The 115,343-nt window shown below is 66.9% G+C and carries 101 protein-coding genes and 2 tRNA genes (1 of these 103 running past the window's edge); 34 read left to right on the top strand and 69 right to left on the bottom strand.

The genetic code is table 11. The annotated features are described in order from the left end of the window. Nucleotides 1-21 precede the first annotated feature (21 nt). Entirely contained in the window at nt 22-1,152 is a 1,131-nt protein-coding gene (locus WFH00_RS05835) for an extracellular solute-binding protein (protein WP_336659757.1), read from the bottom strand. A gap of 241 nt (nt 1,153-1,393) precedes the next feature. On the opposite strand from WFH00_RS05835, the gene WFH00_RS05840 reads away from it, so the two are divergent. From WFH00_RS05840 to WFH00_RS05855, 4 genes are all read left to right on the top strand, one after another. Beyond that, entirely contained in the window at nt 1,394-2,623 is a 1,230-nt protein-coding gene (locus tag WFH00_RS05840; protein ID WP_336659758.1) for a flavin monoamine oxidase family protein, read from the top strand. A gap of 16 nt (nt 2,624-2,639) precedes the next feature. Then, the gene (locus WFH00_RS05845; RefSeq protein WP_336659759.1) at nt 2,640-4,091 is read left to right on the top strand and encodes a PucR family transcriptional regulator; all 1,452 of its coding nucleotides are present in this window, start codon (nt 2,640-2,642) and stop codon (nt 4,089-4,091) included. 324 nt (nt 4,092-4,415) lie between these two features. Continuing rightward, a complete protein-coding gene (locus WFH00_RS05850) occupies nt 4,416-6,209 on the top strand; it encodes a phospho-sugar mutase (protein WP_336660218.1) in 1,794 nt (597 codons plus the stop codon). Continuing rightward, nucleotides 6,206-7,111, top strand: a complete 906-nt coding sequence (locus WFH00_RS05855; RefSeq protein WP_336659760.1) for an ADP-dependent NAD(P)H-hydrate dehydratase — start codon at nt 6,206-6,208, stop codon at nt 7,109-7,111. The genes WFH00_RS05850 and WFH00_RS05855 overlap by 4 nt, the downstream gene beginning before the upstream one ends. 120 nt (nt 7,112-7,231) lie before the next feature. Here the strand turns inward: WFH00_RS05855 and WFH00_RS05860 are convergent, their stop codons facing one another. Genes WFH00_RS05860 through sdhC form a run of 5 tightly spaced genes read right to left on the bottom strand, consistent with a single transcriptional unit; the run spans nt 7,232 to nt 11,754 of the window. Beyond that, a complete protein-coding gene (locus tag WFH00_RS05860) occupies nt 7,232-8,191 on the bottom strand; it encodes a YihY/virulence factor BrkB family protein (protein ID WP_336659761.1) in 960 nt (319 codons plus the stop codon). A gap of 37 nt (nt 8,192-8,228) precedes the next feature. Further along, the gene (locus WFH00_RS05865; RefSeq protein ID WP_336659762.1) at nt 8,229-8,996 is read right to left on the bottom strand and encodes a succinate dehydrogenase iron-sulfur subunit; all 768 of its coding nucleotides are present in this window, start codon (nt 8,994-8,996) and stop codon (nt 8,229-8,231) included. A gap of 3 nt (nt 8,997-8,999) precedes the next feature. Next, the gene (sdhA, locus tag WFH00_RS05870; RefSeq protein ID WP_336659764.1) at nt 9,000-10,832 is read right to left on the bottom strand and encodes a succinate dehydrogenase flavoprotein subunit; all 1,833 of its coding nucleotides are present in this window, start codon (nt 10,830-10,832) and stop codon (nt 9,000-9,002) included. A gap of 45 nt (nt 10,833-10,877) precedes the next feature. After that, nucleotides 10,878-11,321, bottom strand: a complete 444-nt coding sequence (locus tag WFH00_RS05875) for a succinate dehydrogenase hydrophobic membrane anchor subunit (RefSeq protein WP_336659765.1) — start codon at nt 11,319-11,321, stop codon at nt 10,878-10,880. Nucleotides 11,322-11,337: 16 nt separating this feature from the next. Continuing rightward, nucleotides 11,338-11,754 carry a succinate dehydrogenase, cytochrome b556 subunit gene (gene sdhC, locus WFH00_RS05880; RefSeq protein WP_336659766.1) on the bottom strand — a complete coding sequence of 139 codons (417 nt, stop codon included), beginning with the start codon at nt 11,752-11,754 and terminating at the stop codon, nt 11,338-11,340. 254 nt (nt 11,755-12,008) lie between these two features. Here sdhC and WFH00_RS05885 point away from each other — a divergent pair, with 254 nt between their 5' ends. Continuing rightward, nucleotides 12,009-13,142, top strand: a complete 1,134-nt coding sequence (locus tag WFH00_RS05885; protein ID WP_336659768.1) for a mannose-1-phosphate guanylyltransferase — start codon at nt 12,009-12,011, stop codon at nt 13,140-13,142. Nucleotides 13,143-13,274: 132 nt separating this feature from the next. Here WFH00_RS05885 and WFH00_RS05890 read toward each other — a convergent pair whose 3' ends face one another. Together WFH00_RS05890 and WFH00_RS05895 are read right to left on the bottom strand one after the other, a co-directional pair. After that, nucleotides 13,275-14,015, bottom strand: coding sequence for a hypothetical protein (locus WFH00_RS05890; protein WP_336659769.1), 741 nt, complete (start codon nt 14,013-14,015; stop codon nt 13,275-13,277). 27 nt (nt 14,016-14,042) lie between these two features. Further along, the gene (locus tag WFH00_RS05895) at nt 14,043-14,849 is read right to left on the bottom strand and encodes a FadR/GntR family transcriptional regulator (RefSeq protein ID WP_336659770.1); all 807 of its coding nucleotides are present in this window, start codon (nt 14,847-14,849) and stop codon (nt 14,043-14,045) included. Nucleotides 14,850-15,020: 171 nt separating this feature from the next. On the opposite strand from WFH00_RS05895, the gene WFH00_RS05900 reads away from it, so the two are divergent. The 4 genes from WFH00_RS05900 to WFH00_RS05915 all read left to right on the top strand — a co-directional run bounded on the left by WFH00_RS05900 (nt 15,021) and on the right by WFH00_RS05915 (nt 19,176). Beyond that, nucleotides 15,021-16,139 (top strand): ABC transporter ATP-binding protein, encoded by a 1,119-nt coding sequence (locus WFH00_RS05900; RefSeq protein ID WP_336659772.1) that lies wholly within the window; start codon nt 15,021-15,023, stop codon nt 16,137-16,139. Nucleotides 16,140-16,193: 54 nt separating this feature from the next. Next, a complete protein-coding gene (locus WFH00_RS05905) occupies nt 16,194-17,381 on the top strand; it encodes an extracellular solute-binding protein (protein ID WP_336659773.1) in 1,188 nt (395 codons plus the stop codon). 86 nt (nt 17,382-17,467) lie between these two features. After that, nucleotides 17,468-18,352, top strand: coding sequence for an ABC transporter permease (locus WFH00_RS05910; RefSeq protein WP_336659774.1), 885 nt, complete (start codon nt 17,468-17,470; stop codon nt 18,350-18,352). A gap of 14 nt (nt 18,353-18,366) precedes the next feature. Beyond that, nucleotides 18,367-19,176, top strand: a complete 810-nt coding sequence (locus WFH00_RS05915; protein ID WP_336659776.1) for an ABC transporter permease — start codon at nt 18,367-18,369, stop codon at nt 19,174-19,176. A gap of 40 nt (nt 19,177-19,216) precedes the next feature. Here the strand turns inward: WFH00_RS05915 and resB are convergent, their stop codons facing one another. Genes resB through WFH00_RS05935 form a run of 4 tightly spaced genes read right to left on the bottom strand, consistent with a single transcriptional unit; the run spans nt 19,217 to nt 22,974 of the window. After that, entirely contained in the window at nt 19,217-20,878 is a 1,662-nt protein-coding gene (gene resB / locus WFH00_RS05920; RefSeq protein WP_336659778.1) for a cytochrome c biogenesis protein ResB, read from the bottom strand. Beyond that, nucleotides 20,862-21,605 (bottom strand): cytochrome c biogenesis CcdA family protein, encoded by a 744-nt coding sequence (locus WFH00_RS05925; protein ID WP_336659779.1) that lies wholly within the window; start codon nt 21,603-21,605, stop codon nt 20,862-20,864. The genes resB and WFH00_RS05925 overlap by 17 nt, the downstream gene beginning before the upstream one ends. Nucleotides 21,606-21,610: 5 nt before the next feature. Continuing rightward, the gene (locus tag WFH00_RS05930; RefSeq protein ID WP_336659780.1) at nt 21,611-22,333 is read right to left on the bottom strand and encodes a TlpA family protein disulfide reductase; all 723 of its coding nucleotides are present in this window, start codon (nt 22,331-22,333) and stop codon (nt 21,611-21,613) included. Continuing rightward, nucleotides 22,330-22,974 (bottom strand): histidine phosphatase family protein, encoded by a 645-nt coding sequence (locus WFH00_RS05935; RefSeq protein WP_336659782.1) that lies wholly within the window; start codon nt 22,972-22,974, stop codon nt 22,330-22,332. Before WFH00_RS05935 ends, WFH00_RS05930 begins: the two co-directional genes overlap by 4 nt. 209 nt (nt 22,975-23,183) lie before the next feature. Between WFH00_RS05935 and aspS the strand changes: the two genes are divergently transcribed. Continuing rightward, nucleotides 23,184-24,527: an aspartate--tRNA(Asn) ligase gene (gene aspS / locus WFH00_RS05940; RefSeq protein WP_336659783.1), complete on the top strand. Its 1,344-nt coding sequence runs from the start codon at nt 23,184-23,186 to the stop codon at nt 24,525-24,527. A gap of 66 nt (nt 24,528-24,593) precedes the next feature. Here the strand turns inward: aspS and WFH00_RS05945 are convergent, their stop codons facing one another. The 8 genes from WFH00_RS05945 to WFH00_RS05980 form a co-directional block, all read right to left on the bottom strand. Further along, nucleotides 24,594-27,338: a DUF7927 domain-containing protein gene (locus tag WFH00_RS05945; RefSeq protein WP_336659784.1), complete on the bottom strand. Its 2,745-nt coding sequence runs from the start codon at nt 27,336-27,338 to the stop codon at nt 24,594-24,596. 1,055 nt (nt 27,339-28,393) lie between these two features. Next, nucleotides 28,394-28,699 (bottom strand): helix-turn-helix domain-containing protein, encoded by a 306-nt coding sequence (locus tag WFH00_RS05950; RefSeq protein WP_336660219.1) that lies wholly within the window; start codon nt 28,697-28,699, stop codon nt 28,394-28,396. A 5-nt stretch (nt 28,700-28,704) separates the two neighbouring features. Beyond that, the gene (locus tag WFH00_RS05955) at nt 28,705-29,055 is read right to left on the bottom strand and encodes a type II toxin-antitoxin system RelE/ParE family toxin (protein WP_336659786.1); all 351 of its coding nucleotides are present in this window, start codon (nt 29,053-29,055) and stop codon (nt 28,705-28,707) included. Between the two features lie 629 nt (nt 29,056-29,684). Then, nucleotides 29,685-32,993: a DUF7927 domain-containing protein gene (locus WFH00_RS05960; RefSeq protein WP_336659787.1), complete on the bottom strand. Its 3,309-nt coding sequence runs from the start codon at nt 32,991-32,993 to the stop codon at nt 29,685-29,687. Between the two features lie 302 nt (nt 32,994-33,295). Further along, nucleotides 33,296-34,243, bottom strand: a complete 948-nt coding sequence (locus WFH00_RS05965) for an NADP-dependent oxidoreductase (protein ID WP_336659788.1) — start codon at nt 34,241-34,243, stop codon at nt 33,296-33,298. Nucleotides 34,244-34,439: 196 nt separating this feature from the next. Beyond that, nucleotides 34,440-38,570, bottom strand: a complete 4,131-nt coding sequence (locus WFH00_RS05970; RefSeq protein ID WP_336660220.1) for a DUF5979 domain-containing protein — start codon at nt 38,568-38,570, stop codon at nt 34,440-34,442. A gap of 425 nt (nt 38,571-38,995) precedes the next feature. Beyond that, entirely contained in the window at nt 38,996-39,763 is a 768-nt protein-coding gene (locus WFH00_RS05975; protein WP_336659789.1) for a class I SAM-dependent methyltransferase, read from the bottom strand. Continuing rightward, on the bottom strand, nt 39,756-40,721 hold the full coding sequence (locus WFH00_RS05980) for an NAD(P)/FAD-dependent oxidoreductase (RefSeq protein WP_336659791.1): 966 nt from the start codon (nt 40,719-40,721) through the stop codon (nt 39,756-39,758). Before WFH00_RS05980 ends, WFH00_RS05975 begins: the two co-directional genes overlap by 8 nt. A gap of 67 nt (nt 40,722-40,788) precedes the next feature. Between WFH00_RS05980 and WFH00_RS05985 the strand changes: the two genes are divergently transcribed. Next, nucleotides 40,789-41,346 carry a helix-turn-helix domain-containing protein gene (locus WFH00_RS05985; RefSeq protein WP_336659792.1) on the top strand — a complete coding sequence of 186 codons (558 nt, stop codon included), beginning with the start codon at nt 40,789-40,791 and terminating at the stop codon, nt 41,344-41,346. A 70-nt stretch (nt 41,347-41,416) separates the two neighbouring features. Here the strand turns inward: WFH00_RS05985 and WFH00_RS05990 are convergent, their stop codons facing one another. Next, the gene (locus tag WFH00_RS05990) at nt 41,417-41,941 is read right to left on the bottom strand and encodes a VOC family protein (protein WP_336659793.1); all 525 of its coding nucleotides are present in this window, start codon (nt 41,939-41,941) and stop codon (nt 41,417-41,419) included. A 79-nt stretch (nt 41,942-42,020) separates the two neighbouring features. On the opposite strand from WFH00_RS05990, the gene WFH00_RS05995 reads away from it, so the two are divergent. Further along, a complete protein-coding gene (locus tag WFH00_RS05995; RefSeq protein ID WP_336659794.1) occupies nt 42,021-42,815 on the top strand; it encodes an AraC family transcriptional regulator in 795 nt (264 codons plus the stop codon). A gap of 71 nt (nt 42,816-42,886) precedes the next feature. Here WFH00_RS05995 and WFH00_RS06000 read toward each other — a convergent pair whose 3' ends face one another. From WFH00_RS06000 to WFH00_RS06025, 6 genes are all read right to left on the bottom strand, one after another. Then, nucleotides 42,887-44,422 (bottom strand): SulP family inorganic anion transporter, encoded by a 1,536-nt coding sequence (locus tag WFH00_RS06000; RefSeq protein ID WP_336659795.1) that lies wholly within the window; start codon nt 44,420-44,422, stop codon nt 42,887-42,889. A 323-nt stretch (nt 44,423-44,745) separates the two neighbouring features. Further along, the gene (locus WFH00_RS06005; protein WP_336659796.1) at nt 44,746-46,107 is read right to left on the bottom strand and encodes an alkylhydroperoxidase domain protein; all 1,362 of its coding nucleotides are present in this window, start codon (nt 46,105-46,107) and stop codon (nt 44,746-44,748) included. An 18-nt stretch (nt 46,108-46,125) separates the two neighbouring features. Beyond that, complete coding sequence (locus WFH00_RS06010; RefSeq protein ID WP_336659797.1) at nt 46,126-47,859, bottom strand: ABC transporter ATP-binding protein; 1,734 nt, start codon at nt 47,857-47,859, stop codon at nt 46,126-46,128. After that, nucleotides 47,856-48,764 (bottom strand): ABC transporter permease, encoded by a 909-nt coding sequence (locus WFH00_RS06015; protein ID WP_336659798.1) that lies wholly within the window; start codon nt 48,762-48,764, stop codon nt 47,856-47,858. The genes WFH00_RS06010 and WFH00_RS06015 overlap by 4 nt, the downstream gene beginning before the upstream one ends. Next, a complete protein-coding gene (locus tag WFH00_RS06020; protein WP_336659799.1) occupies nt 48,761-49,723 on the bottom strand; it encodes an ABC transporter permease in 963 nt (320 codons plus the stop codon). Before WFH00_RS06020 ends, WFH00_RS06015 begins: the two co-directional genes overlap by 4 nt. Further along, a complete protein-coding gene (locus tag WFH00_RS06025) occupies nt 49,720-51,363 on the bottom strand; it encodes a TIGR04028 family ABC transporter substrate-binding protein (protein WP_336659800.1) in 1,644 nt (547 codons plus the stop codon). Before WFH00_RS06025 ends, WFH00_RS06020 begins: the two co-directional genes overlap by 4 nt. Nucleotides 51,364-51,557: 194 nt before the next feature. Here WFH00_RS06025 and WFH00_RS06030 point away from each other — a divergent pair, with 194 nt between their 5' ends. Continuing rightward, complete coding sequence (locus tag WFH00_RS06030; protein ID WP_336659801.1) at nt 51,558-53,681, top strand: FAD/NAD(P)-binding protein; 2,124 nt, start codon at nt 51,558-51,560, stop codon at nt 53,679-53,681. Continuing rightward, entirely contained in the window at nt 53,674-54,369 is a 696-nt protein-coding gene (locus WFH00_RS06035) for an SDR family oxidoreductase (RefSeq protein WP_336659802.1), read from the top strand. The genes WFH00_RS06030 and WFH00_RS06035 overlap by 8 nt, the downstream gene beginning before the upstream one ends. 55 nt (nt 54,370-54,424) lie before the next feature. Here the strand turns inward: WFH00_RS06035 and WFH00_RS06040 are convergent, their stop codons facing one another. The 4 genes from WFH00_RS06040 to WFH00_RS06055 all read right to left on the bottom strand — a co-directional run bounded on the left by WFH00_RS06040 (nt 54,425) and on the right by WFH00_RS06055 (nt 55,868). Next, on the bottom strand, nt 54,425-54,727 hold the full coding sequence (locus tag WFH00_RS06040; RefSeq protein WP_336659803.1) for a Dabb family protein: 303 nt from the start codon (nt 54,725-54,727) through the stop codon (nt 54,425-54,427). Between the two features lie 51 nt (nt 54,728-54,778). Beyond that, on the bottom strand, nt 54,779-55,063 hold the full coding sequence (locus WFH00_RS06045) for a glutaredoxin family protein (protein WP_336660221.1): 285 nt from the start codon (nt 55,061-55,063) through the stop codon (nt 54,779-54,781). 140 nt (nt 55,064-55,203) lie between these two features. Beyond that, a complete protein-coding gene (locus WFH00_RS06050) occupies nt 55,204-55,302 on the bottom strand; it encodes a 30S ribosomal protein bS22 (protein ID WP_005504750.1) in 99 nt (32 codons plus the stop codon). Between the two features lie 101 nt (nt 55,303-55,403). Beyond that, entirely contained in the window at nt 55,404-55,868 is a 465-nt protein-coding gene (locus WFH00_RS06055; protein WP_336659804.1) for an ArsR/SmtB family transcription factor, read from the bottom strand. Between the two features lie 203 nt (nt 55,869-56,071). On the opposite strand from WFH00_RS06055, the gene WFH00_RS06060 reads away from it, so the two are divergent. Together WFH00_RS06060 and WFH00_RS06065 are read left to right on the top strand one after the other, a co-directional pair. Next, nucleotides 56,072-57,445 (top strand): TrkH family potassium uptake protein, encoded by a 1,374-nt coding sequence (locus WFH00_RS06060; protein WP_336660222.1) that lies wholly within the window; start codon nt 56,072-56,074, stop codon nt 57,443-57,445. Then, entirely contained in the window at nt 57,438-58,103 is a 666-nt protein-coding gene (locus tag WFH00_RS06065) for a potassium channel family protein (RefSeq protein WP_336659805.1), read from the top strand. Before WFH00_RS06060 ends, WFH00_RS06065 begins: the two co-directional genes overlap by 8 nt. Before the next feature lie 116 nt (nt 58,104-58,219). On the opposite strand, the gene proC is transcribed toward WFH00_RS06065, so the two are convergent. Continuing rightward, on the bottom strand, nt 58,220-59,032 hold the full coding sequence (gene proC / locus WFH00_RS06070) for a pyrroline-5-carboxylate reductase (protein WP_336660223.1): 813 nt from the start codon (nt 59,030-59,032) through the stop codon (nt 58,220-58,222). Between the two features lie 226 nt (nt 59,033-59,258). On the opposite strand from proC, the gene WFH00_RS06075 reads away from it, so the two are divergent. Then, nucleotides 59,259-60,221, top strand: a complete 963-nt coding sequence (locus WFH00_RS06075) for a cation diffusion facilitator family transporter (protein ID WP_336659806.1) — start codon at nt 59,259-59,261, stop codon at nt 60,219-60,221. A gap of 20 nt (nt 60,222-60,241) precedes the next feature. Beyond that, nucleotides 60,242-61,324 carry an ABC transporter ATP-binding protein gene (locus WFH00_RS06080; RefSeq protein ID WP_336659807.1) on the top strand — a complete coding sequence of 361 codons (1,083 nt, stop codon included), beginning with the start codon at nt 60,242-60,244 and terminating at the stop codon, nt 61,322-61,324. A gap of 60 nt (nt 61,325-61,384) precedes the next feature. On the opposite strand, the gene WFH00_RS06085 is transcribed toward WFH00_RS06080, so the two are convergent. Beyond that, nucleotides 61,385-61,849 (bottom strand): nucleoside deaminase, encoded by a 465-nt coding sequence (locus WFH00_RS06085; protein ID WP_442918812.1) that lies wholly within the window; start codon nt 61,847-61,849, stop codon nt 61,385-61,387. A gap of 26 nt (nt 61,850-61,875) precedes the next feature. Here WFH00_RS06085 and upp point away from each other — a divergent pair, with 26 nt between their 5' ends. The 3 genes from upp (at nt 61,876) to WFH00_RS06100 (ending at nt 64,563) form a co-directional block, all read left to right on the top strand. Beyond that, the gene (gene upp, locus WFH00_RS06090) at nt 61,876-62,514 is read left to right on the top strand and encodes a uracil phosphoribosyltransferase (protein WP_336659808.1); all 639 of its coding nucleotides are present in this window, start codon (nt 61,876-61,878) and stop codon (nt 62,512-62,514) included. A gap of 491 nt (nt 62,515-63,005) precedes the next feature. Next, nucleotides 63,006-63,701, top strand: a complete 696-nt coding sequence (locus tag WFH00_RS06095; RefSeq protein ID WP_336659809.1) for a winged helix-turn-helix domain-containing protein — start codon at nt 63,006-63,008, stop codon at nt 63,699-63,701. A gap of 157 nt (nt 63,702-63,858) precedes the next feature. Beyond that, the gene (locus WFH00_RS06100) at nt 63,859-64,563 is read left to right on the top strand and encodes a DUF4870 domain-containing protein (protein WP_336659810.1); all 705 of its coding nucleotides are present in this window, start codon (nt 63,859-63,861) and stop codon (nt 64,561-64,563) included. 204 nt (nt 64,564-64,767) lie between these two features. On the opposite strand, the gene WFH00_RS06105 is transcribed toward WFH00_RS06100, so the two are convergent. After that, nucleotides 64,768-65,130, bottom strand: a complete 363-nt coding sequence (locus WFH00_RS06105) for a TIGR02611 family protein (RefSeq protein ID WP_336659812.1) — start codon at nt 65,128-65,130, stop codon at nt 64,768-64,770. Nucleotides 65,131-65,199: 69 nt separating this feature from the next. Between WFH00_RS06105 and WFH00_RS06110 the strand changes: the two genes are divergently transcribed. Next, nucleotides 65,200-66,435, top strand: coding sequence for an aminotransferase class I/II-fold pyridoxal phosphate-dependent enzyme (locus WFH00_RS06110; RefSeq protein ID WP_336659813.1), 1,236 nt, complete (start codon nt 65,200-65,202; stop codon nt 66,433-66,435). A 35-nt stretch (nt 66,436-66,470) separates the two neighbouring features. Here WFH00_RS06110 and WFH00_RS06115 read toward each other — a convergent pair. Next, a tRNA-Ser gene (locus WFH00_RS06115) sits at nt 66,471-66,558 on the bottom strand. A gap of 322 nt (nt 66,559-66,880) precedes the next feature. On the opposite strand from WFH00_RS06115, the gene WFH00_RS06120 reads away from it, so the two are divergent. After that, nucleotides 66,881-67,474: a CHAP domain-containing protein gene (locus tag WFH00_RS06120; RefSeq protein ID WP_336659814.1), complete on the top strand. Its 594-nt coding sequence runs from the start codon at nt 66,881-66,883 to the stop codon at nt 67,472-67,474. Between the two features lie 97 nt (nt 67,475-67,571). Here the strand turns inward: WFH00_RS06120 and WFH00_RS06125 are convergent, their stop codons facing one another. The 3 genes from WFH00_RS06125 to WFH00_RS06135 all read right to left on the bottom strand — a co-directional run bounded on the left by WFH00_RS06125 (nt 67,572) and on the right by WFH00_RS06135 (nt 71,458). Next, nucleotides 67,572-68,813, bottom strand: a complete 1,242-nt coding sequence (locus tag WFH00_RS06125) for a glycosyltransferase (protein ID WP_336659815.1) — start codon at nt 68,811-68,813, stop codon at nt 67,572-67,574. Nucleotides 68,814-68,815: 2 nt separating this feature from the next. Then, on the bottom strand, nt 68,816-70,000 hold the full coding sequence (locus WFH00_RS06130) for a glycosyltransferase (RefSeq protein WP_336659816.1): 1,185 nt from the start codon (nt 69,998-70,000) through the stop codon (nt 68,816-68,818). A 114-nt stretch (nt 70,001-70,114) separates the two neighbouring features. Beyond that, on the bottom strand, nt 70,115-71,458 hold the full coding sequence (locus tag WFH00_RS06135) for an MFS transporter (protein WP_336659817.1): 1,344 nt from the start codon (nt 71,456-71,458) through the stop codon (nt 70,115-70,117). 143 nt (nt 71,459-71,601) lie between these two features. Between WFH00_RS06135 and WFH00_RS06140 the strand changes: the two genes are divergently transcribed. Then, on the top strand, nt 71,602-71,916 hold the full coding sequence (locus WFH00_RS06140) for a helix-turn-helix domain-containing protein (protein ID WP_336659818.1): 315 nt from the start codon (nt 71,602-71,604) through the stop codon (nt 71,914-71,916). A gap of 23 nt (nt 71,917-71,939) precedes the next feature. Here WFH00_RS06140 and WFH00_RS06145 read toward each other — a convergent pair whose 3' ends face one another. From WFH00_RS06145 to dnaK, 5 genes are all read right to left on the bottom strand, one after another. Then, nucleotides 71,940-73,151, bottom strand: coding sequence for a class I SAM-dependent methyltransferase (locus tag WFH00_RS06145; RefSeq protein WP_336659819.1), 1,212 nt, complete (start codon nt 73,149-73,151; stop codon nt 71,940-71,942). Beyond that, nucleotides 73,139-73,561: a heat shock protein transcriptional repressor HspR gene (locus tag WFH00_RS06150; RefSeq protein WP_336659820.1), complete on the bottom strand. Its 423-nt coding sequence runs from the start codon at nt 73,559-73,561 to the stop codon at nt 73,139-73,141. The genes WFH00_RS06145 and WFH00_RS06150 overlap by 13 nt, the downstream gene beginning before the upstream one ends. 95 nt (nt 73,562-73,656) lie before the next feature. Beyond that, the gene (locus tag WFH00_RS06155; protein WP_336659821.1) at nt 73,657-74,607 is read right to left on the bottom strand and encodes a DnaJ C-terminal domain-containing protein; all 951 of its coding nucleotides are present in this window, start codon (nt 74,605-74,607) and stop codon (nt 73,657-73,659) included. Continuing rightward, nucleotides 74,600-75,238: a nucleotide exchange factor GrpE gene (locus tag WFH00_RS06160; RefSeq protein ID WP_336659822.1), complete on the bottom strand. Its 639-nt coding sequence runs from the start codon at nt 75,236-75,238 to the stop codon at nt 74,600-74,602. Before WFH00_RS06160 ends, WFH00_RS06155 begins: the two co-directional genes overlap by 8 nt. 2 nt (nt 75,239-75,240) lie before the next feature. Continuing rightward, on the bottom strand, nt 75,241-77,091 hold the full coding sequence (gene dnaK / locus WFH00_RS06165; protein ID WP_336659823.1) for a molecular chaperone DnaK: 1,851 nt from the start codon (nt 77,089-77,091) through the stop codon (nt 75,241-75,243). Between the two features lie 253 nt (nt 77,092-77,344). Between dnaK and WFH00_RS06170 the strand changes: the two genes are divergently transcribed. From WFH00_RS06170 to WFH00_RS06190, 5 genes are all read left to right on the top strand, one after another. Further along, a complete protein-coding gene (locus tag WFH00_RS06170) occupies nt 77,345-78,706 on the top strand; it encodes an MFS transporter (RefSeq protein WP_336659824.1) in 1,362 nt (453 codons plus the stop codon). 89 nt (nt 78,707-78,795) lie between these two features. After that, on the top strand, nt 78,796-80,076 hold the full coding sequence (locus tag WFH00_RS06175; RefSeq protein ID WP_336659825.1) for an ATP-dependent DNA helicase: 1,281 nt from the start codon (nt 78,796-78,798) through the stop codon (nt 80,074-80,076). Between the two features lie 291 nt (nt 80,077-80,367). Beyond that, the gene (locus WFH00_RS06180) at nt 80,368-81,591 is read left to right on the top strand and encodes a serine hydrolase domain-containing protein (RefSeq protein ID WP_336659826.1); all 1,224 of its coding nucleotides are present in this window, start codon (nt 80,368-80,370) and stop codon (nt 81,589-81,591) included. Nucleotides 81,592-81,648: 57 nt separating this feature from the next. Continuing rightward, a tRNA-Gly gene (locus WFH00_RS06185) sits at nt 81,649-81,719 on the top strand. 313 nt (nt 81,720-82,032) lie between these two features. Beyond that, nucleotides 82,033-82,233 (top strand): hypothetical protein, encoded by a 201-nt coding sequence (locus WFH00_RS06190; protein WP_336659827.1) that lies wholly within the window; start codon nt 82,033-82,035, stop codon nt 82,231-82,233. Nucleotides 82,234-82,372: 139 nt separating this feature from the next. Here WFH00_RS06190 and WFH00_RS06195 read toward each other — a convergent pair whose 3' ends face one another. The 13 genes from WFH00_RS06195 to WFH00_RS06255 all read right to left on the bottom strand — a co-directional run bounded on the left by WFH00_RS06195 (nt 82,373) and on the right by WFH00_RS06255 (nt 96,589). Beyond that, nucleotides 82,373-82,924, bottom strand: a complete 552-nt coding sequence (locus WFH00_RS06195; RefSeq protein ID WP_336659828.1) for a methylated-DNA--[protein]-cysteine S-methyltransferase — start codon at nt 82,922-82,924, stop codon at nt 82,373-82,375. A 167-nt stretch (nt 82,925-83,091) separates the two neighbouring features. Further along, on the bottom strand, nt 83,092-83,820 hold the full coding sequence (locus WFH00_RS06200; RefSeq protein WP_336659830.1) for an ABC transporter ATP-binding protein: 729 nt from the start codon (nt 83,818-83,820) through the stop codon (nt 83,092-83,094). Beyond that, nucleotides 83,817-85,673: a branched-chain amino acid ABC transporter ATP-binding protein/permease gene (locus tag WFH00_RS06205; RefSeq protein ID WP_336659831.1), complete on the bottom strand. Its 1,857-nt coding sequence runs from the start codon at nt 85,671-85,673 to the stop codon at nt 83,817-83,819. The genes WFH00_RS06200 and WFH00_RS06205 overlap by 4 nt, the downstream gene beginning before the upstream one ends. Further along, nucleotides 85,660-86,517 carry a branched-chain amino acid ABC transporter permease gene (locus WFH00_RS06210; protein ID WP_336659833.1) on the bottom strand — a complete coding sequence of 286 codons (858 nt, stop codon included), beginning with the start codon at nt 86,515-86,517 and terminating at the stop codon, nt 85,660-85,662. Before WFH00_RS06210 ends, WFH00_RS06205 begins: the two co-directional genes overlap by 14 nt. 43 nt (nt 86,518-86,560) lie before the next feature. Next, nucleotides 86,561-87,754: an ABC transporter substrate-binding protein gene (locus WFH00_RS06215; RefSeq protein WP_336659835.1), complete on the bottom strand. Its 1,194-nt coding sequence runs from the start codon at nt 87,752-87,754 to the stop codon at nt 86,561-86,563. A 166-nt stretch (nt 87,755-87,920) separates the two neighbouring features. Next, the gene (mftF, locus tag WFH00_RS06220) at nt 87,921-89,465 is read right to left on the bottom strand and encodes a mycofactocin biosynthesis glycosyltransferase MftF (protein ID WP_336659836.1); all 1,545 of its coding nucleotides are present in this window, start codon (nt 89,463-89,465) and stop codon (nt 87,921-87,923) included. An 81-nt stretch (nt 89,466-89,546) separates the two neighbouring features. Then, on the bottom strand, nt 89,547-90,827 hold the full coding sequence (mftD, locus tag WFH00_RS06225; RefSeq protein ID WP_336659837.1) for a pre-mycofactocin synthase MftD: 1,281 nt from the start codon (nt 90,825-90,827) through the stop codon (nt 89,547-89,549). 77 nt (nt 90,828-90,904) lie between these two features. Then, complete coding sequence (locus WFH00_RS06230) at nt 90,905-91,723, bottom strand: mycofactocin-coupled SDR family oxidoreductase (protein ID WP_336659838.1); 819 nt, start codon at nt 91,721-91,723, stop codon at nt 90,905-90,907. A gap of 99 nt (nt 91,724-91,822) precedes the next feature. Next, complete coding sequence (locus WFH00_RS06235) at nt 91,823-92,692, bottom strand: vWA domain-containing protein (protein WP_336659839.1); 870 nt, start codon at nt 92,690-92,692, stop codon at nt 91,823-91,825. Between the two features lie 123 nt (nt 92,693-92,815). Continuing rightward, a complete protein-coding gene (locus WFH00_RS06240; RefSeq protein WP_336659840.1) occupies nt 92,816-93,778 on the bottom strand; it encodes an AAA family ATPase in 963 nt (320 codons plus the stop codon). Next, entirely contained in the window at nt 93,775-94,617 is an 843-nt protein-coding gene (locus WFH00_RS06245) for a mycofactocin-coupled SDR family oxidoreductase (protein ID WP_336659841.1), read from the bottom strand. Before WFH00_RS06245 ends, WFH00_RS06240 begins: the two co-directional genes overlap by 4 nt. 150 nt (nt 94,618-94,767) lie before the next feature. Then, on the bottom strand, nt 94,768-95,583 hold the full coding sequence (locus WFH00_RS06250; RefSeq protein WP_336659842.1) for a mycofactocin-coupled SDR family oxidoreductase: 816 nt from the start codon (nt 95,581-95,583) through the stop codon (nt 94,768-94,770). Between the two features lie 148 nt (nt 95,584-95,731). After that, on the bottom strand, nt 95,732-96,589 hold the full coding sequence (locus tag WFH00_RS06255; protein WP_336659843.1) for a mycofactocin-coupled SDR family oxidoreductase: 858 nt from the start codon (nt 96,587-96,589) through the stop codon (nt 95,732-95,734). Nucleotides 96,590-96,810: 221 nt separating this feature from the next. On the opposite strand from WFH00_RS06255, the gene mftR reads away from it, so the two are divergent. Then, entirely contained in the window at nt 96,811-97,437 is a 627-nt protein-coding gene (mftR, locus tag WFH00_RS06260) for a mycofactocin system transcriptional regulator (protein ID WP_336659844.1), read from the top strand. Beyond that, nucleotides 97,434-98,984 (top strand): GMC family oxidoreductase N-terminal domain-containing protein, encoded by a 1,551-nt coding sequence (locus WFH00_RS06265; RefSeq protein WP_336659845.1) that lies wholly within the window; start codon nt 97,434-97,436, stop codon nt 98,982-98,984. The genes mftR and WFH00_RS06265 overlap by 4 nt, the downstream gene beginning before the upstream one ends. Nucleotides 98,985-98,996: 12 nt before the next feature. Here the strand turns inward: WFH00_RS06265 and WFH00_RS06270 are convergent, their stop codons facing one another. From WFH00_RS06270 to WFH00_RS06280, 3 genes are all read right to left on the bottom strand, one after another. After that, complete coding sequence (locus WFH00_RS06270) at nt 98,997-100,064, bottom strand: cytochrome b/b6 domain-containing protein (protein WP_336659846.1); 1,068 nt, start codon at nt 100,062-100,064, stop codon at nt 98,997-98,999. Between the two features lie 245 nt (nt 100,065-100,309). Continuing rightward, nucleotides 100,310-101,278, bottom strand: a complete 969-nt coding sequence (locus WFH00_RS06275; protein WP_336659847.1) for an electron transfer flavoprotein subunit alpha/FixB family protein — start codon at nt 101,276-101,278, stop codon at nt 100,310-100,312. Nucleotide 101,279: 1 nt separating this feature from the next. Then, nucleotides 101,280-102,053, bottom strand: coding sequence for an electron transfer flavoprotein subunit beta/FixA family protein (locus WFH00_RS06280; protein WP_336659848.1), 774 nt, complete (start codon nt 102,051-102,053; stop codon nt 101,280-101,282). 135 nt (nt 102,054-102,188) lie between these two features. On the opposite strand from WFH00_RS06280, the gene WFH00_RS06285 reads away from it, so the two are divergent. The 3 genes from WFH00_RS06285 to WFH00_RS06295 are packed head-to-tail and all read left to right on the top strand — an operon-like array spanning nt 102,189 to nt 105,018. Beyond that, a complete protein-coding gene (locus tag WFH00_RS06285) occupies nt 102,189-102,917 on the top strand; it encodes a GntR family transcriptional regulator (RefSeq protein WP_336659849.1) in 729 nt (242 codons plus the stop codon). Beyond that, complete coding sequence (locus WFH00_RS06290) at nt 102,901-104,292, top strand: dihydroorotase (protein WP_336659850.1); 1,392 nt, start codon at nt 102,901-102,903, stop codon at nt 104,290-104,292. The genes WFH00_RS06285 and WFH00_RS06290 overlap by 17 nt, the downstream gene beginning before the upstream one ends. 39 nt (nt 104,293-104,331) lie before the next feature. Continuing rightward, nucleotides 104,332-105,018, top strand: a complete 687-nt coding sequence (locus WFH00_RS06295; RefSeq protein WP_336659851.1) for an isochorismatase family protein — start codon at nt 104,332-104,334, stop codon at nt 105,016-105,018. A 197-nt stretch (nt 105,019-105,215) separates the two neighbouring features. On the opposite strand, the gene prpB is transcribed toward WFH00_RS06295, so the two are convergent. The 10 genes from prpB to WFH00_RS06345 form a co-directional block, all read right to left on the bottom strand. Further along, complete coding sequence (gene prpB, locus WFH00_RS06300; protein WP_336659852.1) at nt 105,216-106,115, bottom strand: methylisocitrate lyase; 900 nt, start codon at nt 106,113-106,115, stop codon at nt 105,216-105,218. Between the two features lie 124 nt (nt 106,116-106,239). Next, on the bottom strand, nt 106,240-106,923 hold the full coding sequence (locus WFH00_RS06305; protein ID WP_336659854.1) for a GntR family transcriptional regulator: 684 nt from the start codon (nt 106,921-106,923) through the stop codon (nt 106,240-106,242). 140 nt (nt 106,924-107,063) lie between these two features. Continuing rightward, entirely contained in the window at nt 107,064-107,453 is a 390-nt protein-coding gene (locus WFH00_RS06310; RefSeq protein WP_336659855.1) for a RidA family protein, read from the bottom strand. Then, nucleotides 107,450-108,820: an MmgE/PrpD family protein gene (locus WFH00_RS06315; RefSeq protein ID WP_336659856.1), complete on the bottom strand. Its 1,371-nt coding sequence runs from the start codon at nt 108,818-108,820 to the stop codon at nt 107,450-107,452. The genes WFH00_RS06310 and WFH00_RS06315 overlap by 4 nt, the downstream gene beginning before the upstream one ends. 14 nt (nt 108,821-108,834) lie before the next feature. Then, entirely contained in the window at nt 108,835-110,202 is a 1,368-nt protein-coding gene (locus tag WFH00_RS06320) for an MmgE/PrpD family protein (protein WP_336659857.1), read from the bottom strand. Then, nucleotides 110,202-111,581, bottom strand: a complete 1,380-nt coding sequence (locus WFH00_RS06325) for an FAD-dependent oxidoreductase (protein WP_336659858.1) — start codon at nt 111,579-111,581, stop codon at nt 110,202-110,204. Before WFH00_RS06325 ends, WFH00_RS06320 begins: the two co-directional genes overlap by 1 nt. Before the next feature lie 60 nt (nt 111,582-111,641). After that, nucleotides 111,642-112,400: an SDR family NAD(P)-dependent oxidoreductase gene (locus WFH00_RS06330; protein WP_336659859.1), complete on the bottom strand. Its 759-nt coding sequence runs from the start codon at nt 112,398-112,400 to the stop codon at nt 111,642-111,644. Nucleotides 112,401-112,449: 49 nt separating this feature from the next. Further along, nucleotides 112,450-113,184: an SDR family NAD(P)-dependent oxidoreductase gene (locus tag WFH00_RS06335; protein WP_336659860.1), complete on the bottom strand. Its 735-nt coding sequence runs from the start codon at nt 113,182-113,184 to the stop codon at nt 112,450-112,452. A gap of 76 nt (nt 113,185-113,260) precedes the next feature. Continuing rightward, nucleotides 113,261-114,328, bottom strand: coding sequence for an alkene reductase (locus WFH00_RS06340; protein ID WP_336659861.1), 1,068 nt, complete (start codon nt 114,326-114,328; stop codon nt 113,261-113,263). 151 nt (nt 114,329-114,479) lie between these two features. Beyond that, nucleotides 114,480-115,343, bottom strand: partial view of an aldehyde dehydrogenase family protein gene (locus WFH00_RS06345; protein WP_336659863.1) — the 3' portion only. 621 nt of this gene lie beyond the right edge of the window; only the last 864 of its 1,485 coding nucleotides appear in the window; the start codon falls outside the window, past its right edge — the gene reads right to left on this strand; the stop codon is at nt 114,480-114,482.

Below are 115,343 nucleotides of genomic sequence, written 5' to 3' on the forward strand. Positions count from 1 at the left end.
GAGACATTTCAGTCATGCGGATCAGCTACCCGTCGCCCAACCGGCCCACGCCGACGCGAGCGCGTCGTAGTTCTCAACCCAAAAATCAACATTCGGCTTGATTCCGCTGTCCATGTGATCGGTCACCATCCAGTCCGAAAGCGTCTCGTCGAGCTCCGGCTTCGCGTCGACATTGACCCCACCGTAGGAGGTGAGCTCGCTCATCTTCGCCTGCTGTTCGGCTCCCAGCGAGTAGTTCACCATCGCGAGGGCGGCCTGCTTGTCCTTCACGCCCTTCGGGATGCCGTTCGAGTCGACCATCAGCATCCACTCGTCCCACATGGGGGCGACCGGTGCACCGGCGTCTGCGGCGCCGTATCCGCGACCCGACCAGACGAGGCCCATCACGGCCTCGCCGGCCTCGAGCTGCTGCTGCGCCTGAGCGCCCGTCGTCCAGCCGATCACGTCGTCGCCGAGGTCGCGGTACATGTCGAACGCGCCCTCGATGTCGTCGACCGAGATGTCGTTGACGTCCTTGCCCTGCGCGGTCAGCGCGAACTCGACGGTCTGCGGATCGACGTAGGTGGACTGGCTCACGGTGCGCTTGCCCGGGAACTTCTCGGTATCGAAGAAATCGGCCGCGCTCGTCGGCGGGTTATCGCCGAACGCCTCGGTGTTGTACGCGACGACCAGGCCGTACACGATCTGCGGCACCATGCAATCATCCGTGATCGTGCCCTCGGGAATCTTCGAGATGTCGACCTGGTCGTAGTCGTACTTCTCATAGAGCGTGCCGCAGCCGCGTGCCGTGTCGAACTGGGTCGCGTTGACCACGTCCCAGGTCACGTTGCCGGCGTCGACCATGGCCTTGAGCTTCCCGGAGTCGAACGCATCTTGATTGACGGTCGCGCCCGAAGCTTCGGCGAACGGATCCCACATCGCCTCGGTCTGACCGTCCTGGAAAATTCCGCCGGATCCGGCGAACGTCAGGGTCACTCCGTCGAATGCGCCCTCGGGCACCTCGCCCGCGACCGGCGTACCGAGATCGCGTTCCGGAGCAGCCTCCTCGCTGCCGCCGCCTCCGCTGCAGCCGACCAGCGCGAGTGCGAGTGCAGCGCCACCGGCGACGACGGCAATGCCGCGCCGTGCGGCAACCTTCTTCGATTTCAACATGCTTCATGCCTCACTTCGTTGTGTTCGGACGCACTGAAGGTACCAGCCGCCGCCCCCGCTGATGCCCGCGCTGTTACGCCTTCGTTACCGCGCCGGCCGCATTTCATAACTTCGTATGTGCTCGCCTCGCCGAGGTGTACGAAGATAAGTTTTCATCTGTACAGTGACTGCGCAGATCGAGCTCGACCGTGCGAATACGTACGATAGGAGCGGCATCGCAGGAGTTCGAAGGGGAACACGCATGGATATTGTCGTCATTGGAGCGGGACTGTCAGGCTTGACGGCGGCTTGGGAGCTCACGAAGGCGGGGCACCGCTGCACGGTGCTCGAGGCGCGCGACCGAGTAGGCGGTCGCACCTGGTCGCACCGGCTCGACAATGGCGAAGTCACCGAACGCGGTGGCGAGTACGTCTTTCCCACGGAGTTCGCGATCCGCAAGCTGTCGGCCGAGGTCGGCGTGCCGATCATGTCGCACGGGGTGCGCTACGGTCGACGCACGGTCAATGGACGCGTGATCTCCTTCGACGAGCTCGGTGCGACCTCGCGGCTCGTGAGCGAAACCCTCGCGCGCATGATCGCGGATGGAGAGACGTCGGTGTCTCTCGAGCGCGCGTTCGCTGAGGCTCTGGGTTCCGACTACCGACTCGATCCGGTGTACCGTCGCACGACCACTTCGACGGCGGCGGATCCCGCGCTCGTGAGCGCGGAGGCGGTACTCCTGCATGAATCCTCGACGGTCGGAGGGTATATCGAAGACGGTGGACGCTTCGTGGGCGGCAATCAGTCCCTGTCGATCGAGCTCGCGCGTCGGCTCGGCGACGCGGTGCGATTGGAACACCCCATCACCGGCGTCGATCAGTCGGATTCCGGGGTGCAGGTCGCTCTCGCCGACGGGTCGCGCCTCGACGCCGACGCGGCCGTCGTGTCGGTGCCGCTGCCGGTGCTGCGCAGCCTCGAACTCGGTTTCGCGCTGCCCGAGGCGCAGCAGCGAGCGCTCGATCACCGCTTCATGGGTGTCGCGGCGAAGCTCGGTGTGCCGCTCAAGCGCGTCGACGACGACATCGCGCTGCAGAATCCGGATCACACCTGGTGGTCGTGGCGATCCATGTCGATCGATGGGGAGCACCGCATCAACGCGCTCTCCTCCTTCGCGGGTGGCCCGTTCGCGCTCGAAGCGCTCGGCGTGGAGCAGGGCTCCGAGGGATGGACGCGCGCCCTGCAGCGGATGCGCCCGGAGCTCGAACTCGACGGGGATCCGCTGCTGACGACCTGGGCCGATGACCCGTGGACGCAGGGCTCCTACACCGCTCCCAACCTCGAGTGGAGCGTCGACGACGCGCTCGCCTTCGAGACGCCGGCTGGCCGCGTGGCGGTCGCCGGTGAGCACACGGGCCTCGCCCAGTCGCTCTCGGGCGCCGTCGCGTCCGGGTACCGTGCGGCCGACGCTCTGCTTCGCGGTCCCTTAGCGTGATCGCGCGCCGATTCGGATGACGTTCACCGTTCGCTCGCTGCTCGACGTGCCGGAGCTGCAGTTGACCTCGCTGACTCCCGGGGTCGGCGAGCAGCGTCCCGTGACGTGGGCGCACGCGTATGAACAGCCGGATCCTTGGCGCTGGGTGGGGGCGGGCTGCCTCGTCATGACGACGGGCATCCCGCTTCCGAGCACCACTGACGAGCAGTGCGCGTATCTCCGCGGCATGTTCGAGGCCGGCATCGCGGGTCTCGTGCTCGACACGCTTCGATCGCCGGTCTCGCTGACGGAGCCCACGCTCGCCTACATCGCGCAGCTCGGCTTTCCTGCCCTGACGAGCGGCCCCGAGGTGCCGTTCATCGCGATCGCGAAGGCGGTGGCGGAAGCGCTGGATCTACAGACGACGGAGGAGCTCTACCGGGCTTTCGGTGCGCACGATATCGAGGGGCCCATTGAGGACTTGCTCGCGGAGCTCGGGCGAATCCTGGGCGGATCGCTGACTCTGCAGCCCGTGACCGGGGCGGCCACTCCGAGTGTCATCGCGCACCCTGAGCCGGGCACGTACGCGCTCCCGCTCGTCGCGCCGGGCGGGTCCGAGCTGCGCTTCGACACCGGGGGCACCGTGGATTCCGCCCAGCTGCACCACGTCGCGAGCATCGTCGGAAACGCGATTTCGATCGGCGTCGCGGCAAAACGCAACGAGCGCATGCACGGATCGCTGCTCCTCGCGGACCTCTGCAACGCTTCGCTCCCGACCGCCCCGTCGGAGCATCTCGTCGATGCGTACGGTGTCGAGGCGCCGTATCTCCTCGCCGTGTGGCAGGTCGAGGATCCGCGCGCCGGGTATGAGGACGCTCACCAAGCCCTGGCAACCGCGGGAGTCCCGGGACTCGCGACGATCAAGGATCACCAGCTGGTCATCCTCGCTGGAGCCGAGTCAGGCATCCTGCCGGTGTTCGAAACCCTGGCGAGCGCGGACGCCCCGATCGGTGTGAGCGAGCGCTTCGATGAGCTCGAGGCGCTGGCGACGGCGCTGCGACAGGCGCGGAGCGCCGCGATCCGCCCCCACCAAACCGGCCATGTGCTGCGGTTCGAAGAGCACACCACGGCGTCACTCTTCCTGCCGAACGACACGGAGCAGCTCCGCAGTATGTGGCGGCAGGTGCTCGGCCCCCTGCGAACGTACGACGAGCAGCGCGGCACTGCGCTCATGCACACGCTGCGGGTCTTCCTGGAGGAGAATCGCGGGTGGGTGCGGGCCGCCGAGCGCCTCTTCGTGCATCGGCAGACCCTCGTCGCGCGCATATCGCGTATCGAGAAGATCATCGACCGCGACCTGTCGTCGATCGAGGACACCTCAGAGTCATGGCTCGCAGTGCAGGCCGCCATCGCGAGCGGCGATCTCGAGTCGAGCGGGCGACCGCCGGGCGGCGGTGCGGGTGGCGAGCCAGGCGCTCCCGCGCCGTGAGGTTCTTGAGAACGTAGCGCTTTAGCGCTTTAGCGCTCTAGCGCTCGCAGGTGCAGCGTTCGTTCCGCGGCACCCCGGCGAGCGCCTGCTCAACGTGCTCTCCGCAGCCCGTCCAGGTGACCTTATTGCATCGGGTACAGCGGATGGGTGAGCACATCAAGGAATCCTCTCGTCGAGAGCCCTGCGCAGGGCATCGGGTCCATCTTCGCACGCGTGGGGAAGTGGTAGCTTGAAGTTCGGTATGGACCGGGGAAGGGAGGCGGCCGCATGACCGCAGCGGACGCAGGATCGCGCGCGCAGGAAGCACCGCGCGCTCAGAGCGATATGCCCTCCGAACGCGAGATCTTGATTGCCGAAGCCGAGATCTGGGCCGCGCAGGATATCGACTCGTCGACGCGCGCCGAGGCCCGGTCACTGGTCGAGCGCACGCGCCGTGGCGACGCCGAGGCGGAGCGCGAGCTCGCTGAGGCGTTCGGCGGTCGGCTCTCCTTCGGAACCGCGGGCTTGCGGGGTCGGCTGGGCGCGGGGCCAGGCCGCATGAATCGCGTCGTCGTCTCCCAGACGAGCGCCGGTTTCGCGGCGTACCTGCTCGAGGTCGAGCAACGTCGAGGCTCTGGTGATGCGCCCTCCGTCGTGATCGGCTATGACGGGCGGGTCGGCTCTGCGATTTTCGCCCGTGACGCCGCCGAGGTTTTCGCAGGGGCCGGTGTCAACGCCTATCTGCTCCCGGAAGCGGGCCCCACCCCGCTCACGGCGTTCGCGGTGCGCCACCTCGACGTCTCAGCAGGCGTGATGATCACCGCGAGCCATAATCCCCCTCGCGATAACGGCTACAAGGTGTATCTCGGCGGCGACGACGCCGGCTCGCAGATCGTGCCGCCGGTGGACGCGGAGATCGCGGCCCACATCGATCGCGCAGCGCAGCGCCCGGTCTCCGAGCTCGTGCGCTCGCACGGATACACGACGCTCGGCCGCGGTGTCGCGGATGCCTACGTCGCGGAGACCTCGGCAGCCGTGCTCGCCGGTCTCCCCCAGCGTGAAGACGCACCCGGTGTTGCGGTCGGCTCGGATGTCGAGCCGAAAGTCGTGTACACGGCGATGCATGGTGTGGGGGCGGCCCTGGCTCAGCGGGTGTTCGCCGCGACCGGCCTTCCCCGCGTCGTACCCGTGATCGAGCAAATCCATCCGGACGGCGCGTTCCCGACGGTGGACTTCCCGAACCCGGAGGAGCCCGGTGCACTGGATCTCGCGTATCGCACCGCTCGGACGGCTCGCGCAGACCTCATCGTCGCTCACGACCCCGATGCCGATCGCCTCGCTATCGCCGCGCTTCACAGCAGTGAAGCCCAGGGGTACCGACGGCTTACCGGGAACGAGCTCGGGTTGCTGCTCGGCTGGCGCGCGGCGGAGCGTGCGGTTGCTCGGGCGGCCGAGCGCGGCATCCCGGTGGCCGGCACGCTCGCCTGCACCATCGTGTCCTCGCCGGCGCTCCGCGCGGTCGCGGCGGCGTACGGGATCGACTACGCCGAAACGCTCTCCGGTTTCAAGTGGGTCTCACGCGTTCCTCGCCTGATCTTCGGGTTCGAGGAGGCGCTTGGCTACCTCACGCACCCCGCGATCGTCCGCGATAAGGACGGCATCTCCGCGAGTGCGGACGCGATCGCCATGTTCCGCGAGCTCGCTGCGACAGGTCGCACGGTCTGGGACCGTCTCGATGAGGCGAGCGAGCGTTTCGGCCACTTCGCGAGCGGGCAGGTCACGGTCCGCCTCCCCTCGATGGCCGACGCGAGCGCTCTGATCCGCCGTATCCGGCAAGACCCGCCTCGCGCGTTCGGCGAGACCTCCGTGCGCGGGTCGCGCGATCTCCTGAACCGGGGCGAGGCCGAAGTGCCCGCAGACGTGCTGCGGTTCGACCTCGCCGACGGCTCTCGCGTCATGATCCGCCCGAGCGGCACCGAACCGAAACTCAAGATCTACCTCGACACGTTCAGCGACGAGGGATCCGCGCAGCAACGTCGCGGTGCCGCCGAGCGCTCCCTGGAGGAACTCGAGCGCGCCGTGCGTCACCTCCTCGACGAGGTGCAGCGCGATAGCGGTGCGTCGCGCGAGGGCGCATGATCGCCGAGTGGAGCGCGGCCGACGCCGCTGCGCAGCTACGCATTCCTGTTGAGACTGACGACAAGTATCAGCGCGGCGTGCTCGGCGTGCGAACGGGAGCGGCGCAGTTTCCCGGCGCTGCGGTGCTCGGGGTCTCGGCAGCCTGGCGCACCGGGGTCGGAATGGTGCGATACGTGCCGCCCGTCGACGAGGGACCTGCTCCCTACGGCCTGCCGTCGCCCGCGGTCGCGGTACTCGCGGCTCGCCCCGAGACGGTCATCGGCCCGCCGCCGGGGCGACCGTGCGACGCGTGGCTGATCGGATCGGGAACCGACCCCGCGCTCCGCTCGCCGGCCGAAACTCACGAACTGCGTACGCTCCTGGCGGGCAGCGCACCTGTGGTGGTCGATGCCGGCGCACTCGATCTGGTGCACGAGGAGCGGGGCGATGACGCCCCGCTGATCCTCACCCCGCACGGAGGCGAGTTCGAGCGACTGTGGCAGGCGAGCGAGCTTGGTGCGCTCCCCGACGGCTGGGACCCCCGGACGCCCGATAGCGAACTTCGCGCGTCGCTCGCCGGGAGGCTTGCCGATGCGCTCGGAGCGACCGTTCTGCTCAAGGGTTCGGTCACGGTCGTTGCGAGCCCCGGCGGCTTCCGGCGGCGGATCGGGCCCGCAACGCCCTGGCTCGCGAGCGCCGGCACCGGCGACGTGCTTGCCGGGATACTCGGAGCCCTGGTCGCGTCGCGGGCGGAGGAGGTCGGGCAGGATCCGGAACTTCTCGCGCAGCTCGGAGCGACGGCCGCGCTGCTCCACGACAGTGCCGCTCGCATCGCCTCCGAAGGAACGCGCCCGATCACCGCACTCGATGTTGCGGAATCGACGCCGGCCGCGTTCGCCGCGCTTACAGCCGCGGTCGTTTAGTTCCTCCCTTGCCCCGCGCGGTGCTGAGCCGAAGCCCCTCATCAGCGTCTTCAGGCTCAACAGTACGGATTCTCGACCCTCGGCTCTGATGGAGGCGGATCCGCTGCTGAAGGCGATGCGCTAGAGGTCGAGGAGGCCGCCCGCGGAGCGGCCGAGGTTCTCGTCGAGGCCCGTCGCGATCCACGACGACGTGAGCAGCAGCGCGCGGCAGATGAGGTTGAACCACAGCAACAGGCCGACGAACACCGTGAATGTCGTGAGCAGCGGATTGTTCGTGCCGCCCACGACGAGCAACCCTGCGAGCGCCTTGAGCCCCAGCAGCGCAAGTGCGCCCAGCGCGCACCCCGTGATGAGATGCCACCGCGGCACCAGGATCTCGGCCAAGAAGCGGTGCATCGCCGCGATCAGCAGAAAGTCGAACACGAAGACGGCCGCGTATCGCGCGACCGCCCCCAGCGTGCCGAGGAGCCAATAGTTGTCGGCGACGCCGAGCCAGGCGAACACGTGATCGGCGGCATTGGAGCTCAGCACGGTAAGCGCGGCCGACACCAGCAACGCGATCAGGAACAGGATCGCGAGCACGAGATCGCGGAGCTTCAGGAGCACGGGATTCCGGTAGCGGCGTACCTCCAGTCCGAAGATGAGGCGGATCGACCGCCGTGTGCCTGAGAACCACGCGATGGAGATCCACAACAGCACCGCGCCCGCGATCGCGCTCGACCAGTCGATGGAGGCGGCCATCAGTTCGCCCACGCTCACCGCGCCTCCCCCGCCAACGAGGCCCGGAATGAAAAGGTTGATCTGGGAGATCACTGTCTCGAGCAGCTCGGGCCGGTTACGCAGGACGATGCCGAACAGCCCGAACCCGAGCCAGAGCGCGGCAAAGACTGCGAAGAGCGCCTGGTAGCTCATGCCGCCCGCGAGCACGGGCCCTCCGACGTCGGTGAAGTGCAAATACGCGCGTACGGGGTGCAGGCGGTGCACCCAGCTCACCTGGTGCCTGCCGCGCACAATGGCGCGAGAAACGCGAGACGCCCCGCGTCCCTCCGCTGCAGCGGAGGAATCGCGGGGCGCTGTCATGCTCGCAACTGTACCCGTCGCCGGGACAGGATGGCCGTTACGCGGTCTTGCCGGTGCGGATCGCTGCCTTCACCTCGGCAATGGCCTTCGTCACCTGAATGCCGCGGGGGCACGCGTCGGTGCAGTTGAAGGTGGTGCGGCAACGCCACACGCCCTCGGTGTCGTTCAGGATGTCGAGGCGCACCTGCGCGTTCTCGTCGCGCGAGTCGAAGATGAAGCGGTGCGCGTTGACGATCGCGGCGGGGCCGAAGTACTGCCCGTCCGTCCAGAACACCGGGCAGCTCGTGGTGCATGCGGCGCACAGGATGCACTTGGTGGTGTCGTCGAAACGCTCGCGATCCTCGATCGACTGGATGCGCTCCTTGCCGCCCTCGGGCGCGGTGCCCGAGACGAGGAACGGCTGGACTTCGCGGTATGCGGCGAAGAACGGCTCCATATCGACGATGAGGTCCTTCTCGAGCGGCAGACCCTTGATCGCCTCGACGTAGATCGGCTTCGAGATATCGAGGTCCTTGATCAGCGTTTTGCAGGCGAGTCGGTTGCGGCCGTTGATCCGCATCGCGTCCGAACCGCAGATGCCGTGCGCGCAGGAGCGACGGAACGCGAGCGAGCCGTCCTGATCCCACTTGATGCGGTGCAGGGCGTCGAGGATACGGTCGGTCGGGTACATCTCGACATCGAAGTCCTCCCAGTACGCCTCGCGCCCCGACTCGGGGTTGTAGCGGCGAACCAGCAGGGTGACCGTGAACGGCTTCGGCGCCTCGGGAGCGTCGGAGGCGGGAGCTTCAGCGGTTGCAGTGCTCATGACCTAGTACTTCCTCTCCAGCGGCGGGTACCTCAACTCGCCCTGATCATTCTTCGTAACCACGACGGGCTTCCAATCCAGGCGGATGTGGTCCTCCGGGTCCGCGGAGTGCGGGTCTCCCGAGAGGTAGGCCATCGTGTGCTGCATGTAATTCTCGTCGTCGCGCTTCGGGTAGTCGTCGCGCATGTGGCCGCCGCGGCTCTCCTTGCGGTTACGCGCCGTGTACGCGAGCACCTCTGCGAGGTCGAGCAGGAAGCCGAGCTCGATCGCCTCGAGCAGATCCGTGTTGTACCGCTTGCCACGATCCTGCACGCCAACGTTCATGTAGCGCAGTCGGAGGTTGTGGATCACGCCGAGCACCTCGGTCAGCGACTCCTCGGTGCGGAACACCTGGGCGCCGCGGTCCATGGCCTCCTGCAGCTCGCGGCGCAGATCAGCGACGCGCTCCGTGCCGGTGCCAGCGCGGAAACGCTCGACCATCTCGCGAACCATCTTCGCGGGGTCCTCCGGAAGCGGAACGAACTCGGCGCGGTTGGCGTAGTCAGCCGCGTTGTTGCCCGAGCGCTTGCCGAAGACGTTGATGTCGAGCAGCGAGTTGGTGCCGAGGCGGTTGGAGCCATGCACCGACACGCAGGCGCACTCGCCAGCGGCGTAGAGGCCGGGCACCACGGTCGTGTTGTCCGAGAGCACCTCTGCGTCGTTGTTCGTGGGGATGCCGCCCATCGCGTAGTGCGCGGTCGGGAAGACCGGCACCGGCTCGGTCACTGGGTCGACGCCGAGGTAGGTACGAGCGAACTCCGTGATGTCGGGGAGCTTCGTCTCGAGCACCTCCGCACCGAGGTGCGTGCAGTCGAGATAGACGTAGTCCTTGTGGGGGCCGGCGCCACGACCGTCGAGCACCTCCTGCACCATCGATCGCGCGACGATGTCGCGGGGCGCGAGGTCCTTGATCGTCGGGGCGTAGCGCTCCATGAAGCGCTCGCCCGAGGCGTTTCGCAGGATCGCGCCCTCGCCTCGAGCACCCTCGGTGAGGAGGATGCCGAGACCCGCCAGACCCGTCGGATGGAACTGGTAGAACTCCATGTCCTCGAGCGGGAGGCCCTGGCGCCAGACGATGCCAACGCCGTCACCGGTCAGCGTGTGAGCGTTCGAGGTGGTCTTGAAGATCTTGCCGAAGCCACCGGTCGCGAACACGATCGACTTGGCCTGGAAGACGTGCAGGTCGCCCGTCGAGAGCTCGTAGGCCACGACGCCCGAGGGCTTGCGCACCCCGTCGACCTCGGTCATCACGAGGTCGAGCACGTAGTACTCGTTGAAGAAGTTGACGCCGAGCTTGACGCAGTTCTGGAACAGCGTCTGCAGGATCATGTGCCCCGTACGGTCCGCGGCGTAGCACGCACGGCGGACCGCGGCCTTGCCGTGATCACGGGTGTGCCCGCCGAAGCGGCGCTGGTCGATCTTGCCCTCGGGCGTGCGGTTGAACGGCAGACCCATGTTCTCGAGATCGATGACCGCGTCGATCGCTTCCTTCGCGAGGATCTCAGCGGCGTCCTGGTCGACCAGGTAGTCGCCGCCCTTGACCGTGTCGAAGGTGTGCCACTCCCAGTTGTCCTCCTCCACGTTGGCGAGCGCTGCGGCCATGCCGCCCTGCGCCGCGCCGGTGTGGGAACGCGTGGGGTACAGCTTCGTGATGACCGCGGTCTTCGCCTTCGGGCCTGCCTCGATCGCTGCGCGCATTCCCGCGCCGCCCGCGCCGACGATCACCACGTCGAACTGGTGGTAGGTGACGCCGTCCTTGACAGTAACTTCCTCGCCCTGATGGGTGTTGGTGCTCACGTGAGTCCTATTCTTCGAGTCGAAATCCAGTGCTTCGCGCGGGCCTTACGGCGCCGGGCAGAACGATGCCACGAGCGACGGATCGGCTCCGGCGGGGCACGGATCGAGCGTGTAGATCACGATGGTTCCGAGCAGGATGAGGAGGGCCGTCGAGAGGAAGAGCGCGAACTTGAAGCCCTTCGCGAGGCCGCGGCGCGTGACGTAGTCGTTCACGATCGTGCGCATGCCATTCGCGCCGTGAATGAGCGCGAGCCACAGGAGCAGCGTGTCCCAGACCTTCCAGAACGGCTGCGAGAGCTTGCCACCGACGAAGCCGAAGTCGATCGCGTGAACGCCGTCACCGATCATGAGGTTCGAGAACAGGTGTCCGAAGACGAGTACGAGCAGGAGCACGCCGGAGACGCGCATGTACACCCAGCCCCACTTTTCCCAGTTCGTGGTCTTTCGTGCCGCCGCCTGCGAACGGGGGGCATCAACAGTCATAGCCATGGCTTCCTCCTCGCCCTCAGTGCCCGAATACATTCATGAGATGGCGGGGCAGGAAGCCGGCCATCGTAACCACCCACAGGGCGATAACGACCCAGAACATGGTGCGCTGGTACTTCGCACCCTTGCGCCAGTAGTCGACGAGGATGATGCGGATGCCGTTGAAGGCGTGGAAGACGATCGCTGCGACGAGCACGGCCTCGCCGAGACCCATCACCGGAGTCTTGTACGTGCTCATCACGGCGTTGTACGCCTCAGGGCTGACCCGCACCAGTGCGGTGTCGAGCACGTGAACGAGCAGGAAGAAGAAGATCGAGACACCCGTGATCCGGTGCAACACCCAGGACCACATTCCCTCGTTCCCGCGGTACAGGGTTCCGCCGGGGCGGACCTTCTTCCTCGCCACGGGTGCGGCTTCTGCCGTTTGGGCTGTCACGAGCTTCCTCCTTCGTCCGGCATCGCCGAGAGGCAACCCGGCGGCTGACATCGCCATCTCGCCATGCGCGGGTCGCCCCGACGCGGGGCATGGCTGAGAATCCACTGCGCCCACCATTATGGCACCATTCCGCGGCGCCCCTGACACGCCGGGCGCTTGCACCGACGGGCTTGCGAAGCGCGCCGAGAAGTGGCAGCGTTACACCCCCAGCGCAAGCAGCACGCATGTCGAAGCGGCGCAGTAGGCTGACGGATATGAGCAACAACGAGTCGCCCATCCCCGCGATCGAGCGACTGACCTGCCTGATTCCTGCGGGTGGCATGGGCACCCGGCTGTGGCCGCTCTCACGGGCGAACGCTCCGAAGTTCCTCCTCGATCTCACCGGCTCGGGCAACTCGCTGCTCCGCACGACTTGGGATCGCCTGGCTCCGCTGACTCCCGCGGAGCGCATCATGGTCGTCACCGGCAACTCGCACCGCCGCTCGGTCGCCGAGCAGCTCCCGGAATTGCTGCCAGACAACCTGATCACGGAGAGCGAGCCCAAAGATTCGTCGGCTGCGATCGGCCTCGCCGCCGCGATCCTCGAGCTGCGAGACCCCGACGCGATCCTCGGCTCGTTCGCCGCAGACCACGTGATCCGCGGCGACGTGCTCTTCCAGCGCGCGGTGACCACGGCGGTGCAGGCGGCGGATCGCGGCTACATTGCCACCATCGGCATCCATCCGTCTCACCCGGCGACCGGCTTCGGGTACATCGCGGGCGGTGAAGCGCGCCGCGACATCGCACCCTATGACGTGTACGACGTTACCGAGTTCGTCGAGAAGCCCGACGCGGCGCAGGCGGAAGCGTATCTCGAGGATGGCCGATATCTGTGGAACGCAGGCATGTTCATCGCTCGCGCCACGGTGCTCCTCGATCAGATGGCGCTGCAGCAGCCCTCGCTCGTCTCCGCGCTCCGAGAGATCGCTGCCGCTTGGTCGACGGAGCGCGGCGCCGAGGTGCGCGAGCGGCTGTGGCCGACGCTGCCGAAGATCGCGATCGACTACACCGTCGCGGAGCCTGCGGCGGCGGCCGGCAAGATGGTCTGCGTCGCGGCGCACTTCGAGTGGGACGATGTCGGAGACTTCGCCTCGGTCGCGAACCTGCTGACCCGTGGGGGGCGCGGCGGCGACCTCGCGGTGCTCGGTGACGGGGCTCAGGTGCTCTCGGACGCCTCGAGCGGCATCGTCGTCTCGGAGAGCGACCGGCTCGTCGCGCTCGTCGGCGTTGAGGACGTCGTGGTCGTCGACACAGCCGACGTGCTCCTCGTCACGTCGAAGAGTCGCGCGCAAGACGTGAAAAACCTCGTCAACCGCATGAAGGTGAACGGCGGCGGCCACCTGCTCTAGCGGTGCGCTCCTCGCGGCACGGGCGGCTCAGTTGTGCTCGACCTGTCAGACAGTGGATCGCCCGTGAAACGGGTCAGAACGCGGCGTTTCGACCCGCGCGACGGGCGATCCACTGCTTGATGGGCGGTGCCCCTACTCCGCGATCACGAGCGAGAACGGGTACTTGCGGGAAGACACGATCCGTCGCCCCTCAGTAAGGTCAGCCGCGCTCGATCCGAAAGGGAGACCACGATAGCGATCACCTGTCTCGAAGTCGGGCTCGTTGGAGAGCACTACTCGGCCACTCGCGTTCACGAGGGTCGTGCTTGCGAAGGTCGCGAGCATCGGGTGGAGCGCATCCTCGAGTGACGACACCAGCACGTCCGCGCACGCGACTCCCCAAAATTCGCCGGCTACGGACACGGGAATCGCGGAGGTCAGGGTGACCTCGTTGGAGCAGAGGTAATCGACGAACGGCCCAGCGACATGGCGCTGACCGGTGGCCTCAGGTACGCGGTACCACTCCAGGCGCACCAGATCGATCGCCGCCTGACCGGGCCCGAAGGTCGAAGACGCGAGGAGCCCGCGCTGCTGGCCCTGCCACCAGGCCAGCGGGTTCCCCTCCGTCACGAGGTGCCCGCTCGCGCAGAAGCCCGCGCCGTAAATGGGCCGATCGGAGGTGTCGAGCACCTCGTTTGCGCCGGCCTCGAGCAGCGCCGCGAGCTGGCCTCCCGTAAGTCGCCCCTCGCTCTGACGCTGCTGCAGCGTGGCCACGAGGCCCGGCAGCCACCGCTCCAGCGGCGCAAAGACACCGTCGAAGAAGTCATCCACGTAGCGCAACGCCGACTGCTGCGGCGCTTCGGTCGTATCAGGCAACGCGTTCAAGGGTCTCACTTCCTCTCCTTCGAGGCCGTCAGAGGATCACCCCTCCCGACGACGCGCCTCCAGTGTGCCACGAAGTCCGCCGTCACGCGGCGCAGCGAGGAGTTCGGCACGGAACTCGACGAGCCAGCGGACCGAGGCGCGCACGGTCTCCCGTACGGCGGATCGCGCGGCGTCCTCGTCGCCGGCACGGGTCGCGCGGATCTGCGTTACCAATGCCTCGTGCGTCTGCATGCGGGCGTCGCGGTCAATGTCTTGCAACGCGAGCAGCGGCGTGAACTCCGTCTGCACGCGCACGTGCTCGTTCGTCAGGCGCACTGATTGGCTGAGGGCCGCAAGCTCGAGTTGCACCTCGGTGACGCGCCGGCGCCACACAACTCGATCCAGGTCGCGCGATCGCTCGAGCACGAGCGCGACGATGTCGAGCTCCTCGGGCGTTGCCCTCTGACACGCGTACTCGGCGCACGCCGCCGCGATGGCTTCGTAAAGCACCCCGAGATCCGCGAGCGCCACACGCGGCATGACCATCAGCGCCTGCGCGTTGACCTCCTCGACCGCGCCGTGGCTGGGGCGAACGAAGCTGCCGCCGTTACGCCCTCGCCGCGTTTCGATAAGCCCGCGATGGCGGAGCGCGCCGAGCGCCTCGCGCACCGTGACAACGGCGACGCCGAGGAGTGCGGAGAGCTCGTTCTCGCTCGGGAGGCGCTCCCCCTCTGAAAACGCTCCGACGGAGATCGCTTGGACGATCCGCGCCTCTACAAGCTCAATGCGCCCTTCTTCGCCGATCGGGGCGAGCGCTGCCGTGCGAAGCCGACTCGGCGGGGAAGCGGGAACCGGCTGGACCATCGCGCTCTCCTCCACTGTTCGCCGACCCAACGAGTCTGCCACGCCATCGCTGTGGACCCGCTTCAGACTGTAACCAAACCGTAACTCGAGCAAGACCCGACACACCAAAACCTCTAAAACCATATATTATGGTTTTGCCATTGGTTCGACAACGAAGTTGAGGAGCACCGCATGACCCGCGAACCCTCGGGCCCCACCACGCCATCCCCCGCGTCCGACGGCATCGCCGTCTCCATCCGGGGTGTTGAGAAGCGTTTCGGCGACCTCGTGGCGGTGAAGGATCTCGACATCGACATCCGCGCCGGCGAGTTCTTCTCGATGCTCGGCCCCTCGGGGTCCGGCAAGACCACCGTGCTCCGAATGATCGCCGGCTTCGAGGAGCCGACCGCCGGAAGCATCGCCCTGCACGGGGAGGACGTCACCAGGTCAGCCCCGTTCGACCGCCAGGTCAACACCGTTTTCCAGGACTACGCGCTCTTTCCGCACCTCACCATCGCCGAGAACGTCGCGTACGGGCTCAAGGTCCGCGGCGTTGGCAAGGCGGAGCGCTCACGGCTCGTCAAGGAGTCGCTCGAACAGGTGCAACTCGCGCACGTCGCCGACCGCTCCCCCGCGCAACTCTCGGGCGGGCAGCGACAGCGCATCGCGCTGGCGCGCGCCCTGATCCTGCGCCCTCAGGTGCTCCTCCTCGACGAGCCGCTCGGAGCGCTCGATAAGCAGCTCCGTGAGCAGATGCAGTTCGAGCTCAAGCAGATCCAGCGCGAAGTCGGCATCACGTTCGTCTTCGTGACGCATGATCAGGAAGAAGCTCTGACGCTCTCGGACCGGGTCGCGGTCTTCAACAACGGCAAGATCGAACAGGTCGGCAGCCCGCGCGAGGTGTACGAGTTTCCCCAGACCGAGTTCGTCGCCCGCTTTCTCGGGATCACGAATCTCCTCCGCGACGAGCATGCCCAGCGCATCCTCGGAGAGGCGGCACCGCACAGCGTTCGTCCGGAACGGGTGCGGCTCGCGGATCCCACTGCGCCGCTCGAGACCGGCGGCATCTCACTGCCCGGCCGTGTACTCGAGACCGTCTATGCCGGAGCGCACACGCGGTACCTCGTCGAGACGGAGGGCGGTGCGCGCTTCATCTCGGAGCAGCAGAACACCCACACACCTCGCACGAGCTCCAGCATTTCGCGCGGCGACGCCGTGAGTGTGCGCTTCGACCGAGACCACGCCGTGGTCGTGCCGAATGCACTTGAGGCGACCGGCGCGCCCGCTGGCTCGACAGCTTCGTCCAGCTGACACGGTCGCAAGACTTCACGTTCCACCCAACACCCCGTTCACGAAGGAGTAACGATGAATAAGAAATTGCTTGCCCCCGCAGCGCTCATCGCCGCGGTCGGCCTGGCCCTGTCGGGCTGCGCCAGCAGTGGCGGCGACTCGGGAGGCGGCGGCGAGGCCGGCGGCCTCCAGATCGATGTGCCCGACGTTCCCATGATGGACGACCTCGGAGAAACCGAAGATTCGGTCAACATCCTCGCGTGGTCCGGCTTCGTCGAGCCGGAGTGGTCAGACGCGTTCACCGAGGAAACCGGCTGCAAGGTGAACCGCAAGGTCTTCGCAACGAGCGACGAAGCCGTTCAGCTCATGCGCACCGGTGAGTACGACCTGGTCTCCGCCTCTGGTGATGCCAGCCTGCGACTCATCGTCGACGGCAACGTCCAGCCGCTCAACACTGAGCTGATCCCGAACTTCGGCGACGACATCGTCGAGGGCATGAAGGGCCAGCTGTACGACACTCTCAATGGCAATGTCTACGGTATCCCGATCGGCCGCGGCGCGAACATTCTCGAGTACAACTCCGAGGTCGTTACGCAGGAGCCGACGAGCTGGGATGTCGTCTGGGAAGAGGACAGCCCCTACGCGGGCAAGATCGCCGCCTACGACAGCCCGATCTACATCGCGGACGCAGCGATCTACCTCATGGCGACGCAGCCCGACCTCGGTATCGAGAACCCCTACGCACTCGACGAGGAGCAGCTCGCAGCTGCGGTCGACCTGCTCAAGAAGCAGAACGGGATGGTGTCGGAGTACTGGTCGCCCGCGACCAACGTCACCTCGTTCACGGGCGGCAACTCGGTGGTCGGCACCTCGTGGGAGGTGCTGCGCAAGGCGACGCAGGACGAGAAGTTCAAGAGCGTGCTCCCCGAGGAGGGCTCGACCGGTTGGTCCGACGCCTGGATGCTCGCCGCTGACGCGGAGCACCCGAACTGTGCCTACGCGTGGATGGACTACACCAGTGCCCCCGAGGTGAACGGTCAGATCGCAATGAACTTCGGCATGGCGCCCGCCAACGCCGCGTTCTGCGAAACGAGCGACGAGGCCAAGGAACACTGCGACTACTACAACGCCACCGACGAGGAGTACTTCAAGAAGGTGTGGTTCTGGACCACACCGATCGACCAGTGCCTCGACGGCCGCGATGACGTGCAGTGCACGAACTACCAGGACTGGACGAGCGCCTGGGCAACCGTCAAGGGCTAATCCCTTGATGCAGGCCGGGTGATCGGACGCCACGTCCGGTCACCCGGCACCCCCGATTCCCACCACACCTGTCAGCGAGGACTCCCGTGTCGCACCAGCCCGTTCTCGAGCGCCGCACCAAGCCCGTATCCACGGCGCTCTACCGCCACCCGCGCGGCCGGCTCGCCGCGCTCCTCTCCCTCCCGATGACCTGGCTCATCGGCGTCTACATCCTCTCGCTCGCGCTGCTGCTGCTCACCGCGTTCTGGACCACCGATCCGTTCACTTCACGGGTCAAGCCCGGGTTCACGCTCAGTAACTTCGAGCAATTGGTCACCGTCCCGGCGTACCTGTCAACTGCCCTGCGCACCGTCGGGATCGCACTCAGCGTCACGGTGATCTGCGCCATCTTCGCGGTGCCGCTCGGTGTCTTCATGGCGAAGATCGCCGGGCCGAAACTGCGCGCCGTGCTCGCGGTGCTCGTTACCCTCCCGCTGTGGGCCGGCTACCTCGTGAAGATTATCGCGATGCGTCTCGTCTGGACCGACGAAGGCTTCTTCAACTGGGCGCTCTCTCCGTTCGGGATCAGCGGGCCCGGTTTCGGTTTCCTCACGGTCGTGTTGACCCTGGTGTACCTCTGGTTCCCCTACATGGCGATTCCGGTATATGCCGCGGTCTCGCAGATCCCCACGAACCTGTTCGATGCGTCGTCGGATCTCGGTGCGAGCGGCGCTCGCACGATCCGCACCGTCGTCGCGCCCCTGTTGCTCCCCTCACTCGTCGCGGGATCGATCTTCACGTTCTCCCTCAGCCTCGGCGACTACATCGCCGCGATGTACGTCGGCGGATCCACGCAGATGATCGGCAGCATCATTGCGCAGAACATCAACCTGAACCCGCCGCTCGCGGCCGCCTTCTCCTTCGTGCCGATCGTGCTCGTCATCATCTACCTCGCGCTCGTTCGTCGCACCGGCGCGATCAACAACCTTTAACCGGAGAACCAGTCATGCTTCGACTCAACCGCACGACGCGGGTCTTCCTCGCCGCGATCACCGTCTTCGTCCTCGGGTTCATGTACATCCCGCTGTTCGTGATCGTCATGAACTCGTTCAACTCGGGGCGAGTGTCGGGGTGGCCGATCCCGGGCTTCTCACTCGAGTGGTGGGGCAAGGCCCTCACGAACCCCGCCGTGCACGCGGCCGTGCTGAACTCGGTCATCGTCGCGGGCGTTGCGACGGCGATCGCGCTGCTGCTCGGCACCCTCGCCGCGTTCGCACTGCAGCGCTTCCGGTTCTTTGGGCAGAACACGGTCAACCTGCTCATCGTGCTTCCGATCACGCTGCCCGGTATCGTCACCGGTGTCGCGCTCTCGAACACGTACTTCCAGGTGTTGAAGCCGATGGGCATCAACGTCGGCTACTGGGGCATGATCATTGCTCACGCCACGTTCTGCGTGGTGATGGTGTTCAACAACGTGATCGCCCGCCTGCGCCGGATGCACCCGAATCTTGAGGAGGCGTCGATGGATTTGGGCGCGGGAATCGGCCAGACCTTCCGTCTCGTGACCTTCCCGCAGTTCCGCAGCGCCTTCATCGCGGGCGGCCTGCTCGCGTTCGCGCTCTCCTTCGACGAGATCGTCGTGACGATCTTCACTGCGCCGCCGGGCGTCGAGACGCTGCCGCTGTGGATCATGAACCAGATGGCGCGCCCGAACGAGGTGAACCAGGTCAACGTTGTGGCGACGGTGATGATTCTGCTCTCGCTCATCCCGGTGTACTTCTCGCAGAAGGCGGCCGCGGCGAGCGACGTGAAGTAGCCCGGGGGCGGCGGATCGCTCGGAGCCGCCCCACCGCGCGTTACAGGCGGTCGCGGTGCGCGTCCCGGAGTTCCTCCACCGCGCGCTCGAGCGCCGGGTCATCGCCGCGAGCGAGCGCCGCGTACTGCAGCACCACGCCATCCTCGGTCGGCACTGCCTTCACCCACATGCGGCGGCGCGGCACGAAGAGCGACCAGATCAAACCGCCGAGCGCGAGCAGCGCGAAGATGAGCACGAACGTCTGCGCGGGGTTTCGCATCACGTCGAACGAGGCATAGCGCGGAATGTCGTCGAGCGTGATCGTGCCCATGCCGTTCGGCAGGTCGGCGGTCTCGCCCGGGGTCAGTTCGATCGACTCCTTATCGATGGCGCGGCCCGTGAGCTGTTCCATGTTCGTCGTGTCGAGCGAGTAGACCGACGTCGGCACCCCGTTGTCGATGCCGAGGTCGCCGCGGAACACGTCGAGCGTCAACACCGGGTTCTCGAGATCGGGGTAGTTCGAGGTGTAGGCGCCGGTGTCGAGATCCGCCTTCGTCGGGTAGAAGAAGCCGCGCAGGCCGACCTGCACGTCCTTGCCGTCTTCCGTCAAACCGTACGGCACCTTCACGACGCCGAGCGAGAGCATCGTCATGTTGTTCTGTGGGATGAACGGCATCGCCTCGCTGTAGACGACAGTGCCCTCGGCGTTCCGCACGGTGATACGCGGGGCGTACCCGTTCGCGACGAGGTAGATCGGCGAACCGTGCACGCGGAGCGGGTGATTCACCCGGATCGATTGCTCGCTCGTCGTGCCGTCGGGGTCGATCAGCTCGAGGTTCGCGAGGTAGCTGCGCACCTGCCCGATGGCGTTGGTGTTGCCGTCGTCGGGGGTGACGTAGTCCACGTCGAGCGAGTCGAGCTTGAGCCCGAACGGGTCCAGGCTCGAGGAGTCGAAGCCCTGACCCGTGTTCACCGTGTCGTAGTCGATGAGCTGGTTCACCATCGTCTCGCCCTCGACGAGCACCTTCTGCCCGTTGAAGGTGAAGACGCCGCCGATGCCGACGCTGATCAGCACTCCGAGCAGCGAGACGTGGAAGAGCAGGTTGCCCGTCTCACGCAGGTAGCCGCGCTCGGCGGAAACCGAGACGCTCTCAACGCCGCGGCGCGAAGAACGCTGAATCTCAGTGCGGTACCGCGAGCGCTTCAGCAGGCGGGCAGCCTCTTCGACGGCGCGCTCGGCGAACGCCAGGCGATCCGCATCGCTCGCATCGGGGTTCGAGACCCGCACCTCCGAGAACCCGGCCATGCGCTGCAGGCGTGCCGGGGTGCGCGGAGGCTTGCCGCGCCAGGCCCGCCAGTGGTGCACGATGCGTGGCAGCACGCAGCCGATCAGCGAGATGAAGAGGAGCAGATAGATCGCGGAGAACCAAACCGACCCGTAAACGTCGAACGCCTGGATGGGGAAGGCGTCGAGGATCGGGAAGAGCTTCGGGTGATCCGCCTCGTACTGCACGACGCCGTTCGGGTCGGCGCTGCGCTGCGGCAGGAGTGAGCCCGGAATCGCGGCGACCGCGAGCATGAGCAGCAGCACGAGTGCCACGCGCATGCTCGTGAGCTGGCGCCAGAACCAGCGCAGCCAACCCCGGAAGCCGAGCTCGGGCGCTTCGATCGGCGCGGCCCCGCCTGCGCCGGATCCGTCGTCGTAATCAGAGGGGCGTGACATAGCCGCCAATCACCGCCTGCAGTGCGTACATCATTTTGCTCCAGAGACCGGTCACCATGAGGAGACCGATGAGGATCAGCAGCGCGCCGCCGATCAGGTTCACGGCACGAATATGCCGTTTGAAGAATGTCATCGTCTGCGTGAGCCAGCCGAAGCCGAACGCGGCCAGCACGAAGGGGAGGCCGAGGCCGACGCAGTACGCGATCGCGAGCGCGACGGATCGGGAGACCGATCCCTGCTGGAGGCTCAGGCCCATGATCACCGTGAGGGTCGGACCCATGCAGGGGGTCCAGCCGACCGCGAAGACCGCGCCGAGCAGCGGGGCGCCCACGAGCCCGAGCTTCGGCTTCACCCTCATCTTCATCGTGGTCTGCGCGCGAGTGAACAGCCCGATGAACACGAGACCCATCACGATGATGAGGGCTCCCATGATCCGCGTGATCAGGCCCTCCCACTGCGCGAGGAAGATGCCCACAGTGCCCGCCGCCGCGAGAAAGGCGACGAAGACCACGGTGAAGCCGAGCACGAAGAGCACTGAGCCGAGCAGCACGCGGGCGCGACCGGTCTTCTCGCCCGGGGCGGCGCCTGCTGTCGAGCCCACGTACGCGAGGTAGCCCGGCACGAGCGGCAGCACGCACGGAGAGAGGAAGGAGATCAGGCCCGCAGCGAGCGCCACGAACGACGCGATGAGCAGTTGCCCATCGGCGACGACCCCCTGAAGATCCACCGCTACTACTCGGCCGCGCCGTCGGTGGATGCGTCGGCCGCGCCGTCGTCAGTCTCTCCCTCGGCCGAAGCGCCCTTCGCGCCGTCGGCCGAAGCGCCGTCCACGCTCTCACCCGCGCCGCCGCCCGTCTCAGCGAGGGTCTCGTCGATCAGCGTGCGGAGCTGGGATTCGCTCGCGAGCTGCCCGAGAACGCGATGCGCGACGCGGCCCTCGCGATCCAGCACGAGGGTCGTCGGAACCGCGTTCAACGGCACCTGGCCCGCGAATGCGCGTTGCACGGAGCGGCCGCCGGCGTTATCCAGGATCGACGGGTACTCGACCCCGAACTCCTCGGAGAACTGGCGCGCCTGAGCGACCTGATCCCGCGTGTTCACGCCGACGAACTGCACGCCCTGGTCAGCAAACTCTTCGTACGCCGAGACCAGGTCGGGCGCCTCGGCGCGGCAGGGCGCGCAGCCCGCGTACCAGAAGTTCACTACGGTGACGTCGCCCGCGGTGTCGACGGACCCGAAGGTGCCGCCGTCTTCCGCCTTCCCCGAGAACTCCACGGGGTCGGTGCGATCGGCGACCGGGATGCTGAGCGTCGAACCGTCGCCCTCGATATAGCCCTTGCTGCTGCCCTCGCGATACTGCGAGGCGAGGTCGCTCCCCTCGGTGCTGCAACCCGCGAGGCCGAGCACGGCAGCGAGCATCACGGCGACCGTTGTCGCTCCGCGTCGCCGGATCATACGGCGCCCACGTCCACGGCATCGTCGAGCAGGCCCGCGGCGGGCGTGCGGTAATCGACCTCGAACCAGCGCTCGCCGCGCTTCTCGAACGTGGTGATGCTCGAGAGATCGCACCGACGAGACGACGGGTTGTGGAACAGCGGCTTGCCCGCCACGTCGAGATGCGCCATCCAGATCGGCGACTGGTGCGACACCATCACGATGTCGCCGTCGATGGTCGAATCCCACGCCTCGTCCATGGCCTCGCGCACGCGGTCGGCGACCTGGCGGTAGGGCTCGCCCCAGCTCGGCCGGAACGGATTCCAGAAGCGATGCCAGTAGCGCGGCTGCTTGAACGCCGCGTCGGGGCCCGAGTTCACGAGGCCTTCGAACGCGTTGGTGGGCTCGATGATGCGATCCTCTGTGAGAATTTCGAGGCTCAGCGCACTCGCGATCGGCCGTGCGGACTGCTGCGCACGCTCGAGCGGGGAAGCGAACAGCTTCGTGACGGTGCGGTCGCTGCCGGCCAGTTCGAGGGCCGCAGCCTCCGCCATGCGGTGGCCGCGCTCGGAGAGGCGGAAGCCGGGGATGCGCCCGTACAGCACACGGTCGGGGTTGTGGACCTCGCCGTGGCGCACCAAATGCAGCAGTTTGTCGCTCACGGCACCATTCTACGATCGGGCAGTCTGGGAGTTGCTGCGTGCGGGTGCTCACCACGCCCCTGCGATCGGGGCAACTTTCGGTGGGTGTCGGGCGCGAGTCGCTCGCAACACGCGCCGCAAGTTACCCCGATCGCAGGGGGCGGCGGCGGATCGGCGCAGCCCGTGCCCGCAGCAAGGGATGCGCCCGGCGACGCCGATAGACTGTGCGGGTGACTGAGCGTGTATTGATCAAGGACCTGGCCGCCCGCGAAGACGGCACCGTACGCGTTTCCGGATGGGTCGAGAAGGTTCGCGACCAACGGTACGTGCAGTTCGTGGTGCTGCGTGACGAGTCGGGTGCGGTGCAGCTCGTGAACGGCGGCGTGCTGCGCGAGGCGGATCCGGAGAACCCGCGATCCGACATCCTCGTGCCGCGCACCACGACCATTTCCGAGCTCACGCAGGGCACCTTTGTGACCGTGGTCGGCGAGCTGCAGCACAACGAGCGCGTCAAGCTCGGCGGTGTTGAGATTCAGATCGAGGAGATCGAGGTCGTCGCGGCTTCGCTCCCCGACAACCCGGTCGCTGGCGACTCGGGCATCGACGTGCGTCTCGATTGGCGCTTCCTCGACCTGCGCCGCCCCGAGCAGAACCTCGTGTTCCGCGTGCAGACTGCGTTCCTGCACGCGCTGCGCCAGGTGTGGGTGGATCGCGGCTTCATCGAGATTCAGACCCCGAAGCTCATGGCGAGCGCCTCCGAGTCACGTGCCGAGCTCTTCGAGGTCGAGTACTTCGAGGGCAAGGCGTTCCTCGCGCAGAGCCCCCAGTTCTTCAAGCAGATGGCTCAGGCGGCCGGCTTCGGCGGCATCTTCGAGGTCGGGCCCGCGTTCCGCGCCGACCCCTCGTTCACGTCGCGCCACGCCACCGAGTTCACGTCGATCGACTCCGAGCTGAGCTGGATCGACTCGCACGAGGACGTCATGGAGCTGCACGAGGAGCTCATGGTTGCCGGCCTCACCGCGGTGAAGGAGAAGCACGGCGAGGAGATCCAGAACCTCTTCGGCATCGAGGTTGAGGTGCCGTCGCGCCCGTTCCCCCGCATTCCGCTCGCGGAGGCGAAGGAGATCGTCAAGGCCGAGGGCTACGAGGTGCCGCGCGCTGACGCCGACATGGACCCCGAGGGCGAGCGTCGCATCGCGGCCCACGTCAAGAAGAAGTACGGGCACGACTTCGTGTTCCTCACCGAGTACGACGCCTCGATCCGCCCGTTCTATCACATGCGTGACGCCGAGAACCCGCAGCTCACGAAGAGCTACGACCTCATCTACCGCGGCACCGAGATCTCGACGGGCGCGCAGCGCGAGCACCGCATCGACGTGCTCGAGGCGCAGGCTGTGGAGAAGGGTATGGACCCGGCAGAGCTCGGCTTCTACCTCGACTTCTTCCGCTACGGCGTGCCGCCGCACGGCGGATTCGGCATGGGCCTGAACCGCGTGCTGATGCTCCTGCTGCAGCAGCAGTCGATCCGCGAGGTCACCTACCTCTTCCGCGGGCCGAACCGCCTGCTGCCGTAATCGGCTTTCGCGGTCGCTCGGTCAACGAGCGGGCGGATCACGGGGGCACCGTTGCTTGTTCGCGGGTTACCGCTCGGCGGGTGAGGCGGCGGCTCGACGGGTGAGGCGTCGGGCGACCGCCAGGAGCAGTAGCGCAAGCGATCCGCCAAGTACGAGCGCCCGCGTGAGGCCCATCGCGCCGGTGAAGGGAAGCGCGAGGGTGATCGTCGGATGCTGCAGCGGGTGGTTCACGCAGAACACTCCGGGCTCCCCGCAGACCGGCTTGATATCCGAAGACTTCACCAGCACGTTGACGAGTTCGAAGTCGCCCTTCTTCTCCGACTCGGCCTTGACCGTGGCGGTGTACGTGACCGTGACGGTGCCCCGAGCGGGGATCTCGCCGACGATCATCAAGCGTCCTCTCGCGGCGTCTCCCTCGCGCGTGACCTCCAGGCCCTCGCCGGCGATCGTTACGTCTTCGTCGATGGTCGCGTCGTCCAGCACTCCATCGAGCAGGTCGAACGTATCTACCGGGGCGGGAGCGGAGCCGGTGTTGCGGAACGTCAACGTGTAGGTCACCTCCTGCCCCGGACTCACCGTTTCACCTCCGGCCGGATCGGCGACCTTTTCGACTTCCAGCCCCGCGATAGGCGAGCACGTCGAGGTGATCGTGTCTACGCACTCGTCGGCGGACGGAGGCTGTAGCGAGCATGCCTCTGACTCGTCGTCGCACTCTGCGGTTGGAACCAGGTAGTTGGCGAGGATGTCGTCGCCTCGCGCACCGCTATCGTTCACCTTCACCGAGTACGTCACGGCGTAGGCTTCCCCGGGAGGCACCGTGCCGGTGACCTGCAACCGGCCTCCATCGAGCGCGGCCTGCAGATCTGAATGGCTCGTCGTGGGCGAAAGGGACACCACGGCATCATCGAGAACGTGGGCCAGAACATCCGTGTAGTCGACCTCTGCGGCAGCCTGCCCACCGTTGTCGAACGTCAGCGTGTAGTTGACCACCGAACCCGCGACCAGCGGATCGTCGTCAGAAGACGAGGTTTTCGAGACGCTGAGCAGCGATCCCGGAAGCATCACCTCGGCGCAGTTCTCGCCGTCCAGCGCCAAGGCTTCCGGCACGCACGCGGCGTTGATGAGCTGCTGATCGCCGGCGCCACTGTAGTTCAGCGTGTAGGTGATCGTCGCCGTGTCTCCGGCCGCGAGTTCCCCGGACCAGCTGAGCTCGGAACCATCGATCGACGCTTCGCCCGTGGAGGCCTCTGGTTGCCCGACGACTTCCGCGTCATCAAGCACACGGCTGAGGTCGTCGCTCATCGTGGCGGGGCGTTCGTCGGTGAAGTCGCCGGGCCCCTGGTTGGTCACCGTCACCGTGAATGCAACCTCTTCGCCGACCTTCGGGAGGGTCGAGCGCGAAGCCGTCTTTGCGATCGTGAGTTCAGGCATCTCGAATGCATGGCAGGCGACCTGCGGATTGCCCTCGCATTCGCCCTCAGGAGCTGGCGGCGGCGACGTCGGGGGCGTCCCCGGAGGTGCCACGAAAGCGACGTTCTCCACCTTCTGGTCGCCTCCCTTCTTCAAGGTCACCTGATAGGTGATGACTACCTTCTCGCCGGACTTGAGCGGACCGCTCCAAGATAGTGAGTCGCCGATCCGCTCTGGCGGCGAGACAGCCTCACCATCGACTGTGGCCGTGAGCGAAGCCTCGTCAAGATCGGCGTCGTCGAGCACCCCTGAGAGGTCATCGAACACGATGGCGGGGCGTGCTGCGGTGAACGAGCCGTCACCCGTGTTCGTCGCCTCCACGGTGTAGGTCACGGTATCTCCAGCGCGAGCACCGTCGTTCGCGTCCGAATCCTTCGCGACCTCGAGCTCGGGAACTGAGTGGAACCGGACCTGTGCCTCGTCGGGCTCGTCGAGACCCACCACTCCGGTGATGTTGTCCGGGCCGTTGGTGAACTCAATGGGTGAGGTCTCGCCTTTCAGGGGGTGCTCGGACGTCACATCGACTTCGATCGTGCAAGAGGCCTCGCCTGCTGCGAGTTTGCCATGGGTCACGCTGATCACGTCGCCAGCCGCCGAAATGTTTGCATCCTCGCATGTTCCCCCAACGTTCGCAGGCGTGGCGATCTTCAGCCCGTCGGGGAGGGTGTCGGTGAAGGCCCAGCCGTTCTTTTCTGCGAGATCCGAGCGATTTGTCACGGTGAATGTTAATCGTGAAATTCCACCCGCGTCGACATCCGTCGGCGAGAAGCTCTTGTCCAGCTGCGGTGTGACGTCGCTCACGCGGATGTTGTCGAACGCACCGTCGTTGCCTGTCGTGAGGCCTTGTTCGTTTCGGATTACGATATCGAAGGCGTCACCGTAGATCAGGCGGCTACCGTCCGCGAAAAAAGAGCCGTACCTGACTTCATTGCTATTTCCCGATGTCAGCTTGACCGTCTGGTGACGAGGATCAGTGCATGGGTTAATCGCTGCACTGGACATCGGGGTCTCATTCCCCTGTGCGTCGCGAATATAGAACCTCAGCAGTGGATCGCTCGCCTGCGGCAGGTCGCACGCCGTAGCAGCGGCATCGACCGAAAACGTGATGAAGCGGTTCTGCGTGTCGGTGAACCTCAGCCCCTCGGTTTGGAACATGATGAGGTTGGGCCCGGCTGGGGCGGGTGATTGTGCGGTCGTGTTCGTGGAGACCGCGCGGTTCGTCTGGGGGTTCTGCGGCGTATTCAGGTACCCGAGCGCCCGGGCTTTGTTCTGAACCGCATCCCATTCAGCCGGATTCTTCTGGCAGTATCCCGAGGCTGGCATCGGGATCGCGGCACTCATGATGAACCCGTTACAGGCTCCCTGTGTGAGCCAGTACGTGTCCGCAGAGTAGGTGACCCCAGGAGAGCTACTGGGGAAATTCTCTAACTCGGTGAGCCCCGAGCCGCCCTCGAAGTCCTCGGTGAACAACAGCGAAGGCTCGGAGAGCTGGCCTGGATTACCTGGCGCTCCGAGGGCTGCGAAGTTCCGGTGCAACAGATTGGATCCCAGTTCAGCAGAAGCACTCTCAGAGGTCGGGTCAGCTCCCTCGTCCGAGCCGATGGCATCGGAATCTTGCATCGCAAACGCTCCGCGGGGAGTTGCGGCAGCATCTGGGACCGTCCCGTTCGCGAGCGTCAAAACGCTACTCAGTGCAATAGCAGCCAATGCCCCCGCGGCAAGGCGACGGCTTCTCGGTTTCGTTCGGTGAGGCACTGTCATGTCTCCCCCCTCACTACCGATCCGCCGCGTGCTGGCCCTGAACACGGGCTTTGAGCTCCTTACAGGCTCAGGCACGGTGGATGGGATACAGCATTCCGATGAACCTCTTGCGTACCGCAGCTCTGGAAATGCAGCATGCTCACGAACGACTCGCGGATCGCGCTTCCGTCGTTTCAGCGTGGCAATATGCGTACGAGTTCTCCCGAACCCCGGGCGATTGAGCAGTCCCGATACTCGTCGACCCCACTGACGGTGTCGCAATGAGCGCTTAACTCTTTCTTTTTGCGCGGCCTGATCGCTGGCACGCTTAAATCCGGGATGGCGCGAAGGAGGAACTTGTCGAAGTGCTGAACGGCGAAGGCTGCATAATCATGCTCCGGGTGTACAACAGGGGCACTGCGGAAATGGTCCTCATCGTACTTGTCGACCTCGAGCTCGACAACGACACATTCTTTGCTCGATCACTTTCGTTCGGAATTGTCCGAGCAACACTGTCTTCCCGAGCCCACCGGAGTCCAGTGACAATAAGCGCGCCGGTCACGGCCGCGGTTTAACGACAACAACTGACCGATCCGGGTTGAGGCGTGGGGCGGATCACGGTGCCCCAGCCCGGGGACTGTTCAGAGGTTCAGCTATCAGGCGACCTGCACGCGCTGATCACCCACAACGTACTCGATTGCGAGGCTGCCGCCCACCGCTTCGAGGTAGTGCCGAATCGTGCTGATCTTGGCGCTGTCAATATCTCCGTGCTCGATCTTGGAAACCTGACGCTGACCGACACCGATGCGGTCCGCAAGTTGCGCCTGCGTCATACCAGTTTGTTCGCGCAGCTCACGCAACCGGTAGGCGCGGATCTCTGAGAGCATCCGGTCCTTGTGTCCGTCTACGCGCTCACGGTCGACAGGATGATCCACGAGAAACTCATTCAGTGACCTTGCCATTTGACTCACGTTCCTTTCAAACGTTGAATGTGTTCGTCAAAGATGTCGTCAGCCAGCGGGATGTTCTTCCTGTACCACCCTCGCCAGTCGCCAGACTTATCGCCCGCTACAAGGAGAATCGCTGCGCGCTCGGGGTCGAAAGCGAATAACACCCGCAGCTCCGACCGACCACTCGACCCTGGGCGCAGTTCCTTCATATTGCGATGCCGCGAGGCAACTACAGTATCGACGATCGGCCGCCCGAGATCGGGTCCTCGTTCCTCCAGGAGCTCGATCGCAGCTACAACTTGCTCTCGTGACCGTTGATCTAACGCAGCAAGCCACTCTGCGATCAGCTCGATATCAACGACCCACATGCATAGATTGGAGACCATGCATGGTCTAGGTGTGAGTGGAGTCGAACTAGCCGAGTTGAATGGGGGCTGGCGGCACCGGCGGTAGCACCAGGCGTGGCGCCGGGGGTGGGAGCGAGGCGCGAGAGCTCAAGAATCGCGTCAATTACGGCGTTGGCTTCGCCAAAAAAGCACTTTTGGCAATAAGGGTGGGTGAGGGCGAGTAAGTGAGAGGTGCGGAGGGCGGATCGGCGCGAGAGTAGTGCCCCGGGGCTCTCCTAGCGTGGCGCTAGCGTGTCGAGAGCCCCAGGGCACCGTATTCCGGGAACGAGGCCTTCGCTCCCCCTGCACCGCAGTGCCTCCGTATCCAACGGAACACTGCCGTGCCACCACCACCAAGCACTCGCCGCACGCCCTAGAAACACACAGCTCATACCGTGGGTGATGCCCCGGGTATCTCCTAGCGTGTCGAGAACCCCGAGGAAGTCTTCTATTTCACTGATAAAGCGGGCGGATCACGCCGCACGTGATCTCGGAGGCGGCCTGCCGATGTGGCGTGGCTGGAAGGTCCGCCACTTTACCGACGATGGCCGAGGAATGGGCAGGCGCTGGGTGACCGTGGCGCTCGGCACCACGGCCACCCAATCCGCGGGTTAGCTGGCGCGTCTCGTGAAGCGGCGGGCTACGACGAGCAGCACCACCACACCCGCACCACCCAGCACGAGAAGCCGCATCAGACCTTCCGTGCCCGTGAACGGGAGCGTCGGACTGAAGGTGGGATGCGGGAGCGGGTTCCACACGCAGAACACACCCTCCTCTCCACACACCGGTTCGATATCCGGGGACGCGAGGAGCACGTTCTCAAGCTCGTAATCACCCTTCTTCTCGTTCTCCGCCTTCACCGTCGCCGTGTAGGTGACGGTCGCGGTCTTCCCCGCGGGAACCGTGCCCGTGATGACAAGATTCTCGCCCGTCACGCTAGCCTCACGGGTCACCGTGATCGTGCCGTCCTTCACGACGAAATCGTCATTCACGATCGCATCATCGAGCACCCCGTCGAGAACGTCGATCGTGTCGACTGTCGCGAGTGCCTTGCCCGGGTTGTAGAAGCTCAGCGTGTACGTCACTTGCTCGCCCGGCTCCACCGCCTCACCCGACGCCGGGTCAACGGTCTTCGCCATCGCAAGACCCGCACGCGTCAGGTTCGCCTCCGCACACCGCTTCGCGTCCTTGGCGATCACAATATTTTCAGCGAGACAGGCGGTGTTGTTCAGCTCGTAATCGTTCACGGTGCCCTTCACGACCTTCGCTTGATAACTCAGGGTGCGGGTCTCGCCGACGGCGAGTGTGCCGTGCCAGTACAGCTTCCCGCCGTCCTCGTAGAACGTGTTCTCCGGGACGGTACCCGCAGTGTCGGTCCACACGAGCTGCGCGTCATCGGCGACCTTCGCGAGATCATCGACCATGACCGGGTTCACGCCGTTCGTACCGCCGAAGTTGAAGCCGTTCAGCACACCCGGACCATGGTTCGTGACCTTCACCTTGTAGGTGGCGACATCGTTCAGACCGTACAGCTCGGTCTTGTCGGCGGACTTCTCGATCGACAACACCGGAACAAGATCGGTGGTCCAGGAGCACTTCGACCACCCGGACGACGAACCCACCATCAGGAGGGGCTTGCCGTCGTCGTCGGCGCACCCGAATTTCGGGTCGCCGGGATCGTAGTTCGCGGCCTCCGCATAGTTCAGGAGCGTCGCATCCCCGGTCTTTGTCGTATTCACCGTCACGGAGTACGTCACCGTCGCAGTGTCCCCAGGCCCGAACGAGGCGCCCTTGTCGAGAAGCACCTGCACGTACCCCGTTGCCGGGTCATACGAACCCTTCACATCGGGATTCTTGGACGTCACGGCAAGATCATTGTTGAACGTTGCGTCATCGAGCACACCGTTCGTCTGATCCCGGGCAAGCAAACCGATACCGGCGACCGTGTCCTCGTCGAAGTAGCCGAGGCCGTCGTTACGGACGTTCACGGTGTACGTAACCTTCCCGGTGACCTGATCGTAGGAGGATTGCTTCTGGACCTGAATATCCGGTGGAAGCGTCAAGGGCTTCACCTTCGTCGAAACTCTCAATGCCTCGTAGCCCCAGTTATCAATAAGTTGCTGATCACCCCAAGTTTCCTGCGAGCCGCGCCCCGCAGGTGCCTCAAACCAGCCATGTACGCCATCCGCAATTGCGCTGTCCACGCCTTCCCTTCCGTCAAGCTTCGGTGGAGGGATTGCATACGAGGACACTGGCGTTACGTCCAGATCATTCCAGTAAATTGTCGAACCCGGATCATCGCCATTCAACCGAGTAATTGTCACTCCACCAAGAAGTTCCACGTCCCAGAAAGTGAAATGCACTTCAGCGAGATGATCAAAATAGAGCCGGGCTGAAACATCAGTATCGTGGCGGATTGCTCTTCCTTCGTTGTCAAGACCATCAAACGCATACTCGACTGACGCACTTCCGAAGCTGGCGTTGAATGAAATACTTCGGTCCGTCGTGCCGTCATACGATCCGTCTCCGTCAGCGTCGACCTGCAGCACATAAGACCCAGTGAATGCCTCCGGAAGTTGCCAAGACAACGACCCGCGAAACGGTATTCCTGGCCCGCCCGAGCTTTGCCAACTGACGGGGAGAGCTTCCAACGTTGCGGCTTGAATAACAGGCGGCGAAAGTGGCACTCTCCTTCCATTAAGCGTCGCTGTATTTGGAAGATCGCTCGCCGGTTTCTCAAAGAACTGATAGAAGGTTGTGCCACATATTTCTTGTTCTGCTTTAGTGGGCCTCAAACTCTTATAAGCGGAGACGCAGCGGTCGGGGACGTTGGGATCGCCGGGGCCACTACTCGAAGTCTTAACGAGGGAACTCATCCCCATGTATTTGTACGTTGAAATCTCGTAGAGGTGTCCCGAGTAAAGGAGCGACCAGAACGTGAAGTCCCTTCGATCGGTGAAGGATTGCAATATATAGGACCCCAGAGTGAAGACGCGCCCGCGCACGCGGTTGTCGAAAAGTCGCGAAACATCGGAGTACGAAAGGGTACCGATCCCCACGGGAAACGATCCGGGGATAACGAATACGTTCGCGGTGTACCAATTCTCTCCGGCGTTATACGCAGGATTGGCCTCGTTGCCCACAGGACTCGCACGAAAATCGAAACGGACAATGCCGTCACTTTGGCCTGGCGCAAACTTCGGCTCGACTACGACCGTCTGTACACCCGAGCGCGGATTCTTCACCACGAAAGCGCCGGCCGTGGTCATCTGGTACATTTCCTTTTCGCCAGACGGATGAAAGACGTCCCAATAGAAGGTTACGCCTTCATTCACCTTCAGGTTAAGAAGCACCGATTCGCCTTGGTGAACATAGGCGTTCTGAGAGTTCTGAGAGATCATCTGAGCGGATTGCAAAGACGCGTGCGGGAAGCTCGGCTCAACAACGGTTGCCATTGCGCCTTCGAGCGGCTGCACTACTGTCGGTGCATCAGCGGCAAGCGCTTCAAAGAGTGGTCCGCGATTCAGCAGTGGACTCGGTTGCTTCTTCGACACCCCCTCCTTCGGCTTCGTTGCCGGATCTTCAGAGGTGTCGTCGTCGGTTTTCGCAGGAGAGTTGGAAGAGTCGTCCGCGAGGTCCGTTACTTCGTCAGGGACAGCGTTTAACGCCCCCCCCCCCCCGGAAATGGGGTTGGCAGCGTCGGGCGCATTGGCAGTATCTTCCACTGACTCATCCGCCACGCTCTTCGAGGAATCGTCGGTCTGCAGCTCGACGGAGGTACCCGTCGCCGGATCCTCCGCCGTCGCAGAGGCAACAGAACTCATCGACAGCGATGCCGGGACCGCCAGCGCCGCAGCCAGCATCACCACCACCGGCACACTCAGTACACGCTTCGACCAGACACGATTGGTCAACGCCATGACTCACCCCTTGAAGACTCAAACCTCGGGTGCTGCCCCTCAAGGCGGCACTCTTCCGATATATAGAGTCAGGTCAGCCGCAGGTCACGCAGTAGACGCCGGCACCTCTGCAGCATGGCGATGGTGAGATTTCAGTGCTGAGTGACGGAGACTTGAGCAGTTCGCCTCCGCGAATTGCGATGGCCTCTCTGGCATGCGCCACTGATGCAAGTTCGCGGACTCCAGCTGCTCGCAACCATCCTGCTGATCAAGGCGGTACGTCGTCGCGCGACCACGTGCTCAGCACGAGACCGCGACCAGCATCACACCGTCAACACCAGCTTGCCCGTGGTGCGGCCGGTCTCCCCCGCGCGGTGCGCATCGGCAGCATCGCGGAGCGGGAAGGTGCGATCGATGTGCGCCCGCAGCTCGCCGCGGCGCACCAGGTCGGCGATCAGTTCCATCTCATGCTCTGAAGAATCCACGAGCATTCGGACCGCGCGAACGCCGAGGCGCGCGGCGCCCTCCATGAACGCGTCATCGCCAGTAGGGAGCGTCGAGACGACGACGCCGCCCTCGCGCACCACGCGCAGGGAACGCAGCGAGGTCTCGCCGCCGATAGTGTCGAGCACGACATCGACATCTGAAACGAGGTCGTCGAACTCCTGGGTGCGGTAGTCGATGCACTCGTCCACGCCGATACTGCGGAGAAAGTCGTGCTTCTCGGCGCTCGCGGTGCCGATCACCTCGGCGCCGGCCGCCTTCGCGATCTGCACCGCCACGTGGCCGACACCACCGGCCGCCGCGTGCACGAGCACCCGCTGGCCGGCCTCGATACGCGCGTAGCGGTGCAGCGCGTGCCACGCGGTGAGCGAGACCAGCGGGAGCGCCCCGGCCTGCACGTGGTCGATCTCGGTCGGCTTCCGCACGAGCACGCGCGCCGGGAGCGCGACGTACTCCGCGTGGGTGCCGTGCCCCCATGGGTACGACGCCATGCCGAAGACCTCGTCGCCCACCTCGAAGCGAGCAACGCCCACCCCGAGAGCGACAACCTCGCCCGAGACATCCCAGCCGAGGACGAAGGGCGGATCCGCCAAGAACCCGCCGGTGCGCCGGTGCTTCCAATCAGTGGGATTCACTCCGGCCGCGCGCACGCGCACGAGTACTTCATTGGCGCGCGGCTCGGGAACCGGCCGGCTTACCGGGGTGAGCACGTCCGCCTCGCCGAGCTCTGACTGCTGGATCACGATCATCGAGTCTGGAACTGTCATGCGGCCAGCCTCTCAGAGGGTCGCAATCGGCGGCAATCACCTGGCGCGCAGCGGAAAAATGCTTTACGGCCTGATCGCCGGCTCCTCCGCAGGAGCCACACATAACTCGATCAGGGCGGCGCAGTGTCGTGAGATCTGCGATTCACGAGCGGGACGAGACGGACAACATTTCGCCCCATCCCGCTCATGCCCGCAGCTATGCGCGTCGCGTCTGACGGGTCAGCAGGAGAACCCCTCCGCCGAGTAGGAGGAGCACAGCCACGGCCGCGCCCGCTGACCAGAGGTGTCCGCCCGTGATCGCGAGAGCCGGTACCTTATCGAACCGGTTCTGCAGATCAATCTCGGCCGACGCATCCGGCTCCCCCGTGACCGTAACGATCACCTCGTTGCCCTCACCGTTCACGGCGACTGCGTCATCGTCGCTCAACCAGCTGGCGCCCTTCCAGGTGATGCTGCTCGGCAGTTCGGCCGAACCCTCCGACAGCGTCACCTCCGTGCCCAGCGGCAGATCGGAAAGCACGGCCGGCGTGCCCGCGGTGACGTCGAACGTGACGTTGTGCTGTTCACCGAGCAGATCAGTCCACGTTGCTGTGACGGGGAACTCCGTGCCATCGGGCACTTCCGATGCACCGTCGCCGGAGAGGGACTTCGTGACCGTCAGGGAGCCAAGCGATGCGATCGCCCGGTTCGTCACAGTCACGGCAGTGTCCTCTGCCGCGCCGATCGTGATCGTCGCCGTGTCATCCTGGTTCGAAACGATGCCTTCCGCCTCCCATTCCGGGGAAGCCCAGGTGAACGCTGCGCTGTCGTCAGGCTCGGCTTCGGAGAGCGACACCTGGGTACCGTGGGGCAGCTCGCGCCCGAGGGGGATCGCCGACCCATCCGTCGGAACGGTGAGCGTCACCGAAGTCGGTTCGGCATCCTCGATCCACGTCGCAGTGACCTCGACCGAGTCCGGCACATCCGCGTTCTTAAGGGAGACTCCCGCAACCTCCTTGGAAAGGGAGAACGTTCCCGCCGCCCAAGTCGCCTCGTTCGTGACCGTCACGAGCGTCGCAGCGCCCTGCTGATCGGATACGACGATCTCGGCGCTTCGATCGCCTTCGTCGGTGACGTCGTCACCGCTGATGAAGACGGACCCCCAGACCACGGTGTCGATCTTGGGACTCTCGCCTTCGGTGATCGTCACCACGGTGCCGGCCGGCAGGTCTTCACCCAACGACGTCGGCGACTCGGCATTGATCGTGAGATTTCGCGACTGGTCGACGCCTTCAGCATCGACCCAAGTAGCGGTCACAGGGAACTCAGTGCTCGGAGCGACCTCGCCGGCTGCCTCACCGGCGATGCCCTTGATCAGACTCAGCCCAGCCACTGACGTCGTCGCCTGGTTCTCAAGATTCACCGTGATGTCAGCTCCTCGGGTCACGGTGACCACGGCCGAATGACCATCGATCGCGACACCCGTGCCCGACCACGTCGGATCAGCCCACGCGATGCTCGAGCGGTCAATGAGCGGAGTTTCCGTGAGTGTGACCTCAGTACCAATGAGGAGGTCCTCGTCGAACGGCACTGGTGTACCGTCGGTCGGCAACGTCAGAGTTTTCGCACCGGGCGTTCCTTCTTCGTTCCAGGTAGCAGTCACCGTGACCTCATCCGGAACCGCAGCGTTGTCGGCCTGATCGCCCGTGACTCGCTTCACGAGCGAGAACGTGCCGAGCGTACGCTCGACGGTGTTCGTCACTGTCACCGCTGCCGGGACGGTGGCGTTCTCCGCACTGACGGTCACGCTCTCCGGGCTGAAGACCGGGTCGCCCCAGGTGAACTGATCGTCATCTGCCGGCTTCGCCTCGGTGAACGTGACGACGGCACCGATCGGAAGATCCTCGAGCGCTGCGGGCTCGTCGGCGGTCAGCGTCAGTTCGCGGTCGGCCTGCGACGGGAAGCCGTTGCCGAGTGCACTCGTGTCGACGTGTGCCGTGATCGCGTACGTGAGATCCTCGTCAACCCGCTCCGCAGCGCCGCCCTCGACCCTCTTGACGATGCTCAGCGAACCGAGTTGCGCGGTGTTCGTGAGGCTGACTCCGATGTTGCTGCCGGGCTCGAGTGCCGCGATCGCGGTCGCGCCATCCTCGCTCACGGTGAGGCCGGCGCCCGGCGCGAACGCGGGAGTACCGAAGACGACCCCGGGAATGTTGGGGAAAGTGGGCTCGGAAAGTTCCGCCGTCCAGCCGGTGCCTCGTGAGTTCGGCCCGCTCACGGGATCGCCGTTCAGCGGAATCTGCAGATCGTACTCGACCTGTGTCGCACCGCTCGGGTCGATCTCCTTGACATGCACGGTGAACGAAGCGTCCTCAGGTACGAACTGAGCGCCCGTGGTGTCGGCGAGGAGCTTATCGATCGCGATCGAGCCGCGCGGCACGCCCGATCCCGAGCCGCTGCCGCGGTTGTTCTGGGTCACCGTCCGGTCGTACGTCTTGCCGTTGACGACGGCGGTGTTGCCGTATTCGGTTCCCGGCGCATCCATCCCGCCGCTTGTGGTGCAGGTGGTGTACGAGATGACGTACTGGTACTCCGTGCTGAATGCAGTCGCAGTCGATCCGTCAGGTTGCGGCAACTCCGGCCGCGGAATCGTGAACGTCAGTTCAGCAGCGTTCTGCTCCGCGGTCACGGAGTCCGTGAGGTCAACGGTCGACAGACCGCCACCGCTGATCTGATCTCGCGCCTCGACCTTCAGCGCAAGCCGTGAAGCGAGGCCGCCAGATGGGTCACCAGCCGCGCAGACCTGGTGCGCGCCGGAAAGCGTGTCGGTGACGCTGAGGTCACCCACGACGTCCTGGAGACGCTCGCCCGGCACCACGATGCTCCAGTTCATGGTCGTTTGCGGCAGGTACTGGACTCCGTCGATCGTCACGGCTTTGCTGTTGATGCTGCCGTTCTTTTGATCCGTGCGGCCGGGCACCTCTGCTTCCGTGCCCGCTACGACCCCGTCGACATTGGCCTGATTGCTGTACGCAGTACCGCCCTCGGGCAGATCGGTTTCTGTGACACAAGTGGTGTACGTGATGACGTATCGGTAATCCGACGGCCGGAACTCGAACGACGAATCGTTGATCGCGAAATCGATGTCGAAGGCCTGCGCTGACTGAGCGTTCACCGTCTGCGTCAGGAGCCCCGTCGTGTCGCGCTGCAACTGATCGCTGGGACCGTATCGCTCGGTGACCCTCAGGTTGCTGATCGTATCGGTGCACAACTCGTGCCCCGCTCCGAGAGTTTCGGAAAAGTTGAAGCCGTCTTTGCCGACCAGCTGATCACCCGGCACCGTGACGGTCCACGCGATCTTGCCATTGCGATCGGCGCCGCCGAGCACGGTGCCGGTCTTCGTGAGGTCTTCGTGCCACGGATTCGGGTGCACGCCGATGATGCCAGACGACTCGCCCCAGACATCGATGGATGCCTCGTTCGTGTACTCGGTCTCCTCGGGATCGATCTGCCCGTCGGGAGTGCAGGTGTCGTAGGTGATTCTGTAGGTGACATTCGCATCGAAGCCGTTGGGTTCCGGCGCGTCGAGACCGATAGTGAAGTGCTGGGCGTCTGCGCCCGGGGTGATCTCCGCGATGCCGGAAACGTCTGCAACACTGTCACCGCGAACGGTGACGACCTTGAGGTTCGCGGGTTCGCACAGCACATGAGTCGCACTGAGCGCGTCAGCGACGTTGATCGCGTCCTCGCCCTGCATGCGTGAGCCGGGGAGGTCGATCGTCCAGGTCATCGACCAGTTGTTGTCATTCATCTCACCCGACTTGCTCCAGTCGTCGGAGAGCACGATGCCATCATCGATGCCGCCCTCTCCGGGGAGCGCTACGGGAACAAACTGACCGTTGAGATTGAAGTTGAGCTCGTTCGCCGTCGTCGCCTCGGCCGCTTCGATGTCGAACGAGAACTCGCCGTTGACGAGCTCGGGGTTGGCCTCGACCTCCGCGGTGAGCGTGCAGACCACTTCTCCGGCCGCCGCTGTCGCGAGACACGTGGCCCACGTCGCGCTCGAACCATCCTGTCGAGGCCCTGTCAGAGGGAACGGAACGTCGGACGGGATCCTCAGCTCCCTCGGCACCCCGATCGTGAAGGAGTCGCCCTCGTGCGGATCAGCGGACGTCGCATTCCAAGTCGCCGAGACAGACACCGTATCGCCCACTACGAGCTGACCGTCAGGGCCCGTCCCGCCGCCGATTGTGACGCCATCGAGAATGATTCGCTCATTCTGGGCGGCCATCGCAGCCGGGGCGACCGAGGTCAGCCCGAGCACCACCATCAGCACCGCTGCAATCATGGCGAGCACACGTCGCACGCCATTTGCAGACGACCTCAGGTGCGCGCCCCACGCTGAACTTCTTCGAGAACGCATACGGTCCCCGCCTTTCTCACTCACGAGCTGGCGCGAACCGCATTCCAGCTAGCCCTACGCCGAACAACGAACCGAGAGACGCATGGCTCAAAACCGTTCGTAGCCTGGGCAGGAATGTCGCATTTGCCTGCAGGAACGCACGAAGAGCACCCAATGTGCCGATCTCCACCACTCAGATCCTGTCATCAAACACTCAGGTTTTACAACATGGGCACTGAAACTTGTCCACAAAATACTGAGATTGAGGGGGCGGCTACTTAGCCCGCGATGGTGGAGGAGGATTGGTGCTGGCGGGCTGGTGGGCGATGGGCTGGCGGTGGGCTCGTCGGAGCTGGCGGACTGGCGGGTTCCTAGCGACGGCGCACGATCACGAGCGAGTCGAGCAGTGTGGACGCAGTGCCGTCGGGAGCTGTGGTCGCGCGCTCACGGGTCTCGCAGGCCTCGATCTCCCAGGCGCGCGCGTCGAGTTCGAGAGCGGCGAGGTCCTCCTCCGGCACCGGGAAGTCTCCGCCGTGACCCTTCGCCCAGGCCGGCGGCTCGGCGTGGGCGACCACCACGAGCCGTCCGCCCGCAGCCACGCGCGCTGCGGCTGCGCGAAGGATCCGCTCGCGAGGAAGCGCGACCGGGGACTGCAGAAAGCTCGCCGTGACGAGGTCGAATCCGTGCTCTGAGCTGTCGATGCGCGCGGGATCCTCGATCCAGTGCGCGAGGTCGGCCGCGATGAAGCGGGCGGAGGTCGCTCCGCGCTCGCGGGCCGCCGCGGTAGCGCGGACGGTTGCGGTCGCCGAGATGTCGATGCCGGTCGCCTGCCAGCCGCGCTCGGCGAGCCAGATCACGTCGCCGCCCTCGCCGCAGCCGAGATCGAGGGAGCGGCCGGGCGACCACTGCGAAGCGACATCCGCCAAGGTCGCGTTGACCCTGCCCGACCACACGCGATCCTGCCCGCCGTATCGCTTTTCCCAGAACTTCGCGGGATCGGCCGAGGCGTCGGGCTGTGAGGCGTTGTTGTGAGGGCCGTGCTCGTGAGAGTGGTGGGAGTGGGGCTCGGTGTTGGGTGAGTGTTCGCAGCTGTGCTGATGTGCGTTGCTGTGCTGATGCGCGCTGCTGTGCTCAGGCAAGGTCTTCCTCCACCAGCGCGAAGTTGGCCATCGCTCCCGCCATCACGCCCGCGCCCATGGCAACCGGCACCGTTGCGCCCGGGTTCACGACGTTGCCGGCGGCCCAGATGCGTGGGTGGCTCGTACGGCCGCTCGGGTCGACCGCGAGGAAGCTGCCCACGGGGCTCTCCGCACGGTCGAGGTCGAGGCCCGCGAGGAAATTGTCACGCGGCACGAGCTCTCCGGCGGTGAAGATCGCATCGATCGGGTGATCCGCCACCGCTGTGCGGACCGCGTCAATTTCGGAACCCTCGCCCACGATCTCGGTGACCGGCTCGTCGACGATCTTCACGCCGCGCGCTCGGAGGGCTCGCTCGGTTTCGGGGTCGAGGGCGCCGGAACCCGCGAGGGGGTCGCCGTCGAGGCCCGCGGTGAAGACGGTCAGATCGGAGGTCCACTGCGTGAGGAGCTTCGCCTGGTGGGCGCCCAGCGGGGACGTCGTGAGCACGCCGATGCGCTGGCCGCGGACCTCCCAGCCGTGGCAGTAGGGGCAGTGGAGCACCGTCGTTCCCCAGCGCTCGGCGAGGCCGGGGATGGGCGGCAGTGCGTCGGTGACGCCGGTCGCAACGATGAGGGTGCGGGCGGTGAGAGATTCGTCGGTGTCGAGTTCGACGGTGAGGGTGTTGTTCGCGCTGCCGTCGGTGCCGGCGCCGGTCTCGGTGTCGCGCACGCCGCGTACCTCCGCCTCGCGGAACTCGACGCCGTAAGCCGCTGCCTCCGCCCGGCCCCGCTCGAGCAGCACGTGCGGCGGGGTGCCGTCGAGCGCGAGCACATTGTGCATGTGGCCGGCGAAGCGGTTGCGCGGGCTGCCCCCGTCGATCACGAGCGTGCGCCGGAGCGAGCGCCCGAGTGTCTGGGCGGCGTTGAGTCCAGCCGCGCCGCCGCCGATGATGATGGCGTCCCAATGCTGATTGTTCATGTGGACCAGCATGCGGGCGGCGTGCAATACTTGCAAGCGAGTTTGCGATATTGGCAAGGAGGGCGCGATGGATGAGTTACAGCAGCTTGGCCCGCGACTGCGGAATGCTCGTCGAGAGCGGGGCTGGACGCTCGATGAACTCGCGGGGCGGGCCGGGCTCTCAGTGAGCACACTCTCGCGACTCGAATCGGGGAAGCGGCAGGCGAGCCTCGAGTTGCTTCTTCCACTGACGAGGCAGCTCGGGATCCGCATCGACGACCTCCTCGAGCCCCGGGACCGAGACCCGCGGGTGCGACGCAGCGTCATGCGCCGTGAGGGAATGGTTGTCGCGCCGCTGACCCGGGAGGAATCCGAGGTGCGGGCGTTCAAGATCACCTACGAGCCGCGGGCTGAGCAGTGCACCCCGCGGACGCACGAGGGGCACGAGTGGGTCTACGTGCTGTCGGGGCGGCTGCGGCTGCAGCTCGACGACCAGGAGCTCGTGCTCGAGCGGGGCGAGGCGGCAGAGTTCGACACTTCGACTCCGCACGCGATGCAGGCGGAGGGTGAGCGGCCGGCCGAGGTGATCAGCATCTTCAATACCGTCGGCGAGCGCCTCCACCTGCACAGCCACGGGGACGAGTGAGGGGGTCGGCGCTCGGGCGATCCGCCGCCATAACCACAACTACTGACCGGCCCAGGGGTTCTGCGAGGCGTTATTGCTCGAACGATTTCGCCCACTCGCGCACGCGGGCGGCGCTCTCCTCTTCAGACAGATCCTCGACCCGGGTCATCACCGACCAGCGCACGCCGAACGGATCGCGGATGCTCGAGAAGCGATCGCCGGAGACGAAGTCCGTTGCGGGCTCGCGAACCGTAGCGCCAGCCGCGACCGCGCGCTCGACCGTCGCGTCGACGTCGGGCACGTAGAGGCCCATCGAGTAGCAGTCGTCCTCACCGTTGGGCGCGGGCACGAGACGGGAGGCCTCCGTCGGCTCACCCACTTGGAGGTGACCCGATCCGAAATCGAGCTCAGCGTGCACCACGAGCCCGCCTATCTCTGTGACGTCGACGATGCGCGCGCCGAAGACATCGCGGTAGAAGTCGATGGCACCGGCTGCGTTCCGGATCGCGAGGAACGGGGTGAGGCTGGTCGAGCCGTGCGGGCGGCCGTCGGTAGTGTGCTCCCCGTTCGCCGCGCGAGAGGAGCCCTGGGCGTGAGATTCAGAATTGGTGTGCATGGGCCCAGCGTAAGATTGCGCGCACGGCGGGCGCTTGCAGATTCGCGCCAACTGCTCGCCGATGGGGTGGAGAGAACAGATGCTTGAGGATCAGCGAGGCGTGCTGTACCCCTCGCGCTTGCCCCGCTTCGATCGCGTGCCGCCCAAGCCCCGCGTCGCACACGCGGTGCGATGGTTCTGGATCCCCGAGTGGAACCTCCCCACAGGTGTCGAATCACGCCAGGAGGTGCTGCCGTTCCCCGCCTGCAACCTGGTGATCGACGCCGACGGCATCGAGCTCGTGGGGCCGCAGACCCGGCGATCCGAGCGCGTGCTCACCGGCAGCGGCTGGGCGGTTGGCGCGCTCCTCCTGCCGGCGGCGACCCTCGCGCTCGCCGAGAAGCCTTCGCTGCTTCGCGACGCTACGCACCCGGTCGCCGACCCCGCCCTGCACGCCGAGGTGGTGGCGGCGATGGCGGATCCCGCGCGGCCCGCCGACGAGCGGCGAGCCGACGCGGTCGCACGTTTCGCAGACTGGGTGACGACTCGAGTGCCGCCGACCCAGCTCGGGGATGAGGCGGAGCTCGCCAACCGGCTCGGCGTGCTCCTCGATGACCCGGAGATCACTCGTGTCGATCAGCTCCCCGAGCGACTCCACGCTTCCGTCCGCACGTTGCAGCGGACCGCCGATCGTGCGTTCGGGTTGTCGCTGAGCGGAATGATCCGCCGCCGTCGCCTCCAGGAGGCCGCCGCGCGTCTGCGGGAGCAGCCGGAGGTGAGCATCGCCCAGCTTGCCTCGGAGCTCGGATACTCGGATCACGCGCACTTCTCGACCGACTTCAAGGCCGTGCTCGGAGTTACGCCCAGCGACTACCGCCTGCATGCTTCGCGGTAGCGCGGCCCTTCGGAAGCAGGGCAGCGCGGGCGGGGGCGGGGACGGCAGGGGCGCGGGCGGGCGGGGGCGGGTCAGGCGCCGCCGAGGCGGCCCGTCAGGCGGCCGTGGAATTTGGTGCTGTGTTCGTCGAGGCCCTCGATCGACACCGTCGCGCCGTGCTTCGCATAGTGGGTCTCGATAGCGTCGAGCGCCGCAACCGTCGAAGCGTCCCAGATCTGTGCCTGGCTGAGGTCGATGACCACGTGCGAGGGATCCTCGGCGTACGAGAAGTGCTCGACGAGGTCGTTGCTGCTCGCGAAGAAGAGCGGCCCGCGCACCCGGTAGCGCACCATCGACTCAGCGCCCGGCGCAGCGGCTGACTCGGCGCCCGGTGCAGCACCCGGCTCGTCGCTCTCGGTCTCGACACGCGTCACCGAGATCACGTGCGCGATGCGCCGCGCGAACAGCACCATCGCGAGCAGCACCCCGGCGAGCACGCCATAGGCGAGGTTGCTCGTCGCCACCACGACCGCGATCGTCACCACCATCACGAGAGTCTCGGGGAACGGCATCCGCAACAGCGTGCGGGGGTGAACGCTGTGCCAATCAACTGTCGTCACGGCAACCACCATCATCACCGCGGCCAGCGACACCATCGGGATCTGCCCCATCACTTCGCTGAGCGCCGTGATGAGCCCCAGCAAGAACACACCGGCCGCGAACGTCGACACGCGCGTGCGCCCTCCGCTCGTCTTCACGTTGAGCACGGTCTGCCCGATCATCGCGCAGCCGCCGGTGCCGCCGTAGACCGCGCTAAGCATGTTCGCGATGCCGAGCCCCCATGACTCGCGCCCCTTCTTCGAGTGCGTCTCGGTGATGTCGTCGACGAGCTTCGCCGTGAGCAGCGACTCCATGAGCCCGACGAGCGCGACACTGATGGCGGTGGGCAGGATCAGCCGCAGCGTCTCCAGGTTCAGCGGCACCTCGAGCGGAGTGAACCCGGGCAGTCCCCCGCCGATCCGACCCTCGTCGGCGACGTTCGGAACCTGCAGCTGCCAGATCATCACGACCGCAGTGACGACAACGATCGCGACGAGCGGCGCCGGCACGACCTTCGTGATCCGCGGCAGCAGCAGCACGATCACGATGGTGACCGCGAAGAGGATCACGCCGATTCCCCCGCCGTGCAGCAGATGCGGCACCTGCGCCATGAAGATGAGCACGCCGAGCGCGTTGACGAAACCGAGCATCACGGAGCGCGGCACGTATCGCATGAGCCGCGCGAGACCCGCGACGCCGAACAGCACCTGGATGATCCCGGCGAGGAAGATGGTGGGCAGCAGGTACTCCGTGCCGTGCTCGCGGGTGAGCGGTGCGACGACGAGCGCTACCGAGCCGGCCGCCGCCGTGATCACACCCGGGCGACCGCCGAGAAACGACATCGCGAGCACGAGCACCACACTGGCGACGAGCGCGGTCATCGGGTCGACGCCCGCTACGACCGCAAAGGAGATCACCTCGGGCACGAGCGCGAGCGTCGTGACGACTCCGGCGAGCACCTCGCGCGGCAGGTGCCTGGGGTTGCGGAGGACGTCGGCGATGCTGCGAGGCAGCTGGGGTGCGGTCATGCGAAGTCACTCTCAAGAGTCGGGCGGCGCGGAATCGGCGTGTTCTCGCCCCAGCACTCTACGGCACGCAGCGCGCACCTCCCGGCTGACCACCCCGGCTGACCACCCCCGGCTGACCACCCCCGGAGACCCCGGCGATAGGCTCACGACAACGGCAGGGAAGGAACGCACCATGCACGACGGTTTTGCGAACGATGCCGGGAAGGCGCTCGCGGATCGGGTGATCTGCGGAGCGATCGGGGCGGATCGCTACGTGCGCCTCGCCGAGGGCGAGACGCACGAGCTGTAGGTTCCGGTAGCGGCTCCGCTCGCAGCCGAGCGGCTCAGCGGGTCGGCTCGCCGATCGAGAGCATAAGGCGGTTCGCCCAGTTGAAGAACGCACCCGCCTGGATCGAGTCCAGCAGCTCGAGCTCGCCGAGCCCGACCTCCCGGAGCGCGGCGACCTCGGCGGAACCGAAGCGGGGCGGCGTCGCGGTCAGCGCGACCGTCGCGTCGATGATCGCGTCGAGTCGCGGGCTGAGACGCGCGGTCACGCCCTCGTCGAGGAGGCGCTGCACCTGGGCGCGATCCGCCCCCTGCTCGGTGGCGAAGCGCGAGTGCACGGATGCGCAGAACACGCAGCCGTTGAAGCGTGAGGCGGCCGCGGCGGCGAGTTCACGCTCCGCGCGCGGTAGACCCGCATCCGTGTTGAAGAAGATGTCGAGGTCGGTGAGCGTGCGCTCGCGGAGCGCATCGGGGTCGCGGGCGAGCAGTCGGAAGTAGGGCATGTGCACGCGGTCGCGCTGCACGAGGGCGTCGTAGTGGTGCTCGGTGAATTCGCTGACGGGCAGGGGCTCGAGCCACGGCTTCCAGCCCAGCACGTCCTGCGTGAAGCGCGGGGGCTCGTCGACCAGGGGCGCATCGGGAAGCTCGTCCGAGGCGGGTGAGACTGCGGTCTGTGCGCTCTCACCGGCCCGCTCGCGCGCCGCCGTCGCGACCTCTGCGGCGAGCGCGGCGAGGTCGCGGGGCTGCGCAGAAGCGGCACCCTCAGCGGCGTCCGCACCAGCGGCACCCGCACCCGCTCTGCCCTCCGCGCCGAGATGCAGTCGCAGCTCGCGGAGCCCATGCGCGACGCGCAGCTGGAACGCGAGGAACGAGATGAGCTGCGACAGCGTCACGATGCCGGTCGTGCTCCACCCCGCCTCGAGCAGACGCCCGAGGCGCTCCCGACTTGCATCGCGCGGATGCAGCACGAGGAAGTGCGCGTGCTCGAGCGCAGCCGACAACCGGTCGCCCAGTGCGTACGCTGCCTCGACCGACTCGACCGCGTACTCCGGCCCGTCGACGCTCTCGGGCGCGTTCTCAGCGCGGAAGGCCCCGTACGGTCCCACCCCCGCGGCCCGACCGGCCTCCGCGACGATGAGCGGTTCGAGACCCGCGCCTCCACCGGTCTCGCGGAGCAGCGCCCCGTAGAACTCGACCGCCTCCGGCTCCTCGTGCAACCGCGCGACGAAGAGGGCGACCGCCGCCCGCTCCGGCAGTGACACCTGCGAGGCGTCGGCGGGCAGGAACAGCGCCTCGAAGCTGCCCTGGGCGTGCAGCCGCGCGTCGGGCCGGCGATCCCGAGCCGTATCGAGGGGATCACCGGGTGCGATGCCCGTAAGCGCGTCGATGAGATCCGCGGTTGCGGTGGCCTGCTCCGTCATGTGTGCTGCTCCTTCGTTTCAGATTTCCCAGTGACCCGAGGTGAGCGATGCTCCCGGGATCGCCTCGATGAGGCGCTGGGTGTAGGGATGCTGGGGGTTCGCGAACACCGCTTCGGCCGCACCGCGCTCGACCTGCTTGCCGCCCTGCAGCACGGTGACGGTGTCGGCGATCTGGCGCACCACGGCGAGGTCGTGTGAGATGAACACGTATGTGAGCCCGAGTTCGCTCTGCAGCCGCGCGAGCAGGCGCAGGATCTGGGCCTGCACGGTCACGTCCAGCGCCGATACGGCCTCATCGAGCACCACCAGCTCGGGCTCGACGATCAACGCTCGCGCGATCGCGACGCGCTGCCGCTGGCCGCCGGAGAGTTCACGCGGGCGGCGGGAAGCGAACTCCGGCGGCAGCGCGACGACCTCGAGCGCGTGCGCCACGCGGTCGGCGCGTTCGCCCCGGGTGCCGATGCGGAAGTTCTGCAGCGGCTCGGTGAGCGTCTGCCCGATCGTCAGCCGGGGATCGAGCGAACCGTAGGGGTTCTGATAGACCATCTGCGTCGTGCGCCGATACTCCCGGAGTGCGGCGCCACGCAACGACGTCACCTCAGCATCCCCGACCCGCACCGCGCCGGCGGTCGGCGCCGAGAAGCCCGCGACGGCGCGGCCGGTGGTCGTCTTGCCCGATCCTGACTCCCCGACAAGCGCGTGGGTCGAGCCGCGCGCGATCGAGAACGAGACATCATCGACGGCCACGAAGGCGTCTGCGCCGCGGCCGAACACCTGCCGGAGACCGGTCACCTCGACGAGCTGGGCTTCGGAAGCTGCGGAAGCGCCCGAAACGGCGCCGACCGCACCCGCGCCCGGCCCGCCCGCGACCTCGATCGTCTCCCGCTCCACCAGCTTGCCGAACGACGGCGCATCGGCCATGAGCTGCTTCGTGTACTCCGACGAGGGCTGCGCCAGCACCTGCGCCGCGGCCCCGGATTCCTGCACCTCTCCCCCGCGCATCACGACGACCCGGTCGGCCCGATCCGCCGCCACCGCAAGGTCGTGCGTGATGAACAGCACTCCAGTGCCCGTCTCCTCACGCAGCCGGTCGATGAGGTCGAGCACCGTGCGCTGCACCGTGACGTCGAGCGCTGAGGTCGGCTCGTCCGCGATGATCAGCTCGGGGTCATTCGCGAGCGCGGCCGCGATCAGCACGCGCTGACGCATGCCGCCCGAGAACTCATGCGGGTGCTGCTTCGCGCGCTTGATGGGATTGTCGATGCCGACCTGCTCGAGGAGACTGTGCACCCGGTCCTGCACCTCGCCGCGGCTCGGCTTGCCGTGGATGCGGAGCGACTCGCTGATGCTCTTGCCGATCGACTGCACCGGGTTCAGGGAGTTGCCCGGATCCTGCGGGATCAGGCCGATGCAGCGCCCCCGCAGATCGCGCCAGCGCCGCTCCGGGAGCCCGACGAGCTCGGTCGTGCCGAGCCGCCGTTCGTTGAGCGTGATGCTGCCCGCGGTAATGCTGCCGTTCGAGGCGAGCAGGCCGATGACGGACTGGGCGACCGTGGTCTTGCCCGATCCCGACTCTCCGACGACCGCGGTGACCTCGCCGGCACGCACCTCGAAGCTCACCCCGCGCACCGCGTCGACGTGACCCTGACGCGTGCGGTACTGCACCGCGAGGTCGCGGATGCTCAGGAGCGGTGCGGTGTGGGAGTGCTGGTGCGCGTTCGCTCGTGTGTGCGCGTTCGCTTGCGCGTTCATGCGGTGCCTCCGTCGCTGATCGCCCGGCTCAGGCGGTTGCTCGCGAGCACCACGAGCACCACGACGAGCCCGGGCAGGGCGGTGATCCACCACGAGGTGGCGATGTAATTGCGGCCCTCGGCGATGAGGAGGCCCCACTCCGGGGTGGGCGGCGGCGCACCGTAGCCGAGGAAGCCGAGGGTCGAGATCTGCAGGATCGCGGAGCCGAGTTGCAGCGCCGCGAGCGCGATGACCGCGGTCAGCGAGTTGGGCAGAATATGGCGCCACAGCACGCTGAAGAACGTGCCGCCCGAGCCATACGCCGCCTCGACGAACTCGCTCGCGCGAACGCTCACCACCTGCGATCGCGAGAGACGGGCGAAGACCGCGACCGACGTGACACCGACCGCGATCGCTGCGTTGGCCGTGCCGAAGCCGAGCAGGATCACAATGCTCAGTGAGAGCAGCAGAGTCGGGATCGCGAGGAGCACATCGACCAGGCGCATCAGAGCCTCGTCGACGCGACCACCGACCGCGCCCGCCGTGACGCCGATGATCGAGCCGAAAACCAGCCCCACGAGGACGGCGAGCAGCGCCGCGGTGATCGACTGAGACGCACCGTAGACCACGCGTGCGTAAAGATCGCGCCCCGTCGCATCGGTGCCGAACCAGTGCTCTCCGCTCGGTGCCTGCAGCGCGGGTCCCACCGTCTCGGCCGGGCCGACCGAAGTGAAGAGCCCGGGCGCGACGGCCCACGCCAGTGCGATGAGCAGCACGAGGGCCGGAATGAGGATGCCCGGTCGCAGGAGGGAGCGCCAGGCGCGCGGGCGGGGGTTGAGGCGAGCGCCTGTGGGCACGGTCTGTGCGGTGGGCTCAGCCCGCGCGGCCTCCGCGGCCTGGGCCGCTGCCGCATCGATGCCGCTCATGCGCTCGCTCCTCGGGTTGCGCGGGCCGACCGCTGCCGCAACCGCGCGTCGAGCACGGGGTACAGCAGGTCGACCACGAGATTGATAGTGACGTACACGACCGTCGCGATGACGACGACCGCGAGCAGCACGGGGGTGTCGCGGTTCGCGACGGCCTGCGCCGTGAGCGCGCCGATGCCGACGCGACCGAAGACCGCTTCGGTCACGATCGCGCCGCCGACGAGCTCCCCGAAGAGCAGGCCCGCCATCGTGAGCGCGGGCAACAGCGCATTCGGAGCGACGTTCCGCCAGAGCAGCCAGGCCGTGCTCGCGCCGCGAGCCCGCACCACCGCGACGAACGGCTGCGCGCTGACGTCGTCGATGCTCCGCAGCAGCACCTGCGCGAGCGGCGCCGCGATCGGGAACGCCAGGGTGATCGCGGGCAGAATCAGCGCCTGCACCTCGCTCGCCCCGATCGACGGCACCAGACCGAGCTGGAACGAGAAGATCTGAATCAGCACGATGCCGATCCAGAACACCGGGAGCGACACGAAGAGCGGCGGGAGGTTGCGGAAGAAGCGACGCAGCCACGACCCCGCGCCGTAGCTCGCGGTGAACGCGATGACCACCGCGAGAAACACGGCGAGGATCAGCGCGACCACTGCCAGCACGAGCGTCGACGGCAGCGCCTCGGCGAGCAGCGTCGACACCGCCGCGCCGCTCTGCACCGAGTACCCGAGATCACCGCGGAAGAACGCACCGACCGAGTCGAAGTACCGCACGAAGAACGGCCGATCCACCCCGTAGCTCGCCCGAATCTCAGCGAGCTGCTCGGGCGAGAGGCCCAGGTCGGGGTTACCGAACCGGGCCATGACCGCGTCGCCCGGGAGCGCCGCGAGCAGAACATACGCGGCGGTGTACGCGAGCGCGAGGACCAGGATCGCCTGGCCCACGCGCCGCAGCAGCGCCGACCTCGTCACTTGCCGAGCTGCACGTCGTAGAACGAGGGCCGGCCGATCGACTCGGTCGCGAAGCCCTGCACGGAGGAGAGCAGGCCGAAGACCTGGGGCTCCTCGAACAGCGGGAGCACGTAGGCCTTCTCGGCGAGGATCTGCTGTGCCGCAGCCGAGGCCTTGGCGCGCTCGTCAGCGGTCGGCACGGAGGCGACCTTCGCGAGTGCCTCGTCGAGTTCCGGATCCGCAATCTCGCCGCTCTCGGTGTCGAGGTTCAGCAGCGCATTGCGGTTGGTCGAGAAGAACTGCGACTTCAGCACGTCGAAGTCGGCGCGGCCCACCATGGAGTGGTACACCTGGATCGTGTCGGCGTCGAGGCGCGCCTCATCCTGCGCGGCCTGGTCGCCGGGGAAGAGCTTGACCTCGATGCCGAGCCCCGCGAGCTGCTCCTGGATGAGTGTGACGACATCCTTCGAGCGCGGCTGCGGCAGCGCCTCGTTGAAGGTGATGGAGAGACGCTCGCCGTCCTTCTCGCGGATACCGTCCGAGCCCGGCTTCCAGCCCGCCTCGTCGAGCAGCTGCTTCGCGCGGTCCGGGTCGTACTCGTAGAAGTCCGAGGTGTCTTCGTATCCGAGAGCCGTTTTGGCGAGGATGCCCGTTGCGAGCGGGTAACTGTCGGTGAAGAGCGTGTCGACGATGGCCTGCCGATCGACACCGGCGATGATCGCCTGGCGCACCTTGATGTCGTCGAGCGGGGCGTGATCGAAGCGGAAGCTGAGGCTGTTGTTGACGCCGTTCGTCGCCGCTTGCACGAGCTGCAGCTTGTCTCCGGTGAACTGCGCCTCGTCGGGAGCCGGGATCTGTCGGGCGATCTGAGCCTGTCCCGAGGTGACGGTGCCCACGCGGACGCTCGACTCGCCCGCGACGATCACGTCGATCGCGTCGAGGTGGGCGCGCCCCTGGTGCACGCGCGACTCGGGAGCCCAGTCGTAGTCCTTGCGGACCTCGAGGTCGGTCTCCTTGCCGATCTGCTCATCGGAAATGACGAACGGGCCGCTGCCGATGATCTCGGTCGCGTTGCCGGGGCCGAACTCCTCGTTGGTGCGGTCGAGCGTGCTGTTCGAGAGCAGGCCCGAGTTGATCGTCGAGGTCGCCTGAGCGAAACCGGGCGACGGCGCGGAGAATACGAATTTCACCGTGTGCTCGTCGACGACCTCGCCGTGGTCGTAGTTATTGATCGCTTCCGAGACGGAGAGCGCACGGTCGGTGTCGCCCTTGCCGAAGAGGTCGAAGTTCTTGACCACGTTCTCGGCGTCGAGCGGCGTGCCGTCGGAGTAGGTCACGCCCTCGCGGAGCTTGAACGTGTACTCGGTCGCGTCGGCGTTGACCTCGGGGAGTTCCTCGGCGATCCACGGCTCCAGCTCGAGGGTCTCGGGGTTCTGGTAGAGCAGGCGATCCGTCACCTGATTCACGATGCCGCCGTTCGGGTAGAAGCCGGCGGCCGGCGGGTAGAGCGTGTTCCAGGTCTGCGGCTCGAGGTATGTGAGCGTGCCGCCCTCCTGCGCCGCGCCACCCTCGGAGTCGCCTCCCGAGCTTGCCGAGCAGCCCGTCATCGCTACCGCGGCGACGGCCAATCCGGCGATCCAGGCGATCCGACGTGTCTTCATGATGCTCCTTGCTCTGTGCGCGTTGGCGGTTGGCGTTCGTCGAGCTGGTTCAGATCCGAACCAATTCCCACGCTATTGTTATGGATGACATAACAAATTGGAAATCGGCGGTGTCACGAAACTTCATGAAGCACGAGCGTCACATACGGAAACCTGTGTCGGTGAATGCTCCCTCCGGGGCGTATAACGGAGAAATGCCCGCTTCCATCGCTATCGTCGGCGCCGGTCCCCGCGGCGCGTCACTTCTCGAGCGGATCGGCGCGCACCTCTCACGCTCCGACGCCCCGTTTCGCGGCGAAGCCGTCGAGCTGCACATCGTCGACGAGGCTCAGTTCGGTGCCGGCCGCATCTGGCGCACGGATCAGACGCGCGAGCTCTGCATGAACACGCTCGCGGACGCGGTGACTCTGTTCACGGAGCCCGGGGCGTCGGTCGCGGCGCCGGTGCAGCAGGGGCCGACGCTTTACGAGTGGTGCGTGCTCGTGCTCGAGGCGCAGCTCGGGGGCGAGGCGCTCACCGAGGAGTTGCGCGAAGCTCGCGAGCGTATCCCGGAAGCGCACGTCTCGATGCTCGCGTCATTCCCCCTGCGCGAGGGGCTCGCCGAGTCGTACCGGGATGAGCTGCGCGCCCTGCGCCCCGACTCGCACCCGAGTCGTGCCCTCTACGGCGAGTACCTCGTGTGGTGCTTCGAGCGCGCGATCGCCGCGCTTCCTCCCGAGGTGCACGTCGTGCGACACCGAGCGCGAGCGGTGAGAATCGCGCGCGTCGCTGACGGTCGCGAGCGGGTCGAGCTGAGCGACGGGTCCGCGATCGCAGCGGACTCCCTCGTACTGGCAACGGGTTGGATGCCGCGCGGCGAGACCGCGGATGAGCGCGAGCTGACCGCGGTCGTTGCCGCGCGCCCGGAGCTGGTCTGGGTGCGCCCGGGGAGCCCGGTCGAGCAGGATCTGAGCCGCGTGCCCGCCGGAGCACCGGTGATCGTGCGCGGGCTCGGCATGGGCTTCTTCGACACGATGGCGCTCCTCACCGCGGGGCGCGGCGGGCGGTTCGTCTCGGATGCTGCCGCCCCGGGCGGGCTCCGTTACGAGGCGAGCGGCGAGGAACCCGTGCTGCACGTCACGTCGGGGCGCGGCGTTCCGTTCCGCGCGAAGACGCTGTACGGGTCGCTGCCGCCGCGAGCGAAGCAGCGATTCCTCCTCGGCGTGGACTGGTCGCGCCTGCCGCGACCCATCAATTTCGACCGCGAGCTCTGGCCGCGCGTCGTGGCCGACGCGTACTTCGACCACTACCGGACGCTCCGACGCGTGCGGCCCGAGGCGGCCACCGGAGCGGCCGAGGAGGTCGAGCCGTTGATCGCGGCCGCGATCCTGCCGCACCTCGGTGAAGACGCCGCTCCCGAGCCGCTCACTGCCGCCGCCCGGAGCGTCGCCGCGGCGGTCGCGCCGTTCATACCGGACCCCGCGGATCGCTTCGATCTGCTCGGGGAGATGCGCCCCGTCGGCCAGCTCCACCCGAGCGCGGAGGCGTTCGACGCGTGGGTGGTCGACCGGGTCGAGCGGGACCTCGCCGAGGCGGAGTTGGGGCACGACAGCGCGGTGAAGGCTGGACTGTGGTCGGTGAGCTCAGCGCGCGGCGTCGCCCAGGTGGTCGGCGCGCTCGGAGGCTTCGACGCCGAGTCGCGGGAGTCGGGCTACGCTATGACTCACGCCGTGGGCGCGATGGCCGGGTCAGGCCCGCCCGCGTTCCGCAACCGGCAGCTGCTCGCGCTCGCCCGGGCCGGCCTCGTGCACTTCATCGGGCCGCGCGCCGCCCTCACCGTCACGGACGCGGGCTTCGTCGCCGAATCACCGCTCGTCTCCCAGTCGTCAGTGACGTCGTCGACGCTCATCGATGCGTGGATGCACTTCCACGACGTCGGTGAGACGGCGGATCCCCTCGCGCAGAGCCTGCTCGACGCCGGACGGGCGCGAGCGTTCGCGATCTCCGCGCGCGGGGGCGACTCCCGCCCGACCGGCGCCTTCGACGTCGACCTCGCCACCGGGCGCCTCGTCACGCCGAGCGGCGATCTCGACTCGAGCGTGCACGTCGCGGGCATCCCGGTCGATGACGCGCTGCACGGCACGATCATCAGTCCCATGCCGGGGACCGATCCGCCGATGCTCCGCGAGACCGACCGCGTCGCGGGTAGCCTGCTCGAGACAGCGCTGCGGGCGCGATCGGATCGAGGCGAGGGGTCGTTCGGCGGCTCGCGCGATCCGCACCCCGCCTCGCCGGCCCACGACATTCCATCACCATTCGAAGGAGCCTCACGTGCCTGATTCCCGCCCCGTCGCCCTCATCACCGGAGCCTCGAGCGGCATGGGCCGCGAAATCGCCCGGGAGCTTGCGCAGACGCATCACGTCATCGCCGTCGGCCGCAACGCCGAGCGCCTCGCGGCTGTCACCAGGGAAACGGGGGCCGAGGCTTGGCAGCTCGACATCACCGACGACGCCGCACTCGCGACGCGGATCGCGGAACTCGAGCGGCTCGACGTGCTCGTGCACGCGGCCGCGATCGGGGATCACCGCTCCGTCGAACAGGCCGACGCCGCGGAGTGGTCGCAGCAGTTCGCGGTGAACGTGCAGGCGCCCGCGCTGATCACGCGCGCGGCGCTTCCATTGCTGCGCGCGGCCTCGGCAACCGTCGTGTTCATCGGCTCGGGCGCGAGCACGCGGCCGGTCGGCGGGAGCGCGGTCTACTCCGCGACCAAGCACGCGCTGCGCGCGACCGCGGACGTGCTGCGCATCGACGAGGAGCCGCACCGCGTGCGCGTCGTGACGATCGCGCCGGGCCAGACGGACACCGACATGCTCCGCCGCAACATCCCCGAGGACCAGTACACGCCCGAGCGCTACATCCGCCCCGAGTCGGTCGCCGCGACGGTCAGGTTCGTCGTCGAAGCGCCTGCCGACGTGCAGATCACCGACATCGCGGTGCGCCCGCGCCAGGAGATTGCGCGGCTGTAGCCGGTGCGCTCGTGCGCGGCGCGAGCTGAAGCCCGCGCCGGGCGGTCAGGCGTTGTTACACCGTGAAGTCGCTCGCTGCCCGAGCGACGGTGATGCGCTGCATGAGTTCGACGACGGGCAGGTGCTCGGGGTGCGAGGCGTAGACCGCGAGTCCGTCGGCGTCGTCGAAATCGGCGACCAGCGTGAGATCGTAATTCGTTCCGTCGAAGAGCTCGTTGCGGTGCACCGACAGTGCGCGCACCGTCGGGATGCGCTCGCGTAGCGGCTCGAGAACGGCCGTTGCCTCCGCGGCGCGCTCGCTCCGCTCTTCCGGGGTCTCCCCCACGAACTTCCAGCTGACGATGTGGCGAAGGGTCATGTGCGCTCCTCGGGTCGATGGTGAAACTGCGTGAAGTCGTTATGCCCGGCGCTACGAGCGACGCAGGCGGCGCAACGGATTGCGCGCGGCCTTCGTCACCGCGGCCGTGAGGCGCTCGGCGTCCACGCGCCAGATCGCGTGCCGGCGCCCCTCGATCTGCACCACCGGAATGTGCTCGGCGTGCACGCGCGCGAGCGCGGGATCCTGCAGGATGTCGAGCTCCTCGAGTTCGGTCTCGATGCCGTCCGAGGCGAGCGCCGAACGCACCGCCTCGATCGTCTCCCGGGCGTCATCGCAGAGGTGACAACCGGGCTTCCCGATGAGGGTGAGGTGCACGGGCGACAAGGCGGCTCCTGGCTTCGGTAACGGTGCGACGTGAAGACGCGAGGCTCCTCAGCCCAGCGCCCGGGTATGCGAAAGGCGCCGAGCCACAGGCCCGACGCCACGCATCGCTCACCGTCTCACGACGGCGGCGATTACTTCTTGTTGCGACGCTGGTGACGCGTCTTACGAAGCAGTTTGCGGTGCTTCTTCTTCGACATGCGCTTACGGCGCTTCTTGATAACTGAACCCACGATAACCTCACAACGTCTCTCGGGCCGCTGGGATCGGGGCCCACAAAACACTTATCCTACCGCGACCTTCGCCACGATGCGAACTGGATGCGACTGCGACCTCAGCCGCGAAGCTTGAAGCGCGCGACGAGCTCTTTCACGCGATGCTCGGCTCGCGCAGCGGCCCGCCCGATGCGTTCTGCCGCGGCGGCGGCTTCCTCGGGCAGCACCTCGCCGAACTCGTCATCCTCGCCGGGCCCCGCGACGCGTTCCCCGTCCTCGGAGAGATATTCGACCGTCACTTCGGTTTCGAAGCCCGCGGACAGGAACGGGATCACGAAGTCCTCGACCATTTCGAGCGGTTCCGGGTCGAGCGAATAGAAGCGGTGCTGCCCCACCTCACGCACGGCCACCAGCTCGGCCTCGCGCAGGACCTTCAGGTGCTTCGAAACCGTCGGCTGACTGATCTCCAGCTTCCCGACAATCTCGGACACGCTCATCTCGGCGTTCTGCAGATGCTTCTCGAGCAGCACCTGCAGAATGTCGCGCCGCGTCGCGTCGGCGATGACTCCGAAAATATCTGGCATAGGCACCAGAGTAGTCGGCGAGCACGCTCCTGTCCCCCGTCGGGGCAGCGCTCGATCCGCTGCGTGTGTAGCATGTCAGAATCGAGTCGCTGCCGTGGCGGGCACGCGATGAATGTCATCGCCAGAAAGCAGGAGTCGTGAGGGCACGCGCTGCGAGGGGCCGGTTCGCCGGCCTGCTCTCGCCGAAGTCGTGGATCGGCAGCATGATCCATGCCTCACCCGCACGGTTCGCGCTCCTCGTGTTCACGGGGCTGATTCTGCTCTGGACCGCGCTCCTGTCGCTCCCGTTCGCGAGCCGCTCGCACGAGGTGACGCCGCTCGCCGATGCGCTCTTCACCGCGGTCTCCGCGATCTGCGTGACCGGGTTGTCGACGGTCGACATGGCCACGCACTGGTCGCTCTTCGGCGACATCCTGATCCTCGCCGGTCTGCAGATCGGCGGCATTGGCGTCCTCACCCTCGCGAGCATTCTGGGCCTCACGGTAACGCGACGCCTCGGGCTCCGCACCCGCCTGCTGGCCGCGGGCGACACGAACCCGATGCGCATGGCGAAAGGCGCCTCGGAGAGCCAGGCCGTGGGCCTCGGCGAGATCGGCGGCCTCCTCGCGGCGGTAGCACTGAGCCTCGTCGTGATCGAGCTGACGCTCACCATCTTCATCACGCCCCGGCTCATGATCGAGGGGTATGACTTCTGGCATGCGCTCTGGAACGGGTTCTACCTCGCGGCCTCGGCGTTCACGAACACGGGCTTCGTGCCGCTGCCGGGCGGCCTCGCTCCCTTCGCGACGGATATGTATCTGCTGACGGTGCTCGCGGTCGGCGTCTTCCTCGGCAGCATCGGCTTTCCCGTGATCTTCGCGCTCTACCGCTACGTGGTCGGCGGCGGGTGGCGCGCGCACAAGCGGCTGGGCCTGCACGCGAAGCTCACGCTCACGACAACCCTGCTCTTCGTCGTCTTCGGATGGCTCGCCATCGCGGTGCTCGAGTTCAATAACTCCCGCACGCTCGGCTCGCAGGACTTCGGGGACACCCTGTTCAGCTCCATATATATGTCGGTGATGACGCGTTCCGGTGGCCTGGGCGTGATGGACCCGGCCGACATGCAGGGCTCGACCCTCCTCGTCATGGACATGCTGATGTTCGTGGGCGGCGGATCGGCTTCGACCGCGGGCGGCATCAAGGTGACGACCATCGCCGTGCTGTTCCTCGCGGCGTACGCCGAGGCCCGCGGCTTCCAGGACATGCAGGCGTTCGGGCGGCGCATTCCGAACGAGGTGCTGCGCGTGTCGGTGTCGATCCTCATCTGGGGCGCGACGATCGTGCTCGCGGCGTCGGTCGCGATCATGCACCTCACCGGTGAGCGACTCGACATCGTGCTGTTCGAGGTGATCTCCGCCTTCGGCACCTGCGGCCTGAGCACCGGCCTGTCGTCGACGATCGACGATCCCGGCAAATACATCCTCGCCGCAACCATGTGGGCGGGGCGCGTCGGCACGGTTACGCTTGCGGCAGCGGTCGCGGCGACGAGCCGCTCGCGCATGTTCCGACTCCCCGAAGAAAGGCCGATCGTTGGTTGATATTCGCAGTGACGCCCCGGTCATCGTGATCGGGCTCGGCCGGTTCGGTGCGGCCACGGCCGGCCAGCTCGATCGGCAGGACCGCGAGGTGCTCGTCGTCGACACCGACGCGGGCCTCGTGCAGAAGTGGGCCGACCGCGTTACGCACGCCGTGCAGGCGGACGCGCGCTCGATGGAGTCGCTGAAGCAGATCGGCGCGGACGAGTTTCAGATCGCGGTCGTCGCGACGGGCGCCTCGATCGAGTCGAGCGTGCTCATCGCGGCGAACCTCGTCGACCTGGGCGTGCCGCAGATCTGGGCGAAGGCGATCTCGGCGTCGCACGGCAAGATCCTCGAGCGGATCGGCGTGCACCACGTGATCTATCCCGAGCGCGAGGCGGGCGAGCGCGTCGCGCACCTCCTGAGCGGCAGCATGCTCGACTTCATTCAGTTCGACAACAACTACGTCATCGCGAAGATGTACCCGCCGCGGTCGATTCGCGGCCGCACGCTCACCGAGAGCGGCGTGCGCACGCGCTACCGCGTGACGGTCGTCGGCGTGAAGACCCCCGGCCAGCCGTTCACGCACGCCACGCAGGACACGGTGGTGTCGACGCACGACCTCATCATCGTGAGCGGTACGGCAGCTGACGTGGAGCGGTTCGCCGCCATCGGTTAGCGGGCGGATCGCGGCGCGCCGAACTCCGCGCCTCGGCCCGTACTCGCCGTCCGTTCCCCGATCGCTCCTTCCGAACCGCTCCAGCGAGCCTCTCGACGAACCTCTCGCGCGCTTAGCTACTCGCCGCGTTCGAGTTCCTCGGAGCGACGCACGTTCGCCGCGAGTGCGCGGTCGAAGAGCTCGCCCCACCTCGCGTCCTGCAGCACGAGGATTGCCTGCTCGGTCGTGCCCTTCGGGCTCGTCACTCGCCTGCGGAGCTCATCGGGATCCTCGCCGCTCTGCGCCCAGAGCTGGGCGGCGCCCACGACGGTCTGCTGCACGAGCGTTCGCGCCTGATCCGCATCGAAACCGGCCCGCTGCGCGGCGGCGGTCATCTCCTCGGCGTAGAGGAACAGGTAGGCGGGGCCCGATCCCGACACCGCCGCGACCGCATTGATCTGCTCCTCAACCACGACGAGCGCCTCGCCCACCGTCGCGAAGAGGCGCCGAACGAGCTCCACCTGCTCCTCGCTTGCGGCCACGCCGCCCGCGATGCCGGTCGCGCCGAGGCCGATCGTCGCCGGCGTGTTCGGCATCGCGCGCACGACGGCGGTGCCCGCGGGCAGCACGGCCTCGATCGCGGAGCAGGGCACCCCCGCTGCGACGCTCACCACGATCACTCCTGGCTCAAGGTCGCTCGCGATCTCGCGCGCCAGATCGACGACCATCCACGGCTTCACCCCGAGAATGACGATGCGGGCGCCGCGCACGGCGTTGCGATTGGCCTCCGCATCTTGTTCCGTGGAGTGTGCGACCACATCGTCGGCGTCGGCGAAGGCGCGCGCGCTCTCTGCCGAGCGGGTCGTGACCGCGATCGGGCGCTCGATGTCGACGCCCGGCGCACGGAGCCCCGCGAGGATCGCGCCGCCCATCGAGCCGACACCGAGCATCGCGGTTCGGGGCAGCGGGGCGTCGGCGGTCCCGTGGGCGCCTTCGCGTGCGGCGGAACTGGTGGCCTCGGCGGGTTGCGTCATCGAATCGCTCATGGCCCCAGTGTATGAGCGGCCTCCGACATTGCGGCCGGGTGTGGATATCTCAGCGCCGGCGTCGGCGGTGGCCCATAGAATTGATCCACTCCCCTCGCACGAGGGGGTTCGTCGTAGGGAGGCATCTGGCATGAGCGCGTCAGGCGGGAACAAGGCGATCATCGCGGCTCTGCTCGCGAACCTCGGTATCGCGGTGACGAAGTTCATCGCGTGGGCGTTCTCGGGCTCGTCCTCGATGCTTGCTGAGGGTGTGCACTCTCTCGCGGATTCCGGCAACCAGGTGCTGCTGCTCGTCGGCGGCAAACGAGCTCAGCAGCGAGCCGACAAGGAGCACCCGTTCGGCTACGGTCGCGTGCGCTACGTCTACGCCTTCGTCGTCGCGATCGTGCTGTTCTCCATCGGCGGCGTGTTCTCGGTGTACGAGGGCATCTCGAAGATCCAGCACCCGCACGCGCTCGAGGTCTGGTGGCTTCCGCTGCTCGTGCTCGGCGTCGCGATCGTGCTCGAGGGCTTCTCGATGCGCACGGCCATCCGCGAGAGCCGCCCGCATAAGGGCAACTCGACGTGGGTGCAGTTCATCCGGCGCTCGAAGGCTCCCGAGCTCCCCGTCGTGCTGCTCGAGGACTTCGCGGCGCTCACGGGCCTGGTCATTGCGTTCGTCGGTGTCGGCCTCACCGTGCTCACGGGGAACGGCCTGTTCGACGGCATCGCGACGGTCGCGATCGGCGCGCTGCTCGTCGCGGTCGCGATTGTGCTCGGCGTGGAGGTCAAGAGCCTGCTCGTCGGCGAGGGCGCGAGTGACGAGGACGTTGCCAAGATCGAGGCCGCGCTGCTGAACTCGCAGGATGTGGATCGCATCATCCACATGAAGACCCTCTACCTCGGCCCCGATGAGTTCATGGTCGGGGCCAAGGTCGATATCGCGGCCACGAAGACGATGAGCGAGGTGTCGGTCATCATCAACCTCGCGGAGCGGCGAGTGCGCGAGGCGGTTCCCGCGGCACGGGTCATCTACATCGAGCCCGACGTGTACCTCGACCCGAACGCTGACACTCCTTCGACGAGTTCCATCGTCATGCTGTCGAGCGATTAGGGACTTCGAACCTGCCCGCCATGCCGACCCATACGAGGACGAGCGCAGCCGTGCGTCTCGAGAACGTGAGCAAATCGTTCGGTTCGACGACCGTGCTGCACGGCATCGACCTCGCGCTCGAGCCGGGAGAGCTCGTGTGCCTCCTCGGTCCGTCGGGTTGCGGCAAGACGACCGCTCTCCGCTGCATCGCCGGACTCGAAGAGGTGAGCGCGGGACGCGTGGTGATCGGTGAAGACGACGTGACGCGCGTGCCCGTAAACCGGCGCGACATCGGCATGGTGTTTCAGCAGTACTCGCTGTTTCCGCACCTCTCCGTGGCGCGCAATGTCGAGTTCGGTCTCGGGATGCGGCGCGTGCCGAAGTCCGAGCGCGTCACTCGCGTCGCCGAGATGCTCGACATTGTCGGACTCGCCGACCTCGCGGAACGCTACCCGAATGAGCTGTCGGGCGGCCAGCAGCAGCGAGTCGCTCTGGCCCGGGCACTCGTGACGCGCCCCCGCGCTCTTCTGCTCGACGAGCCGCTCTCGGCCCTCGACGCGAAAGTGCGTGTGCGCCTGCGCGAGCAGATCCGCGCGATTCAGACCGAGCTCGGCATCACGACCGTCTTCGTGACCCACGACCAGGAGGAAGCGCTCGCTATCGCCGACCGTGTCGCGGTGATGGACGGCGGGCGGATCGCGCAGCTCGGCACTCCCGAAGACCTGTACCGCCGGCCCGCGACCTCCTTCGTCGCCGACTTCGTCGGGCTTTCGAACCAGCTCGATGGCAGGCTGGAGGGCGACCTCGTGCGCCTGCGCGGTGGTCTGGTGCCCCTGGTTGACGCGGAAGCGGGGGCATCTCCCCCGGGTCACGGCGTTCAGGTCACCGCCTATGTGCGTCCCGAGCACGTGGAGCTGATCGCGCAGCACGGTGGCGGGGCGCTCGGCGAGCACGAGGCAGTGGTGCTGTCGAGCGGCTTCCTCGGGCCGATCCGCCGCACTGTGGTGCAATTCAGCGACGGCACGGAGCTCGCCGCTCAGCACGCCGCGGAGCTGCACTTCTGCGCCGGTGACCGCGTCGAGGTGCGGTTCGCTCAGGTCCCGGTGACGGTCGCGCCGCGCTGATCCGCCCCGCCTCTGCGTGCCGCGTGGTCTCAGCGATGCGAGCCTCGGCGTCGCGAGACCTCAGCGCCGCGTCTCGAAGAACGCGCGAAGCAGCGCCGCGCTCTCCTCGGCTCGCACGCCCGCGACCACTTCGGGCACCGCATGCGGAAGTCGACGGTCGCGCAGGAGGTCGTAGACGCTTCCCGCAGCGCCCGCCTTGTCGTCCCATGCACCGTAGACGACACGCGAGAGTCGCGCCGCGAGGATCGCTCCGGCGCACATCACGCACGGCTCGAGCGTGACGACGAGCGTGCACCCCTCGAGCACGCGGTCGCCGAGGGCGCGAGCGGCTGCACGAATCGCCAGGATCTCGGCGTGACCCGTCGGGTCTGAATCGGCCTCTCGGACGTTGTGCCCGATCCCGAGCACCTCGCCGCGAGGCCCGAGCACGAGCGCGCCCACCGGGATCTCACCCGCATTGCCCGCGGCCGAAGCCTCGGAGAGCGCCGCATCCATCGCCTGGAGCTCATCGGGCGATGGAGGGATCGTCGTCACGCCAATAGGATAGGCCCATGCGAGTCTTCGTTGCGGACCACCCACTCATCACCCACAAGCTCACCGTTTTGCGTGATGCGAAGACGCCGCAGCCGACGTTTCGTCTGCTCATCGAGGAGCTCATGACGCTGCTCGCGTACGAGGCCACGCGCGAGGTGCGCGTCGAGTCGCACGAGATCGACACCCCGGTGGCGCGTACGACGGGCGTGCGGCTGAGCGAGCCGCTGCCGCTGATCGTGCCGATTCTGCGCGCTGGTCTCGGGATGCTCGAGGGCATGGTGAAGCTCGTGCCGACGGCCGAGGTAGGGTTCCTCGGCATGGTGCGCGACGAGGAGACGCTGCAGCCCACGACGTATGCCGAGCGCCTCCCCGACTCGCTCGCGGGCCGCCAGTGCTTCGTGCTCGACCCGATGCTCGCGACGGGCGGATCACTCGCCGCGGCGATCAAGTTCCTGTTCGACCGGGGCGCCGACGACGTGACCGCGATCTGCGTGCTCGGCACGCCGGAGGGCGTCGAGGCGATCCGCGAGGCCGCCGGCGATCGACGCGTCACGCTCGTGCTCGGTGCGCTCGACGATGGGCTCGATGAGCACGCCTACATCGTGCCGGGTCTCGGCGACGCGGGCGATCGTCTTTACGGCACGGTGGATCACTGATCCGCTGACCGCTGCGGGCTGCGTGCTGCGGGTCCCCGCGCCCGCTCCCGTTGGCGCGCGCTCGTGCCCGGCCGACCGCACCCGGCCTTCTATGCGACGCCAATGGCCGCTTCGCCGCCGAATAGCGGCCACAAACGTCGCCTCGATGCAGACTTCGCCCGCGCGCTTGACGCGGAACCCGTAGCTTTGCTTAACTTGCGAGTATGCATGAGACCACTCGTCCCCAGTCCGCCTTCGAGGTGAACATTGGGCAGACCGGCATGATGATGGCCGGTCGAGGTGTCATGCGCTGTCGAATGTGCATGTGAGCGCACTTCACATCTGAGTGAACGCCCACGCCGAGCTGCGACATCGCCTCGGTTACGCGGGTCACGATCTCCTCGTTCGATTCGAGAACGTGCCCCTCTCCCTCGCACACCCCGCCGAACACGGCACCGGTGCCGCGCGCAGATGCGCCGCACCCAGACGACAGCCTTTGAAGGATCATGATCATGAATGCCACCGTCCAGTCCCACCGCGCCGCCCGCCCCGAGCTCACCGCAGAGCTCGCACCGCAGCCGACCGCTGACCGCCGCGTGCCCGAGGGCACCGAGGTTCGCGGGTTCGCGCTCTACGTCGGCCTCGCCGACGACAAGATCGCTGAGGGCGATCCGAAGCTCGGTGCGATCGTCACCCGGATCAAGCAGCTCGTTGCGGAGCTGGCTCCGGCCGCCGAAACCTACGCCGCTGTGGCGCTTGCTCCCGAGGAGACGGGTGGTCGCGACGTCGACGTCGTGCGGCTCGCGCTCGGAGACCCGGCGGCTCACGCGCGTCAGAAGCAGCACGAGGCCGAGGAACAGGATCGCGCCGCAAGCGGCGTCGTGCTCGACCTCTCGCGCAAGCGGGTGCTCCTCGATAATGTCTCCGCCGCCCTGACGTTCCGCGAGTTCGAGCTGCTGCAGTACCTCGTGCTCCGCGAGGGTCGCACTGTGAGCCGCGAGGAGCTGATCACCGCCCTCTGGAGCGAGAGCAGCGACGAGGAGGCGCCGAGCGAGCGCACCATCGACGTGCACATCCGCCGCCTGCGCGTGAAGCTCGCGCAGTACCAGGACATCGTGCGCACCGTCCGCGGTACGGGCTACCGCTTCGACCGCCACGCCGACGTCGCGATCCTGCACACGCCCGGTCCGAGCCCCGACGCGTTCTGAGTCGGCGTTCTTCGGACTCCCGCTCCCCTGGTGAGCGCGGGAGGACGACCGTGCTTCCGCGTTCGCTCTCCGTTACGCAGCGCGGAGCAACCTCCTATCGCTGCGGCACCGCCTGCAGTAGCCTCGAAGGCGAAACCACCCGTCGAAGGAGAACATCATGACGACGTTGCCACCCGAGGGTCAGGGCGATCCCAGCACGGCCGGCGCCCCCTCGAGCGACCCCGCAGGGACCCCGTCCGCACCGACAACGCCGCCCGCCGCGCCTGAACCACCGCAGACGCCACCGGCCCCGCTTTCGGAGCCGCAGTACGCGCCGCCGCAGCAGCCTCAGTACGCTCCGCCTCCCGTCACGCCGCCGACCACGCCGCCCCAGGCGAGCGGCTACGCGCAGCCGCCGCAGCAGCCAGGCGGCTACACCCAGCCCGGTGGTTACCCGCAGCCCGGCGCTGGCGATGCGCACGGTGGATACCAGGGACCGCCTCCCGGCGGTTACCAGCAGCAGGGTTACGCCCAGCCGGTCACCGACCCCGCGACGAACGTGACGCTGAACTACTGGCTGTCGGTGTTCTTCACGTGGATCCCGGCGCTCATCTTCTACCTCGTCGATAAGGACAAGGGCGACCAGCGCCTCTACGCCTACCAGCGCGACAACCTCAACTTCTCGTTGCTGCGGCTCGGCGTCGGCCTGGCCACCTGGATCCTCGGCGTGATTCCCTACATCGGCTGGCTCTTCGCCTTCCTCCTCGGAATCGGCTCCATCGTGCTGTTCGTCTTCCACATCATTGCGGCAGTGAAGTCGACAGAGTCGTTCCGTCGCGGGGAGCACCCGGGCTTCATCTTCAACGTCCCGCTCGTCAAGTAGACGACGACCCGCTGCATCCGCGCCCCGCTGCAATCATCGCAGCGGGGCGCGTTTGCTTTGGGCCGCCATCGTGCGGTGCGTTCGGGGCACATTTCGGCGCGTGTTGCGCGCTCACATGCCACGACACGCACCGCAAGTTACCCCGATCCCAGGGGTGGGGACGCGGCGAGGTGCGGGGAGCGGGTGGCCGCAGGCGCCGCGGAACTACTGCTGCGGGACGGGGCGCGCCTGCGCGGTAGCGCGACTCGCCTCGCGACGGCGGCGCCAGCTTTCGGCGACTCGCGCCACCGTCTGGCGCGCCCAACCGAGCAACCGCCGCGCCCAGTGGAACTCGCTGCCGAGGATCGCGAGTCCGAAGAACACGATGAGCCAACCCGGGCCGGGCAGCGGCACAAGGATCAGCCCCACGACGACGACCAACGCGCCGATCACGGTGACCGTGAGTCGGTACGCGATGTCCAACCAGCGGCGCGAGCGGATCGCAGCGCGGAGGCGCGCTGCCGCGAGCGCGATCCGTCGCCTGCGTCGTCGGCCGTCTGTGCGGCGGGCGGGGCTCAAGGCAGGCATGACGCGAGTGTATGCGGCGACTCTGGCAACACGCCGCGAGTGCGCTCACCTTACGCATAGACTGACGCAATGACCGAGCGCTGGCAATCCGTCGCAGCCGCGGCCGGGCTGATGTCCCCCGACGGCTCCACCCGCCCAACGATCTTCGGGGAGATGACCGCTCTCGCGAACGCCACGAACTCGGTGAACCTCGGCCAGGGGTTCCCCGACGCAGACGGCCCCGAGTGGGTGCGGCGGGTGGCCGCTGAGGCGATCCTCGACGGAGCGAACCAGTACCCGCCTGGCCGCGGTATTCCCGAGCTGCGCGGGGCCATCGCCCGCCACCAGGAGCGCAATTACAGGGTTGCCGTCGACCCCGAGAGCGAGGTGCTGGTTACCGTCGGCGCGACCGAAGCCCTCGCGGCCGCGCTGCTCGCATTCGCGGGCCCCGGCGACGAGGTTGTCACGCTCGAGCCCTACTACGACGCGTACGCCGCCGCGATCGCGCTCTCGGGCGCGACTCACGTCACGGTCGCCCTGCGACCCGAGGCCGGTGGCTTCACAGTCGACCGAGCCGCCCTCGAAGCCGCGGTCGGCGAACGCACGCGCGTGATCCTCCTCAATACACCTCACAACCCGACCGGAACCGTGCTCAGCGCAGCGGAGCTCGACCTTGTCGCAGCGGCCGCGCAGCAGTGCGACGCAATCGTGCTCACCGACGAGGTCTACGAACACCTCACCTTCGACGGCCATCAGCACCGGTCGATCGCGGCGCTGCCCGGCATGGCCGAGCGGACCATCACGATTTCGTCGTCGGGTAAGACGTTCTCGCTGACCGGATGGAAAATCGGCTGGGCCGTCGGGCCCGCGATGCTGATCGAAGCGATGACTGCCGTGAAGCAGTTTCTGACGTATGCCGGGGGTGCGCCGTTTCAGCCCGCGATCGCCCGCGCGCTCGATGAGGGTGAGGCCGACATTGCCGCGCTGCGCGACTCGCTGGCGGATCGCAAGGAGCTTCTCGTCGCCGGCCTCCGAGGTGCCGGGTTCGGTCTCGTGGTGCCGGGCGGCACGTACTTCGTGTGCGCCGACGCTGCGCCCTTCTTGAGCGACGCGGTTCCAGACGGAGCCGCTTTTGCCCGTGCACTCCCGCGAGCCGTCGGCGTTGCATGCGTGCCGGTCTCGGCGTTCTGCCGCGAGGGATCACCGACCGCCGACGCGCTCTCCTCGTGGGTGCGGTTCACCTTCGTGAAGGACGACGCGACGATCCGCACGGCGATCACCCGCCTGGCCGGCCTCACGGCCGAGCACCTCGCCGAGCACGCATAAGCAAAAGGGTCCCGCCGCAGTGCGACGGGACCCGGTGGCGGAGGATGGGGGATTTGAACCCCCGAGGGCGTTAACCCAACACGCGTTCCAGGCGTGCGCCATAGGCCGCTAGGCGAATCCTCCTCACTGGCGAAAGCCAGCGCGCACCAGTCTAGCGGGTTCTCGGCGCCACTCCGAACCACGGGCAACGCGCCACGGAAACACGGTGCAGCGCGCACTGAAACGTCGCGCGGCGCCCTCGCAATTCGGCTGACCGCTCCCTGCACGCGGCCCGGGAGATCGCTGGACGCCACTGAAAGAACGGCAGCGGACTTGAAAGTAACAGAACGGTAACGCATACTAGGTGAGGCGCTCGGGCCACCGCCCGGCGTTTTTTGTTGAGTAATCCGGAGCGTTGCGAGTGAATCTTCCTGTCAAAGCATTTGTCGTCGGCCTGGTGTCTTCCGTGACCTTTGCCCTCGGCGCTGCACCGGCAGTTGCAGTAGCCCCGCTCGAAGACTTCTCCGTTCCCGCGGCTGCGGTACAGCCCTCGACCGCGGTCGCTCAGCAGCTCGATACGAGCACCCAGGCACTCGCGGGCGCCTCGATCGATTCGGTTCTCGAGGTCGAGGAAATCGCGAAGACCCCGCACAACTACGACGTCGCCGCCGCGATCGCTCTCGCGGAGAGCGAGGTCGGCACGAGCCGCCCCACCGGCTGGAACGCCCCGGGCGAGTGCATCATGTCGGCCCAGCGCTGGATCAAGGCGGGCGGCGGAGCCTGGACCGGTAGCGGCGATCCCGTTGCGAACTACGCGGGTGCGACGCGCGTGAGCCTCGCAGATGCCGAGGCCGGCGACGTGATTCAGTACGAGTACACCGCCTCGCCGACCTCGTGGGTCACCGGCGTGCACACGGTGCTGATCACCGGCGTGAACGACGACGGCACCTTCACGATCATCCAGTCGAACAGCCCCGGCGGATCGGGCCTCGTCACCGAAGAAGAGAACTGGACCCCGCAACCGCCTGCCGGCTTCACCCCCGCTGTCTGGCGCTTCTAACAACAAGCGACCGGCCCGCAGCAGCGACCGGCCCGCGGCAGCCGTAGCCTCTCGGCGTCAGCCGCGAGTAGCCTGAACGCCTAGTCTCGTCGACGCCTCAATGGCGCGATGCACGCGCGAGCGCCTCTTCATACACAGCGAGCATCTGCTGCGTCCGCGACGACTGCAGAAAGCGCGACGCCTCAGAATCGCTGACCCGCAGCTTCTCGAGACTCCCGTCGTCAGATGCGAGTCCAACGGCGAGCTCCGCGTCGGCCTCCCGCAACGTGTCGGCCAGCGCGCTCACGCTGTCCCCCGACACGACCCAGTGCGGATCGACCGCTACATCACGCGCGATATTCGGGTCGGAGAAGATCGTCGGCGTGCCAAGCGCCGCCGCTTCGAACGGCGTCAGGCCCTGCGTCTCGAACCCGACCGATGTCTGCACGAGCGCGTCAGCATCGCGCAGCGCGGCGAGCGCGGCCGCGTACGGTACGGGCCCGGGAATGGTCACTCTGTCGCTGAGACCGAGCGCTGCGATACGACGCTCGACCCGCGGCAGCAAGAGCCCCGCTCCGTGCAGCGCGACGTCCGCATTGATACCCGACTCGGCGACCGCCTCGATGAACTCGAGCACGCGCTTCTCGTGGCTCATGCGGCCGAGCCACACCAGCTTCGTGCGCCGACGCGGCGAGCGAGGCCGAGCGCGGGCCTCGGCGACCAGCGCGTCATCGACGCCTCCCGGCGTGACTCGCACGCGATCCGCCACCCCGTGGCGCATAAGAGTGTCGGCGAAGTGCTGCGATGGCGCGGTGACGACCGCGGCCTCGGCGGCGATCTCTGCGAGATAGCGCCAGGCCCCGCGGGATGCGCGGTCGACCGGACCGCGGACCCGGCCGAGCGCCAATCCCCGCCAGGCACGTAGCCCAGCGAACGCGACGGGCGCGAGCGGCGTCACCGCCCGCGTTCCGGCGTCGACGTGGTTGTGCATCGTGTGAACGATCGGCACGCCCAGACCGCGCGCCGCTCGGATGCCGATGAGGGCACCCCAGAAGTCGCCCTGCACGTGCACGAGTTCGACCCGCGGCCGTGTCGCGAGCGCACGAGCGAGCGCACGATCGCTCCGCCGACCGGGGAAGGTCAGCCCGTATTCGCGATCGACGGTGATCGGCGCAGAGGGGAGGTCGACGTAGGCCTCGCGATCCTGCGCCGCTGTTGCGTACCCCCGCCGATGCAGAGCCGGGGCCGCGACCGTCACCCGATGCCCCAGCGCCTCGAGCGCGCGCCGCTGCAGCCGGATCGCCACCTGCACGCCCCCGAGGGAGTCGGCGTGCTGGTCGGTGACGATGAGCACGTGCATGGTCAGCCTCTGCGATCGCCGCGGTAGAGCGCCTCGAAGGTGTCGAGCGTGCGATCGATATCGTGCACCTGAACCTCCGCGAGCGACGCGCGCTGCATGCGCTCGTACTCCTCGTGCGGCATCGTGAGCACGCGGCGGATACGGCTCGCGAGCTCGCGGTCGTTGTGCGGCTGGAAGAGGAAGCCGTTCTCGCCGTCGTGCACCAGGTGCGGCAGCGCCATCGCGTTCGCGGCGACCACGGGCAGCCCGGACGCCATCGCCTCCATGGTCGCGATGGACTGCAATTCCGCGATCGACGCGATCGTGAACACGCTCGCGCGGGTGAGATGCGCGCGCAGCTCCTCGTCGGTAACGCGGCCGGTGAACTCGACGCGATCAGAGATGCCCAGATCGGCGGCGAGCTTCTCGAGGTTCTTACGCTGATCCCCGTCGCCGACGATGGTGAAGTGCACGTCGAGCTCGGCTTCCAGGCGAGGGATCGCCCGGAGGATCACATCGATCTCCTTCTCGAGCGTCACGCGCCCCACGAACACGAGGCGGTTCTCAGTGCGAGGCGTGAGGTCGGCCCGGTAGTTCGAGGCCCGGAGACCGCAGCTCACCGGAAGAACCCCTCGGCGGTGCGTGTTGCGCTCGAGGAAGTCGGCCGCCCTGCGCGTCGGAGTCGTGACCGCGGCAGCGAGACGGAGAACCCGATCCGCCGCGTTCCAGCCCCAGCGCACGAACAGCCGCTTCGCCTTCTCCGGCAGCAGGGTGAAGTCGAGCACGTTCTCGGGCATCACGTGGTTCGTGGCGATGATGCGGATGCCGCGCTTCGCGCCTTCGATGGCGAGCGCGCGCCCGATCACGATGTGCGACTGAATGTGGATGACGTCGGGGCGCACGCGGTCGAGCAGACGCCGCGCGTAGCCGCGTGCTCGCCAGGGAAGCACGAAGCGCAGCCAGTCGTGCGGGTACCACCGCCAGCTCGCCCAGCGGTGCACGGTCATGTTCTCGCCCTCGATGTTCTCCGAGAACGCACCGGTACGGTTGTGCCGCGTCGACGGCGCTGCAACGTGCACGTCGTGCCCGCGCTGCACCAGCCCCGCGGCAAGACGCTCGGCGAACCGCGCGGCTCCGTTCACATCGGGGAAGAAGGTGTCGCATCCGATGAGGATGCGCAGCGGGGCCGGACGATCGGTGGTGCTCACGGTGCTCGGGAGTCCTTCGGTCGGGGGTCGGGGCGTGTCGCGCGGAACGCGCGGATCCGCTCGCGAAACGAGCTGCGACCAGTGTATAAAGCGGGGCCTTCGAAACCGCCGCACTCAGCGGCGAGGCCGGCGCGGAGACTGACGCGGATTCCGACGCGCCTGCCGACGTGGAGCGCGCCGAGTCGCTCGCGAGGATCGCCCGGTGTGCGGAATGTAGCGCGGGATCCAGCGCGCGAAGCCGAGCGCGCCGAGCACCGCCAGCACGCCGGCCCCGGCACTCGCGATCGGAAGCGATGCAACCGCGACGGCCGAGACCGCGAGGGGTGCGGCCGCTCCCCCGAAGTCCGTGAGCGTGCGCCACGCCGCGAGGAACGGTGCGGGGCTGCCGGGCGGCGCGAGATCCGCTCCTAGAGTCATATTGATGCCGCTCGAGAGCCCGTTGCCGAGCCCCACGACGATCGCGACGACGAGGAGCCAGACGCCGGCGGACGGAAGGTCGTGGCTGATGGAAAGCGCGAGGAAGCCGCCCGCCATCACGAGCAGCGCCGGCAGGCTCGCCCAGAGTCGACCGTAGCGATCCATCACCTGGCCGCTCGTGTAGAAGAGCGCGAAATCGACCGTTCCCGAGATGCCGACCACGAGAGCGACCTGGGTGGCGTCGAGCCCGATCGAGACACCCCACAGCGGCAGCAGCACGTCTCTGATCGAGCGGAGACCGGAGAGGATCGCGGCCGCGCCCCCGACGCGGAGCAGGCCACCACCGCCGTCACGGATCGCACCCCAGACACCGGGCCTGGGGGCGGCTGGGGGAGCGCCGAGCGACGAGCCAGTGCTGCCCGCGCTCGAGGAACCGCGAGCGGAGGCACCATCAGCAGCAGCGACGACGCGTTCGGGATCAGGCGCGAAGGCGACCAGGCCGGCCGCAAGCGCGACGCCCACCACGAAGGCCCACACCGGCGCCTCGTGGTCACCGGTGAGCGCGATCAGGCCCGCGGCCACGAACGGCCCGACGAAACGGCCCATTCGATTCGTGCCACCGAGGAGCGACAGGGCTCGAGCGCGGAAGTTCACCGGCACGCGAGTCGTCATGAACGAGTGCCGCGCGAGGCCGAACGCGGCGCCTGCAAAGCCGATCACGAAGACGGCGAGGCCGAGCACGGCAGGGTTCGGGGCGAAGGCGACTCCGAGCGCACCGACGAGCGCAACCCCGGAGGCGATGAGCATCGCCGCTCGTTCTCCGGCGCGGGACACGACCCAACTCGACGGGAGGTTTCCCACGACCTGACCGACGACGGCGGCGGACGCGATGACGCCTGCGAGCCCGATGCCGGCGCCCATGCGCACCGCAATGATCGAGACGAGGGGCAGGATCGCGTACTCGCCGAGCGAGAACAGGATCGACGGCCCGTAGATGCTCAGAGCAAGGCGCCTGAGGAACGCGGGGGCCGACTGTGTCATGTTCGTTCCAGCGTACTGCGGGAACGCAGCGGCTGACGGACTCCAGCCGCTCCATGACGCATTGATACTTTTATGCCTTATACGTCGATATATAGAGCTTCAAGTGACTGGTGTTGCACGCCTGAGACATAGACGATGTTTCGATGCCACAGATCCATTCCGACGCCGCCGTGAAGATCGGTCGGCGCCTGCGCGAGGTGCGGCAGCAGCTCGGTATCTCCCTCGAGGATCTGGGCGAGCTCTCGCAGATCAGCTGGGCGAGCATCGGAAGGATTGAGCGAGGCGTTTCGAGCCCCACCGTCGAGACGCTCGTGCGCATCGCCACGGCGCTCGACGTCGACCCCGGCGCGTTTCTGAGCGATCTCACCGCCGATGATTACGGGGTGCGGGCGCACCAGGTGACGGCAAGAGACCTCATTCGAGCGCGCCGCTCGGACTCGCGACGACGGAGCGGCTGACCGCACAGCGGAACGCGCGAGTCTCAAGCGCCCCGTCGCCGCGCGCTCAACACGGTGAAGGTCGCGTCTCGCGCGAGTTGCCGTGTCGGGCCGATCTCCTGCTCGACGAGCGAGCGATATCGCAGGTGCGAGTTGAATACGAGACGCAGTTCGCCGCCGGGCGCCAGCGCGCGAGCGCACGCGCGAATCAGTCGGTGCGCGACGCCGGCGTGAACGGTGGCGCCGGTATGAAACGGCGGATTGAGGAGGATCAGATCAGCCCACTCGTCGCTGACGGCGTCAGTGGCGTCCTCCCGATGCACCTCGACGCGATCCGCCACGCCCGCTGCCTCGCTCGTGAGCCGCGTCGCCTCCACGGCCGCGGTGGACTGGTCGGTCGCGATAACGCGGGCGCGAGGGAGCGCGCGAGCTGCTGAAACCGCGAGCACGCCATTGCCGCAGCCGAGATCGACCACTCGTTCGGCCGTCGACGGCGCGCTCGCCAGGGTGCCGAGCAGCAGCCGGCTCCCGCGGTCGAGCACCGGGCCACCGAACGTCGCCCCGAAGGCCGCGAGGTCGAAATCGATCGCCGGGTCGCTCCCCCAGCGCGGGAAACTCTGATGCGCGCCGGCTTCGCGCCGTGGGCCGCTCGCGAAGAGCAACCGCGACTTGCGCCATCCCAGCCCTGCGGAGACGTCGGCGAAGGATCGCCCGAGCACGTCGTTCATACCGCGAGTCATGTGCTTCACTCGGCCGCCGGCGTAGACGCGCACCTCCGGGCGCGCCCAGCGCGCGATCGCCTCGGCTATCTCGGTGAGCGCGTCGAGACCGCGTGGCAACTGCAGCAGGACAGTGCGTGCTCCGTCCAGGAGCTCGGGGCCGAGTGCGTGCGAGGTGAAGCTGCCGGTCAGCCCCTCCCGCTCGGCGTTCTGCTGGAGCGCAAGCTCGCCGAGCAGCGGGTCTTGGTGGGTGCGGATCGCCGTCGCGCCGAGCGCGGTTGCCGCGCCAAGCGTGAGCGCGCCGTGGCGGTCGCCGATCACGGCAAGCTCGCCCGCGCCCAGATGGTGCGGTGTTGCGGATACCGCGCGATCCGCCGCCACCGTGCGGAGGAGCAGGTGATCCGTGGCGTCGAACGGCAGCAGCTCTTCCGCGTCGAAGTCGGGATCGCGTCGGAGCCGCGCGAAGAGCGCGTCGAGGGCCGAGTCGATACTGGCTGGATCCGGGGCCTCGCCGGAGGCCGGGGTCACGGCTGCCACACGACCACTTCGGCGTTCCGCCGCAGGCGCGTGCCTCGCTTGAGCGTCACCACCTCGCCGCCGGCCGAACCAGCCGCGAATACTCGGCGCTCTGGGCGTTGCAAGCGCTCCTCGGTGAGTGCGCGCTCCAGGTCTCGCACGCGCCCCTCGAGCTCGCGGACGCGATCCTCGAGATGCAGCACGCGGCGGATGCCCTCGAGGCTGAGCCCCTCCGCGGAGAGGCGAGCGACGTCGCGGAGGCGCGCGACATCGTGGAGCGAGTAGCGCCGCGTGTTTCCGCGCGTTCGCTGGGGCGACACCAGGCCGATGCGGTCGTACTGCCGCAGCGTCTGCGGATGCATCTCCGCGAGCTCGGCCGCCGCGGCGATCGCGAAGACCGGGGTGAAGCGATCCATCTGCGGGTTCGCCATAACCCTCACCTGCCTTCCTCAGTGCTGAGCGACGCAAGCGGAGCGCGGAGCAGGCTCGCTCGCCCGCTCTCGCGCTCCGCTGTGATCACTGTGGTTTACCCCTTTGCCCGTGCGAGCAGATCCGCGCGCGAATTCTCCTGAGGCTCGACGGCGCGGAACGCCTCGAGCGCCTCTTGCGCCTCCGCGGAGAGGTGCGCCGGTACGACGATCTGCACCTCCGCGAGGAGATCGCCGGTGCCCTTGGGTGTTGAAACGCCTCGCCCCTTCACGCGGAGCACGCGCCCACTGGGCGTTCCCGGCTGCACCTTCAGCTTGACCGGGGCGCCCCCGAGCGTCGGCACCTCGACGGTCGCGCCGAGCGCGGCCTCGGAGAACGTCACCGGGAGCTTCACCCGAAGGTTCTGGCCCTCGCGCTCGAACACGGGGTGCTTGCGCACGCTCACCGACAGGATGATGTCGCCGGCCGGCCCGCCGTTCGGGCTGGGTTCGCCCTTGCCGCGCACCTTGATCTTCTGACCGTCGGACACGCCAGCGGGGATTTTCACCTTGACCGAGCCGGTCGAGGCCTGCAGCGTCACCGTCTTCCCCTGCACGGCGGTCTCGAAGTCGAGCGTCGTCGTCGCCTGAATGTCGCGGCCACGCTGCGGGCCTCGCGGGGCACCGCCGCCGAACATTCCAAAGATGTCCTCGAAGTTCTGCGATCCGCCAGCCTGGTAGCTGCCGCCTCGCGCGCCTCCGCCGAACATGCCGCCGAAGATGTCCTCGAAGCCCTGACCTCCGCCGCCACCGGCGGTGAAGCGAGCCCCGCCCGCGCCCATCGCGCGGATCTGGTCGTACTCCGCGCGCTGCTCAGCATCCGAGAGCACCGAGTACGCCTCGCTGATCTCCTTGAACTTCGCCTCCGCCGCCGCGTCTCCGGGGTTGGAGTCGGGGTGGTACTTGCGAGCCAGCTTGCGGTACGTCTTCTTCAGGTCAGCGTCGCTGGCATCCTTCGAGACGCCGAGGGTCTGGTAGAAGTCCTTATCGAGCCAATCCTGACTAGCCATCCGCTCCCACCGCCACCGCTACCTTCGCGGGGCGCAGCTCGACATCGCCGATGCGATAGCCCCGTTCGACCACGTCGAGTACGGTCTGCTGCTCGGTTCCGGGAACCGGCACCTGCGCGATCGCCTCGTGGAGCTGCGGGTCGAAAAGCTCGCCCTGCTCGCCGAAGCCTTCCACGCCGAGCCGCTCGAACGTGCCACGAATCTTCTGCGCGATCGCGGCGAACGCCGAGCCCTCGGTGAGGTCGCCGTGCTTCTCAGCGCGATCGAGGTCGTCGAGCACCGGAAGCATGGACAGCACGGCCGCAGCGATCGCCCGCTGCTTATCGCGCTCCGCGTTAGCCTCCGTGCGCTTGCGATAGTTCGCGTACTCAGCGGAGAGGCGCCGGAGATCCTCGAGATACGGGTTGTCGGAGTCCGACTCCGCGTCGTTCCCCGCTGCCGCGCCTTGGCCCTCGCCGGCTCGCGCCGCATCGCTCTGCTCGGCTCCGAGGATGTCGTCGACCGTGAGGTCCGCCTCCGCGTCCCCCTCGGCCTGGCCGGCGGAGCCGGGGTCCTGCGACCCCGGCTCCTGAGCGGGAACCTCGTCAGCGTTCGGGTCTTCCCCGGGCGTGCGCTGTTCCTCGTTCGCCATGATTACTTCTTCTCCTCGTCGTCCTCGACAACTTCGGCGTCTACCACGTCGTCGTCGTTCGAAGCGCCCTCAGCGGAGCCCTCGGTCGGGGCCTCCGATTGAGCCGCCGCGTAGATCGCCTCGCCCAGCTTCGTCTGGCTCTGGCCGAGCTTCTCGGAGGCGGTCTTCACCGCTTCGTCGTCCTCACCCGCGAGAGCCTGCTTCAGCTCGTCGAGATCGCCCTGCACCTCGGTCTTGACGTCCTCGGGCAGCTTGTCGTCGTTCTCGGAGATCAGCTTCTCGACCGAGTAGGCGAGCTGCTCGGCGTTGTTGCGGACCTCAGCGGCCTCGCGGCGCTTCTTGTCCTCTGCCGCGTGCTCCTCGGCCTCGCGTACCATGCGCTCGATGTCTTCCTTCGAGAGCGTCGATCCACCGGAAATGGTGATCGTCTGCTCCTTGCCGGTGCCCTTGTCCTTCGCGGAAACCTGCACGATGCCGTTTGCGTCGATGTCAAAGGTGACCTCGACCTGCGGCACGCCACGCGGCGCCGGCGCGATGCCAGTGAGCTCGAAGGTACCGAGGTTCTTGTTGTCGCGCGTGAACTCGCGCTCACCCTGGAACACCTGGATCGCGACGGAGGGCTGGTTGTCCTCGGCCGTGGTGAAAGTCTCGCTGCGCTTGGTCGGGATGGCCGTGTTGCGCTCGATGAGCTTCGTCATGATGCCGCCCTTCGTCTCGATACCGAGCGAGAGGGGGGTCACGTCGATGAGCAGCACGTCCTTGCGCTCACCCTTCAGCACGCCGGCCTGCAGCGCAGCACCCACGGCAACGACCTCATCGGGATTGACGCCCTTGTTCGGCTCCTTGCCGCCGGTCAGCGACTTCACGAGCTCGGTGACCGCGGGCATACGGGTCGAACCGCCGACGAGCACGACGTGCGCGATGTCGGAGACCTTCACGCCCGCCTCTGCGATGACGTCCTGGAACGGCTTGCGGGTGCGCTCGAGCAGATCCTTGGTCAGCTCCTCGAACTTCGCGCGAGTCAACGTCTCGTCAAGGTTCGCCGGGCCGTTCTCGGTGAGCGAGAGGTAGGGGAGCTGGATCTGGGTGCTCATCGAGTTCGAGAGCTCCTTCTTCGCCTGCTCCGCGGCCTCCTTGAGGCGCTGCAGCGCGATCTTGTCATTCGCGACGTCGACGCCGGTCGACGACTTGAACTGCTGGATCAGCCACTGCACGATCCGCTGATCCCAGTCGTCGCCGCCGAGGCGGTTGTCGCCCGAGGTCGCGCGCACCTGGATCGTCGAGAAGTCGTCGTCCTTGCCCACCTCGAGGAGGGAGACGTCGAACGTGCCGCCACCGAGGTCGAAGACGAGGATGAGCTCGTCTTCCTTGCCCTTGTCGAGGCCGTACGCGAGCGCCGCAGCGGTGGGCTCGTTGATGATGCGGAGCACATTGAGGCCCGCGATCTCGCCGGCCTCCTTGGTCGCCTGACGCTCAGCGTCGTTGAAGTAGGCGGGCACGGTGATGACGGCGTCGGTCACCTTGTCGCCGAGGTAGGTCTCAGCGTCGCGCTTCAGCTTCTGCAGCGTACGCGCGCTGATCTCCTGCGCGGTGTAGCGCTTGCCGTCGATCTCGTCCGTCTTCCAGTCCGTGCCCATATGGCGCTTGACCGAAGCGAGCGTGCGGTCGACGTTGGTGACGGCCTGGCGCTTCGCGGTCTCGCCGACGAGCACCTCGCCATCCTTCGTGAACGCGACGATCGAGGGGGTGGTGCGGAGGCCTTCCGCGTTCGCGATCACCGTGGGCTCGCCGCCCTCGAGAACGGAAACGACCGAGTTCGTGGTGCCGAGGTCAATGCCGACTGCACGTGACATACATACTCCTTTGACGTGGGGGATACGGGCGGACCGGCGGCCCGCTCAGAGACTGTGCCCTCCCCGCTGCGATCCACAGGCGAGGTTGAGCCTGATGGACTCAAGTTTACTCGGATGCCGCGCCGGGTCAAGCTCGAGCCGCAAAACTTGAGCCGGTTTCACTCAACTCTCAGGTGCGGATCAAACCGCTCGCTTGCCTGCCGCGCCGCTCCCTCTCTCCCGAGTGTCGGCCAGCTCCATTACGCTGATCATCATGAGTGAGCCAGCGTCGCCCGCCTCAGCTTCGGGGTCAGCTTCGGGGTCTGCGTCCGCCTCTTCGGCGGCAGCCGTTGCAACGCTTCCTGTACGGAAACGCACCGTGTTCGCCTGGTCGCTGTGGGACTGGGGATCCGCCTCTTTCAATGCCGTCGTCACGACCTTCGTCTTCAGCGTCTACATCACCAGCTCGGCCTTCGGACCCGAGGAGCAGGTCTCAGCGCAGCTGGGCACGGCACTGCTCATCGCCGGCATCGTAGTCGCGCTCGTCGCCCCCGTGATCGGGCGCCTCACCGACCAGGCGGGTCGCCGAAAGTCCTGGCTCGGCATCAACACCGGCATCGTGGTCGCCTGCACGCTCCTGATGGTGCTCGTCGCACCCGATCGCCAGTTCCTCATTTTCGGGCTCGTGCTCCTCGCGATCGGTAACGTCGCGTTCGAGTTCGCCGGTGTCAGCTACAACGCGATGCTCGGTCAGATCGCGAACTCGCGCAACGTCGGCAAGATCTCCGGAATCGGCTGGGGCATGGGCTACCTCGGCGGCATCGTGCTGCTCGCGCTCATCCTCGTCGGCTTCATCTTCCCCGAGGTCGGCTGGTTCGGCGTGACCTCCGAGGGATCGTGGAACGTCAGGATCGCGATGCTCCTCGCAGCGGCCTGGTTCGCCGTATTCGCGATTCCCGTGTTCTTCGCGGTGCCGGAGATCGAGGCCGCCCCGCACGCGAAAAGCGGCGGCCGGTGGCTCTTCAGCGCGTACGCCGACGTCTTCCGCAGCATCGCGGGCCTCTGGCGGACCGCGCGCCAGACCCTGTACTTCCTCTTCGCGAGCGCGGTGTTCCGGGACGGCCTCGCGGGCGTCTTCACGTTCGGCGGCGTGATCGCCGCGCGGAGCTTCGGCTTCGACAACACCACCGTGATCATCTTCGCGATCGGCGCGAACGTTGTCGCCGGTCTCGCCACCATCGCGGTCGGGTTCGTGGAGGATCGCGTCGGCGCGAAGCCCGTGATGGTGTGGTCGATCCTCTGCATGGTGATCTGCGCGACGCTCGTCTTCGTGCTGCACGACGCCGGCCCCTGGGTCTTCTGGGTCTTCGGTCTGCTGCTGTGCATCTTCGTCGGGCCCGTGCAGTCAGCCAGCCGCTCATTCCTCGCGCGCCTCATTCCCGCCGGTCGCGAGGGCGAGATCTTCGGACTCTACGCGACCACCGGGCGCGCGGTCTCGTTCCTGGCCCCCGCCGGTTTCACCCTCGCGGTGGCGATCGGCGGCGCCACCATCTTCGGGATCATCGGGATCGGTGCGGTGCTGCTCATCGGACTCGTGCTGCTGCTCCCGGTGCGGGAGGCCGCGCGAGCGGCCTGATCCGCCGCCCCCTGCCGGCATGTTCAGCGCCCACTTCCGAACCTTCGCGCCTCGCGCGATTGCCGGGCGACTCGCAGTAGCCTGTTCTGGTGGCACGCCCTGAACTCTCCGCTGAGCAGCTCGCCGTCTATGAGCGGATCGAGCACACGCGCGAGCACCTCTTCATCACGGGGCGCGCGGGCACGGGCAAGTCGACGATCCTGAACCACCTCTCGTGGAACACCAGCAAGATCATCGCGGTCTGCGCCCCCACCGGCGTTGCCGCGCTCAATGTCGGCGGGCAGACGATCCACTCGCTGCTGCGCTTGCCCACCGGCATCATCGCTGACCACGATCTGGATCAGCCCGCGGAACTCAAGAAAATGCTCGCCGCGATCGACACGCTCGTGATCGACGAGATCTCGATGGTGTCGGCGGACCTCATGGATGCGATCGACCGGTCGCTGCGGCTCGCGCGGGGCAAGAAGCACGACCCGTTCGGCGGCGCGCAGATCATCATGTTCGGCGATCCGTATCAGCTGCCGCCCGTGCCGCCGCGCGACCCGCACGAGCGGGCGTACTTCGACGACACGTACCGATCGCTGTGGTTCTTCGACGCGAACGTGTGGCAGGCGACTCCGCTCTCGACGATCGAGCTGCTCGAGGTGCATCGACAGCGGGACGACCGGTTCAAGCAGATTCTCGGGGCCGTGCGGCACGGTGTCGTGGCAGAGGATCAGGCGAACGAACTGAACGCAGCCGGCGCACGGCCCGCTCCGCGCGATGTCATCACGCTCGCCACCACGAATGCGACGGTGAATCGCATCAATGCGCAGCGCCTGGCAGAGATCCGTGGATCCGCCCTGCGTGCCGTCGCCGAGATCAACGGCGAGTTCCGCGAGAACACCTACCCCGCCGACGAAGTGTTGGAGCTGAAGCCCGGGGCGCAGGTGATGTTCCTGCGCAACGACCCCGACGGGCGCTGGGTGAACGGCACGATCGGGACGGTGTCGCGGGTCGACGGGACCGTGTGGGTCGAGGTCGGCACGAGCGGCGAGGAATTCGAGGTCGAGCCGATGGTGTGGGAGCGGTACCGCTACCGCTACGACGCCGAAACGAAGAAGCTCGAGAAGGAGGTCGTCGCGGAGTTCGAGCAGTTTCCGCTGCGCCTCGCATGGGCCGTCACCGTGCACAAGTCGCAGGGGCACACGTACGACGCGGCGGTCGTCGACCTCGGGCCTCGCGCGTTCAGCGCCGGGCAGACGTACGTTGCGCTCAGCCGGGTGCGTTCGCTCGACGGGCTCTACCTGCAGCGGCCGCTGCAGCCACGCGACGTGATCGTCGACCCCAACGTCGTGAGATTTATGCAGGGGCGCGAGGCGAACGCATAGCGTTCGCATCCGCCACTGGTGCCGCTACAGCGGCAGCCCATCGGAGCGGAGCGAGGGGTAGCGGTCGCGAAGAGCAGGCATAGCCTGCTCGCTCGACCGCGGTGCCGCCACAGCGGCAGCCCATCGGAGCGGAGCGAGGGGTGAGGGGCGCGAGGCGAACGCATAGCGCGCTCGCGTCCCCCACCATTCTTCCCAGACGCACGCAGTAGACTCCCTGACGTTCTGTGTCCTGTTCACGATCGAGATTGGCGGCTGAATTTGAACGCGCGCTCTGCACTCCGCACTCGCCTATTGGCCGTCGGCATGCTGGCCGTTGCCTCACTCGGCATGACGGCGTGCACCGAAGACGGATCCGCGACGAGCGCAGGCGACGTCAATACGGTGGACGCGGGACTCGCGGAGAACATTGACGCCGCGGTGGAGAGTGCGCTGCAACTCAGCGGATCCACCGAGGCCGTCGTCGGTGTTTGGGGCAGCGATGACAGCGCGTATGTGCGCGGCTACGGCGAAAACGACGTCAGCGGTGACTCACTGATTCGCGCTGCGCAGGCATCACAACCAGTCATGTGCGCGCTCCTCCTTGATCTGGTCGACGAGGGCGAGGTCGAGCTCGACGGCGAAGTGTCGGAGGATCTCACTCGGCAGTCCGACATCGAGGGAGTGACGTACCGGCAGTTGTGCGAGATGCGATCCGGGCTCGCCGACTACAAGAAGGGGTATGCCGACGTCTTCGTGAACAACCCGACGCGCCCCTGGCCCGCTCAGGAACTGCTCGCGCAAGCGCTCTCCGACTCTCCGGAGTCGTGGCCCGGTCTCAACTTCCACGAGTCCGACGCAAACGCGGTGCTGCTCGGTCGCGCTCTGCACGTGAAGACCGGTGTTGAGATTGCGGACCTGCTGAAGGAACACGTCTTCTCCAGTGCCGGCATGGGCGCCTCGTACTACCCGAGCGCGACGAGCACCTCGATCTCGGGGGAAACGCTCTCCGGCCTGACGTACCCATCCAGCGGCGGCAAAGCCGTCTGTGACGCGGGCCCCGTTGAGGTTCCCGAGGTATCGCCGACGATGCTCGCCGGTGCTGGTGCGACGGTCACCACCGTTTCCGATCTGAAGAACTTCTACACGAAGTACCTCTCGGGCGCGTACGGCGGCGATGCCAGCAATGTAGTCACCGAAACCGCGCCGACGAAGAACCCCAAGCGCGATAAGAGCGGCGAGCCCAAGGAAGAGGTCTCCGACTCGGGGCGCCAGTGGGGCTTCGGAGTCGAGAAGGTCGGCCCCCTCTTCGGCCGCAGCGGGGCGATCACGGGAACGCTGACCGCGGCGTACTCCGATCCCGAGAGCGGATTCACCGTCGTCGTCTCCGTCAACAACTCGTCGGCCGGACCCGCATTCGCGCAGGCGCTCGCCTTCGAGCTGGCGTCTCTCGCCGAAGCACAGGGCATCGCGCCTGAAATGGGTTGGAGCGCGGAGGATCAGGCTGCGAAGCTTGCCAAGCGCGCGGTGTGCCAGTGAGCTGGGCGGCGGGCCGAATCTGCTAGTGTAAAAACGTTGGAGATACACCGCTCCTTCGGGGATGTAGTTCAATGGTAGAACTTCAGCTTCCCAAGCTGACAGCGCGGGTTCGATTCCCGTCATCCCCTCCGCAAAACAGCCCTGGCCCTTCGGCCGGGGCTGTTTTACTTCGGGGATTCCGGGAATCTCTGAGAACCCGGAACTGACGGCGCAGAGCGCCGCCAGCGGCGTGGCCGCGCGACGCGATGCGTCGCCTTGAGCGGCCGGCCGGGGGTTCGATTCCCGTCATCCCCTCCAGGCCGCGGCGGCCGCGGGAGGCAACGCCCGGCCTGTTGGGGGCCTCCGAGGTGGACAAAGTCCAGTAGACCGCCTGAGGTAGATCCTGTGATAATTGCGAAATGGGATGCGGCGAAATTGGGTGAGACCTTGTAGCGTTGCAGTATGGATACGACAAGCTTCCACCGCCTGCCCGAGAGCATTCAGCAGATTGTGCTCGATGGCTTGGATAACGAGGTGCAGGCCGGACTCGAGCGCCTGGACACCGCCAAGAAGAACGGCTCGCTTGCTCCCGAGGAGACCGAGGCGCTCGAAGGCGACATCCGTCGCGCAGCCGAACTGCGCAACCGCTACTCCCCCGCCTGATCGATTCTCCCCGGTCGGCCAACATCGACCGCTTGATCGGCCGTAAATAACATCGTGCGGGGCGCGTATTCCGCGCGTCGCCAGCTTGGGCGGCGTGCCGTGAGCGGCGCGGGCCGATCCGCCACCCGATGATGACGAACTACACGAGCGTCGCGGCTCGCGCGCCCTCGTGCACGAGCAAGCGCTCCTTCAGCTCGACGCCGAAGAGGTAGCCGCCCAGTCCACCGTCGGACCGGACGATGCGGTGGCAGGGCACCACGAGCGCGACGAGGTTGTTCGCGCATCCCGACGCAGCAGCACGCACGGCGGACGGACGCCCGGCCCGCGCCGCCAGCTCGGTGTAGGTCACCGCTCGCCCGGGCGCGACGCCCCTGAGCGCCTCCCACACCTGGTCGCGGAACGGCGATCCGGGCTGCGCGACAGGCAGGGCGTCAATGGCGTGCAGATCGCCTGCGGCATAGGAGCGGAGCGCCTGCGCGACGTGATTCTCGTCGTCGCTCGCCGGGACAACGCCGCGCTCCCTGGCATCGGCGTCGGCGGCGAACAGGCGCGAGAGCAAACTTTCCGCGCTCGGGTCGCTCTCAGTGGCGAACCCCGCGGCGCGCACCGCCCCGTCCTCGGGCGACCAGATAGCGTGGAACGGCGCCCCGACAATGTCGACGACGTTCTGCACGAGTGGTACCGCGGTCATGCGCACTCCTTTCGCAACCGGCGAGCGCCCGCCTCGGAGCGCACACCACTATTCTCGTCGCGGATCCGCCGCCCGCACAGAAAGCGCGCGTCGAGATCGACTGCGACCGCCGAGATCGACTGCCGTGCGCGCGAAATAGGAGTCGATCTCGCGAGGAGCAGTCGGTCTCACGAGAGGCGCTCGGTCGCGCCCGGGCCTGCCCCGCCATCGAGGTAGGGCGAGATCAACGCATCGCGATCCTGCAACAGCTCAGCGGCGGCACCCGAACGCACGATGCGGCCTCGTTGCATGAGATGCGCGGTGGTGCCGACGCTCAGCGCCGTCTCCACGAACTGCTCGACGAGCAGCACACCGATCCCATCGCGCGCCAGCTGCTGAAGCACTGCCATGAGCGAGGCGGCAACCCGGGGAGCGAGCCCCAGCGACAGCTCGTCCACCAGCAGGCACGTCGGCCGTGTGGCGAGCGCGCGGGCGATGACCAGCATCTGCTGCTCGCCACCGGAGAGCCGCCCGGCTCGCACGTCTCGGCGCTCGGCGAGGCGCGGGAACAGTTCGAACGCGCGATCCAGCGCCCGCTGCGAGCCATCGACGACGGCCAGGTTCTGCGCGACACTGAGGCCGGCAAAGACCCCGCGCCCCTGCTGAACGTACGCGAGCCCCCGCGACGCTCGCCGATCCGGCGGCAGACCGTCGATGCGGCGGCCGCCCAGCGTAATCCGCCCTGAGGCCAGCGGAAGCACGCCCGCGACCCCGTCGAGCAGGGTCGTCTTCCCCATGCCGTTCGCCCCCAGGAGCACCGTAATCTCCCCCGCCGGCGCCGTCAGCGAAATATCGCGGCAGATCTCGAGTCCACCCCGCTTGACGCTCGCTTCGGATATCACCAGGTCTGCACTCACGCGCTGCGCTCCGTTCCCAGGTAAGCGGCGATGACCTTGGGGGCGCTCAGCACTTCTGCGACTGGTCCACTGCCGATAACGCGGCCATCGTCGAGTACCGTCACGCGCGAGGCGGTGGCGCGGACGAACTCGATATCGTGCTCGACCAGCAACACGGCACAGCCGAAGCGTTCCGGAATCTCACGGATGCGCTCGGCAAGCGCGCGACTTTCGGCTGCGCCCAGCCCCGCGGCCGGCTCGTCGAGCAGCGCTACACGCGGTGCGGAAACCAGTGCACCTGCCACTTCGAGCACGCGGCGGGAGCCGGCATCCATCAGGCGGATCGGCACGCGGTCGCCAGGGAGCCCGAGAAAGGCCCGCACTGCCTGACTGCGCTCAGCCCGAAGCATCGGAGCCCCGGGGTCCCGCATTCCCGCCGCTCGACCTCCCGCCGCGAGCCGCAAGTATTCCCCCACCGTCAGCGTCTCGGGCGCGCGCACGTGCTGAAAGGTACGGCGGATCCCTCGACGTGAGCGCACGCGCGCACTGCGGCCGTCAAGGTCGATCCCGTCGAGCTGCACCTCGCCCGAGGCACTGCCCGTGAAGCCTGTGACGACGTCGATCAGCGTCGACTTGCCCGCGCCATTCGGGCCGATCAGCGCATGCACTTCTCCGGCGCGAACCGTCAGGTCTACGCCGTTGAGGGCGACGGTGCCTCCATACGACACGGTGAGGTTGCGCACTGCGAGTAGCGGCGATGCGCCATTCGCTCGTTCACGGGCGTCCGGATCATCAGGCGCCGCAGAGACACTCCCACCATGAGCTGCATCGGCGCCCTGCGGCGCATCGTCGGTGCGCTCCAGCGCCGGCCACTCGCATGAGCGGCGACTGCGGGCGAACGCGCGCTCCTCGAGACGCGCCCGCAACTGCTCGACGATGCCGCCATTGCCCCGTCGGAGGACGTCGAAGGCACCGATCGCGAGCAGCGCGTTGCCCACGTCGAGCGGCATGCCGAGTCGACGGAGCACCTCGGGAACGAACACCGCGAAGACACCCGCGAGCACCGCACCCCCGAAGAGCGCAGCCCCGCACAGCACCGCGGTGGCGAGCGTGACGAGCGACGTGAGGGGACTGAACACCTGCGGAGTCAGGAGCCCGTATTGACCGGCAAGCAGCCCGCCCGCCACTCCCGAACAGAGCGCGCCGAGGGCGAAGGCGCTCGCCTTCGCCGCGCCCACGCGCACGCCGAGAGCCGCCGCTCCGCGCTCGCTCGAGCGCACCGCGCTCCACCCGAGTCCGTGAACGCTCCGCTCACCCGCCCTCAGCGTGAGTTGCAGCAGCAGGAGCAGAGCCCAGGCCAGCGCGAAGTACCATCGGGCATCGTCGAACGGAGCCGCCGGGAGCACCGGGGTACCGGATCCGACGCCCGGGAAGCTTCCCTGGCGGAGCACGAGGTCGAGTGCCGCGGCGAAGCCGAGGGTCACCACGGCGAATTCGACGCCCCGCACTCGAGTCGTTGCGAGGCCCAACAGCCAACCGATCGGTGCAGCGGCGACACCACCGAGCAGCACGAGCAGCGGGAAGGGCGCATCCGGCTGATCGAGCGCGACCGCCGAGACGACCCAGCCGCCGATCGCGGCGAATGACATCTGGCAGAGCGATATCAGGCCTGCGCGGCCGGTCACGAGGCCGATGCCGCGGGCGACGAGCGCGGTGATAGCAACTGTCGTTAACAGGTACACCCAGTAGACGGGAAGCGTGAGCCCCGCGACCACGAGCAGTACTGCGAGGAGAGCCCAGCCGGCGCGGTCGAGCACCGCGGTGCGCGAGCCGAGCCCAGCGCGCGCCTTCCCGCCTCGTTCAGCGCGCCGCATCCCACACCTCCGCTCTGCGCATCCAAATCACCGCGACAATGATGATGACGAAGGGGATCGCGCCGCGAAACTCCGCTACCGCCGCGATCCGGGCTCCCGCGCCCTCGAGTGCTCCGAGCGCGAGCCCCCCGAGCGCAGCGATCCACACGTTCGAGAACGCGCCGAGCAGCCCCGCGGCGAGCGCCGGAACGACGAGGAACGACATGGATTCGAACGTCGGGTTTCGAGTGGGGGCGACGAGGAGCAGCGCAAAGGTCGCGAGGGCTCCGGTGATCGCCCACACGCCGATCGACAACGCCCTCGTATTGATCCCGAGCAGCTGCACGCTCGTCGGCCGCTCGGACATCGCCTGCAACCGAATGCCCACGCGAGTGTGTTTCAACAGCGCTGTCAGACTGACGGCGATTGCGAACGTCGCAACGAGTGCCACGAGGGTCGTGAGCGAGACGCGCACGCCCGCGACCGCGAAGGAAAACTCCGGAAAGAGACTCGGCATGACTCGTGGCGTGTCTCCGTAGAGACGGAACCCCAGCGTGAGGAGCACGATGAGGAGCACCACCGTCACCACGGAACGGATGAGGGGTCCCGAATCGCCGAACCACCGCGCCAGCACCCAGCCCGCTCCGCCAGCGACAGCACCGGCCGCGCCGAGACCGGCGAGCACCGCGAGGGCGATCGGCGATCCGCCCCCGATCAGCACGTAGCAGAGGAAGGCGCCGAACGCGCCGATCGCGGCCTGCCCGAAGTTCAGCACCCCGACAAGGCGGTGCAGCACGACGACGCAGACCGCAAGGATGGCGTAGGCCGATCCCGAAACGAGACCGGAGACGATGCCGTCAAGCACGCCTCCGGCCCCTTCCGCTCCCCCGGTTCATCTGCAGCGCTCGCTACGGAACGCGCACCCAGTCGCCGACGGTCTCCCACCCGTCGGCGGTCGCCTGCACCATCTGGCTCGCGCGGTTCGGGTTATGCGCCTTCGCCTCGCCGAACGTGAACGGCATTCCCATGAGCGGGTGCTCGATCTCGTCGAGTTCGCGGAACGCCTGCGTCACCGATTCGCGGGTGATGTCGCCCTCGATGCCCTCGAGCACCGACACGAGGATCTCGGCGCTCACATAGCCGCCCTCGGAAAGCGAGGTCAGCGGCACATCGGCGTCCGTCAGCGTCTCGCGCCAGTCGTCGAGCTCGGGGTCATCGCTCGTGAACGGCAGGAACTCGGAGTTCGCGTACATGCCGAGCGTGTCCTGCTTCTTCAAGGTGTCGAGTACCGACTCCGAGTAAGCGGAGGTCAGTGTCAGCCAATCCGCTGCGTCGAGCAGTCCCTGCTGCTTCACCGTGTTCATGAACGCGACGGCCACCGGCTCGTTCGCGTTGAACACGACCGCGTCGCACTTCGCGTCCCGCACCGCGAGCACCGCGGGCGTCGGGTCATCGCCCAGCGTCACGGAGGTATCGACGTGCGGGGCCTTGCTGCCCGTGTCCTTCTCCCACTTGTCGATGAGTTCCAAATACGGCTCGGTGAGGCCCGCGCTGTTCAAGATGACCGGGCACACGCGCTCGTCTTCGAGCGTCTCGGACGCGAAGTAGAGCAGGCTCGCGTAACCCTGGATCGTGCCGTTGTTCACCGGCGCGATGTTCTCCGACTCGAAGCAGGCGGGCTCGACACCCGTGCCCGAGAGCGACACGACACCGCTCTTCGCATACAGCGCGGCGTTCGCACTGCACTCGACGAGGCTCGCGGCCCCGGCGAATGCGACGACGCCCTCCTCGTCGACGAGCCGACGCGCAGCCTGGCTCGCCTGCGCGGGATCTGCACCGTCGTCCTCCGAGATGTACTCGATCTGCCGGCCGTTGATGCCTCCTGCGGCGTTGACCCTGTCGAACACCGCTTGCGCTGCACCCGGCACTTCCGGGAAGGGCGCGGGGCCCGTGATCGAGCTCACGGCACCGACCTTGATCGGCTCGGCCGACGCGGAGTCATCGGAGCCGCTGGCCGCGCTTTGGGCGCACCCGGCGAGGAGGAGGGATGAGAGTGCGGCGAGGGCGAGAAGGCTCCGGCCCCGGTTGAAACGCGACGTCATGCGACGGCGTCTCCTTTCTGGTTCGATGGATGGTCCTGATGAGGAACGATTCGGGTCCCCGCTTTCGCGGGTGCGGGAATGGGTGCGGGAGTGGGCACGGGCGGCGGGGCGGATCGCGAGTCGTCGAGGCGGCCGGCCGTCGACCGCGGCCTCCGCGCCCGCGGCGTTACTCGCCGTCTGCGGCCTGCGGGCCCGCCTGGAGAGACGCCCGACCAGCATCGCCTCGCTTCGGCCAGTAGGGGAAGCGCACCCGGGGCGTCACCACATTCGGCACCCGCTTCCGGAGCGCGTTCTTGATGACTCCCGAGCCGTAGGAAGCGTCGTCGAGTAAGCGCAGCGCGAGGCTTTTCACCGGTCCGAGCCTGGTCGGGCGGAGGAGATGGTCGCGCGCCGGTTCCCACATCATCGCGGCAGCGACGCCGCGAGCGAGGCGGGAGAACGGCGTTGCAGCGAGCACCGCCCAACCGACGGGCCACCAGTCGCGGCGGAGCAGGTGCCCCATCCAGAACGCGTCGGAATACAGAGAGCGACCCGTCATCTCGAGCGCGACCGACGTCGGAATCTCTGTCCCTAGGAGGCGTCGCTGTCGAGCGAACTCGTACCCGGCGATCGGCAGCACCAAGAGTCGCACCCACCGGTGCTTGCTCGAGAGCACTGCCACAGCCGCGAGACCGGAAAGAGAGGGGCGCGCGGGGATCAGACGCCCCGGATGCCGCAGTTCGAGGTCCGCAGCCGATGACCCGTACATCGCACGGCGCGCACTGAAGTCCGTGACCGCGGTGCGCACGCCATGGTACGAGACGACGTCCGGGACGTAGCGCACCGTCCAGCCGGCCTCGTGCATGCGCCAGAACAGATCGACGTCCTCCCCGACCCGGAGCCCCGGCTCGAAGGGCGGATCGGTGACCGCGCTGCGACGCATCATGACGGAGGCGCTCGGCAACCACCCGACGGGAACCCCGAACACCACGCGGCTCGGATCCGGACCCATATCGAGTTCCGACCGTGTCTCCTCGTACAACTCGATCGCGGAATCGCCCTTGACGTCGGGGCGCACGCGTGGACCCACTGCCCCGATGCTCGGGTCGTCGAACAGCGTCCTGAGCTGCGCGACCACGCCCGGGGGGACGATCGTGTCCGAGTCGAAGAACGCGACGAATGGTGCAGTGGTCGCGGCGAATCCATCGTTCCGCGCCTCACCCGGGCCACCATTCGACTCACGAACAATCAGCTTCGCGCCGTACTTCTGGGCGGCGCGACGAATCTTCGCGGCGTCCCGCTTGGGCGAGGCGTCGTCGACCACGACGACGGGTACGCCCTGGTCTTTCAGCGATGCGAGGCAACGCTCCAGCGGCGCCACGTCACCGTAGGCCGGAACAACGATTTCGACGTCGGTCGGCTGCGCCGCTTCATCGGGCGCAGGAGGCAGCGGATCAGCGATCCCTCGATCGAGCAGAAAGAGTGCCGCCCGCCGCTCCTCCGAAGTGGACGCAACGACGCCGCCGCGATTGGCGGCGAACACCTTCCGAGCGAACGGTCGGACCGCCTCGGGAAGCGGCGTCACCTCCCAGGGCGATCCGCCGATCGCGACGCGCCCCGCCCGGAGCACCACCCCTGAGCTCCACGCGAGATTCGCCTTCGCAGCGTACGCGTCGCGTTCTTCCGGTTGCTGGGGTGGTTCAGGGTACGTCGGCATTTCGGTACGGGTCACTGCGGCCCGGGTCCTGCGGGTGCTCATGCTGCGGCGATCTACTTTCGTCGTGCGTGGGTGTTGGGGAACAGTCAGCGCCCGTTACTGCACCGTCTTCTCGACCGGACGATCAGCCGCGGGCTCCTCGGGCGTCGCGCGCTTTGCGGCGGCCGAGTCCGGCACGCCGTCGCTGGCGACGCCAAGTGCTCGCTCGAACCCTTCCGGAATATGCAGGTCTTCACGGCTGAGCTCGGAGATCGACGAGTGGCCAAGGCCGAGCAGCGCCGAGTCCAGGCCCATTCGCAGAAGATCGAGCACGTTCTCGACGCCCGTCTGCCCATTAGCGCCGAGCCCCCAGAGGTAGGCGCGACCGATCATGACGGCTCGTGCACCGAGTGCCAGCGCCTTCGCAACGTCGCCGCCCCGGCGCACACCGCCATCGAGCAGCACCTCGATCTGGTCACCCACGGCTTCCGCAACCGAGCCGAGGCAGCGAATCGAGGCGGGTGTCGTGTCAAGGTTATTTCCGCCGTGATTCGAGACCGAAATCGCGTCGACGCCGATATCGACAGCGCGCTTCGCGTCGTCGACCCGGGTCACGCCCTTGAGCATGAACTTGCCGCCCCATTCCTTCCGGAGCCACTCGATGTCCTCCCAGCTCGGCGGGGGCGTCTGCTGCCACTCACCGTATGCGCCGAAAAACGTCGGGGCCGGTCCGCTCGGCGGCTTCAGGTTCGGGGCCGTGAGGTCGGGCAGGCCCGCCTTCAACCACGTCAACGTCCACTCGGGACGCATCACGCCCTCCGGCGCCATCTTGTAGAGCGCCTCGAAGTTCATACGCTCCGGGATCGCCGGGCTTCCCCAGTCGCGTCCCACAGAGAACGACCAGTCCGTCGTGGAGATGAGCGCCTTCGCGCCAGCTGCCCGGGCCCGATCCATGCGCTGCACCATCGCCTCGCGGCTTCCGGTCCAATACATCTGGAAGAACGTATTCTCGTTCGCCGCGGTGACCTCTTCGACGGGCTTCGACGCGAACGAACTCAGGCCCATGATCGTGCCGCGCGACGCGGCAGCGCGTGCGACGGCGACCTCACCGTCCGGGCGAATCGCCTGCACGCCCGTGGGCGAGATCAGCACGGGCATCGAAACCGGGATCCCGAGCACCGTCGTCGACAGGTCGCGCTTCGGCTGGTGCCCGGCGACGTGCGGCGCGAACTCCAGTTCGCCGAAGGCATCGGTGTTGTCGTTCGGTGTGCGACCGCGTTCGCTGCCCGCCACCAACGCCGCGTACACCGACGGCGGTAGGAATGCCTTCGTGCGGCGCTGCGCTTCGAGGACCGTTTCGAACCAGGGGTTCTTCACCCACGGCCAGATCTTGCTCATACTGTCTCCCTCGCTTTGGTCGCGTCCGACACTGGACGCATTCGCGGGCGGGGATCGCCCCCGCCCGCGGTGTCGTTCTAGAAGGTGTGCGCGCCCTGGTCGACGCTGATGTGCTCGGCCGTGATCAACTTCGCGTCATCCGAGGCGAGGAACGCCACCGTGTTCGCGATGTCCTCGGCTTCGGCCGCGTAGGTCGGCAAGAAGGGGGTGCCCATTTGGTTGAGTACCGGATTAGTCGCACCGGCGGTCTCGATCGCGGCCTGCATGTTACCGGAGCCCATCGGCGTCATCACCGCACCGGGGTGCACGCTATTCACTCGGATGCTGTGCTTGCCGAGCTCGGCTGCGAAGGCGCGCGTCATGCCCGTGACCGCGTGCTTGCTCGCGGTGTAGTGAATCATGAACGGCTGCATCTTCTTGCCTGCGTACGAGCTCGTGAGAATGATCGAACCGCCGTTACCGCCGTCGATGATGTGGTGAGCCGTCGCCATGACGGTGTTCCACACACCGATCACATTGGTGTCGATCGTCGCTTTGAACGTCTCGGGCGTGATCGCGTCCCAGGCTTCGGGGATGCAAATGCCCGCGTTGGCCACGACGATATCGATTCGGCCCAGCTGCGCGACGCCGGCGTCAGCGGCGGATTTCAACTGCTCGATATCGCGCACGTCGGCCACGCTCGCGATGATGCGGCGATCGAGCGCCTCGACCAGGCGAACCGTCTCATCGAGATCCGCCTGAGTAGGTGAGTCGTAGGGCACGTAGTCGATGTGGTCAGCGATGTCGACAGCGATGATGTCGGCACCCTCCTGAGCCAGCTTCACCGCGTGCGCGCGCCCCTGACCGCGTGCAGCGCCGGTGATGAATGCGACTTTGCCTGCAAGTTTTCCTGCCATGTTGGCCTCCTCGTCTCTGAGATGGCGGATGCGCCCGTCGTCGCAATCATATTGGCACCGAGTGTCAAATGGAAGCGTTTTATGTGATCGCGGGCACGCTCACGCCCAGCCGAAGACGCGGCTGAGCGCGGGCGCGACATCCCGGTGGCCGCGAATGACGTGGCAGGTCCCCCTGCCCGCTGAGGCCAGTTCACGGCCCAGATCGAGGTCCTTCTCTCCCGTCGCGTCGAGCAGCACGTCGATCCTCGGAAGGCGGGCGGCGTAGGCGCGAGGATCCGGCCCGGCGTTGTGCACGCAATCCGAGAGCAGGATCACGCGGGCTTCCCTCGCCGGCACCCGCCGCAGCTGCTCCGCGGCGACCTCCAGCGGGAACGCGACGTTCGTGAGTCCTCGCGCGGGGATCCTGAGGATCTGATCGAGCAGCTCCATCGGGCGCACCGGGGCCCCGAGCTCGAGCAGCACTGCAGCATCGGACCAGAAGGCGACGACCGCGAGCGAGTCGTGCGACAGCTCCGCCGATAGGGCGCCAACAGTGGCGGCGGCCGTGGCGATCCGCTCGCCCTTCGAGGAGCCGGACACGTCCACGAGCAGCACCACCGAGCGCTTAGTGCGCAGCCGCTCCCGGACCAGAATGTCTTCGTCCACTGGCAGCGGGCGCTCAGTGAGTACGCCGAGGGTGGCATCGAGGTCGATCTCGTCGGACGCGCCTCGGTACGGTACGGTCTCCAGGCGCCCCAGCCCGCGAGTCGCCGACGCGTCTCGCCGGGGTTTGCGCACGGAGAGCCGCGAGGCGATCTGCTGAGCGAGTGAGCGCACACGCGGATCGATCGCGAGCTCCTCGTCCGGAGGCGCGATCAGCGAGGCCGGCTCGTCCGTCTCCCCCGGCGCGATGACGCCCTGCATGGGGGCGGCACCCGCGTCACGCGAACCACCCGCCTGCAGCACGGGTCCGTTCTTGCCCGGTCGCACGCGCGCATCGTGCAGAGTCGGGCGCTCATCGAGCTGCTTCGGCTTACGTTTGAGCGGTTTGCCCGTCCGAGGCCGCCGATCCCGCGCCTCGCGCACGATCGGCGAATCGGCCTCGATCTCTCTTCATCCCGGGGCAGCCGTGCGCGGTTCGAGGACGAAGCGGTCCTCCCAGATCTCCCGAAGTACCCGTTCGGGCGTGGTCTCCGCCGCCTCGTCGACGTGGATGCGCCCAGAGAGACCCACCGTCATCGCGTCGTAGAAGAGCTCGAGATAGCGGTCGTCGTCAGACTCGTGCACATTGCGCAGCGATGCGAGCTGCGCTGCGATCATCGCCGTGTCGATCGCGCCACGCACACTCGACCCCTGCCGAACGTCGGGGTGCTCGCGAGTCGCCCGGGTCACGGCCACCGCGTGCTGCACGATGCGCTCGCCGAGAGCATTCGCGCTGCTCTCACCTTCGGCGTCACCGAGCCCGGAGCGCAGACGCACGATCCGCACCTCCGCTGGAGCGTCCTGATACGTGATCACCACGCGATTGAGCCGATCGTGCACGCTCTGCGATAAACGAGCCGTGCCCACGTTATCGAAGGGGTTCATCGATGCGACGACCCTGAACGTCGGCTTCGCCACCACACGGCCCGCGCGCGGCACGGTGATGGCGCGATCCCCCATCGCCATGAGCAGGGTGTTCATCGTGTCTTCGGGCGCTCGATTCAGCTCCTCGATGTAGAGGAAGCCGCCCTCCTGCATCGCCTCGACCAGCGGCCCGGGCACGAAATTCTCCTCGGAGTAGTCCTCGCGCAGCACGCGCGCGGGATTGTGGTGGCCCACGAGCTTGGCCGGGGTGAGATCCGCATTCCCCTCCACGAAGAACAGCGGGATCCCCCACTCCTCGGTGATCGCCTTCAGGATCGTGGTCTTACTCGTGCCGGGCGGCCCCTCGAGCAGAATGTCGCGCCCCGCGGCGACGGCCGCGAGCGTGAGTTCGAGTTCGCGCTCGCGGCCGACGACGTGGGACAGAATGCGTTCGTGGACGCCGGTGAGCCCGGCGTCCACGTCGGCAACAGCGTTCGGTGCGGTGCTCACTTGATCGCGGCTCCAGCATCGACCGGAATCTGACCGCCCGACACGTAGTAGGACTCATCGGATGCGAGCCAGGCGACCGCGTTCGACACGTGAATCGGCTCGATGAAGCCGATCCCGAATGGATTGAGCCCGCCGAATGCCGGTTCGGCGTCCTCGAGCGTCGGGTGCTCGAGATCCGGCCTGAACAGTTTGTATGTCGTCTCGTTCTTCACCATCGGGGTATCGATCGCATTCGGGTGGATCGTGTTCACCCGAATCTGGTGCGGACCGAGCTCGTTCGCAAGCACCTTCATGAGCCCGACGATCGCGTGCTTCGTCGTCGTGTAGGCGGCGACGTTCGCGAGACCCTTGAAGCCGGCAAGCGACGAGATGATGATGACTGAGCCGCCTGGGCCGGAGGCGATGAGGTGCTCTGCGGCGGCCTTGTAGGTGTGCCAGACACCGGTGATATTGATGTCCATCAGATCGGACCAGGATTGCTCATCCACGCGGTGCGTCTCGGTTCCGAAGGTGAAGATACCCGCGTTCGCGACAACGATATCGAGGCGACCGAGCTGCGCGACTCCCTCATTCACAGCTTCCGTCAGCGCGTCGATGTCACGGACGTCGGCCTTCGACGTGAAGATGCGTCGATCGAGTGCCTCGACCTGCCGCACCGTTTCCGCGAGGTCCGCTTCCGTTGAGGGCCCGTAGAACGGGGCGACCGAGTCGACCTCGCTCACGAAGTCGATCGCGATGATGTCGGCACCGTCCTGCGCGAGGCGGATCGCGTGAGAGCGTCCCTGCCCGCGTGCTGCTCCCGTGACGAGCGCGACCTTGCCTGCAAGTTTTCCAGCCATGTTCCGTCAACCTTCCGTTCGTGATGTGATCCACATCGGTAGTGCGTTCGGAGCTGCCACCGCCTGCTGCGACCCGCAAGATGCTGGGGGTTGGGGGCGAGCTGCGGTCGGCTCGGGATCCGGGGGCATGCACCCCCGGATCCCCCGGTGTTACTTCTTGTTGGTGAAGCCGGCGTCAACCGGGAACGTAACGCCCGTGACGTAGCGCGCCTCGTCGGAAACCAGGAAGAGGATCGCGTTCGAGATATCGACCGGCTCGAGCATGTCGACGGGGAGCGCGTTCATCATCGCCTGACCCATCGCCGGATCCTGCTGGATGAACTCCTGCATCGCGTCATTCACGACCATCGGAGTATTCACGCCCGTCGGATGCACGGTATTCACGCGGATCGAGTGCTGCGCGAGGATGTTCGCGTAGCTGCGCATGAGGCCGACCACGCCGTGCTTCGCCGCGGTGTAGCCCAAGCCGCCCGGAGTGTTTCCACCGATTCCATTGATGCCGGCGGTCGAGCTCGTCAGCACGATCGCTCCACCGCCGTTGTCGATCAGCGCCTGCTTCGCCACCTCAACCGTGTGATAGACGCCCGTCAGGTTGATATCCAGCACGTCCTGCCACTCGTCAGGGGTGGGATTCAACGACATCGGGGCGATTCCGGCGTTGCCCAGCACAATGTCGATGCGCCCGAGTTCGGCGACGCCGGCATCGAACGCGGCCTGCAGGGCCGCGCGATCCCGCACGTCCGCCTGAGTGGCATGGATTCGTCGATCGAGTGCCTCCACCTGCTTCACCGTTTCGGCGAGATCCTCGGGCGTCGACATCGGGTACGGCACCGAGCTGACCTGTTCGCACAGATCGATCGCGATGATGTCAGCGCCCTCCTGCGCCAGGCGGATCGCGTGCGAACGCCCCTGCCCCCGCGCTGCGCCTGTAATGAACGCTACTTTGCCTTCGAGTCTTCCGGTCATGAAATTCCTCCTCGTTGAGTTATCCAGCCTTCGCTTCGACACGTCGCCAGAAGCACCGAAATCACATCGACACCTACGCCACTGGCTCCGCATTCTCACTTCGTGTGCTCGTCAATCTCCTTTCTTCCGCGTTCGACGAAATCGCACGCTATTTCTTATTCGTCACCCCGGCGTCGACGGGGAAGACGACCCCGGTGACATACCTCGCCTCGTCCGACGCGAGGAACAGTATCGCGTTCGAGATGTCGATCGGTTCGACCACATCGACGGGGAGCGCGTTGGTCATCGCGGACCCCATCGAGGGATCGCGCTGCAGGAAGTTCTGCATGTACTCGTTGTTGATCATCGGCGTATTCACGCCCGTCGGATGCACCGTGTTCACGCGGATCGAGTGTTGCGCGAGGATGTTGGCGTAGCTGCGCATGAGGCCGACGACACCGTGCTTCGAGGCGGTGTAGCTGAGCCCCGCGGGTGAGTCGCCGCCCATACCGTTGTTGCCAGCGGTCGAACTTGTCAGCACGATGGCTCCGCCGCCGTTATCGATCAGTGACTGCTTGGCGACCTCGACAGTGTTGTACACGCCCGTCAGATTCACGTCGAGAACATCTCTCCATTCATCCGGTGACGGAGCGAGGGACATCGGCGCGATCCCGGCGTTGCCGAGGACGATGTCAACCGGGCCCAGCTCGGCGACGCCCGCGTCGAACGCGGCCTGCATGGCCGCGCGATCCCGAACATCGGCCTCGGCGATGTGGATCCGTCGATCCAGAGCCTCGACGAGCCTCGCCGTTTCCGCAAGGTCCTCCTGCGTCGACATCGGGTACGGGACGGAGTCGATCTGCTTGCAGATGTCGACGGCGATGATGTCGGCACCCTCCTGCGCCAATCGAAGAGCGTGCGAGCGCCCCTGTCCTCGGGCAGCCCCGGTAATGAATGCGACTTTGCCTGCTACTCTTCCTGCCAACGCGTTTCTCCCCTTCGAGTGTGTGTCAAGCGGCTCTTGCATGCAGTGCGCGGCGCTCGAAGGGGCAATGCGAGCCCCCAGCGGCCGCGAGTGCGTCGTTCGTGAATCCCATCGAAGTTCTGCTCCTTGGAGTCGACATTGACGAGAAGCCCAACGATACTGAGCCTAGTGGCACCCAGTGCCGGATGGAAGTACCCGTCAGCCGCAAGGGGTCTCGACTGCACGCCCCCTCGATCAGTAATTCGCCCGGAAAGGACCAGCGTGTGACCAGTGCGCACCCCGCCCCACTCGCGGACGCGTCCCTTGCACGCCCGGGCCGCGCCCCGGTCACGACGCACGGTGAACTGAGCCACATCGCGCTGACCATGTTTCTCGAGCGAGGGTTCGACGAGACCACTGTGAACGAGATCGCGCAGGAAGCCGGTATCGGCCGCCGCACCTTCTTCCGCTACTTCTCCTCGAAGAATGAATTGCCGTGGGGCGATTTCGGCTCGCTGCTCGACAATATGCGGGTCCGGCTCTCGGAGACGGACCCGGCGCAGCCGCTGGCGGACGCGCTCAGATCAGCCATCATCAGTTTCAACACGTTCCCCGAAGAGGAGCGCGACACCCATCGCAAGCGCATGTGGCTCCTTCTCAACGTGCCCTCGCTCACCGCATACTCCACGCTGAAGTACGAATCCTGGCGGCGCGTCATCGCTGAATTCATCGGGGCCCGCCGAGGCGAGAGCCCGGACAGCCTCACCCCGCAGTCAATCGCGTGGGCCTGCCTCGGCCTGTGCCTCGCGGCATACGAGCGCTGGCTCGCGGACGATGACTCCGACCTGCTCCTCCTCCTCGATTCGGCCTTTGCGAGCGCGGCCTCGACGTTCAGCTCGCAAGCGTCGTGAGTACGCGCGAAGCCGCTTCGCCCATTCGAACGCTGGTGGTCGGCGGCGGCGGCGCCGGCGCCCCTCTCGCCGCGCGCCTGTGCACCGACCCCGGCCGAGAGGTCATACTGATCGAAGCTGGCCCAGCCTCCGCGCGGACACCCGCCGAACTTCTCGATGGTGGTTCACTCAGCGGTGCGCACCCCGAGCACTCCGCGAACTGGGCATATCCTGCGACCCTGCGAAAGGGCAGGGACGCGCTCGTCGCGCGGGGTCGCATTCTCGGCGGATCGACGGCGATCAACGGCGGGTACTTCGTCCGAGCAACACCCTCCGACTTCTCGAACTGGGCTCGTATCGGGGGGCGCGCCTGGAGCTACGAGCGCGCGCTTCCGATACTCCGCGACCTCGAGAACGACCTCGACCTCGGCTCTTCGCCACTCCACGGAAGCTCGGGACCCGTGCGCGTCGCGCGCACATCGCAGGCCGGAGACGCGCAGCGCTTGTTCCACGCTGCTGCGAAGGAGCTCGGCTTCCGTGACGAGCCCGACAAGAATGCGGGAACTGCCCCCGGCGTCGGCCCCGTGCCCTCGAATATTGTCGCGGGCGCGCGGATCAACAGTGCGGAAGCATATCTCGAAGGAGTACGCGACCGCCTCGACGTGCGAGGAGACACTCGCGCCATGCGCGTCGTCTTCGAAACCTCGAAGATCGGCGGCCCACCGCGCGCGATCGGCGTGGAGACGAATCGCGGCTTCATCGAAGCGGACGAGGTCGTGCTCGCATGCGGAGGTATCGCAACACCGCAGGTCCTGATGCTGAGCGGGATCGGCCCCAGCACGCACCTGCATTCGATCGGCATTCCCGTTGTCGCTGATCTCCCGGTCGGCACCGCGTTCCAGGACCACCCCAATGTGCCGCTCGAGTGGCGGACGGCGGATCTCGTCGTCGACGGGGAGGCGGGTTACGGCTTCCCCACCGCCCTGAACTTCAACTCCGCCGACGCGGATCCGTCGTTGAGCCCTCGACCCGACGGGGACATCGAAATCCTGCTGGCCGCTAAGCCGCTGGGCGCGCTCGTGGCAGGCGCGCGGCACGACTCGGGCACGCTCGATGTGCTCGTCGCGCTGCAGGAGCACACGGGGCGCGGGCGGATCACCCTCGCGAGCGAAGACCCTCTCGTGCCGCCTCGAATCGAATATCACTACCTCGAACGCGACGACGACCGGGCTCGAATGCGCGCGGCGGTGCGCACCGCTGCGCGTCTGCTCCGATCCCGCGCTATGGCATCCGCCTTCGCAGGATTCACGACGCTGGATGATCACGCGCTCGGCGACGACGGCTCGCTCGATGAGTGGATTTTCGATCACCTCGGAACCGCGCTGCACACGAGCGCCAGCGCTCCCATGGGCGACGTCGTGGACGGGTTCGGCCGGGTTCACGGCGTTTCAGGCCTGCTGGTCGCTGACCTCTCGATCCTCCCGACCACCCCTCACCGGGGGCCCGCGAACACCGCGATATTCATCGGCGAGTTCATGGCCCGCCACCTGCTTCACTCGGGCGAGTAACGGCCGCCTCACCTAGCGCGAGCTCACGCTCCCGAACAGTCTCGCAACCGGCGCGACCAGCGCTGGCCGCGCGATGTACCATCCCGCCGCGATGACCACGAGGGATGCAAGGAAGACCCAGAAACCGGTCCAGGTGGCAGCGTCTTGCGCAGCGAACATGTGGTTCAGGTTCCGAAGCATTCCGGTCGTCAGCACGAGGACGACGTGCACCACGATGAAGACAACGAAGTACAGCATGACGGGGAAGTGCACCCGACGCGCCCACTCGATAGGAAATGCTCGAGACAACTTCTCGGCTCGCTTCGGCCACCAACCCGACATGCGGAAGCCCGTGACCGCGGCCACGGGCGCAGCGATGAACACCGTCGTGAAGTAGGCCAGCTGCTGCACGCTGTTGTAATTCGCCCATCCGTGCTCAGTGGGCCAATCGAGCGACGCGTACTGAAGCACCGCAGATACGGCGTTGGGGAACACCTCCCAGCTCGTCGGAACGATGCGCTGCCAATGGCCGGTGGTGAAGATCAGCACCATGAACACCGCCCCGTTAAGCAGCCACATCACGTCGAGCGACAGATGCCACCAGAGCGTGAGACTGATCTTCACACTCGGCCGTCGGCGCGAAGTCCAGTACGCGGGAGGGCGCTGTTCCGACCGCACGTGCAGGCCCGAGCGGATGATGAGCACGATCAAGAAGACATTGAGGAAGTGCTGCCACCCCACCCAGGCGGGGATTCCGGGCGCAGCGGCGATCTCGTACTCCCCCGGGTACCGTGTCATGAAATCGGCCACGACCGACACCCGCACGAGCGTTCGTGCGACGAGAACGAGGAGCGCGGCGAGGACCCCGAGGCCCGCGGCGAGACCGACCACCTGCGCGATCCGCCGCCGCCGACTCCGTGTCGGCGCGACCCCTCGGTCGTCGGCTACGGATGCGGCGAGCGCATCGGCCGACGAACCGCTTGCGTCGAGTTCAGAGATCGCACGGGGTTCACCCGAGGCTCCTCCGAGCGCGGTCGGGTCGCCCGCGCCGACGGTCTCTTCGGCCGGTTCTGCGACGTGCGCGGCGAGTCGCACCTGCACCGACGCGGATCCGCTCGCCGGCCACGCCTGCCCACCGGCCGTCCGAGGCAGTCCCCTTCGGAGCGGAACCTCTCGGCGAATCAAGCCCGCATCCGATGCCGGGACCGGTCGCGGGTCCGTATGTTCTGCGTGGGTGGGCCGGGCTTCAGGAACCACGGTCGGCCTCGGGACGAGACCCCCGGGCGGCCAGGGCTCTCCACCCGACACCCGCGGCAATCCACCGCGCATCCGCGCGTTCGCCACGGCTACTGCTTCCGCTCTTCGAGGGCTTCGATGAGCTGCGGCACAATCGAGAAGAGGTCGCCGACGATGCCGAAATCGGCAATGTCGAAGATCGGCGCGTCGGGGTCGCTATTGATCGCCACGATTGTCTTCGAAGTCTGCATGCCGGCGCGATGCTGGATCGCGCCCGAGATCCCCAAGGCCACGTACAGCTGCGGCGAGACCGATACGCCCGTCTGACCGACCTGGAACGCGTAGGGCACATAGCCGGCGTCCACGGCGGCGCGGGACGCGCCGACAGCGGCATCGAGCCGATCGGCGAGATCTTCGACGAGTGCGAACTGCTCGCGCGAGCCGAAGCCGCGGCCCCCGGCGACGACCTTTGCGGCGCCTCGCAGCTCCGGGCGCGAAGAGGTCTGCGCTTCGACCGTTTGTTCTCCGACAACTGCGGTCGGACCCCCCGAAGGTTCGACCACGAGTTCGCGGACCTCGAGTGGGGCCGCGGCTGATCTCGCGTCGACAGCTCCCTGACGGACCGTGATGATCGGCGCGTCGAACGTAGCTGCAGCTTCTGTCAGATACGAGCCTCCGAACACCGAGTGGGACGCGACTACTCCCAGCTCGTCACGCTTCACCCCGACCGCATCCGCGAGGAGCGCCAACCGCTCTCGCACCGCGAGTCGAGCCGCGATGTCCCGTCCATTCACCGAGTGCGAGACAAGCACCGCGTCCGGGCGGACGTGCTGATACGCCGCTTGCAGCGCGTCGAGAACCGAGACCGCGGGCGCATCGGCGCGGGCGGGGGCGACCAGCACGACGCGCGCCCCGGCCGCTGCGGCGGCCTCAGCGGCCGCCGCCGATCCGCCGACGACCACTGCAACAGGTGCGCCGACAGTCGCAGCCGCGCCGATGAGCGCGGCTGTCGTACTCGCCGCGTTGCCCGCGGCATCGATGTCGACCAGCGTCAGGATCGAGTGCTCGGGATACGACACGTCACACCAACCTGTTCTGTTCGAGGAACTCCACGAGCTGCGAGACGGCATCGCCCTCGTCGACGAGCTTGACACCCGCCTTGCGGGGAGGCTTCTGCGAGACCGAGGTCATGACTGCGTAGGGCACAGCGGACGCATCGACCGAGACTCCGAGATCCTCGAGCGAGAGCACTTCGACGGGCTTCTTCTTGGCAGCCATGATGCTCTTGAAATTCGGGAATCGAGCTTCGGGTAACGCGTCGGTGATGGACACCACCGCGGGAAGCTGAGCCGACAGGGTCTGCGCGCCGTCCTCGGTGACACGCATGCCCGACACACGACCCTCCTCGACCTCCACAGAGCTGAGCGACGTGGCGTGGACGACAGACAGGTGCTCCGCGAGCATCGCCGGGATCATTCCACCGGCACCGTCCGTCGAGACGTTGCCCGCGAGGACGAGGTCGGGCGCTCCCCGGCGAATCGCGGCGACGAGCGTCTCAGCGGTGAGCCCGAGATCCGCCCCGGCGAGACGTTCGTCGACAATGTGAACCGCCGAGTCGGCCCCGATTGCCAGCGCTTTGCGCACGGATGCGGTTGCAGCCTCAGAGGCCATGGACAGCGCGACGACCTCTGTTCCCTCGTGTTGCTCTGCAATGTTGAGAGCCGCTTCCAGAGCCCGCTCGCAAATCTCGTCGAGCACGGTGTCACCGTCGCGTACGGCGAGACCCGTCTCGAGATCGAGCGCACGCTCGCCATAGGTGTCGGGAACTTCCTTCACCAGAACGTAGATCTTCATTGAACCCCTCGAATTCTGGAGCGTAGGTTCGCCAGCCTACCCACGGCGGTTCGATACTGTCAACTGTTGACAGTTCACTCCCGACCGCGCAACAATTGCCGTGACCGGCACATATCACAGGGGATGGGGCGGAGCATGCGAGCTGCGAGCGATGCGCAGACGATCCAGCGATCGTCCATTTCTGCCCAGGCGGAGAGCTACCTCCGCGGGATGATTCTCGAAGGCACGCTCAGCCCGGGTGATCGCCTCAACGAGGTCGCGCTTGCGGAGGCGATCGGGATCAGCCGCGGGCCGTTACGTGAGGCGATCAAGCGCCTGTCAGGTCAGGGGTACCTCACGATGGAAGCGCACCGGGGCGCCTATGTCCGCAGCTACTCCCCGCGCGAGATCGTCGACCTCTACGAACTCCGCAGCGCGCTCGAACTCTTCGCTATCCGCCTCGCAGTCGAGCGTGCGAGCACCGCCGATCTTGAGGCGCTCAATGAGCAGCTCAAGGCAGAAAAGGCGCGGATTCGTGCCCACGCGGCCGGCGAGCACAGCGAGCCGTACGTCGCCGAACTCGACTTCCATCAACAGCTCGTCGCGCTGGGCGCCAATGCCGCGATCAATGAACAGCTTCAGGATGCAAACCACAAGCTCTTCCTCGCGCTGCGATCCACATCGCGCTCCGAACGCCGGCGAGAGCAGTCCGCCGCAGATCACGCGGTGATTCTCGAGCGCGTCATGGCGCGGGACGTCGACGGAAGCGTGAGCTTGCTGACCGGGCACCTCATGGATTCGATGAGCAATTCGCTGAGCGTGCTGGGCCTCGAACAATCCCCTGAAACACCCTCAGAAAGGACGCAACATGAGCGAAAGCTATGATCTCAGACTCACGGGAGGCGACGTCTTCATCGAGGGACAGGGCCTCTCCGAGGTCGACCTCCTGGTGCGCGACGGGCGTATCGCGGCGATCATCGACCGGCAGGAGGACGCGGCCGCGAACGAAGTCGTCGATGTCTCGGGCAAACTCGTGCTCCCGGGCGCAATCGATCCGCACGTGCACCTCGGCAAGGACATCCGCGTGCCGCGCGACCCCGACGATGCGGAACGCGAGACTGCCTCTGCCGTCGCCGGTGGAATCACCACCATGCTCGTCTACCTGATGAGCTCCGACTCCTACGTCGGGGAACTCGAGTCCGCGCGGGCAGCGATGGCTTCGAATTCGCACAGCGACTTCGGATTCCACTTCGTGCTCGGCACACCGGAACATCTCGAGGAGTTCCAGAAGTACGTGGAGCTCGGGGTCTCCTCCTTCAAGTTCTTCATGAACTTCCGCGGCGACGAGGGCAAGTACCTCGGCCTGCCGGGCAATGATGACTCATTCATGTACGACATCCTCCGCAAGAGCGCGGAGCACGGCGCCATGATCAATCCGCACCCGGAGAACATCGAGCTCGTGCGGATGTTCCGGGATGCGGATCGTGACGAATCGTTGCCGCCGCTGCAGGCGTGGAACGCAGCGCGGCCGCCGTTCGTCGAGGCCGACGCGGCGCAGCGAGTGGCGTACCTCGCGAGCGTCACCGGCGCCTCCGTCTATTGCGTGCACACCAGCAGCCGCGAGGCTGTCGAGGCGCTCACCCGCCAACAGGAGGCGTACCCGAACATCTTCATTGAGACCTGCACCCAGTACCTGACGCTCGACACCGATTCGGAGGCCGGCGTGTACGCGAAGGTGAATCCGCCGATTCGCCCGCGTGAGGACGTCGAATACCTGTGGGAGGCTGCGAAGTCCGGGCGCATCGACTCGATCGGCTCAGACCACAACGCTCGCCACCGCACTAACAAGGAGAAGGACATCTGGACGGCGTCGGCGGGCTTCCCCGGCACCGGAGGCATCCTCCCGCTCACGTTGTCCGAGGGCCTGCGGCGCGGTCTAGAGATCGACCAGATCGTCGACATGGTGAGCACCCGTGCAGCGAAGCTCTTCGGCATGTACCCCCGCAAGGGCACGATCGCCGTCGGTTCCGATGCGGATCTCGTCGTCGTCGACATGCACGCGCCGTCGACTATCACGGCAAAGACGCAGCACTCGGCTGCTGAATTCACGCCGTGGGAGGGCACGGAGCTTCCGCTCTCGGTCGTGCATACCATCGTGCGCGGCACATTCGCCCTGCGCGACGGCGAACTCACGGACTCCCTGCCGGGCGAGTACGTGCCCCGCGCGCGTAGCGGCGCGGCCGCGCTCGAGCAGCACTAACGATTCCGCCCCAGGCACAACGCACAGAAGGAGAAGCACATGGCACGCTTCAATTCAGATTTCATCGACGCTCAGACCCTTGAACGCTACGATGCCGCCGGTTTCGGCCGCCCCGTGGGGATGGGCAAGAAGCCCGCTCTGCTCATCATCGACGTGCAGTATCGAACCACCGGCACCCGCGCGGTGCCCTTCGAAGAAGCGATCCAGGAGTTTCCGACCGCCGTCGGCGAGGTCGCATGGGATGCGGTCGGGAACATCAGCAAGCTGCTCGAGGTCTTCCGGGCGAACGATTGGCCGGTGCTCTACCCGCATGTCGCTCCGAAGCGAGAGTTCGACCAGGGAGCGCTCGGCGCGAAGGTTCCGGCCATCATGAACATCGCGAGCCGCGGCTACGACTTCGTCGAGGAAATCGCTCCGCGAGAGGGCGACGTGCTCCTTCCGAAGAAGCACCCGAGCGCGTTCTTCGGCACGCCGCTCGCTTCGTACCTGATCCAGACGGGTGCCGACTCCCTCGTGGTGGTCGGTTGCTCGACGTCGGGCTGTGTCCGTTCCACCGTGATCGACGCGTTCTCGTACAACTATCGCGTCAGCGTTCCGAGCGACGCCTGCTACGACCGGAGCCAGGTCATCCACGACGTCAACCTCTTCGATCTCGACCAGAAGTACGCGGACGTGGGTACCACCGAGGAGATCATCCAGAAGCTCGGTCAGATCGCGAGCAACTAACCGGCGCAGAGAACGGGTGCGGATCAGGCCTCCTGGTCCGCACCCGTTCTTCGTCATTTCTCGCGCCGAATACCCCGAGGCAGCCTGCTTCGCGAGCCGGGCCGTATCCCGGTTACGAACTCGATGTTCCGGGCAGAACACACGGCCCCACTCGCCAAGAGCAGAGCGGGGCCGCTGTTGCAGTGCCGGAAGTCCCGCTAGCGCTGGATCTGGAAGTTGAACACGCCCTGATCGAAGTGATTGTAGGACTCGTAATCGAGCAGCTCGTAGAGGTCGGCGCGGTGCTGCATCTCGTCGAGCTTCGACTCCAGGTGGCCCTCGGAATTCAGGGTATCGAGCGCGCGTGAAGTGGCACCCATCGAGATCCGCAGCATCGAGACGGGCCAGATCACCAGGTTGACGCCCACGCTTCGGAGCTCCTCGACACTGAAGAGATCACTCTTGCCGAACTCGGTCATGTTCGCGAGCACGGGTACGTCGACGACCTCACGAATGGCCGCAAACTCTTCGAGCGTGCGCATCGCTTCGGGGAAGATGACGTCGGCGCCCGCGTCCACCAGCGCTTTCACGCGGTCTTTCGTCGCGTCGAGCCCCTCGACCGCGCGAATATCGGTCCGAGCGATTAGCACGAAGTTGTCATCGCGTCGGGAATCCGCAGCGGCGCGAATGCGCTTCACGGCGAGATCCTGACCGACGACAGCTTTCCCATCGAGGTGACCGCAGCGCTTCGGGTTGACCTGATCCTCGATGTGCGCCCCCGCGATACCCGCGTCTTCCAGGGACTGGATCGTCCGAGCGACGTTCATCGGCTCGCCGAAGCCGGTGTCCGCATCGATAATGGTCGGCAACTCCGTCATCCGCGCGATCTGCGCACCGCGACCGGCGACCTCCGTCAGGGTGGTCAGGCCGATATCCGGCAGACCGAGATCCGCCGCGAGCACAGCCCCCGAAACGTACACGCCGTCGAAGCCCTTCTGCTCGATCATGCGAGCAGAAAGCGGATTGAACGCTCCCGGAAAACGGAGCGTCTCCCCTGAGCGGAGTTTCTCTCGAAAGAGTCGCCGCTTCTCCGCGGCACTCGTCTTGGAGTACAACATCTGTGTTATCCCTTCGTTACTTCGAAATCCGGTGCGTACACCGGAGGCCTGGCGCTATGCGCCCGATCCTGGTGCGGTCCCCTTCTGACGGCGTCGTCGCCGCGGGGCGTGGTTCACTGGTGCTCTAGGCGAGCGATTCAGCGCGCTCGTTCTCGAGCATGCTGAACGTGTTCTTCCGCGCGTTGTAGAGGTGCACGTGCGTCGCGTGCACGGCGAGATCAGCGTCGCGTTTCGACAGCGCCTCTGCGATAAGCCGATGCTCTCCGACCGACTCGACCAATCGCTCGAGATTCGTCTTCGCCATACGCCTAACCCGGACGAGGTGCATTCGCACCACCCGCAGGAACGAAATCAGATACTCATTCGTCACCGCAGAGTCGAGCGCCTGGTCGAAGCGTTCGATCAACGCAAAGTACTTTTCGAGTTCATCGTCGCCCGACTCGGGCGTCAATCTGACCTGCTCGAACTCGCGGGCGATCGCCGCGAACTCCTCAACGTCGCCTCGCGCGGCCGCGAGCACCACCGCGCACTCCTCGAGCGCTCCTCGTACCTCGAAGAGAGCCTCGATATCTTCGCGCTCGAGCGCTGACACCACCGTCACGCGCGGCGACACCTGCGTCACCAGGCCGTCGGCCGTCAGCTTCCTCAGTGCTTCGCGCAGCGGGGTGCGGCTCACACCGAAGCGTTCCGCGTGCTCCACCTCGCCCAAGACGGTTCCCGGTGCGAGCCGTCCCAGCTGAATCTCGCTGAGCAGCGTGCGGTACACGCGCTCGCTCGCTTTCAGCCGCCCTTGGCCCTCGTCCCCCATAGGTCCATTGTACACAAACAGCCTCATCTTCCGGACTAGTAGCCGATAAATATCAATAGCGTATACATACGCGTCGCATTCCGCCTCATCACCGTGGATTTCCGGCGGCTCCGATCCGATGCACGACCATCACACGCCCACTAGAGCGCCGCCGCAACGGCCTCGACTTCGAGCAGCGCGCCTGGTCGTGCGAGCGATTCGACGACGACGGTCGTGTCAGCAGGGTAGGGAGGCCGAAGCCACTTCCGTCGCAGTTCGACGAAGGTGCCGAAATCCGACAACCGAGTGAGGTAAACGGTTACCTTGACGACGCGATCGAGCGCGCTCCCCGATTGCTCGAGAAGGCTGCTCAAGCGCCGGAATACCTGATTCCCCTGCGCCCAGAAGTCGCCCTCACCGAGCAGCTGCCCCGCGTCATCGATCGCGATCTGACCCGACACGAACACGAGATCACCGAGGCGAATCGCAGGGGTGTACGTATACTGCCGAGTTTCGGGGCTGTCTCCTCCGATCGGCTGGAGCGTTGTCATGACGCCTCCCGCTCGAGGTTCACCTGAGGAGCCGCGCGGAGCGCATCGGTCAGATCCGCGACGGCGGATCCGGGATGCTGCAGCGCCTCGAGGAGTCGTTCCGCCTCCGCGCCAGCCGTGCCAGCGCTCTCGAAGTTCGACCGCGCCTTCCCAACCACTCGGCCCGGGGGAATCGGTCGCGCCGCGCTCCCCAGCACATCGTCCACGGTGCGGCTCACGCGAGTACCGGCGCGCGTGGTCACGTGCACGCGCGCCGGAAAACGCGTGGGGAACCCGCTCCCCTCCCACGGCTCGAAAGAGACACTTTCGGCCGTCGCCATGACACGTTCGGAGACACTTCCGACGAAGGTGCCGAAACCGACTTCGCCGTGCTCCAGCAACCAGGCGAGCACGTAGGGCAGACTCCACCTCGCATCCTGAGCGCGCGCCGGCCGCTGCCGCGAGGCCCAAGGTTCCGCGATGATCGGAATAACCTCGCTCGGCACGTCGCAACGCACCGATGCGACCTGCTGACGCCCACCCACCTCCGCGACCAACTCCCCGAGCGCCTCGACAAATGGGTGAATGTAGTGGCAACACGGCAACAGCTTGAACGCAGCCTCCGTCAGGAGCCATCTCTCGCCGATGTCTTCGCACAGTGCGAAGAGCCGCTCGCCGGCTGGATCATCCGCCGCGTACAGCCGGAAGAAGCCGTAGTCACCGTCGAATACCCCGTCGGGGCCGCTCACTCCTGTGCGCGCAAGATCGTGTGCGAGAACCCCCGAGTGGGCGGCCCAACCCGCCTGCGCTGACTTGACCGTGTCGCCATCCGCCAAGAACGCGAATGTGCCCCCGGCCTGCGATCCTGCGATTCCGATCGCGTTCGCAATCTCGTCCTGGGGGCTCTTGCGCAGAAGACCGGCAACAAGCGCAGCGGCGAACGGACCAGCCGCAGAAGTGACCTGGAAGCCTCTGGCCTGCAGCCCTCCCGGGCAGGCGAGCCCGATGCGAATGAAGAATTCCCACCCGATGGTGAATGCGCGCAGCATCTCATCGACGGTCGCTCCCACTTCCTCTCCGACCGCGAGGGCTGTCGAAGCCATGACACTGCTGCCGTGAACGACTGACGCCGTGTGGGTGTCGTCGTACTCGAGCGAGTGCATGAGGGTCCCGTTGGCGAGCGCCGCTACCGCGGGCGAGGCGCCCCCGCCGGTGCCGAGCAGAGTACTCGCGCCCCCAGCGTCGCTCGACAGCTCCGTAACGCGCGCAACCGGCCCGTGTTTCGAAGCCGCGAAGGCCACGCCGATTGCGTCGAGGAAGTGCAGTCGAGCGGAGACTGTAACGGACTCCGGAACCGCTTCGTAGGATTCCAGAAGCCGAGATACCACCCGCCCCAGTCGCGTCACGCGCTCGCCCACAGCTCCCCCAATACGTCGCTCCACGCCTCGTCGGTGGCGATCCGTCCTGCCACCAGCTGTTCTGCGACCGCTGCGAAACGGGGAGCAGTGGACGAGGTCAAACGATCGATCTTGTCGATGACGTCCGATTCGGAAAGAGGCCGGTCCGGCCCTCCGATCGCGCTGAGGCACTCAGCAGTGAACGACTCGCCGCTGTGCAAGGTAACCGTGATTCGGGCCGGACGGTCGAGGGGCGGGGCGAGCTCACCCGGGTACCGGGTCACCTCCACGAGTGGGCGCAGCGCAGCGATCTCCGGGTTCTCCAGTTGCCCCGCGCCGAACGTTTCTGCACGTGTATGCCGGTTCACCAGCACGGACGCGACCGTGTGAGGCATGGAGAATTTCGCGCCGAGCGCCGTCGTCGGTTCGGTCTCGGTCAGTGGAAGCGCCAGCGGGTGCGTTTCAACCGCGATGCGAGCGATCTGGTCGGTGGCGACGTCGGCCAGCGGCCCCGTCGCCAAGTCACGAGAGGCCTCAACTGCGCTGTGCATGTATTGGCAGCAGGCGTAGAGCTTGTGGTAGCCGTCATGCACCGCCCAGTCGCCGGTTCCCGACTGCAGGGCATCGACCGAGATCTCGTTGCCGAACCCGCTCTGCAGCACTTCGAGAGGAGACCCCGCGTCGGCACGCACCCCCGCAGCAGCGAGCTCGACCGCCGTGAAGCCCGAAAGCGCGCCGTGGCCCGCCCAACCATTGCGGATGAGAAGACCCGATGTCGCGTGCGAGAAGGGCCCCGCGGCGGCTAGCGTCACGGCGGCGAATGAGGCGCTCGCAACATCTTCGGCACTGCCTCCGCGAGCGACAGCTACGGCAGCGGCTGCACCGGTCGGCGCCAGTGTCGCGTGCGGATGCCATTGCAACGGGCTGGGGAAGGGAACGGCTCGTGCGAACGATGTCGACACCTCGTAGCCTCCCACGAGCGCGCGCATCACCTGCCCGACAGTCCCTCCGTTCGCCTCGACCTCAGCCATGCCCGCCGGCAGAGAGTACAAGCCGCCGTGACAGGTCGCCGGTCGAAAGCCGCCGTCGAGCTCGTTCCAGCACGCGGCGGTCGCATTTGTGAGAGCCGCCCATGATCGTCCGCTGCGGCCGCCACCGATGACACTCGCCTCACTGAGGGGGGCGATCCGCTGAGCGGCAGCGTTCAACCGCTGGATCTCGGGCTCGTGAGCCGCAAGCACCATCGCGGCGAGATCATCCACCATGATCAGAGCGGCCCGCCTCCGCGTCGCCTCATCGAGCTCCGCGGCGCGGAGGCCGGAGACGCGAGCGAACAGATCGTGCTGCCACTCCTCCCAGCTCGGCGATGACATCACACCAGTTCTCCCGCAGCAATGCCTGCAAGGCGGCCCAGCCCCGCGGCCGTCAGCAATCCGTTACCCGACGAGTAGCCGCGGCCGCCTTCGAGACCACTCACACCCGCAGCGACGCCGCCCACGGCGAAGAGCCGCGGCACGGGCGTCCCGTCCTGGGCGAGTACGCGCCCGTCGTCGTCAACGGCGACGCCGCCCTGAGTGTGGAAGAGACCCGGCGTGACCCGAGATGCGACGAATGGGGCTTCGAGGGGAGCGATCCCGAAATCGGTACGACCGAAGGGGTCAGGGGCAGTTCCTGCCGCCGCCTCCGCATACGTCTGCAGCGTGGAGCTCAGCGCGTCGACGTCGACCCCGATGCCCGCCGCCAGCTCCTGCACCGTCGCGTACTCCGTCGCACCGTTCATCTTCACGAGCTCGGCGAACTCCTCTTCCTTCTCGGCGATCGCCTTGATGCGTGCGTCGTAGACGACGTAGATCGGGGCCGCACCGCCCAGCACCTCAGACGTGAACCCGGAGTATCCGACGATCTCGTCGCCGAGCCTCCGACCCGTCGAATCAACCAGAACGCCGCCCTTCTCGACGGTCGTCCACGACAAGATCGACCCGTGAGGGTAGGCGACTGCCGCGTACCCCTGGTAGGCGCCGCGGTTCTGCAGATGGCCCCCCAGTTCCACGGCCCACTCGATCGCCTCACCCGTTGATCCGTGCGCTCCGAAATACTCGACGTCGGCGATCTCCGGGATCCATTTCCGCAGAAGTTCGGCGTTGCCACCGAACCCGTTACTCGCGAGGATCACGGCGTTCGAGCGAAGCTCGTACGTCCCCGCGCGATCGCCCTCGACCACGACACCCCGAACCTCGCCCTCCTCGACGAGGAGCTTCCCGACCGGGTTGCCCACCAACACATCGACTCCCGCCCGCTCGCATGCCGCCAGCAGATCGGAGATGAGGTCGGCACCACGGCGCGATGCCGGTGCGTGCAAACGAGTCACCGAATGTCCGACGTGCTTGTAGTCGGTGATGAGCTTCAACTCGACCTGGTGGGTGTCGATCAGCCAATCGACGAGCTCGGCCGAGGTATCAGCAAGTCGGCGAGTGAGATGCTCCGCCTCGTGCGGCCCGCTCTGCCGCAGCAGATCCTCCGCCATGAGATCGGGGCGGTCGTCGACTCCGAGTTCGCGCTGCTGCTTCGTTCCGGCCGCGGGAATCGAACCCGTGGAGAGCGACGAATTGCCACCCGGACTCTCGAGCTTTTCGAGCACGACAACCGAGTGCCCGGCATCGGCTACCGCGAGCGCGGCTGTGAGCCCGCCCGCCCCTGCACCGACGATTACGACGTCGACGTCGACTTCGACTTCTTCACTCTGAGCGCTCATCGCTCGCACCTCACTTCTTCACACTGCTTGATATCCGGCGTTCTCCGACTGGTTACTCGATCAACTCGGCGCCTTGGCGAGGAGCCCGCCGTCGACCAGCAGGGACGTGCCCGTAATGAAGCCGGCGTCGTCGCTCGCGTAGAAGGCGATTGCGGCCGCGACATCCTCAGGGGTGCCCAAGCGACCGATGGGCGCCGCGGATCCCGCACCGCTCTTCGCCGCCTCGGGATCGGGCTGCCCATCGAAGAAGCCCTGCAGATTGGGGGTGTAGATGAAGCCGGGGCAGACAGTGTTCACGCGGATGCCGTGCGCTGCGCCGTCGAGGGCCATCGAGCGGGTGAGGGCGAGCACCGCACCCTTCGACGCGACGTACGCCGCGTCCTGAGGGAAGCCCACGAAGGAGGCCGTCGAGGCGATCGTGACGATCGATCCCCCATTGGGAGTCATCGCGGGCCAGAGGTGCTTATTCACCCAGTAGATGCTCTTCAGATTGGTATCCATCTGACGATCCCAATCAGCCTCGGTGAGCTGATCGAGCGCGCCGAGTACCGTAATACCCGCCGCGTGCACCACGACGTCGGGAGCGCCGTGCTGCGCAAGCACGTCGGGCAGCACCCGATCGACCGCTGCTGGATCAGCAACGTCGAGCACCACCGCGACCCCTCGGCCCTCGCATTCCGCGACAGCCTCGTCGAGTGCGTCCTGCCTCCGACCGATCAGCACGACCTTCGCACCCTCGCTCGCGAGACGGATCGCCGCTCCCCGACCGATTCCGGAGCTCGCTCCGGTGACAATGGCGACCTTGTTCTCAAACCTCATTGTTCTCGTCCTCTACTCCTGTGGTGACTCGGGCTTCCGAAACGACCGTCTACATGGGAAGGGCGGGTTCTCCCGCGGTCCAGCCTCCGTCGACGGGAAGCACAACGCCGGTGATCGCCGAGGCGAGCGGGCTGCTCAAGAACTGAATCGCGTTGGCGATTTCCTCGGTCTCGAACATGCGCCCCAGGGGCACGCGTCGCGCCAGCGCCTCCTCAAGGGCGGGGGTCATCTGCTTCACCGCCATGGGAGTCGCTGTGAAGCCGGGGCAGACCGCGTTCACTCGAACGCCACGGGACGCCCAGTCAATCGCGAGCGCACGAGTCAGGGCGGCTACCGCGCCCTTCGAAGCGGTGTAGGCCGCCTGGTGCGGGAGGGAGACAAGGGCCGCCTGACTCGCAATGTTGACGACGGCCCCCGAATCCGACTCGAGGAGCAGCGGGAAGAGCGCCTTGGTCGTGTTGACGATGCCCATCACATTGACGTTGAACGTCTTACGGAAGTCCTCGGGGTCCGTTTCCTCCGCGGGAAGATTCGGCGTAATAATGCCCGCGCAGTTCACGAGCGCGTCGACGCGACCGTAGCGCTCCTTCACGTCGGCAGCCGCAGCGCTGACCGAGTCCCAGTCCGAGACGTCCACCGCGGTGGTCGAGTCATCGGCCGGACGCAGATCCCAGCCGATGACCGTCGCGCCGGACTGCTGAAACACTTCGACGCACGTTTGACCGATGCCCGAGCCCGCGCCCGTCACCACTACGATTCGACCGGCATATGCATTCTCAGCCACAATGACTCCTTTGTTATTCGTTGATGAATCGTGCCGCGAGTTCGGAGATCCCCCACTGGGATCCCCTGCGCCCTGCTTACCGGGTCGCGAAGTTGTAATCGATGAGCCCCTCGCGCCCCGACGTGAAGAACGTCGCTTCGTCCCACTCGGTCAGCGGCGCGCCGGCGCGCCACCGCTCGATGAGGTCGGGGTTCGAGATAAACCAGCGCCCGACGCTCACCATGTCTGCGCTTCCGCTTTCAAGCTCCGCCTCCAGCGCCGGCGGTTCGGACGAGCCGTGATACCCCGTGTTGACCATGAAGGTCGTCGGCCAACGACGCCGCATCTCCTCGTGCATCGAGTTGGACCGGCGCTTCAGCGTGTGCAGGTACGCGAGGTTCAGACCCCGGAGACCATCGAGGAGCGCCATGTAGGTCTCCTCGTCGTCGAGTCCTCGCATGTCATTGAACTTGCCCCCCGGCGATACGCGAATCCCGACGCGGTCGCCGCCGATGCGTTCGGCCATCGCCGACATCACCTCGACAACGAAGCGCGCCCGGTTCTCCGGCGAACCGCCGTATTCATCCTCGCGCTGATTCGTTCCGTGGTTGAGGAACTGATGCGGGAGATAGCCGTTCGCCGCGTGGAGTTCGATCCCGTCGAGTCCCGCATCGATGGCGCGCTGCGCCGCAGACGCGTACGACTCGACGATCTCGGCGATCTCCGAGGTCTCGAGCGCACGCGGAGTCTCGGCCTGAACTTCGCGGCCGTCCGCGGTTGCGACGAGCATGTCTGCCGCAATCGCGCTCGGTGCCACGAAGTCCTCGGGGTTCGGGGCCACAGACGAGTGACCGGCTCGGCCCGTGTGCATCAACTGGCAGAAGATCACGCCGCCCCGCTCATGCACCGCCTCACCCACCTTCCGCCATGCAGCCTCTTGCTCGTCGCTGTGCATGCCCGGCGTATTCGGGATGCCCTGCCCCTTCGCGCTGGGTTGAGTGCCCTCTGTGATGAGCAGGCCCGCAGAGGCGCGCTGCGCGTAATACTCGGCCACGTAGTCCGGGAGGACTCCGTGCTCGTCGGCGCGATTCCGCGTCATCGGCGCCATCGCGACACGGTTGCTGAGCGCGTAGGGCCCCAAAGTCCAGGGTTCGAGGAGCTTCATGAGTCTGTTACCTTCTCTGCGGCGAGCACCGGGGTCGATTCCCATCGACGCTGCCCATCTCTCAAGTTGTGGGGTGGAGCCGCGGCACGCTCAGCGCACCGCGCGCGTACCGCGGCTCCTCGATCCGCCACTTGCGGATCAGTACAGCGAGTTAGTTGCCACTCCCCAGGTCGATCCACACGGTCTTCACCTCGGTGTAGTGGTTCAGCGCTTCATGGCCCATCTCGCGGCCCCAGCCCGACTGCTTGTAGCCGCCGAACGGTACTGCGGGATCGAACGCGCCATAGGTGTTGACCCAGACCGTGCCCGTGCGCATTGCCGCCGAGACGCGATGGGCACGACCCACATCACCCGTCCAGACTCCGCCCGCGAGGCCGTAGGCCGAGTCGTTCGCCTCGGCGATGACGGCCTCTTCGCTCGTGAACTTCTGAGCGACGACCACAGGCCCGAAGATCTCCTCCTTGACGATGCGGTCGTTCGGGCTCACATCGGCGAATACCGTGGGCTCGACGAAGTATCCCTTATCGCCGATCCGGTTCCCGCCGGTCACCGCACGTCCGCCTTCGGCGACACCGATCTCGAGGTAGTTCGTGACGGTTTCGAACTGCTTGCTGTTCGCGACGGGCCCGATCTGGCTCGAGGGATCGAAACCGTCGCCGACCTTGATGTTGCGAGCGTTCGCCGCCATCCCCTCCACGACCTCGTCGTAGACGTCCTCGTGCACATACAGTCGCGCCGCTGCCGCGCACGCCTGGCCTGCATTGAAGAAGATGCCGTCAGCGGAGCCGGCGATCGCCTTCTCGATGTCGGCATCGGGGAAGATGATGTTCGCGCTCTTACCGCCCAGCTCGAGCGTCACCTTCTTCATGTTGCCCTTCGCCGCGTCGACAATGCGGCCGCCCGTCATGGTGGAGCCCGTGAAGGTGACCTTGTCGACGTCGGGGTGCTCAGCCATCGCCTGCCCCGCACGACGTCCGAAACCGGGGAGCACGTTCAGCACGCCGGCCGGGATGCC

This window comes from Leucobacter sp. USHLN153 (genome assembly GCF_037145615.1).
Lineage (GTDB): Bacteria > Actinomycetota > Actinomycetes > Actinomycetales > Microbacteriaceae > Leucobacter.

Coding starts and splice junctions, on each gene's coding strand:
- WFH00_RS05835 (WP_336659757.1), bottom strand. CDS start 1,152: ATGTTGAAATCGAAGAAGGTTGCCGCACGGCGCGGCATTGCCGTCGTC.
- WFH00_RS05950 (WP_336660219.1), bottom strand. CDS start 28,699: ATGGCAAGGTCACTGAATGAGTTTCTCGTGGATCATCCTGTCGACCGT.
- WFH00_RS05980 (WP_336659791.1), bottom strand. CDS start 40,721: ATGAACAATCAGCATTGGGACGCCATCATCATCGGCGGCGGCGCGGCT.
- WFH00_RS05960 (WP_336659787.1), bottom strand. CDS start 32,993: ATGGCGTTGACCAATCGTGTCTGGTCGAAGCGTGTACTGAGTGTGCCG.
- WFH00_RS06095 (WP_336659809.1), top strand. CDS start 63,006: ATGAATGCCACCGTCCAGTCCCACCGCGCCGCCCGCCCCGAGCTCACC.
- WFH00_RS05900 (WP_336659772.1), top strand. CDS start 15,021: ATGACCCGCGAACCCTCGGGCCCCACCACGCCATCCCCCGCGTCCGAC.
- WFH00_RS05840 (WP_336659758.1), top strand. CDS start 1,394: ATGGATATTGTCGTCATTGGAGCGGGACTGTCAGGCTTGACGGCGGCT.
- WFH00_RS05845 (WP_336659759.1), top strand. CDS start 2,640: ATGACGTTCACCGTTCGCTCGCTGCTCGACGTGCCGGAGCTGCAGTTG.
- WFH00_RS06055 (WP_336659804.1), bottom strand. CDS start 55,868: ATGCCAGATATTTTCGGAGTCATCGCCGACGCGACGCGGCGCGACATT.
- WFH00_RS06195 (WP_336659828.1), bottom strand. CDS start 82,924: ATGACCGCGGTACCACTCGTGCAGAACGTCGTCGACATTGTCGGGGCG.
- WFH00_RS06290 (WP_336659850.1), top strand. CDS start 102,901: ATGAGCGAAAGCTATGATCTCAGACTCACGGGAGGCGACGTCTTCATC.
- WFH00_RS06005 (WP_336659796.1), bottom strand. CDS start 46,107: ATGACGGAGCAGGCCACCGCAACCGCGGATCTCATCGACGCGCTTACG.
- WFH00_RS05985 (WP_336659792.1), top strand. CDS start 40,789: ATGGATGAGTTACAGCAGCTTGGCCCGCGACTGCGGAATGCTCGTCGA.
- WFH00_RS06310 (WP_336659855.1), bottom strand. CDS start 107,453: ATGACAACGCTCCAGCCGATCGGAGGAGACAGCCCCGAAACTCGGCAG.
- WFH00_RS06340 (WP_336659861.1), bottom strand. CDS start 114,328: ATGAAGCTCCTCGAACCCTGGACTTTGGGGCCCTACGCGCTCAGCAAC.
- WFH00_RS06170 (WP_336659824.1), top strand. CDS start 77,345: ATGAGTGAGCCAGCGTCGCCCGCCTCAGCTTCGGGGTCAGCTTCGGGG.
- resB (WP_336659778.1), bottom strand. CDS start 20,878: ATGTCACGCCCCTCTGATTACGACGACGGATCCGGCGCAGGCGGGGCC.
- WFH00_RS06295 (WP_336659851.1), top strand. CDS start 104,332: ATGGCACGCTTCAATTCAGATTTCATCGACGCTCAGACCCTTGAACGC.
- WFH00_RS06250 (WP_336659842.1), bottom strand. CDS start 95,583: ATGACCGGAAGACTCGAAGGCAAAGTAGCGTTCATTACAGGCGCAGCG.
- mftD (WP_336659837.1), bottom strand. CDS start 90,827: ATGAGCAAGATCTGGCCGTGGGTGAAGAACCCCTGGTTCGAAACGGTC.
- WFH00_RS05885 (WP_336659768.1), top strand. CDS start 12,009: ATGAGCAACAACGAGTCGCCCATCCCCGCGATCGAGCGACTGACCTGC.
- WFH00_RS05915 (WP_336659776.1), top strand. CDS start 18,367: ATGCTTCGACTCAACCGCACGACGCGGGTCTTCCTCGCCGCGATCACC.
- WFH00_RS06160 (WP_336659822.1), bottom strand. CDS start 75,238: ATGGCGAACGAGGAACAGCGCACGCCCGGGGAAGACCCGAACGCTGAC.
- WFH00_RS05995 (WP_336659794.1), top strand. CDS start 42,021: ATGCTTGAGGATCAGCGAGGCGTGCTGTACCCCTCGCGCTTGCCCCGC.
- WFH00_RS06155 (WP_336659821.1), bottom strand. CDS start 74,607: ATGGCTAGTCAGGATTGGCTCGATAAGGACTTCTACCAGACCCTCGGC.
- WFH00_RS06150 (WP_336659820.1), bottom strand. CDS start 73,561: ATGGCGAACCCGCAGATGGATCGCTTCACCCCGGTCTTCGCGATCGCC.
- WFH00_RS06305 (WP_336659854.1), bottom strand. CDS start 106,923: ATGGGGGACGAGGGCCAAGGGCGGCTGAAAGCGAGCGAGCGCGTGTAC.
- WFH00_RS06245 (WP_336659841.1), bottom strand. CDS start 94,617: ATGGCTGGAAAACTTGCAGGCAAGGTCGCGCTCGTCACGGGAGCAGCA.
- WFH00_RS05990 (WP_336659793.1), bottom strand. CDS start 41,941: ATGCACACCAATTCTGAATCTCACGCCCAGGGCTCCTCTCGCGCGGCG.
- WFH00_RS05895 (WP_336659770.1), bottom strand. CDS start 14,849: ATGGTCCAGCCGGTTCCCGCTTCCCCGCCGAGTCGGCTTCGCACGGCA.
- WFH00_RS06255 (WP_336659843.1), bottom strand. CDS start 96,589: ATGCAAGAGCCGCTTGACACACACTCGAAGGGGAGAAACGCGTTGGCA.
- WFH00_RS05855 (WP_336659760.1), top strand. CDS start 6,206: ATGATCGCCGAGTGGAGCGCGGCCGACGCCGCTGCGCAGCTACGCATT.
- WFH00_RS06010 (WP_336659797.1), bottom strand. CDS start 47,859: ATGAACGCGCAAGCGAACGCGCACACACGAGCGAACGCGCACCAGCAC.
- WFH00_RS06330 (WP_336659859.1), bottom strand. CDS start 112,400: ATGAGGTTTGAGAACAAGGTCGCCATTGTCACCGGAGCGAGCTCCGGA.
- WFH00_RS06190 (WP_336659827.1), top strand. CDS start 82,033: ATGGATACGACAAGCTTCCACCGCCTGCCCGAGAGCATTCAGCAGATT.
- WFH00_RS06000 (WP_336659795.1), bottom strand. CDS start 44,422: ATGACCGCACCCCAGCTGCCTCGCAGCATCGCCGACGTCCTCCGCAAC.
- prpB (WP_336659852.1), bottom strand. CDS start 106,115: ATGTTGTACTCCAAGACGAGTGCCGCGGAGAAGCGGCGACTCTTTCGA.
- WFH00_RS06285 (WP_336659849.1), top strand. CDS start 102,189: ATGCGAGCTGCGAGCGATGCGCAGACGATCCAGCGATCGTCCATTTCT.
- WFH00_RS05930 (WP_336659780.1), bottom strand. CDS start 22,333: ATGATCCGGCGACGCGGAGCGACAACGGTCGCCGTGATGCTCGCTGCC.
- WFH00_RS05850 (WP_336660218.1), top strand. CDS start 4,416: ATGCCCTCCGAACGCGAGATCTTGATTGCCGAAGCCGAGATCTGGGCC.
- WFH00_RS06135 (WP_336659817.1), bottom strand. CDS start 71,458: ATGACACAGTCGGCCCCCGCGTTCCTCAGGCGCCTTGCTCTGAGCATC.
- WFH00_RS05860 (WP_336659761.1), bottom strand. CDS start 8,191: ATGACAGCGCCCCGCGATTCCTCCGCTGCAGCGGAGGGACGCGGGGCG.
- WFH00_RS05865 (WP_336659762.1), bottom strand. CDS start 8,996: ATGAGCACTGCAACCGCTGAAGCTCCCGCCTCCGACGCTCCCGAGGCG.
- WFH00_RS06280 (WP_336659848.1), bottom strand. CDS start 102,053: ATGAAGATCTACGTTCTGGTGAAGGAAGTTCCCGACACCTATGGCGAG.
- WFH00_RS06320 (WP_336659857.1), bottom strand. CDS start 110,202: ATGTCATCGCCGAGCTGGGAGGAGTGGCAGCACGATCTGTTCGCTCGC.
- WFH00_RS06040 (WP_336659803.1), bottom strand. CDS start 54,727: ATGACCCTTCGCCACATCGTCAGCTGGAAGTTCGTGGGGGAGACCCCG.
- WFH00_RS06230 (WP_336659838.1), bottom strand. CDS start 91,723: ATGGCAGGAAAACTTGCAGGCAAAGTCGCATTCATCACCGGCGCTGCA.
- WFH00_RS06100 (WP_336659810.1), top strand. CDS start 63,859: ATGACGACGTTGCCACCCGAGGGTCAGGGCGATCCCAGCACGGCCGGC.
- dnaK (WP_336659823.1), bottom strand. CDS start 77,091: ATGTCACGTGCAGTCGGCATTGACCTCGGCACCACGAACTCGGTCGTT.
- WFH00_RS06205 (WP_336659831.1), bottom strand. CDS start 85,673: ATGCGGCGCGCTGAACGAGGCGGGAAGGCGCGCGCTGGGCTCGGCTCG.
- WFH00_RS06030 (WP_336659801.1), top strand. CDS start 51,558: ATGCCCGCTTCCATCGCTATCGTCGGCGCCGGTCCCCGCGGCGCGTCA.
- WFH00_RS05905 (WP_336659773.1), top strand. CDS start 16,194: ATGAATAAGAAATTGCTTGCCCCCGCAGCGCTCATCGCCGCGGTCGGC.
- WFH00_RS06215 (WP_336659835.1), bottom strand. CDS start 87,754: ATGACGTCGCGTTTCAACCGGGGCCGGAGCCTTCTCGCCCTCGCCGCA.
- WFH00_RS06075 (WP_336659806.1), top strand. CDS start 59,259: ATGAGCGCGTCAGGCGGGAACAAGGCGATCATCGCGGCTCTGCTCGCG.
- WFH00_RS06105 (WP_336659812.1), bottom strand. CDS start 65,130: ATGCCTGCCTTGAGCCCCGCCCGCCGCACAGACGGCCGACGACGCAGG.
- WFH00_RS05970 (WP_336660220.1), bottom strand. CDS start 38,570: ATGATTGCAGCGGTGCTGATGGTGGTGCTCGGGCTGACCTCGGTCGCC.
- upp (WP_336659808.1), top strand. CDS start 61,876: ATGCGAGTCTTCGTTGCGGACCACCCACTCATCACCCACAAGCTCACC.
- WFH00_RS06140 (WP_336659818.1), top strand. CDS start 71,602: ATGCCACAGATCCATTCCGACGCCGCCGTGAAGATCGGTCGGCGCCTG.
- WFH00_RS06060 (WP_336660222.1), top strand. CDS start 56,072: ATGATCCATGCCTCACCCGCACGGTTCGCGCTCCTCGTGTTCACGGGG.
- WFH00_RS06080 (WP_336659807.1), top strand. CDS start 60,242: ATGCCGACCCATACGAGGACGAGCGCAGCCGTGCGTCTCGAGAACGTG.
- WFH00_RS05955 (WP_336659786.1), bottom strand. CDS start 29,055: ATGTGGGTCGTTGATATCGAGCTGATCGCAGAGTGGCTTGCTGCGTTA.
- WFH00_RS05875 (WP_336659765.1), bottom strand. CDS start 11,321: ATGGCTATGACTGTTGATGCCCCCCGTTCGCAGGCGGCGGCACGAAAG.
- WFH00_RS06110 (WP_336659813.1), top strand. CDS start 65,200: ATGACCGAGCGCTGGCAATCCGTCGCAGCCGCGGCCGGGCTGATGTCC.
- WFH00_RS06015 (WP_336659798.1), bottom strand. CDS start 48,764: ATGAGCGGCATCGATGCGGCAGCGGCCCAGGCCGCGGAGGCCGCGCGG.
- WFH00_RS06025 (WP_336659800.1), bottom strand. CDS start 51,363: ATGAAGACACGTCGGATCGCCTGGATCGCCGGATTGGCCGTCGCCGCG.
- WFH00_RS06125 (WP_336659815.1), bottom strand. CDS start 68,813: ATGCACGTGCTCATCGTCACCGACCAGCACGCCGACTCCCTCGGGGGC.
- WFH00_RS06325 (WP_336659858.1), bottom strand. CDS start 111,581: ATGAGCGCTCAGAGTGAAGAAGTCGAAGTCGACGTCGACGTCGTAATC.
- WFH00_RS05945 (WP_336659784.1), bottom strand. CDS start 27,338: ATGAGTGCCGCGATCCCGATGCCAGCCTCGGGATACTGCCAGAAGAAT.
- WFH00_RS05965 (WP_336659788.1), bottom strand. CDS start 34,243: ATGACAGTTCCAGACTCGATGATCGTGATCCAGCAGTCAGAGCTCGGC.
- proC (WP_336660223.1), bottom strand. CDS start 59,032: ATGCTCGGTGTCGGCTCGATGGGCGGCGCGATCCTCGCGGGGCTCCGT.